98 protein-coding genes, 1 tRNA gene and 1 pseudogene (1 of these 100 running past the window's edge) are annotated in these 115,343 nt (G+C 32.1%); 56 read left to right on the forward strand and 44 right to left on the reverse strand.

Annotated features, from left to right (window positions below; translation table 11 throughout):
• Positions 1–868 (reverse strand): annotated as a pseudogene (locus ABJD66_RS12235) (bifunctional phosphoribosylaminoimidazolecarboxamide formyltransferase/IMP cyclohydrolase PurH); the annotation flags it as partial.
• Between the two features lie 95 nt (positions 869–963).
• Positions 964–1,416: a GAF domain-containing protein gene (locus ABJD66_RS12240; RefSeq protein ID WP_348131998.1), complete on the reverse strand. Its 453-nt coding sequence runs from the start codon at positions 1,414–1,416 to the stop codon at positions 964–966.
• 176 nt (positions 1,417–1,592) lie between these two features.
• On the opposite strand from ABJD66_RS12240, the gene ABJD66_RS12245 reads away from it, so the two are divergent.
• From ABJD66_RS12245 to ABJD66_RS12255, 3 genes are all read left to right on the forward strand, one after another.
• A complete protein-coding gene (locus ABJD66_RS12245; protein WP_100894918.1) occupies positions 1,593–1,997 on the forward strand; it encodes a hypothetical protein in 405 nt (134 codons plus the stop codon).
• Positions 1,998–2,112: 115 nt separating this feature from the next.
• On the forward strand, positions 2,113–4,362 hold the full coding sequence (locus tag ABJD66_RS12250; protein ID WP_348132001.1) for a TonB-dependent receptor: 2,250 nt from the start codon (positions 2,113–2,115) through the stop codon (positions 4,360–4,362).
• Positions 4,363–4,374: 12 nt separating this feature from the next.
• Entirely contained in the window at positions 4,375–4,728 is a 354-nt protein-coding gene (locus tag ABJD66_RS12255; RefSeq protein ID WP_100894920.1) for a heavy-metal-associated domain-containing protein, read from the forward strand.
• 74 nt (positions 4,729–4,802) lie between these two features.
• Here ABJD66_RS12255 and groL read toward each other — a convergent pair whose 3' ends face one another.
• The 7 genes from groL to miaB form a co-directional block, all read right to left on the reverse strand.
• Entirely contained in the window at positions 4,803–6,434 is a 1,632-nt protein-coding gene (groL, locus tag ABJD66_RS12260; protein ID WP_100894921.1) for a chaperonin GroEL, read from the reverse strand.
• A 108-nt stretch (positions 6,435–6,542) separates the two neighbouring features.
• Positions 6,543–6,821: a co-chaperone GroES gene (locus tag ABJD66_RS12265; RefSeq protein WP_100894922.1), complete on the reverse strand. Its 279-nt coding sequence runs from the start codon at positions 6,819–6,821 to the stop codon at positions 6,543–6,545.
• Positions 6,822–6,960: 139 nt separating this feature from the next.
• Positions 6,961–7,311 (reverse strand): preprotein translocase subunit SecG, encoded by a 351-nt coding sequence (gene secG, locus ABJD66_RS12270; protein WP_100894923.1) that lies wholly within the window; start codon positions 7,309–7,311, stop codon positions 6,961–6,963.
• Positions 7,312–7,314: 3 nt separating this feature from the next.
• Positions 7,315–8,337, reverse strand: coding sequence for a hypothetical protein (locus tag ABJD66_RS12275; protein WP_348132008.1), 1,023 nt, complete (start codon positions 8,335–8,337; stop codon positions 7,315–7,317).
• Positions 8,338–8,341: 4 nt separating this feature from the next.
• Positions 8,342–8,872: an LptE family protein gene (locus ABJD66_RS12280; RefSeq protein ID WP_100894924.1), complete on the reverse strand. Its 531-nt coding sequence runs from the start codon at positions 8,870–8,872 to the stop codon at positions 8,342–8,344.
• Between the two features lie 4 nt (positions 8,873–8,876).
• Positions 8,877–10,157 carry a sigma-54 dependent transcriptional regulator gene (locus ABJD66_RS12285; RefSeq protein ID WP_100894925.1) on the reverse strand — a complete coding sequence of 427 codons (1,281 nt, stop codon included), beginning with the start codon at positions 10,155–10,157 and terminating at the stop codon, positions 8,877–8,879.
• Positions 10,158–10,161: 4 nt separating this feature from the next.
• On the reverse strand, positions 10,162–11,604 hold the full coding sequence (miaB, locus tag ABJD66_RS12290; protein ID WP_100894926.1) for a tRNA (N6-isopentenyl adenosine(37)-C2)-methylthiotransferase MiaB: 1,443 nt from the start codon (positions 11,602–11,604) through the stop codon (positions 10,162–10,164).
• Between the two features lie 142 nt (positions 11,605–11,746).
• Here miaB and ABJD66_RS12295 point away from each other — a divergent pair, with 142 nt between their 5' ends.
• The 9 genes from ABJD66_RS12295 to ABJD66_RS12335 all read left to right on the forward strand — a co-directional run bounded on the left by ABJD66_RS12295 (position 11,747) and on the right by ABJD66_RS12335 (position 23,559).
• Positions 11,747–12,511 (forward strand): hypothetical protein, encoded by a 765-nt coding sequence (locus tag ABJD66_RS12295; protein ID WP_348132013.1) that lies wholly within the window; start codon positions 11,747–11,749, stop codon positions 12,509–12,511.
• A 62-nt stretch (positions 12,512–12,573) separates the two neighbouring features.
• A complete protein-coding gene (locus tag ABJD66_RS12300) occupies positions 12,574–13,806 on the forward strand; it encodes a hypothetical protein (RefSeq protein ID WP_348132016.1) in 1,233 nt (410 codons plus the stop codon).
• Positions 13,807–13,924: 118 nt separating this feature from the next.
• Positions 13,925–16,441: a type I DNA topoisomerase gene (topA, locus tag ABJD66_RS12305; protein ID WP_100894928.1), complete on the forward strand. Its 2,517-nt coding sequence runs from the start codon at positions 13,925–13,927 to the stop codon at positions 16,439–16,441.
• A 6-nt stretch (positions 16,442–16,447) separates the two neighbouring features.
• On the forward strand, positions 16,448–17,605 hold the full coding sequence (locus ABJD66_RS12310; RefSeq protein ID WP_100894929.1) for a formimidoylglutamase: 1,158 nt from the start codon (positions 16,448–16,450) through the stop codon (positions 17,603–17,605).
• A 114-nt stretch (positions 17,606–17,719) separates the two neighbouring features.
• Positions 17,720–19,078: a gliding motility lipoprotein GldK gene (gldK, locus tag ABJD66_RS12315; protein WP_100894930.1), complete on the forward strand. Its 1,359-nt coding sequence runs from the start codon at positions 17,720–17,722 to the stop codon at positions 19,076–19,078.
• 63 nt (positions 19,079–19,141) lie between these two features.
• The gene (gene gldL / locus ABJD66_RS12320; protein ID WP_100894931.1) at positions 19,142–19,795 is read left to right on the forward strand and encodes a gliding motility protein GldL; all 654 of its coding nucleotides are present in this window, start codon (positions 19,142–19,144) and stop codon (positions 19,793–19,795) included.
• A gap of 53 nt (positions 19,796–19,848) precedes the next feature.
• Positions 19,849–21,408, forward strand: coding sequence for a gliding motility protein GldM (gene gldM / locus ABJD66_RS12325; protein WP_303543142.1), 1,560 nt, complete (start codon positions 19,849–19,851; stop codon positions 21,406–21,408).
• 78 nt (positions 21,409–21,486) lie between these two features.
• Positions 21,487–22,386: a gliding motility protein GldN gene (gldN, locus tag ABJD66_RS12330; RefSeq protein ID WP_100894933.1), complete on the forward strand. Its 900-nt coding sequence runs from the start codon at positions 21,487–21,489 to the stop codon at positions 22,384–22,386.
• Positions 22,387–22,494: 108 nt separating this feature from the next.
• The gene (locus tag ABJD66_RS12335; RefSeq protein ID WP_348132022.1) at positions 22,495–23,559 is read left to right on the forward strand and encodes an FAD-dependent oxidoreductase; all 1,065 of its coding nucleotides are present in this window, start codon (positions 22,495–22,497) and stop codon (positions 23,557–23,559) included.
• On the opposite strand, the gene ABJD66_RS12340 is transcribed toward ABJD66_RS12335, so the two are convergent.
• Positions 23,540–23,941: a DUF983 domain-containing protein gene (locus ABJD66_RS12340; RefSeq protein ID WP_100894935.1), complete on the reverse strand. Its 402-nt coding sequence runs from the start codon at positions 23,939–23,941 to the stop codon at positions 23,540–23,542. The two genes, ABJD66_RS12335 and ABJD66_RS12340, sit on opposite strands and share 20 nt — an antisense overlap.
• Before the next feature lie 65 nt (positions 23,942–24,006).
• Here ABJD66_RS12340 and ABJD66_RS12345 point away from each other — a divergent pair, with 65 nt between their 5' ends.
• Positions 24,007–25,917 (forward strand): ABC-F family ATP-binding cassette domain-containing protein, encoded by a 1,911-nt coding sequence (locus tag ABJD66_RS12345; protein ID WP_100894936.1) that lies wholly within the window; start codon positions 24,007–24,009, stop codon positions 25,915–25,917.
• Positions 25,918–26,073: 156 nt separating this feature from the next.
• The gene (locus ABJD66_RS12350; protein WP_348132025.1) at positions 26,074–26,958 is read left to right on the forward strand and encodes a hypothetical protein; all 885 of its coding nucleotides are present in this window, start codon (positions 26,074–26,076) and stop codon (positions 26,956–26,958) included.
• A gap of 74 nt (positions 26,959–27,032) precedes the next feature.
• On the opposite strand, the gene ABJD66_RS12355 is transcribed toward ABJD66_RS12350, so the two are convergent.
• Genes ABJD66_RS12355 through nirB form a run of 5 tightly spaced genes read right to left on the reverse strand, consistent with a single transcriptional unit; the run spans position 27,033 to position 32,806 of the window.
• Complete coding sequence (locus ABJD66_RS12355) at positions 27,033–27,395, reverse strand: hypothetical protein (protein ID WP_348132028.1); 363 nt, start codon at positions 27,393–27,395, stop codon at positions 27,033–27,035.
• A 10-nt stretch (positions 27,396–27,405) separates the two neighbouring features.
• Positions 27,406–29,247, reverse strand: coding sequence for an ATP-binding protein (locus ABJD66_RS12360; protein ID WP_348132031.1), 1,842 nt, complete (start codon positions 29,245–29,247; stop codon positions 27,406–27,408).
• Between the two features lie 24 nt (positions 29,248–29,271).
• Complete coding sequence (locus ABJD66_RS12365; protein WP_348132034.1) at positions 29,272–29,859, reverse strand: DUF4202 domain-containing protein; 588 nt, start codon at positions 29,857–29,859, stop codon at positions 29,272–29,274.
• A gap of 23 nt (positions 29,860–29,882) precedes the next feature.
• On the reverse strand, positions 29,883–30,260 hold the full coding sequence (gene nirD / locus ABJD66_RS12370) for a nitrite reductase small subunit NirD (RefSeq protein WP_348132218.1): 378 nt from the start codon (positions 30,258–30,260) through the stop codon (positions 29,883–29,885).
• A 32-nt stretch (positions 30,261–30,292) separates the two neighbouring features.
• Positions 30,293–32,806 carry a nitrite reductase large subunit NirB gene (gene nirB, locus ABJD66_RS12375; protein WP_348132037.1) on the reverse strand — a complete coding sequence of 838 codons (2,514 nt, stop codon included), beginning with the start codon at positions 32,804–32,806 and terminating at the stop codon, positions 30,293–30,295.
• A 127-nt stretch (positions 32,807–32,933) separates the two neighbouring features.
• Between nirB and cobA the strand changes: the two genes are divergently transcribed.
• The 20 genes from cobA (at position 32,934) to ABJD66_RS12475 (ending at position 54,893) form a co-directional block, all read left to right on the forward strand.
• Positions 32,934–33,707 carry a uroporphyrinogen-III C-methyltransferase gene (gene cobA / locus ABJD66_RS12380; RefSeq protein ID WP_348132040.1) on the forward strand — a complete coding sequence of 258 codons (774 nt, stop codon included), beginning with the start codon at positions 32,934–32,936 and terminating at the stop codon, positions 33,705–33,707.
• A 299-nt stretch (positions 33,708–34,006) separates the two neighbouring features.
• Positions 34,007–35,404: an MFS transporter gene (locus tag ABJD66_RS12385; protein ID WP_348132043.1), complete on the forward strand. Its 1,398-nt coding sequence runs from the start codon at positions 34,007–34,009 to the stop codon at positions 35,402–35,404.
• A 48-nt stretch (positions 35,405–35,452) separates the two neighbouring features.
• Positions 35,453–36,733 carry an alginate export family protein gene (locus ABJD66_RS12390; RefSeq protein ID WP_348132046.1) on the forward strand — a complete coding sequence of 427 codons (1,281 nt, stop codon included), beginning with the start codon at positions 35,453–35,455 and terminating at the stop codon, positions 36,731–36,733.
• A 128-nt stretch (positions 36,734–36,861) separates the two neighbouring features.
• Positions 36,862–37,530 (forward strand): response regulator transcription factor, encoded by a 669-nt coding sequence (locus tag ABJD66_RS12395; RefSeq protein WP_303543161.1) that lies wholly within the window; start codon positions 36,862–36,864, stop codon positions 37,528–37,530.
• 122 nt (positions 37,531–37,652) lie between these two features.
• Positions 37,653–38,402, forward strand: coding sequence for an SDR family oxidoreductase (locus ABJD66_RS12400; RefSeq protein ID WP_348132049.1), 750 nt, complete (start codon positions 37,653–37,655; stop codon positions 38,400–38,402).
• Positions 38,403–38,437: 35 nt separating this feature from the next.
• Positions 38,438–38,734 (forward strand): carboxymuconolactone decarboxylase family protein, encoded by a 297-nt coding sequence (locus ABJD66_RS12405; RefSeq protein WP_348132052.1) that lies wholly within the window; start codon positions 38,438–38,440, stop codon positions 38,732–38,734.
• A 2-nt stretch (positions 38,735–38,736) separates the two neighbouring features.
• Complete coding sequence (locus tag ABJD66_RS12410) at positions 38,737–39,780, forward strand: FAD-dependent oxidoreductase (RefSeq protein ID WP_348132055.1); 1,044 nt, start codon at positions 38,737–38,739, stop codon at positions 39,778–39,780.
• A complete protein-coding gene (locus ABJD66_RS12415) occupies positions 39,777–40,652 on the forward strand; it encodes an AraC family transcriptional regulator (protein ID WP_100894947.1) in 876 nt (291 codons plus the stop codon). The genes ABJD66_RS12410 and ABJD66_RS12415 overlap by 4 nt, the downstream gene beginning before the upstream one ends.
• Positions 40,653–40,810: 158 nt before the next feature.
• The gene (locus ABJD66_RS12420) at positions 40,811–44,341 is read left to right on the forward strand and encodes a molybdopterin-dependent oxidoreductase (protein WP_348132058.1); all 3,531 of its coding nucleotides are present in this window, start codon (positions 40,811–40,813) and stop codon (positions 44,339–44,341) included.
• Positions 44,342–44,351: 10 nt separating this feature from the next.
• Positions 44,352–45,788 carry a rubredoxin gene (locus ABJD66_RS12425; protein ID WP_303543169.1) on the forward strand — a complete coding sequence of 479 codons (1,437 nt, stop codon included), beginning with the start codon at positions 44,352–44,354 and terminating at the stop codon, positions 45,786–45,788.
• Positions 45,789–45,903: 115 nt separating this feature from the next.
• On the forward strand, positions 45,904–46,305 hold the full coding sequence (locus ABJD66_RS12430; RefSeq protein ID WP_100894949.1) for a DUF2452 domain-containing protein: 402 nt from the start codon (positions 45,904–45,906) through the stop codon (positions 46,303–46,305).
• A gap of 13 nt (positions 46,306–46,318) precedes the next feature.
• On the forward strand, positions 46,319–47,440 hold the full coding sequence (locus ABJD66_RS12435; RefSeq protein ID WP_348132062.1) for an FAD-binding domain-containing protein: 1,122 nt from the start codon (positions 46,319–46,321) through the stop codon (positions 47,438–47,440).
• On the forward strand, positions 47,437–48,903 hold the full coding sequence (locus ABJD66_RS12440; protein ID WP_348132065.1) for a deoxyribodipyrimidine photo-lyase: 1,467 nt from the start codon (positions 47,437–47,439) through the stop codon (positions 48,901–48,903). The genes ABJD66_RS12435 and ABJD66_RS12440 overlap by 4 nt, the downstream gene beginning before the upstream one ends.
• Positions 48,904–48,908: 5 nt before the next feature.
• Positions 48,909–49,037: a DUF2256 domain-containing protein gene (locus tag ABJD66_RS12445; RefSeq protein ID WP_013620306.1), complete on the forward strand. Its 129-nt coding sequence runs from the start codon at positions 48,909–48,911 to the stop codon at positions 49,035–49,037.
• A complete protein-coding gene (locus ABJD66_RS12450) occupies positions 49,034–50,518 on the forward strand; it encodes a cryptochrome/photolyase family protein (RefSeq protein WP_348132068.1) in 1,485 nt (494 codons plus the stop codon). Before ABJD66_RS12445 ends, ABJD66_RS12450 begins: the two co-directional genes overlap by 4 nt.
• Positions 50,519–50,530: 12 nt before the next feature.
• On the forward strand, positions 50,531–51,106 hold the full coding sequence (locus tag ABJD66_RS12455) for a Crp/Fnr family transcriptional regulator (RefSeq protein ID WP_348132071.1): 576 nt from the start codon (positions 50,531–50,533) through the stop codon (positions 51,104–51,106).
• Between the two features lie 81 nt (positions 51,107–51,187).
• Positions 51,188–51,727, forward strand: a complete 540-nt coding sequence (locus ABJD66_RS12460) for a heme-binding protein (protein ID WP_348132074.1) — start codon at positions 51,188–51,190, stop codon at positions 51,725–51,727.
• A gap of 1 nt (position 51,728) precedes the next feature.
• On the forward strand, positions 51,729–53,255 hold the full coding sequence (locus ABJD66_RS12465) for a Dabb family protein (RefSeq protein ID WP_348132077.1): 1,527 nt from the start codon (positions 51,729–51,731) through the stop codon (positions 53,253–53,255).
• A 46-nt stretch (positions 53,256–53,301) separates the two neighbouring features.
• Entirely contained in the window at positions 53,302–54,015 is a 714-nt protein-coding gene (locus ABJD66_RS12470) for an SDR family oxidoreductase (RefSeq protein WP_348132080.1), read from the forward strand.
• A 110-nt stretch (positions 54,016–54,125) separates the two neighbouring features.
• Complete coding sequence (locus ABJD66_RS12475) at positions 54,126–54,893, forward strand: M90 family metallopeptidase (RefSeq protein WP_348132083.1); 768 nt, start codon at positions 54,126–54,128, stop codon at positions 54,891–54,893.
• Between the two features lie 168 nt (positions 54,894–55,061).
• Here ABJD66_RS12475 and ABJD66_RS12480 read toward each other — a convergent pair whose 3' ends face one another.
• The 5 genes from ABJD66_RS12480 to ABJD66_RS12500 form a co-directional block, all read right to left on the reverse strand.
• Positions 55,062–55,547 carry a hypothetical protein gene (locus ABJD66_RS12480; RefSeq protein ID WP_348132086.1) on the reverse strand — a complete coding sequence of 162 codons (486 nt, stop codon included), beginning with the start codon at positions 55,545–55,547 and terminating at the stop codon, positions 55,062–55,064.
• 36 nt (positions 55,548–55,583) lie between these two features.
• Positions 55,584–56,837 (reverse strand): PQQ-binding-like beta-propeller repeat protein, encoded by a 1,254-nt coding sequence (locus ABJD66_RS12485; protein ID WP_348132089.1) that lies wholly within the window; start codon positions 56,835–56,837, stop codon positions 55,584–55,586.
• A 177-nt stretch (positions 56,838–57,014) separates the two neighbouring features.
• Complete coding sequence (locus ABJD66_RS12490; RefSeq protein WP_348132092.1) at positions 57,015–57,485, reverse strand: lipocalin family protein; 471 nt, start codon at positions 57,483–57,485, stop codon at positions 57,015–57,017.
• 83 nt (positions 57,486–57,568) lie between these two features.
• Entirely contained in the window at positions 57,569–58,633 is a 1,065-nt protein-coding gene (locus ABJD66_RS12495) for an ArsO family NAD(P)H-dependent flavin-containing monooxygenase (protein WP_348132095.1), read from the reverse strand.
• Between the two features lie 119 nt (positions 58,634–58,752).
• Positions 58,753–60,270, reverse strand: coding sequence for a leucine-rich repeat domain-containing protein (locus ABJD66_RS12500; protein WP_348132098.1), 1,518 nt, complete (start codon positions 60,268–60,270; stop codon positions 58,753–58,755).
• A 359-nt stretch (positions 60,271–60,629) separates the two neighbouring features.
• Between ABJD66_RS12500 and ABJD66_RS12505 the strand changes: the two genes are divergently transcribed.
• A complete protein-coding gene (locus tag ABJD66_RS12505; RefSeq protein ID WP_348132101.1) occupies positions 60,630–63,104 on the forward strand; it encodes an erythromycin esterase family protein in 2,475 nt (824 codons plus the stop codon).
• Positions 63,105–63,275: 171 nt separating this feature from the next.
• Here ABJD66_RS12505 and ABJD66_RS12510 read toward each other — a convergent pair whose 3' ends face one another.
• The 6 genes from ABJD66_RS12510 to ABJD66_RS12535 form a co-directional block, all read right to left on the reverse strand.
• The gene (locus ABJD66_RS12510; RefSeq protein WP_348132104.1) at positions 63,276–63,563 is read right to left on the reverse strand and encodes a type II toxin-antitoxin system RelE/ParE family toxin; all 288 of its coding nucleotides are present in this window, start codon (positions 63,561–63,563) and stop codon (positions 63,276–63,278) included.
• Positions 63,556–63,795, reverse strand: coding sequence for a CopG family transcriptional regulator (locus tag ABJD66_RS12515; protein WP_100894965.1), 240 nt, complete (start codon positions 63,793–63,795; stop codon positions 63,556–63,558). The genes ABJD66_RS12510 and ABJD66_RS12515 overlap by 8 nt, the downstream gene beginning before the upstream one ends.
• Before the next feature lie 241 nt (positions 63,796–64,036).
• On the reverse strand, positions 64,037–64,495 hold the full coding sequence (locus ABJD66_RS12520; RefSeq protein ID WP_348132107.1) for a hypothetical protein: 459 nt from the start codon (positions 64,493–64,495) through the stop codon (positions 64,037–64,039).
• On the reverse strand, positions 64,495–64,764 hold the full coding sequence (locus tag ABJD66_RS12525; RefSeq protein WP_348132110.1) for a hypothetical protein: 270 nt from the start codon (positions 64,762–64,764) through the stop codon (positions 64,495–64,497). The genes ABJD66_RS12520 and ABJD66_RS12525 overlap by 1 nt, the downstream gene beginning before the upstream one ends.
• A 219-nt stretch (positions 64,765–64,983) precedes the next feature.
• Positions 64,984–65,715 (reverse strand): phospholipase D family protein, encoded by a 732-nt coding sequence (locus ABJD66_RS12530; protein WP_348132113.1) that lies wholly within the window; start codon positions 65,713–65,715, stop codon positions 64,984–64,986.
• 337 nt (positions 65,716–66,052) lie between these two features.
• A tRNA-Met gene (locus tag ABJD66_RS12535) sits at positions 66,053–66,125 on the reverse strand.
• A gap of 241 nt (positions 66,126–66,366) precedes the next feature.
• Here ABJD66_RS12535 and ABJD66_RS12540 point away from each other — a divergent pair.
• From ABJD66_RS12540 to ABJD66_RS12550, 3 genes are all read left to right on the forward strand, one after another.
• Complete coding sequence (locus tag ABJD66_RS12540) at positions 66,367–67,845, forward strand: Na+/H+ antiporter NhaC family protein (RefSeq protein ID WP_348132116.1); 1,479 nt, start codon at positions 66,367–66,369, stop codon at positions 67,843–67,845.
• Positions 67,846–67,895: 50 nt separating this feature from the next.
• Entirely contained in the window at positions 67,896–68,780 is an 885-nt protein-coding gene (era, locus tag ABJD66_RS12545) for a GTPase Era (RefSeq protein WP_013620291.1), read from the forward strand.
• Between the two features lie 84 nt (positions 68,781–68,864).
• Positions 68,865–70,382 carry a choice-of-anchor I family protein gene (locus ABJD66_RS12550; protein WP_348132120.1) on the forward strand — a complete coding sequence of 506 codons (1,518 nt, stop codon included), beginning with the start codon at positions 68,865–68,867 and terminating at the stop codon, positions 70,380–70,382.
• A gap of 62 nt (positions 70,383–70,444) precedes the next feature.
• Here ABJD66_RS12550 and ABJD66_RS12555 read toward each other — a convergent pair whose 3' ends face one another.
• Positions 70,445–70,945, reverse strand: coding sequence for a GTP-binding protein (locus ABJD66_RS12555; RefSeq protein WP_348132123.1), 501 nt, complete (start codon positions 70,943–70,945; stop codon positions 70,445–70,447).
• A gap of 76 nt (positions 70,946–71,021) precedes the next feature.
• Between ABJD66_RS12555 and der the strand changes: the two genes are divergently transcribed.
• Complete coding sequence (der, locus tag ABJD66_RS12560; RefSeq protein ID WP_100894971.1) at positions 71,022–72,326, forward strand: ribosome biogenesis GTPase Der; 1,305 nt, start codon at positions 71,022–71,024, stop codon at positions 72,324–72,326.
• Positions 72,327–72,365: 39 nt separating this feature from the next.
• Here the strand turns inward: der and ABJD66_RS12565 are convergent, their stop codons facing one another.
• The gene (locus ABJD66_RS12565; protein WP_348132126.1) at positions 72,366–73,391 is read right to left on the reverse strand and encodes a LacI family DNA-binding transcriptional regulator; all 1,026 of its coding nucleotides are present in this window, start codon (positions 73,389–73,391) and stop codon (positions 72,366–72,368) included.
• Between the two features lie 187 nt (positions 73,392–73,578).
• Here ABJD66_RS12565 and ABJD66_RS12570 point away from each other — a divergent pair, with 187 nt between their 5' ends.
• The 5 genes from ABJD66_RS12570 (at position 73,579) to ABJD66_RS12590 (ending at position 83,248) form a co-directional block, all read left to right on the forward strand.
• Positions 73,579–76,173, forward strand: a complete 2,595-nt coding sequence (locus ABJD66_RS12570; RefSeq protein ID WP_100894973.1) for a TonB-dependent receptor — start codon at positions 73,579–73,581, stop codon at positions 76,171–76,173.
• 82 nt (positions 76,174–76,255) lie between these two features.
• On the forward strand, positions 76,256–77,557 hold the full coding sequence (locus ABJD66_RS12575) for a trehalase family glycosidase (RefSeq protein ID WP_348132129.1): 1,302 nt from the start codon (positions 76,256–76,258) through the stop codon (positions 77,555–77,557).
• Positions 77,558–77,569: 12 nt separating this feature from the next.
• A complete protein-coding gene (locus ABJD66_RS12580) occupies positions 77,570–79,216 on the forward strand; it encodes a sodium/solute symporter (RefSeq protein ID WP_100894975.1) in 1,647 nt (548 codons plus the stop codon).
• Position 79,217: 1 nt separating this feature from the next.
• Positions 79,218–80,405, forward strand: coding sequence for a glycerate kinase (locus ABJD66_RS12585; protein WP_348132133.1), 1,188 nt, complete (start codon positions 79,218–79,220; stop codon positions 80,403–80,405).
• A gap of 89 nt (positions 80,406–80,494) precedes the next feature.
• Positions 80,495–83,248: a TonB-dependent receptor gene (locus ABJD66_RS12590; protein WP_348132136.1), complete on the forward strand. Its 2,754-nt coding sequence runs from the start codon at positions 80,495–80,497 to the stop codon at positions 83,246–83,248.
• 86 nt (positions 83,249–83,334) lie between these two features.
• Here ABJD66_RS12590 and ABJD66_RS12595 read toward each other — a convergent pair whose 3' ends face one another.
• Genes ABJD66_RS12595 through ABJD66_RS12615 form a run of 5 tightly spaced genes read right to left on the reverse strand, consistent with a single transcriptional unit; the run spans position 83,335 to position 86,494 of the window.
• A complete protein-coding gene (locus ABJD66_RS12595; protein ID WP_348132139.1) occupies positions 83,335–84,123 on the reverse strand; it encodes a TPM domain-containing protein in 789 nt (262 codons plus the stop codon).
• Positions 84,104–84,541, reverse strand: a complete 438-nt coding sequence (locus ABJD66_RS12600; RefSeq protein ID WP_100896820.1) for a TPM domain-containing protein — start codon at positions 84,539–84,541, stop codon at positions 84,104–84,106. Before ABJD66_RS12600 ends, ABJD66_RS12595 begins: the two co-directional genes overlap by 20 nt.
• A gap of 7 nt (positions 84,542–84,548) precedes the next feature.
• Positions 84,549–85,148 carry a LemA family protein gene (locus tag ABJD66_RS12605; RefSeq protein WP_303543233.1) on the reverse strand — a complete coding sequence of 200 codons (600 nt, stop codon included), beginning with the start codon at positions 85,146–85,148 and terminating at the stop codon, positions 84,549–84,551.
• Positions 85,149–85,187: 39 nt separating this feature from the next.
• The gene (locus tag ABJD66_RS12610) at positions 85,188–85,517 is read right to left on the reverse strand and encodes a MerR family transcriptional regulator (protein ID WP_100894980.1); all 330 of its coding nucleotides are present in this window, start codon (positions 85,515–85,517) and stop codon (positions 85,188–85,190) included.
• A complete protein-coding gene (locus ABJD66_RS12615) occupies positions 85,517–86,494 on the reverse strand; it encodes a M23 family metallopeptidase (protein WP_303543235.1) in 978 nt (325 codons plus the stop codon). Before ABJD66_RS12615 ends, ABJD66_RS12610 begins: the two co-directional genes overlap by 1 nt.
• A gap of 200 nt (positions 86,495–86,694) precedes the next feature.
• Here ABJD66_RS12615 and alaS point away from each other — a divergent pair, with 200 nt between their 5' ends.
• Genes alaS through ABJD66_RS12630 form a run of 3 tightly spaced genes read left to right on the forward strand, consistent with a single transcriptional unit; the run spans position 86,695 to position 90,904 of the window.
• The gene (gene alaS, locus ABJD66_RS12620) at positions 86,695–89,310 is read left to right on the forward strand and encodes an alanine--tRNA ligase (RefSeq protein ID WP_348132145.1); all 2,616 of its coding nucleotides are present in this window, start codon (positions 86,695–86,697) and stop codon (positions 89,308–89,310) included.
• Between the two features lie 8 nt (positions 89,311–89,318).
• Complete coding sequence (locus ABJD66_RS12625) at positions 89,319–90,275, forward strand: GSCFA domain-containing protein (RefSeq protein WP_348132148.1); 957 nt, start codon at positions 89,319–89,321, stop codon at positions 90,273–90,275.
• Between the two features lie 2 nt (positions 90,276–90,277).
• The gene (locus ABJD66_RS12630) at positions 90,278–90,904 is read left to right on the forward strand and encodes a DUF4230 domain-containing protein (RefSeq protein ID WP_303543241.1); all 627 of its coding nucleotides are present in this window, start codon (positions 90,278–90,280) and stop codon (positions 90,902–90,904) included.
• Between the two features lies 1 nt (position 90,905).
• Here ABJD66_RS12630 and ABJD66_RS12635 read toward each other — a convergent pair whose 3' ends face one another.
• The 3 genes from ABJD66_RS12635 to ABJD66_RS12645 form a co-directional block, all read right to left on the reverse strand.
• Positions 90,906–92,657 carry an aromatic amino acid hydroxylase gene (locus tag ABJD66_RS12635; protein WP_100894985.1) on the reverse strand — a complete coding sequence of 584 codons (1,752 nt, stop codon included), beginning with the start codon at positions 92,655–92,657 and terminating at the stop codon, positions 90,906–90,908.
• 151 nt (positions 92,658–92,808) lie between these two features.
• Entirely contained in the window at positions 92,809–93,363 is a 555-nt protein-coding gene (locus tag ABJD66_RS12640; protein ID WP_303543245.1) for a DUF4136 domain-containing protein, read from the reverse strand.
• Positions 93,364–93,445: 82 nt separating this feature from the next.
• Complete coding sequence (locus ABJD66_RS12645; protein WP_348132153.1) at positions 93,446–93,607, reverse strand: DUF5522 domain-containing protein; 162 nt, start codon at positions 93,605–93,607, stop codon at positions 93,446–93,448.
• 167 nt (positions 93,608–93,774) lie between these two features.
• Here ABJD66_RS12645 and ABJD66_RS12650 point away from each other — a divergent pair, with 167 nt between their 5' ends.
• From ABJD66_RS12650 to hemL, 4 genes are read left to right on the forward strand one after another with little or no spacing between them, the layout of a single operon-like run.
• Positions 93,775–94,104 carry a hypothetical protein gene (locus ABJD66_RS12650; RefSeq protein ID WP_100894987.1) on the forward strand — a complete coding sequence of 110 codons (330 nt, stop codon included), beginning with the start codon at positions 93,775–93,777 and terminating at the stop codon, positions 94,102–94,104.
• A 12-nt stretch (positions 94,105–94,116) separates the two neighbouring features.
• Positions 94,117–95,022, forward strand: a complete 906-nt coding sequence (locus tag ABJD66_RS12655) for a pyridoxal-phosphate dependent enzyme (RefSeq protein ID WP_348132158.1) — start codon at positions 94,117–94,119, stop codon at positions 95,020–95,022.
• A complete protein-coding gene (locus ABJD66_RS12660) occupies positions 95,015–95,857 on the forward strand; it encodes a glucosaminidase domain-containing protein (RefSeq protein ID WP_348132161.1) in 843 nt (280 codons plus the stop codon). The genes ABJD66_RS12655 and ABJD66_RS12660 overlap by 8 nt, the downstream gene beginning before the upstream one ends.
• 9 nt (positions 95,858–95,866) lie before the next feature.
• Positions 95,867–97,147 carry a glutamate-1-semialdehyde 2,1-aminomutase gene (hemL, locus tag ABJD66_RS12665; RefSeq protein WP_348132163.1) on the forward strand — a complete coding sequence of 427 codons (1,281 nt, stop codon included), beginning with the start codon at positions 95,867–95,869 and terminating at the stop codon, positions 97,145–97,147.
• A 52-nt stretch (positions 97,148–97,199) separates the two neighbouring features.
• Here the strand turns inward: hemL and ABJD66_RS12670 are convergent, their stop codons facing one another.
• The 5 genes from ABJD66_RS12670 to ABJD66_RS12690 form a co-directional block, all read right to left on the reverse strand.
• On the reverse strand, positions 97,200–97,712 hold the full coding sequence (locus tag ABJD66_RS12670; protein ID WP_157811109.1) for a hypothetical protein: 513 nt from the start codon (positions 97,710–97,712) through the stop codon (positions 97,200–97,202).
• A gap of 156 nt (positions 97,713–97,868) precedes the next feature.
• A complete protein-coding gene (locus ABJD66_RS12675; RefSeq protein WP_100894992.1) occupies positions 97,869–98,048 on the reverse strand; it encodes a hypothetical protein in 180 nt (59 codons plus the stop codon).
• A gap of 321 nt (positions 98,049–98,369) precedes the next feature.
• Positions 98,370–100,850 (reverse strand): zinc-dependent metalloprotease, encoded by a 2,481-nt coding sequence (locus tag ABJD66_RS12680; RefSeq protein ID WP_348132168.1) that lies wholly within the window; start codon positions 100,848–100,850, stop codon positions 98,370–98,372.
• A gap of 341 nt (positions 100,851–101,191) precedes the next feature.
• Positions 101,192–102,622 (reverse strand): DASS family sodium-coupled anion symporter, encoded by a 1,431-nt coding sequence (locus ABJD66_RS12685; protein WP_348132171.1) that lies wholly within the window; start codon positions 102,620–102,622, stop codon positions 101,192–101,194.
• 91 nt (positions 102,623–102,713) lie between these two features.
• Positions 102,714–104,222 (reverse strand): hypothetical protein, encoded by a 1,509-nt coding sequence (locus ABJD66_RS12690; RefSeq protein WP_348132174.1) that lies wholly within the window; start codon positions 104,220–104,222, stop codon positions 102,714–102,716.
• 149 nt (positions 104,223–104,371) lie between these two features.
• Between ABJD66_RS12690 and yiaA the strand changes: the two genes are divergently transcribed.
• On the forward strand, positions 104,372–104,851 hold the full coding sequence (gene yiaA, locus ABJD66_RS12695; RefSeq protein WP_348132177.1) for an inner membrane protein YiaA: 480 nt from the start codon (positions 104,372–104,374) through the stop codon (positions 104,849–104,851).
• A 120-nt stretch (positions 104,852–104,971) separates the two neighbouring features.
• Here yiaA and lysS read toward each other — a convergent pair whose 3' ends face one another.
• Complete coding sequence (gene lysS / locus ABJD66_RS12700) at positions 104,972–106,663, reverse strand: lysine--tRNA ligase (protein ID WP_348132180.1); 1,692 nt, start codon at positions 106,661–106,663, stop codon at positions 104,972–104,974.
• Between the two features lie 271 nt (positions 106,664–106,934).
• Here lysS and ABJD66_RS12705 point away from each other — a divergent pair, with 271 nt between their 5' ends.
• Together ABJD66_RS12705 and lipB are read left to right on the forward strand one after the other, a co-directional pair.
• The gene (locus ABJD66_RS12705; protein WP_013620258.1) at positions 106,935–107,093 is read left to right on the forward strand and encodes a YqaE/Pmp3 family membrane protein; all 159 of its coding nucleotides are present in this window, start codon (positions 106,935–106,937) and stop codon (positions 107,091–107,093) included.
• Positions 107,094–107,108: 15 nt separating this feature from the next.
• Positions 107,109–107,813 carry a lipoyl(octanoyl) transferase LipB gene (lipB, locus tag ABJD66_RS12710; RefSeq protein WP_348132184.1) on the forward strand — a complete coding sequence of 235 codons (705 nt, stop codon included), beginning with the start codon at positions 107,109–107,111 and terminating at the stop codon, positions 107,811–107,813.
• 7 nt (positions 107,814–107,820) lie between these two features.
• Here the strand turns inward: lipB and ABJD66_RS12715 are convergent, their stop codons facing one another.
• Together ABJD66_RS12715 and ABJD66_RS12720 are read right to left on the reverse strand one after the other, a co-directional pair.
• Positions 107,821–110,244 carry a ribonuclease HII gene (locus ABJD66_RS12715; protein WP_348132187.1) on the reverse strand — a complete coding sequence of 808 codons (2,424 nt, stop codon included), beginning with the start codon at positions 110,242–110,244 and terminating at the stop codon, positions 107,821–107,823.
• A gap of 39 nt (positions 110,245–110,283) precedes the next feature.
• Positions 110,284–110,880 (reverse strand): ribonuclease HII, encoded by a 597-nt coding sequence (locus tag ABJD66_RS12720; RefSeq protein WP_348132190.1) that lies wholly within the window; start codon positions 110,878–110,880, stop codon positions 110,284–110,286.
• Between the two features lie 435 nt (positions 110,881–111,315).
• Between ABJD66_RS12720 and ABJD66_RS12725 the strand changes: the two genes are divergently transcribed.
• Positions 111,316–114,435, forward strand: coding sequence for a TonB-dependent receptor (locus tag ABJD66_RS12725; protein ID WP_348132192.1), 3,120 nt, complete (start codon positions 111,316–111,318; stop codon positions 114,433–114,435).
• Between the two features lie 14 nt (positions 114,436–114,449).
• Positions 114,450–115,343, forward strand: partial view of a RagB/SusD family nutrient uptake outer membrane protein gene (locus ABJD66_RS12730; protein WP_348132194.1) — the 5' portion only. It continues 525 nt past the right edge of the window; only the first 894 of its 1,419 coding nucleotides appear in the window; it begins with the start codon at positions 114,450–114,452; its stop codon lies off the right edge, out of view.

A 115,343-nucleotide genomic window follows, 5' to 3' on the forward strand; every position in this document is an offset into this window, starting at 1 on the left:
CTACATAAGCTTGGTGTAGTGTTTCTCTAGAAGCTAAACCACAAGCGTTGTTGTGCTTTAATATTGCAAACGTAGGTTCATCATTTTTAAATTCACCCATTAGGTTTACGGCAGCATCTACATCTAATAAGTTGTTGTAGCTTAATTCTTTACCGTGTAGTTTGTTAAACATTGCTTCAAAATCTCCGTAAAAGAATCCTTTTTGGTGCGGATTTTCTCCGTAACGTAAAGCCTTGCCGTTAGTTTCGCTAATTTTTAAAACAGTTTCTTCTTGCTCTTTATTAAAGTAGTTAAAAATAGCAGTATCGTAATGAGAAGATACATTAAAAGATTTGGCAGCAAAACGCTTACGATCTTCTAAAGTAGTTGTGCCATTACCCGTAGTAATTATATCTAAAACTTCACTGTAATCTTCCATAGAAGAAACACAAAGTACATCTTTAAAGTTTTTAGCAGCGGCTCTAATTAAAGAAATACCACCTATATCAATTTTTTCAATAATATCTTGCTCTGGTGCACCACTAGCAACAGTTTTTTCAAAAGGATATAAATCTACAATTACAATATCTAACTGAGGAATGTCAAATTCAGCTAACTGAGCCTGGTCATTCTCGTTTTCTTGTCTATTTAAAATACCACCAAAAACTTTAGGGTGCAAGGTCTTTACACGTCCTCCTAAAATAGATGGGTAGCTAGTTACATCTTCTACAGGTATAACATTAATTCCTAAATCTTTAATAAATTTTTCTGTGCCTCCAGTAGAGTAAATTGTTATTCCAAGTTCGTTAAACTTTTTTACTAAAGGTTCTAAACCGTCTTTGTGAAAAACAGAAATTAATGCTGATGTAGCTTTTTTTGTGGTACTCATTTTATGTGCTTATTGTTAAAAGATTGAATAAGGACACAAAAGTAATTTTTTTGCGATTAAGAACGGCAATGGTTTATCAACAAAAACACAAAGTTTTAAAGAATTTTAGCAACTTCTTCACATATAAACTCTAAAAAGTCTTCATCTTCTTTAGAAAAAGGATCTGGAGTGCCAGAATCTATGTCTATTTGCCCTACGTTTTCTCCATTAACAAAAATAGGAATTACTATTTCTGCTTTTACACTTATGCTGCAAGCAATATAGTTGTCTTGTGCTTGTACATCCGGAACAACAAAATTTTCATTAGATACAGCAACTTGTCCGCAAATACCTTTTCCAAACGGTATAATTACATGGTCTGTTGGTTCGCCAACATAAGGACCTAGCTTAAGTTCGTTTTTATCACCATTTTTAAAATAAAAACCTACCCAATTGTAATACGGTACGTTTTCTTCTAGTAGCTCGCAAATAGCCAAAAGAGTCTGGTCTTTATTGCCTTTGTTGTTTTCTATAATAGTTAAAACTGATGGTTTAAGCTCTTGTAACATTGTGATGTTCTATAAGTTTTATGCAAAAATAAATCTTAATTTTTGAATTTGCATTATTATTTGTTTGAATAAAGTCGATGATGAATAACAAAACTAACTTAGTACACAACATTTAATACTACTTTGGCAACCAAAACTGTGTAAATAAAACTTTTTTAGCTACTTTTGATGTTGTAATGAAACAATTAGTACATAAAATAACAACTATAGCACTTGCATTATTAGTGCTGCTTTCTACAGTATCTTTTGCTGTAGAAAAACATTTTTGTTGTGGCGAGTTAGTTTCTGTGTCTGTATATCCAGAAGATTTTGGATGTGGAGAAAGCGCTTTTTTAACCGTAAATAATATTACTGAAAATAATTGTTGTACGGGTATTTTAGAGGCAGTAAAGGGTCAGGATAGGTTAACTATTGCTTCAGACAAAAACGAAAAAGTAATAACAAAATATGTTATTACTTCCATTTCTTATTCAGCTCCTAGTACTGAAATTGTATTTCATCAAAAAGCTAGGTTTGTAAAGTATGTGCCGCCACTTTTGGTACAAGATGTGCAAGTAGCGCATCAGGTTTTTAGAATTTGATTTTTTTATTGGTTTATGTTTTACTACGCATATTGCTTCAATAGCAATTGTGAAGAGGGTTTATGTTGTGTAAACTTTAAAAATATGTTTCAATGATTAAAAATCAATTTTAAAAATGCAAAAAATAGTTTTTATTCTTCTTGTGTTGCCACTTTTTGTATTATCGCAAGGGCGTGTAACGGGTACAATATTTGAAGAAACAGCTAAAGGAGAAACACTGCCTTTAACAGGTGCAAATGTATATTGGCATAATACCAGTGTTGGTGTTATTACAGATATAGATGGTGGTTTTTCTATTCCATATAAAAAAGAATATTCTAAATTAATAATAAGTTATGTTGGTTTTAAGACCGATACACTTACTGTTACTAAACCGGGTAAAATTACCCATAATCTGCAATCAACTAGTACATTAGATGAGGTTACAATTACCGCAAAAAAAGAAGCTACAACCAAATTGTATTTAAAAGCAGAGAATACAATGGTTGTTGGTAGTGATGAGTTGCTAAAGGCTGCTTGCTGTAACTTGTCTGAGAGTTTTGAAACTAACCCGTCTATAGATGTAAATTTTGCAGATGCAGTTTTTGGCACCAGGCAAATTAAAATGTTGGGTTTAACAAGTCCTTATATATTAATAGCTACAGAGAACATACCATCTGTACGTGGAGCGTCACAAGCATATGGGTTAAGTTTTATACCTGGTACTTGGGTAGAAAGTATACAAATTACCAAAGGTATGGGTAGTGTAATAAATGGGTATGAGAGTATAGCAGGACAAATAAATGCTGAGCTTAAAAAACCTTTTGAGGATGATGCCTTGTTTGTAAATGTTTACGGAGCAAGTAGTGAGCGTTTTGAAGTTAATACACACCTAAATACTAGAATAGGGGATAAGTGGAGTACGGGTTTGTATATACACGGTAATAGTCACGATAAAAAACATGATGTTAATAATGATGGCTTTATGGATATGCCTATCTACAATCAAATTAATATCATGAATAGGTGGCAGTATATAGATGTAGAAAAAGGATTTGCTACTTTTTTTAATTTTAAATATTTAAATGATGAAAAGCAAACAGGGGAGTTAAATTTTGATCCGGGTACAGACAAGTTAACTACTAATGCTTGGGGGAGCGAAATTAATACAGAGCGAGCTGAGTTTTCTGCAAAGTTTGGTTATGTTAACCCAGAATTACCTTGGCAGGTTTTAGGAGCACAGTTTGCAGCAAGTAACCACAAACAAGACTCTTACTTTGGTTTAAACATATATGATATTGAGCATACCAGTGTGTATTCTAATGTAAATTACAACTCTATAATTGGGGACTCTAGACATAAAGTAAAAACTGGGATTAATTTTACGTATGATAAATATGATGAGTTAGTTTTGGAAGATAACTATGCGCGAATAGATAATTCTGTTGGTGGTTATTTTGAGTATGGTTATGATAATTTAGAGAAGCTAAATATAACAGCAGGTGTGCGTGTAGATAACCATAATAGGCTTGGCTTTTTTGTGACTCCACGAGTACATTTACGTTATTCTCCTTGGGAAAAATCAGCCCTAAGAGCTTCTTTTGGAAGAGGTAAGCGTACTGCTAATATTTTTGCAGAAAACCAGCGTATGTTTGCTACAGGTAGAACAATTAAGATTGATGATGATGGTGGTAATATATATGGTTTAGATCCGGAAATTGCTTGGAATTACGGAGTGTCTTTTTTGCAAGGCTTTAATTTGTTTGATAAAAAAGGTGATATTTCTGTAGATTTTTACAGAACAGATTTTGAGAATCAGATAGTTGTAGATTGGGAAAATCCACAAGAAGTTAGTTTTTATAATTTAGAAGGTGATAGTTATGCAAATAGTTTTCAGACAGAATTAAATTATGAGGTGTTTAGTAATTTTGATTTGCGAGTAGCTTATAAATTATATGATATAAAAACACAATACAAGTCTGCAAAGTTAGAAAGGTCTTTAACGCCAAAGCATAGGTTTTTTGCTAATGCATCATATAAAACAAAAGGACATGGTTTTATTAAAAAGTGGAAGTTTGATACTACTTTTAATTGGTTAGGTACGCAACGTTTTTCATCTACTTCTAGTAGTGCAGAAGAATATCAATTACCAGCTTACTCACCAAGAGTAGCTACTTTAAATGCGCAAATAACAAAAGTGTTTTCTTCTAAATTTGAAGTTTATGTAGGAGGTGAAAATATAACTAACGTTAGGCAAAATATGCCAATTGTAGGAGCTAATGATCCTTTTGGCTCTAATTTTGATACTACATTTGTATACGGGCCGGTTTTTGGAAGTATGTATTATGCAGGTTTACGATTTAAATTAAATAAGTTTAAAAAATAAAATATAAAAATTATGAAAAAAATAGCTGTTATAGTAATGATGTTGTTTGCTTATGTTTCTTTTGGGCAAAATAAAAATGCAAAAGGAAGTTTAGAAGTAAATGGTGTTTGCCAAATGTGTAAAGACCGTATAGAAAAAGCTTGTATAAAAACCAAAGGTGTAAAAAGTGCTATTTGGAATGTAAAAACTCATGAGCTTAAAGTTATTTTTGACGAACGAAAAACTAACTTAGATTCTATAGAAAGTAGTGTTGCGGCTGTAGGTCATGATACTAAAAATTTAAAAGCTCCAGATGATGTATACAACAGCTTGCATGCGTGTTGTTTTTATAGGGATAAAGAAGTTCAAGATGATCATAAAGAGTAGTTGTAATACTCTAAAAAAACAAAACGCTCCAATTAAAATTGGAGCGTTTTTAGTATTCTTAAGTTTATAAAAGATTACATCATACCTGGCATACCACCACCCATTGGAGGTGCAGCAGCTGGTGTGTCTTCTTTAATATCTGTTAAAGCACACTCTGTAGTTAAGATCATACCAGAAACAGAAGCAGCATTTTCTAATGCAACTCTAGTTACTTTTTTAGGATCTATAATACCTGCTTTAAGCATATCTGTGTAAGTTTCTGATTTAGCGTCGTAACCAAAATCTCCTTTACCTTCAATAACTTTAGCAACAACAACAGAACCTTCTCCGCCAGCATTTTCTACAATTGTACGTAATGGAGCTTCTATAGCTCTAGCAACAATTTGTAAACCAGTTTCTTCGTCTGCATTTTCTGCTTTTATTTTAGATAAAACAGCCTTAGCTCTAACTAAAGCAACACCACCACCAGCAACAATACCTTCTTCTACGGCAGCTCTTGTAGCGTGTAATGCATCATCAACTCTATCTTTTTTCTCTTTCATCTCTACCTCAGAGGCAGCACCAACATAAAGTACAGCAACACCACCAGCTAATTTAGCTAAACGCTCCTGTAGTTTTTCTTTGTCGTAGTCAGATGTAGTAGTCTCTATCTGAGATTTGATCTGATTAACTCTTGTGCTTATTGTAGCAGCATCACCAGAACCATTTACTATTGTAGTGTTGTCTTTATCTATAGCAACTTTTTCACAAGTACCAAGCATATCTAAAGTAGCGCTTTCTAAAGAGAAACCTCTTTCTTCAGAGATAACTGTACCGCCAGTTAAAATTGCAATATCTTCTAACATTGCTTTACGTCTATCTCCAAAACCAGGAGCTTTAACTGCAGCAATTTTTAAAGATCCACGTAACTTGTTTACTACTAAAGTAGCTAAAGCTTCACCGTCTACATCTTCAGAGATAATTAATAAAGGCTTACCAGATTGAGCAACTGGCTCTAATACAGGTAAAAGATCTTTCATTGCAGATATTTTTTTATCAAACAATAAAATATAAGGGTTTTCTAATTCTGCAACCATCTTTTCAGAATCTGTTACAAAGTAAGGAGAAAGGTAACCTCTGTCAAACTGCATACCTTCTACAACATCTACATAAGTATCTGTTCCTTTAGCCTCTTCTACAGTAATAACGCCTTCTTTACCAACTTTGCCAAAAGCTTGTGCAATTAGTTCACCAATAGTTTCGTCATTATTTGCAGAGATAGATGCAACTTGTTTAATTTTGTCTGAAGAATCACCAACTTTTTTAGATTGCTTAGCAAGGTCTTCTACAATAGCTTCAACAGCCTTGTCTATACCTCTTTTTAAATCCATTGGGTTTGCACCAGCAGCAACATTTTTAAGTCCTTCTTTTACTATAGATTGTGCTAAAACTGTAGCGGTAGTTGTACCATCACCAGCTAAATCATTAGTTTTAGAAGCAACTTCTTTAACCATTTGTGCCCCCATATTTTCTAAAGGATCTGCAAGCTCTATTTCTTTAGCTACAGATACACCATCTTTAGTTACGGTTGGTGCTCCAAAAGATTTGCTAATAATTACATTTCTTCCTTTAGGGCCTAATGTTACTTTTACTGCGTTAGCTAAAGCATCTACACCTCTTTTAAGGCCGTCTCTAGCTTCAATGTCAAATTTAATATCTTTTGCCATCTTTTATTATGTGTTTTTAAGTTTTGCTATTAGCTTTTGGCTAATAACATAAGTTTGATTATTAATTAAGAGCTAAGAGTCATTACAGACAAATAGCAAATAGCTATATTAGATAATAGCTAAAATGTCGCTTTCTCTCATCATTAAATAGTCAGAACCTTCTAACTTTAATTCTGTACCGGCATACTTACCGTAAAGTACAGTATCACCAATTTGTACAGTTATTTTCTCGTCTTTAGTTCCCGGGCCAACAGCAACTACTTTACCTTGTTGAGGTTTTTCTTTAGCAGTGTCTGGAATTATTAATCCAGAAGCCGTTTTAGTTTCTGCTGCCATCGGTTCAATTAGCACTCTATCTGCCAATGGTTTAATGTTAACTTTAGCCATATTTTATGATTTTTTAATATTAATTTTTCTGGTGTTATATAGGCAGAAATTGTGCCATAGCGTAAAACTGACAAGTTGTAAAACAAAAAATGCCAGCTTGTCATAAGCTGGCATTTTTAATATATTTTAAGGGTATGTTTTACTTAATGCTGTCCATTAAGTTAGTGTCTGTACCTTCAGGAGCAGCTGTATCTGTAGCAGCAGGAGCTTCTGTATTTGTTTCTTGTAATAATTTAGAATCTGAGTTAGTACCCTTACCAGGTAATGCAACGTTAGACATTAAAATTAGTATAACTAATAAAGCAGCTAAAGTCCAAGTACTTTTATCTAAAAAATCTCCAGTCTTTTTAACACCACCAACTACTTGGTTTCCACCGCCGCCAAAAGAAGAAGATAATCCGCCACCTTTTGGGTTTTGTACCATAATTACTAACATTAGTAAAAGCGATACTATAATAATAAGAACTAAAAATATTGTAAACGTACTCATCTGTTATATGTTTTCTTTTTGAATTTTTTCTACCGATTTTATTCGGTTTGCAAAGAAACTACTTTTTTCTGGATATTTCAAACTTAAAATCCTATAAGCTTGAATTGCTTTTTTGTATTTTTTTTGTTCTAAATACACCTTAGCAAGTGTTTCGGTCATTAACTCGTCTTTATTAAGTTTTACCGAACTAGAAATATCTACTTTAGTTTCTATATTTTTTGCAGGTTTAATTTTAGGGTTTGTCTTTATAAACTTGTCTATAAGGTCAAACTTTTTATTTTTTTTTTGCTTTACTTCTTCAACAATTACTGGTTCCTCTTTTATTTCTTCTTCAATTTTATCCTCTTCATCCTCTGGTTTGGGGGAGGTAAGTTGTAGCCATTGAGTAAAAGAATGTTTTTCTTTTTTTGTAAAGTTAAGAGGCTCACCAATATTTAGTTTTTCGCTTTCGGTTTTTTCTGTCAGTAGAAGTTCTGTAGTTTCTTCTGTTCTGTTTTTTAGAGCATCTTCCTGAGCTTTAACTTCTAACTCATCAATATCATTAGGAGTTTCTAATTTTTCAACAGCAACAGCAACAGCAATAGCTTCTTCTTCTTTGATTACCTCTTTAGTCTCAAAAAGGGCATCATCTAAAATCTTTTCAGCATCATCTATGTTTTGTGGTAAAGGCTTGTCTTCGCTTTCTTCTAACATATTTGGCGGAGATGCCACTTCTTCAGAAACTACATTTAGTTTTTTGAGATTAGCGTTTTCTCTAATCTCTTTAATTGTTGCAGTATTATTTAGAAATTCCGGAGACGTTATAAAATCGAATAAAACATCCCTGTTGGTAGTGTGTGCAGCTGTTACTTTTAAAGCATTATTGTATTTAAAACTATTGGTGTTTTTAAGGCCTTTTAAATGAATAGCGTGCGCAGCCTGAAAATAAGGGTAGTCTGTAATAATCTCTTCTAGCTGGTTTATTTGAGCTACAGAGTTAATGCTTTCTGGTTGTTGTAATAAATGTGTAAAATCTGTTATTTTCATAAAACTACCAGTCTGCTAAAGATTTGCTAAAAATATCCTGTGTAATACGCTCAAAAATTTCAGCGTGTGCTTCAGCCTTTACAGAAGCCAATAAAGAGTTTGCAGGGTAATCATAAAAGAATGAAAAACGCTGTTCAAAGTCTGAGTCTTCTTTTGTTTTATTGTAAAAACGTACATTAACCGTCATAGTTAATCTGTTTTGTGCCGCTGTTTGTGCTGCTGTAGCTGTCATTGGAGAAATACGGTATTCTACAATTTCACCTTCGTATACTAAATCTCCGTTAGATGTAGTTAAACTTACGCTTGTTTGACTTCCTATTAAATCTTGCAGTGCATTTGTAAAATTCCTATCCAGTCCAGGTTCTACAGTAGAACCTGCACTTTGCGATGCGTAGTTTTGAAAAAAGTTTACCTGGAAAGATTTAGCATCACCAACGCTACCACCTGTAAAATTGTAACCAACACTTTTTAGTCCGCATGCTTGTACTGTGCAAACAATAATTAGTAAAGCAAGTATGTTTTTTATGTTTTTCATCTAGTTATAAATCAAACTGTTTTATTTTTCTATATAAAGTACGCTCAGAAATACCTAGCTCGGCAGCAGCAGCTTTTCTTTTTCCTCGATTTCTTTCTAAAGATTTTTTAATAAGTTCTATTTCTTTGTCTTGTAAAGATAGGGTTTCTTCCTCTTCTATTTCTTCTGCAAAATGGTATTTGTCATCTAGTGGTGTTACAGGAGATATAACCTCTTCTCTTTCTCTGCTAGGGTTGGGTAAGTGTAAAATTTCTGAAGGAGAACTTTCTGCCTCTTCATAGTCATCTTCTTCGTGGTCCCCGTATATTTTCTGAATTAAGTGCTCGTTTTCTTCTTGTACTTTTTCACTATCGTTATTTTTCATTAACTCTAGCGTTAGCTTTTTAAGGTCGTTAAGATCTGCTTTCATATCAAAAAGAACTTTGTATAAAATTTCCCTTTCGTTGCTAAAGTCGCTCTCTTTTTTTTCTTGATTTACAACGGCAGGTAAATTTGTGTTACCACCGTTTGGTAAGTAAGAGTGTAGGGTAGCAGCAGAAATATTACGATCTGATTCTAAAACGGAAACTTGTTCGGCAACATTTCGTAATTGTCTAATGTTACCTGCCCAACGGTATTTTTGTAGTATTTGCACAGCATCATCAGATAAACGTATTGTAGGCATTTTGTATTTCTGACTAAAATCTGATGCAAATTTTCTAAACAATAAGTGAATGTCTTCTAAACGCTCGCGCAAAGGCGGTAGATTTATTTCTACAGTACTTAATCTGTAATACAAGTCTTCTCTAAATCTATTTTTTTTAATGGCTTCAAACATATTTACGTTTGTTGCGGCAACAATACGTACATTGGTTTTTTGCGTTTGTGAAGAACCAACTTTTAAAAATTCACCATTTTCAAGTACACGTAACAGGCGTACTTGTGTTGTTAAAGGTAGTTCACCAACTTCGTCTAAAAAAATGGTACCACCATCTGCAACCTCAAAATACCCTTTACGGGTTGTTGTAGCACCTGTAAAAGCACCTTTTTCATGACCAAAAAGTTCACTGTCTATTGTGCCTTCTGGTATGGCGCCACAGTTAACAGCAATATATTTTGCGTGTTTTCTATGTGATAATGAGTGTATTATTTTGGGAATAGCTTCTTTACCAACACCACTTTCACCGGTAACTAATACAGAGATATCTGTAGGGGCAACTTGTATTGCTTTTTCTATGGCTCTATTAAGTTGTACATCGTTTCCAATGATCTCAAACCTTTGTTTTATTGCTTGTATAGATTCCATTTTGTTATTTTTTTACAATACTACCTAAAAGGGTTCCTGTGGTGCAATCTTCAATTTTTACGCTTATAAATTGTCCTACTTGACTAATACCATCTTTTGGAAAAACAACAACGGCATTTTGCGAGTTCCTACCCATCCAATGTTCTGTAGATCTTTTAGATTCGCCTTCAATTAAAACTTCATCAATTTTACCTAAACGTTGCTGTAACCTGTAACCAGAGTGCTGCCTTTGTAATGCTATAATTTCTGCAAGCCTCCTTTTTTTGTCCGCTTCTGGCACGTCATCTTCTAATTTACGAGCGGCCATAGTTCCTGGTCTTTCAGAGTAAGAATACATATAACCAAAGTCATACTTTACATATTCTAGTAAAGAAAGAGTGTCCTTGTGGTCGTCTTCGGTTTCTGTTGGGAAACCAGCAATCATATCCTGAGAAATAGCACAATCAGGAATAATTTTTCTAATGTTGTCTATTAAGGTAAAATATTCTTCTCTTGTGTGTAGGCGGTTCATAGCTTTTAAAACTCTATCACTTCCGCTTTGTACAGGTAGGTGTATGTGGTTGCAAATATTATCATATTTGGCCATTGTTTTAATAACATCTAAAGTTAAATCTTGTGGATTAGAAGTAGAAAAACGAATTCTCATTTCTGGTTGCGCTATTGCTGTCATTTCTAATAAATTAGAAAAATTAACAGCAGTTGCTTTTTGCATATCTGTAGCTTGGTCAAAATCTTTTTTCAATCCGCCACCATACCATAGGTAGCTATCTACATTCTGACCTAAAAGTGTAATTTCTTTGTAACCTCTGTTCCAAAGGTCGTTTACTTCTTCTAAAATAGATTGTGGCTCTCTACTACGTTCTCTACCGCGAGTAAAAGGAACAACGCAAAAAGTACACATATTATCGCAACCACGAGTAATAGATACGTAAGCAGAAATTCCGTTTGTATTTAAACGTACAGGAGCTACATCGCCATAAGTTTCTTCTTTAGATAGGATAACGTTTATAGCATTACGGCCTTCATCTACTTCTTTTATTAAATTTGGTAAATCTTTGTAGGCATCTGGACCTACAACCATATCTACAATTTTTTCTTCTTCTAAAAACTGACTCTTTAAACGCTCTGCCATACATCCTAAAACCCCAACTTTTAAGTGAGGCCTAGTTCTTTTAACAGCGTTAAATTTTTGTAAACGCTTGCGTATGGTAAGTTCTGCTTTTTCTCTAATAGAGCAGGTGTTTACTAAAACAAGGTCTGCATCTTCTAAAGTTTGTGTGGTGTTAAAACCTTCTTTTGCTAAAATAGATGCTACAATTTCACTATCAGAAAAATTCATAGCACACCCATAACTTTCTATGTATAGTTTACGTGTATTGTCTTTTTGGTTTTCTAATGTTAAAGAATTACCCTGTATTGTTTCGTCTATTACCTTCTCTTCTGCCATATCTAAATCTACTACTAGCTTGTAAAAGCACAAAGATAGTACTAAATCTAAAAAAGTGACAATTTGACAGTTAAATTTAATTAATTTTTAGCGGTAAAATCGCAGTTAAGTTTATTTTTGCTTTTTTAAACAAATTTTAGATATGAATTATTACGATGTAGAGGGGAAAATAATTACAAAACCAGCATTAGATTTTGGTACTCTTTTTAATAAAGGTATAGAGTTATTTAAAGTGGTTTGGTTGCCAGGCTTTGTTACGGTGCTGTTTAGTACATTGTTAACATTATTGCTTGTTTTAGTTATGTACACGCCTTTAATAGCACTTGGTATTTTAAATGCAGAAGCATTTGAAAGACAAGACCCGCCTGTTATTTATACTTTTTTTTCAATGGTTATAATGCCAATTATTATGATGTGTATTTTTGCTGTAAACCTGTTACTAATGGCTGGTTTTTATAGAATATGCAGGGCTAAAGATGCAAAACTAAACACAGGTGGTCATTTTTACTACTTTAAAAAACAATATATGATTAAAGCTTTTATTTTGGCTTCAATAACTATTGGTTTAGCTACATTAGGTATGCTTGCTTGTGGTTTAGGCTTAATTTATTTAGGTGTGCCATTGGCTTTGTTTCCTGTGTTTTTAGCTTTTGAAGAAGAATTGTCTGCTGTAGAAATAGTAAAAGCTAGTTTTGCTTTAGGTAATAAAAATTGGTTGGTGCTTTTTGGAGTTATCTTTGTAATGGGGTTAATAGCACAACTTGGTGTAATATTATGTGTAGTAGGAATTTTGTTTACAGCAATGCTTGCTAGAATTCCTATTTATTATGCTTATAAAGACGGTGTAGGTTTTAAAGATGATGATACCGAAGATAGGTTAAAAGCGCTTGCTTCATCAGATTTGTAAGTTGTTACGCAACCCTTATGTTTGTTCTGTATCTGTTTTGTAACAACCAAAAAGATATAAGAATGAAAAATCATTTTATTTTATTACTAGCATTAGCAGCTGTTTTTATTAGCTGTACAGATGATGTAGATGATAGTAAGTACGCAGATTTTCTAGTGGCAAAACCATTAAAAATTAGTCTGTCTGAGTTTGAAAGCGGTGGAAGTATTGTTGCGCCAAAACCTATTGAAGAATCGGGTAAAATTTATGCATACAATAATTATATTTTTATAAATGATAAATATAAGGGAGTACACGTAATAGATAATAAAAACCCAGAACAACCTAATAAAATAGCTTTTATAAGTATAATAGGTAATGTAGATATTTCTGTTAAAGACAATTATTTATATGCTGATAGTTTAGGGGATTTGTTAGTTTTTGATATTTCTAATAAAGATAATATTAAGCTCGTAAATAGGTTAAAAAATGTATTAAGAGATAATATTGTTTGGCCGGCAGCAGATATTTATGATTGGGAAAATGTTGGTGCTGCAGATGAAATTTTAGTGGGCTGGGAGGTAGTTACAGAACGCAGACTAAAAAAAGAAGTAAATGTTTGGTTTGAGAATGGGACGCTTAATAATACCACAGATGCAGGTAATGTAGGTCAGGGAGGATCTTTAGCTCGTTTTAAAATTGTAGCAGATTACTTGTATGCGGTAGACAATCACTCTATAAATGTATTTGACCTACAAGATTTAGAAAACCCTAAAGATTTAGAAGATATTTACGCTGGGTTTGATATTGAAACTATTTTTAACAAAGGGAATCATTTATTTTTAGGAAGTAGAAGCGGAATGTATATCTATGATATTTCTACGCCACAAACACCGGCATTTGTGTCGGAGTTTCAGCACGGTACTGCTTGTGACCCTGTTGTTGTAGATGGTAATTACGCATACGTAACTTTACGTGGTGGTAATACTTGTGGGGCAACAGAAAGTGGTTTGTATATTATAGATATAAGTACTATTGCAGATCCGGTTTTAACAAAACAATACCCTCTAGATGGTCCTTATGGTCTAGGTATAAAAGGAGATAGACTTTTTATATGCGATGGGAATTCGGGTTTAAAAGTATATGATAAAACAGATGTAAATAATTTAAAAGAGGTAAATCATTTTAAAGATATTGTAACTTTTGATGTTATTCCTAGAGAAGAAAACTTACTTATGGTTGGTGATAATGTGTTGTATCAATATAAATATTTAGAAAATAACATAAGCTTGTTAAGTAGCTTACATCTAGATTAATTTATACCTTAAAAAGACAAAAGACTGCTAATTTTAGCGGTCTTTTTTTGTTGGTTTCTACCTTATAACGTATTAAATAAAAAAATTGCTATACTTTTGTATAACCAAAAACCATAAAATGGCGAAGAATTTAGTAATTGTAGAGTCACCTGCAAAAGCAAAAACAATAGAGAAATTTTTAGGAAAAGATTATAAGGTAGAGTCGAGCTTTGGACACATAGCAGATTTGCCATCTAAAGAATTAGGGGTAGATGTAGATAATGACTTTACGCCTAAATATGTAGTAGATAGTGAAAAGAAAAAACTTGTAAAAAAACTTAAAGATTTAGCAGATAAAGCAGAAGTTATATGGCTTGCGAGTGATGAGGATCGCGAGGGAGAGGCTATTTCTTGGCATTTGGCAGAAGAGTTAAAATTAGACAAGAGTAAAACAAGAAGAATTGTTTTTAACTCTATAACAAAGTCTGCAATACAAAAGGCAATAGAAAACCCAAGAGAAATAAATTACAACTTGGTAAATGCACAGCAGGCACGTAGAGTTTTAGATAGATTGGTTGGTTACGAGCTATCTCCGGTTCTTTGGAAAAAAATAAAACCAGGTCTTTCTGCTGGTCGTGTACAGTCTGTAGCAGTTAGGTTAATTGTAGAAAGAGAGAGGTCTATTGAAGCTTTTACGCCAGAAGCTTCATTTAGAGTTGTTGCCGAATTTAAAACAGAATCAGGTAGTAGCTTTTCAGCAAAAATTAACAAAACATTCCCTAGTAAAAAAGCAGCTCAAGATTTTTTAAATAAAAATATTGGCGCAAATTTTTCTATAGCAAATTTAGATAAAAAACCAGCAAAAAAATCTCCGGCAGCACCGTTTACAACATCTACCTTACAACAAGAGGCAGCACGTAAATTGTATTTTTCTGTGGGTAGAACAATGCAGGTAGCACAACGTTTGTACGAGGCAGGTTTAATAACCTATATGAGAACAGATAGTGTAAACCTATCTAAAGAGGCATTAGATGCAGCTAAGGAAGCAATTGTAGAAAACTACGGTAAAGAATATAGTGAGGTGCGTAATTATGTAGGTAAAACCAAAGGTGCACAAGAAGCACATGAGGCGGTTAGACCTACAGATATGAAAAGGCAATCACCGTCTTTGGAACGTGACCAAGCAAGGTTGTATGAGCTTATTTGGAAACGAACATTAGCATCACAAATGAGTGATGCGCAGTTAGAGCGTACCAACGTAAAAATAAAAGCAGATAAGCATAAAGAAGAGTTTACTGCAAATGGAGAGGTTATTAAGTTTGATGGTTTTTTAAAGGTATATTTAGAAGGTCATGATGATGAAGAAACAGAGGAGCAAGAAGGTATGTTGCCAGCGATGAAAGTTGGAGAAACATTACTTAATAATTTTATAACAGCAACAGAACGTTTTTCTAGAGCTCCATACAGATTTACTGAAGCATCTTTAGTTAAAAAGTTAGAAGAGTTAGGAATAGGAAGACCATCTACTTATGCACCAACAATTTCTACAATCCAAAACAGAGGCTATGTGGAAAAAGGAACAATAGAAGGTGTAGAGCGTAAGTACACGCAGTTGGTTTTAGAAGCAGATAATCTACAAGAAAAGAACTTAACAGAAACTGTTGGTTCTGATAAAGGTAAAATGGTACCTACAGATATAGGTATAATTGTAACCGACTTTTTAGTAAATCACTTTGAAACTATATTAGACTATAATTTTACAGCTAAGGTAGAAGAAGACTTTGATGAAATTGCAACAGGCGATGAAGACTGGGGTAAAGTAATGAAAGATTTTTATACAGATTTTCATCCAAAGGTTGAAGATGTAGAGCAAAATGCAGATAGGGCTAGTGGTGAACGTATTCTGGGTAAAGATCCAAAAACAGGTAGGCAAGTATCTGTACGTTTAGGCAGGTTTGGGCCAATGGTACAAATAGGTACAGCAGAGGAAGAAGAAAAACCGCAATTTGCAAGCTTATTGCCAGAACACTCTTTAGGTACAATTACTTTTGAAGAGGCAATGGAACTTTTTAAATTACCAAAAGATTTAGGTACTTATGAAGGAGAAGAAGTGTCTGCAAACGTAGGTAGGTTTGGACCTTATGTTAAGTTTGGTAAAAAGTACATTTCTATGGAGAAAGGAGAAAGTGCTTTAGATATAACTAAAGAAAGGGCAATAGAGCTTATTGTAGAAAAGCAAAAAGCAGATGCGCCAATAGCTTCATATGAAGATTTAGAGGTTACCAAAGGTGTAGGTCGTTTTGGTCCGTTTATAAAATGGAACGGAATGTTTATCAATGTAAATAAAAAGTACGACTATGATACACTTTCTTATGAGGATATTGTAGAACTTATTGAAGCTAAAAAACAAAAAGAAATAGATAAGCTTATACAAGAATGGCCAGAAGAAGGCATACGTATAGAAAAAGCTAGATGGGGTAGACACAATGTGTTAAAGGGTAAAATAAAGGTTGAGTTGGCTAAAACAGTAGACGCTACTAAAATTACTTTAGAAGAAGCCCAAGCTATGATAGAAAAGAAAACCCCAAAGAAAAAAACAAAAGCTAAAGCAAAACCTAAGGCTAAAGCAAAAGCAAAACCAAAGACAAAGAAGTAAAAATATATGGCGTTCGATTTTTTGACTCCAGTGGCAGATAAAGTAATAGCTCATTGTGAGTTATTACCGTCGCAAGCATTAGGAAAAAAAATATACAAACACACAAAAAAGGATGGTTTGCCGGTCTTGGCAATGGCATCTATAGCAATAATAGGCGTAAATGAATCTAGAAATGCTTTTGAAAAAAAATCAGAAGCATTAGATTTATCTGGCGTTAGGTTAGAGCTTTACAAGTTAATGGTAGGTAATTGGAATTCTACTATTATAGATCTAGGCGATGTAGAACCCGGAGAAAATGTTAGTGATACTTATTTTGTAGTAAAAGAAGTAATAGCTAGCTTAATTGAAGAAAATATTGTGCCTATAGTAATTGGACCAACACAAGACCTAACATATCCTTGTTACAGGGCTTTTGATGGCCTCCGAAATATGATTAACCTAGTAAATGTAGATAGTAGGTTTGACTTTGGAGATCATGAAGAACTTATCTCTTCTCATTCTTATATGAGTAAAATTATTACAGATAAGCCCAATAATTTATTTAATTTTTCAAATATAGGTTACCAAAGCTATTTTAATTCTCAGGAAGAAATAGATCTAATGGAGCGTCTTTTTTTTGATGCTTATCGTTTAGGAGAGGTAACATCAGACATAACCTTAGTAGAACCAATTCTACGAAATGCACACATTGTTAGTTTAGATGCACGCTCTGTGCGGGCAAGTGAAATGGGTATGTTAAATAATTTTTCTCCAAACGGATTTACAGGAAGAGAAATTTGCGCCATAGCAAGGTATGCAGGTATTAGTGAAAAATTATCTGTCTTTGGTGTTTTTGAGAGCGAGAATTCAAATCAATCTTTTCAGCTCTTAGCCCAGATTATATGGTACTTTATAGAGGGTTATAACTTTAGAGTACAAGAATTACCTTATTTAAATAAAGAAGCATTTACAAAGTATATAGTTCCTTCAGACTTAGAAGAACTAGTTTTTTATAAAAGTAATTTAACAGAAAGGTGGTGGGTAGAAGTACCATCTATTTTAAATTCATATAATAAAAATGAAATGCCTGCGTTATTACCCTGCACCAAGGCGGATTATGTTGAGGCAACCAACCAAAACATTCCAGAAAGGTGGTTTAAGGCATTTAAAAAAGGCCTCAATTAAAAAAATAACAAAATAACGTGTCTTAATACAATATTTCGTTTAAAACGCTGTTTTAATGATTGAATATATATGTTTAAGAACTAAATATCTTAAATCGAAATTTAACCTATAATTATGAAGAAACTATTGTTAATGTCCATGGGATTTGTTCTTTTACTTGGCAGTTGTGGTAAGTCAGGAACAAAAGGAGAATTGGTAGGAGCCCAAGGAAAAAAATGGTATCCGGAGAAACCTTATGGTATGGAATTGATCCCAAGAGGATCTTTTATCATGGGTAAAACAGAAGAAGACCAAGCGCAGGTTTTAAATGCGCCAACTAAAACTGTTACAGTAACTTCTTTTTATATGGATGATACTGAAATAACAAATAGTGAGTATCGTCAGTTTGTAGAATGGGTTAAAGATTCTATTACAAGAACAAAATTGGCAATATTAGCAGATGAGTTAGGCTTAAGCCCAGAAGATGGTGGTATTGGTGATTATGCATTTAAAGATGCAGATACAACTAAAATGTCTGAGTACGATAAGTATATGATGGACAACTATGGTGGTGGTGGCCCATCAGGATATGAAGGTAGAGCCTTAAATAAGCAAGAAAAACTTATTTGGGATACATCTGAATACCCAGACGAGTATTATGTTGAGGTAATGGATAAGTTATACATTCCAGAAGAAGAGGCATATAACGGGCAACGTACTATAGATGTTACACAGCTTAAATATAAGTATAGTTGGATGGACATAGACGCAGCTGCAAGATCTAAAACTGGAAGCAGAAAAGATTTTATTAAGCAGACTGAGTTACCTGTTTACCCAGATACTACAGTATGGATTAAAGATTTTGAATACTCTTATAATGAGCCAATGCACAACGATTATTTTTGGCATGATGCATATAGTGAGTATCCAGTAGTAGGTGTTACTTGGGATCAAGCAACAGCTTTTTGTAACTGGAGAACAAAATTAAAGAACGACGACCAAAAAAGTAGAGGTAAACAGCCAGTTAATAAATTTAGATTGCCTACAGAAGCAGAGTGGGAGTACGCTGCAAGAGGTGGTATAGAAGGTGGTATGTACCCTTGGGGTGGTCCTTATGTAATTAGTGATACTGGTTGCTATATGGCAAACTTTAAACCACAAAGAGGAGATTACGCTGCAGATGCAGCATTGTATACAGTAGAGGCTAAAGCATATGAGCCTAACGACTTTAACTTGTATAATATGGCTGGTAACGTGTCTGAATGGACAAGCTCTAGCTACGATCCAAGTACTTACGATTTTGTTTCTACAATGAACCCTAACGGAGGAGATAGTGGTAACGCAAGAAGAGTAATACGTGGTGGTTCTTGGAAAGATGTTGCTTACTTCTTACAAGTATCTACAAGAGATTATGAATACAGAGATTCTGCCCGTAGTTATATTGGCTTTAGAACTGTACAAGATTACATGGGAGAAGAAGATTCTACCGACTAAAAAACCGAATAAATTTAACCCTAAATACTTATAATTAATAAACCCAAATTAAAATTTAAAATTATGGCACAATCAAAATCAACAAAGAAATTATTTAATATGGCCTATGGCCTTGGAGCATCTGTAGTAATTATTGGTGCACTATTTAAAATCCTTCACTGGGAGTTAGGACCATTAAACGGTGGTGTTTTACTAGCAATTGGTCTTATTACAGAGGCACTTATTTTTGCAATTAGTGCATTTGAACCAATAGAGGATGAGTTAGACTGGTCTTTAGTATACCCAGAATTAGCAGGTGGTCAAGGATCAGCTAAACAAAAGAAAGAAACTTTAGAAGTAAAAGAAACAGAAGCATCTTTATCTAAGAAATTAGACGAAATGTTAAAAGAAGCTGGTGTTGATGCAGAATTAATGGGAAGCCTTGGTAACAGCATTAAAAACTTTGAAGGTGCTGCTAAAGGAATTGCTCCTACTGTAGATGCAATGGAATCTACTAGAAAGTATTCTGATGAAATGGTACAAGCTGCTACGCAGATGGAATCATTAAACAGCTTATACAAAGTGCAATTAGAAAGTGCTAGCAGACAAGCTTCAATTAATGAAGAAGTAGTACAAAACTCTTCAGCATTAAAAGATCAAATGGAATCTTTAGCAACAAACTTATCTTCTTTAAACGGAGTATACGGTGGTATGTTATCAGCAATGAGCAAAAACTAATTAGTTAATACTAATAACCCCAAATCAATTATTAACTAAAATTAGTAGAAAACATGGCAGGAGGAAAACAGTCACCACGTCAGAGAATGGTAAACTTAATGTACTTAGTGTTCATTTGTATGCTGGCGTTAAATATGAGTAAAGAAGTTCTAGCTGCATTCGGCTTAATGAATGTAAAGATGGAAGCTTCTAACAAAAAATCAACAGAAAACAATGTAGCTTTCTTAGAAGGTCTTGGAACAAAGGCAGAAGAGAATGCAGCAAAGTATGCTGAAGATTACAAAAAAGCGCAGCAGGTACAAAAAATATCTCAAGATTATTATGACTATTTAGAAGGTCTTAAAAATGAGATGACTAAGAACGTTGAAGATCCTACAGATTACCAAGTAATGGATAAGTCTGATTACTTAGATCAAAAATTCTTTAGCGGAGAAAACTTAGCAGAAGGTGGTAAGGAGTTCATGAAAAGAATTAACGATTACCGTGAGCAAGTATCTAAGTTAGTACCAGAAAAAATAAAAAGTTCTGTAAAGGCTAGATTTGAAACTGGAGATGCTAATGGTAAAGTAGAGAAGAAAGATAAGACCAAGCAAGATTGGATTAACTATCACTATGAAGGTTTTCCTTTAATAGCTTCTTTAACTAAAATTACAGCTTTACAGTCTGATATTAAGTCTACTGAAGAAGATGCTTTAAAAGCAATGTTAGAAGGTAACTTAACAGATCAGGTTTCTTTAAAGAAATTTAAAACATCACTTTTTGGATCTAAGTCAGCATTTTATGCAGGTGAAAAGTACGATGGTAAAATTATTATCAGCAAAACTGATGATTCTTCTACTCCAGTAAGAGCAGAATTAACATTAGATGGTAGAAAATTAAAAGAAGGTACAGATTATCAGCTTGAAGCTGGAGGTGTTAAAATGTTAATTGGTGCTGGTAACCCAGGAGATCACGAAGTAGCAGGTACACTTTTCTTTAAGCAAGATGGTGAAGAAGTTCCTGTAGAAGTTAAAAATTCTTTTGCAACTATATCTAAGCCAAGTGCAGCATTAATTGCAGCAGATAAGATGAACGTTGTTTACCGTGGTGTTGCTAACCCAATGACAATTTCTATACCTGGTATACCAAATAATAAAGTAAGAGCTTCTGCTCCAGGCTTAAAGTCGGTAAGTGGTAGTAAGTATGTTATGAATCCAGGTTCTGGAAGATCTGTAACTATTAAAGCTTCTGGTACTTTGCCAGATGGTAAAGCAGTTAGTTCTTCATCAGAATTTAGAATTAAAGATATACCAAGTCCAACAGGTTCTATTAGAGGAGAAACTGGTAGCGTTAAAATGCCACGTAAAAACTTAGAAGTATCTACAGTTGGTGCATTATTACAAGATTTTGATTTTGATTTAAATATTGGTGTAAGCGGTTTCAGCTTCAAAGTTCCAGGACAGCCAACAATTAGAGTTAATGGTAGAAAATTAGACAGTAGAGCTAAATCTGCATTAAAAAGAGCAAAAAGAGGTGATATGGTTCAGATATTTAATATCCAAGCTTATATTACAAATAACAAGAGTTATAGATTAAAGAAAGTTTCTAGTGTACTTGTAGAAATTACAAACTAGAATAAATGAAACTAAAAGGTAAGTTGCTATTGTAAAATAGCAACTTACTTATAGCTTCAAAATAAAATTATTTAAATGATGAATTGGAAAAACATTTTAGTAGTAGGTTTAGTAGCAATGTCTTCGATATCTGCTATGGCGCAATCAAATGTATTGAATGCCAAAAAACCAGAAGAAATTGGTATTAAAACAGAAGAACAAATTAAAAAAGATAATGACGGACCATTAAAGTATGGTTATGTAGACGACAGAGATGTTTTATGGTCTACTACTGTATGGGAAGTTATAGATTTAGATGAGCGTGTAAACTTTCCTTTATACTACCCAATTGATACTATAGACATAGGTAAAAACAGAAGATCGTTATACCACGTTTTAATGAAAGGTATTAAGAGTGGAGAATTAGAAGTTTATGCAGATTCTTACTTTACAGAAAAAAGAAAATTAGAAGACTTAAAAGCTTCTATGCAGAAGGTAGATACTACAGATTATGGTTACGACCAATATAATGCAGGAGAAACTGTTTCTGAAGAATATATTAACAAGAGAGATCTTGTTGCAGCAGATTTAGAAGAATACCTAATTAAAGGAATGTGGTATTTTGATAAAAGACAAGGGGAATTAAAATATCGTTTATTAGGTATTGCTCCAGTTGCACCAGATGTTAACTTTATAGATGATGAGTCTGTAGATATAGATGGTAATAAAATTCCTTTATTCTGGGTTTGGTATCCAGATGCTAGAGAATTGTTGCATACAGCAAAAGTGTTTAATCAACGAAACTCTGCAAGTCCAATTTCTTTTGATATGTTGTTAAACTCAAGAAGGTTCCATGCAACTATTTACAAAGAAGAAAATGTACACGGAGATCGTAAAATTAAAGATTACATTTCAGACAACGCATTGTTTCAGTTGCTAGAAGCCAAAAGAATTAAAGAGGTTATTAGAGACAGAGAACAAGATATGTGGAGCTATTAAATTGCTTTAGAATTCCAATTCAAATACAATAAGCAGACTCCCTAGGATTTTATTCCTAGGGAGTTTTTTTATGCATATAAATTAAGCTACTTTATCTACTTTTGTAATATGGTAAATTATGTAGTTGTAGGTCTGGGGTTGGCAGGTATTTCTTTTTGTGAAACACTAGAAAAAAATAATAAAACGTTTAAGGTGGTTGCAGATAACTCACAGACATCTTCTGTAGTTGCAGGTGGTTTGTATAACCCAGTTATTTTAAAACGTTTTACACTTGCCTGGAACGCAAAACAACAATTAGACCTTGCGCTACCCTTTTACAAGGCTTTAGAAGATAAGCTAAAAGTACAGTTAGACTATAAAATACCTGTAATACGTAGGTTTGCTTCTGTAGAGGAGCAAAATATGTGGTTTGAGGCTATGGATAAGCCAAGTCTTAATTACTTTTTATCACCAAAAATTATTCAAAATAAAAATGCCAATATAAATGCAAACTTTGGGTATGGCGAGGTTTTGCATACAGGTAGAATAGATACAAAGGAGCTTTTATCAGCCTATAAAAATTACTTAATTAAAAAAGAAGCTATACTACAAGAAACGTTTGATTTTGATGCTTTACAAATTGAAGAAAACGGAGTTATATACAAAGGTATTAAGGCAGAAAAAATAGTTTTTGCTACTGGTTTTGGATTAAAAAGCAATCCGTTTTTTAATTATTTGCCTTTAAATGGAACAAAGGGAGAGCTTTTAACTATAAAAGCTCCAGATTTGAAAGAGAAAAGTGTTATAAAATCATCTGTCTTTATAATACCTATGGGTAATGATTTGTATAGGGTAGGAGCCACTTATAATAGAGATGACAAAACAAACAACGTATCTGAAACCGCTAAAGAAGAGTTGTTAACCAAATTAAATACCTTTTTAAAATGCAGTTATGAGGTTGTAGACCACAAAGCAGGTGTTAGGCCAACAGTAGCAGATAGAAAACCACTAGTTGGCGAGCATCCAAAGCATAAAAATGTATATGTTTTAAATGGTTTTGGTTCTAGAGGCGTTATGGCAGGACCTTACGCAGCTAAACATCTTTTTAATTTTATAGAAAACAAAGAGTTGCTACCAAAAGAGATAAATTGTAATCGTTTTATTAAAAGATACCTTAATGCTTCTGGCTCTTAAACTTAGCGGCTGCGTTTTTATCATAATGTATAAACATATTTATCCAAATATTACGAGACAATCTCATAATTATTGGCATAAAACCAACTAACGTAGCTACAATACAAATAAAACTTACTAAAAGACTCGTTTCAATAAAAATAAAAGAGATTATAAAAGCAGCAACAGCAAATGCAATACCAACACCATAACTTACGTACATTGCTCCGTAAAAGAACGAAGGCTCCATTTGATATTTGGTACCACAATGAGAACAACGCTCGTGCATATCGTACACATTTGATAAATGGTAAGGGTTTTTATCCTTGTACATGTTCTCTAAGTGACATTTTGGACAAGTTCCTGTTAAAATACTGCTGAGTTTGTTTCCTTTTTTTAACATTTGCAAAAAGTTTTTACAAAAATACTATTTTCTATAATTTTCATCTGTAACATTAGTCACATTTTATGCTTAATATTCACAATTTATCTGTCTCTTTTGGAGGAGAGTTTTTATTTGAAGAAATTTCTTTTAGGTTAAACCCAGGAAACCGTGTTGGACTTATAGGAAAAAATGGTGCAGGTAAGTCTACCTTATTAAAACTATTGTCTAAAGAAATGCCAATAGATAGTGGTACAATTGCAGCAGATAAAGATGTAAAAATTGGCTTTTTAAAACAAGATATAGATTTTGTAGAAGGAAGATCTGTTTTAGAAGAATCTTACCAAGCGTTTGAAGAAATTAAAGCTTTAGAGTTAAAGTTAGATGAAATTAATCATCAATTAGCAGAACGTACAGACTACGAAAGTGATAGTTACAGTCAGCTTATTATAGATTTAAATGATATTACGCATCATTATGAAATTTTAGGAGGTTACAATTACCAAGGAGAAACAGAAAAAGTTTTACAAGGTTTAGGTTTTAGTAGAGCAGATTTTGATAAAAAAACGGAGACATTTTCTGGAGGTTGGCGTATGCGTATAGAGTTGGCAAAACTACTATTACAAACTAACGATGTGCTGCTGCTAGATGAGCCTACCAACCACTTAGATATAGAATCTATTATTTGGTTAGAGCAGTTTTTAAAAGGATATTCTGGTGCAGTGGTTATTGTATCGCATGATAAAATGTTTTTAGATAATGTTACCAACAGAACCATAGAAATATCTTTAGGTAGAATATACGATTACAATAAACCGTATTCAGAATACTTGGTTCAGCGTAACGAGCTTAAAACACAGCAATTAAGCGCTCAAAAAAACCAAGAAAAGCAAATACAGCAAACAGAAAAACTGATAGAGAAATTTAGAGCAAAAGCATCTAAGGCAACTATGGCGCAATCTTTAATTAAAAAGTTAGATAAGATTGATAGGATAGAGGTAGATGAGGATGATAATAGCGTAATGAATTTACGTTTTCCTATATCTATAAATCCAGGTAAAATTATAGCAGAGATTGAAGATTTGTCTAAAAACTATGGCGATAAAAAAGTTTTAAATAATATAGATTTATTAATAGAACGCGATAGTAAAACAGCCTTTGTTGGTCAAAACGGACAAGGAAAATCTACTTTAGCAAAAATTATGGTGGGTGAGTTAGAGTATAGCGGTCACTTAAAATTAGGGCACAATGTACAAATAGGATATTTTGCTCAAAACCAAGCAGAGTATTTAGATGGTACAAAAACTATTTTAGATACTATGATAGATGCTGCTAACGAAACTAACCGTAGTAAGGTTAGAGATATTTTAGGATCGTTTTTATTTAGAGGAGATGATGTAGATAAGTATGTAAGAGTATTGTCTGGTGGTGAGCGTAACCGTTTAGCTTTGGCTAAAATGTTACTACAACCATTAAACGTATTGGTAATGGATGAACCTACCAACCATTTAGATATAAAGTCTAAAAACGTTTTAAAACAAGCATTACAAAATTTTGAGGGTACACTAATACTTGTATCACACGATAGAGATTTTTTACAAGGTTTAACTAATAAAGTTTACGAGTTTAAAGATCAAAAAATAAGAGAATATTTAGGAGATATAGACTATTACTTAGACCAACGTAAAGCTGAAAATTTTAGAGCTATTGAAAAAAAGACTAAGGTTAAGCAAGCTGTAAAAAAAGAAGAAGATAAAAAAGTAGACTATAAAGATCAGAAAAAAATAAAGTCCCTTAAAAATAAACTAAGTAATGTAGAAAGTGAAATTTCTACTTTGGAGAGCGACATAAAAAAGATAGATCAGAAGCTTTTATTGGAGTATGAAGCTACAATTGCAGAACCAGATTTTTTTGATAAATACGAGGCAAAAAAGAAAAAATTAAAAGAACTGATGTCTACTTGGGAAGAGCTAACCTTAAATTTAGAAGATTTGTAAGTAATGTAGGGTTTTGTAGGCTATTTTGCTAAACCACAGAAAATGCGTGTTTCACAACAAAAACACGCTAACCGCTTGTAGTTCATCTAATAATTTTGCCAGTTATCTATAATTAGCTTCTATTTGTATCGCAATACTTTGATAATCAGTATAGATATGAATAAGAATTTTACTTACACAATCATAGCTTTTTTAGCAGTAGCACTACAAACAGTTGTGGGGCAAATATCTTCTAAAGAAAAAGCAGTGCTTATAGACTTGTACAATGCTACAAACGGAAGTCAATGGACAACTCAGTGGAATTTAGATAAACCAGTTTCTACTTGGAAAGGTGTTAAAGTAGAAGACAATAAAGTTGTTGGACTAAATTTATTTAGAAACAACTTGGAGGGAACTTTGCCACAAACAATTTATAAGCTTAAAAGTTTGCAAGATTTAAACTTAGCGTTTAATAAAATCAGCGGAGAAATACCTGAGACTATTACTAAGTTAAAAGAGTTGAGAAATGTTCATTTAGAGATGAATTTACTAACAGGTGAAATACCTTCTAAAATAGGAGATTTAGCTAATTTAGAGAGTATTGTACTATTTAATAATCTAATGAAAGGAGAAATTCCTAAAAGCGTTGGTAAATTAAAAAAATTAAAAGTATTTAATGTGTCTAGTAACAAACTTTCAGGTATTATACCTGATGAGTTAGGAAGCTTATCTAAATTAGAAAGTTTAGGGCTTTTTGAAAATAATTTGGTTGGTTTTATCCCAAAAGAATTAGGGAACTTAGTAGAGCTTAGAGAGCTTGTAATTGCTAACAACCAGTTAATGGGAGATATACCACAAGAATTTGGACAACTGGTAAACCTACAAGTATTACAATTACAAAATAATAAATTCAATAGCTTTAAAAGTCTAGACTTTATGCAGTCTAAAGAGATTTTAGTTTTTGATTTTGATGGAAAAAAACCTAGCTTAAAGTTTAGAGATTTAAACACAGCTAAAACTGGAGTTGCAGAAACAGAGTTTGAAGAAGATAAAGAAAATTAATTACTATAATAAGTATTTAGTTGGTTAGTTAAAAAGAGTGCCCTTAGGGCACTCTTTTTTTATTTAAAATACTGTTAAGCATTAGGATTGGGGTAGTTGTCTGTCTGGTCTTCTACAGTTTCATCCATACAAACAAAATCTTTTTCAACTAAAATAAAAATTTCTTTACCGTCTTTAGTTGTAAAATTATGACTAAAACCAACAGTGTTACTGCTAAACCAATTGGTTGTGTAATCTTTAGGAACGTATATGGTTATAGTGTTATTAATGTAATCGGTTTCTAGATTAGTTATATCCTTTTTTGCGTGTATTCTATATGAAAATAAAGTTGATCCAAACTCTGTTTCTTGAGCAAAAGAACCTGTTTTGCAAAATGCTTCTACTTCACTTTTAGTAAGTCTGTATCTAATAGAATTTCCTCTAATTCTTATTTTCATAGCGTTGGTTTTATGATTGTTTTATATTTTTTTCGGGCTTGTAATTTATGGTAACTCTAGTTCCTTTTCCTGGAGTAGAGTTAATAAATAGTCTTCCGTTTATATAGTTTATGCGTTCTTTCATATAAAAAAGCCCCATACCGCCCTCACTATTGTTTTTTGGTGTCTTGTGTAAAATAGTATCATCAAAACCTTTACCATCATCATCAATTAAAATGCTTAGTATATTTTGGTCATAATTAATACTAAGTAAAATATAATTGGCATCTGCATACTTAATAGCGTTATTTATAGCCTCTTGTGTTACTCTATAAATATTAGTTTCTGCTAAGGAAGAAAACCTAATGTTTTTATCGGTCTTATTTTCAAAAAGAATATTTTTCCCAGTTAGTTTAGCTAATTCTATTGTCATTTTTTGCAGAGCAGGAAAAATACCATGATCTTTTAACTCAGGAGGAGTAAGGTTAAACGTAGCAGTACGTACACCTTTTATTAGGTCTGAGCATAGTGTTTTTAAATATGCTATCTTCTCCTCTGTTTTTTCTTTATTCTCTAAGTTAATAGATTCTATGTTAAATTTAAGAGCAGTAAGCATTTGGCCAATTCCATCATGTATGTCTTTTGCAATACGTTTGCGCTCTTCTTCTTGTCCCTCTACAATTTGGCTTGCTTGTAATTTTCTTTGAAGTATTTTGTCTTCAAAATTTTGCTTTGTTAATTGCTCTAGTTTTTGCTGATTTTCTATTCGTTCTGTAATATCAGAACATAAAATTAAAACACTTTGTTTTTTAGACGATTGATGAAGTGGAATAATAGACATATCTAACCAAACATCCTGTTCTTTTTTAGTCCTTATTTTTATTTCTTCAGTTCTAATGTTTTTTCTGCTATTTTTTAAAACTTCTTTAAGGTACTCTTGTTGGCCTTCGTTTGTTGTTAGTATCTCAGACAATGGTTTAGATAAGTCTTGAGTAGAACAGCCTAAAAGTTCTTGAAATTTTTTACTAATAAAAACTACGCTTTCATTATTTTTAGTACTAGCAAATAAAGCTGCATTATCTATAACAAAATTTAATTCTTGTAGCTCTTGTAACGAGTTTTCTTTTTCTTGATATAGTTCCTCTATTTTAGCAGTGTTTTTCTCAGATTCTATTTTTCCTTTTAAAAGCTTAGCAATACTATTTCTAATTTGAATAGATAATGGTCTAAAAACAAATAAAATTTCTAAAAGAAGAATTAGTAAGGAAAGCGCAACTAATATGTGCTCTTTTTGTTTTAATTTTTGAAGTTGAGTTTTACTTATACTATCATATTTATTTACAATAGTATCCATCAAATTTAAAAATATGCGTTCGTTTTTTAGTAAAGTTAAAATATCGTTTTCTAAACTAAGGCTATCTTTTATATTGTTGTTTTTAAGTTGAATGGTGTTTTCCGCAGCGCTAATCATAGCCGTATGGTGCGGTGTAATTTTTTTTAGTAAAGCTAGTATTTCTTTATTTTCCTCTTTAGGTAAACCCATAGAGTCATTGCCAAACTGAAGCGCATTGTGGGATACACGCCAAACATCTAAAGTTTTTTTTGTGTTTTTTAAAATTTGATTTCTTTCTTCATTAGATGTGTATCTATTTAACAATAGAATATCTTTTACTAATTTTTGACTATAAGCACGTTGCCTACCTGCAACATTTATGACGCGAGAATCATCTAACTGAGAATTTAAATGCATTTGTACTAAAACCTGAGAAAAAACAATAGAAAAAGCAATAGCTAACAATGCTAGTAGGTACCATTTTCTTATTCTAAGAAAAGTGGTGGTGTCTAAAGATTTTTCTAATTTATTACCGCTCATATTAGTAGCTTATTGTAAGCATTTTTAAGATAATGCTTTGCCTACTAGTTCTAAAGATGCTTTTGATAAAGGTAGCTTTAAAGCTGCATCTTGGCCTAAATTGGACATTTTGCGCCACGTTTTTTGTAAAATATCAATAAGTTTTTCTTCTGAGTATTTTTTAGCAAATGGCTCAAAATAAAACTCTAAAAATACCAGGCAAATAACATCTTCTAAGGTCTGTGTTTCTTCATTCTTTTTTAACTGTTTCTTCTCAAGTAAAAAAGCAACTTTACTAATTGTTTCTTGGTCATAACCAACAGATTCTAAAATTGAACTTGCTTTTTTTGCGTGATATTTTTTAAGATCTTGTCTCCATGTCAAATATCCAGTCCTGTTCATTTCATAAGAATCTCTTGGTATTTCCCATCGGCAAATGTGTTGGCAACGAGCAGTTAACTGTAATACTTCTGATGCATTTGGAGCAAAAGAGTTTAGTTTGCTTGTCATGCGTATAGCGTATAGTACTTCTTTTGCGTACTCCTTACCTTGGTATAATTCTTTATTTGGGTCTTGCTCGTTAGCTTTGTCAAAAAGATCAAAAGCTTGTTTTAGTTTATTTGTTGTTGCCATATGTGGTAAGGTTTGTTTCAAAGCTATTCAGAAAACCCAATATACACAAAACCATCTTCAATTTTTACAGGATAAGTTGCAATAGCATCTAAAGTGCCGTTTAAATTTTCTCCGGTTTCTAGAGAAAATGTGTTTTTATGCAGGGGACAAGCCACTTTAGGTGTTCCCATATCTTCACCAATCATACCTCTAGAAAGTACCATTTCCATTTTATGCGGACATAAATTTTGGCAGGCGTACCATTTACCTTCTCTTGTGAAATTAAAAACAGCAATTTGTTTATTTTTATATTTTACGCAGGCACCACCATTTTTTGGGAACTTAGTAATTTCTGCAGCTTTGTACCAGGTTGTTACTTGTTCTAAAGCTGTTAATGAGTATTCTTTTAAAATTGAAGTTATCATCTTTAATTATTTTAATTAAACATATTCTATTATACCCAAGGAGCCGGCATTTTTTGATCTCTTAATGATACAAATTCTATATTTTCATCTTCCTCGGTAGAGTTTACAAAGTGTGTGTATTTAGCTTTTATTTCAGGGGTTTCAATAGCTTCTTTCCATTCGCATTTGTAAGTATCAACCAATCTCTGCATTTCTACGTCTAATTGGTCTACAATGCCTAAACAGTCGTTTATAACAACATCCTTTACATAATTTATACCGCCTTCTAGTTTATCTAACCAAGCAGCAGTACGCATTAGTGGTTGGGCTGTTTGTATGTAATACATTAAAAATCTGTCTACATACTTTATAGCAGTTTCTTTATCTACTTTTTCGGCTAATAACAAAGCGTGTTTTGGAGTTGCACCACCATTTCCTGCTATATATACATTCCAGCCTCCTTCTACAGCAATAAAGCCAAAATCTTTACCACGAGCTTCTGCACATTCTCTAATACAGCCAGATACACCTCCTTTAAATTTATGAGGAGACCTTATGCCTTTGTATCTGTTTTCTATTTCTATGGCAAAACTCACACTTTCATCCATGCCATATCTGCACCACGTAGAGCCAACGCAGCTTTTTACGGTACGTAAAGATTTTCCATAAGCTTGTCCGGTTTCAAAGCCTTCGGCAATTAATTCTTCCCAAATAAGAGGAAGCTCGTGTAATTGTGCGCCAAACATATCTATACGTTGTCCGCCTGTAATTTTGGTGTATAAATCATATTTTTGAGCAATTCTGCCCATAGCAATCATTTGTTTTGGAGATATTTCTCCGCCGGCAACACGTGGCACAACAGAATAGGTTCCGTTACGCTGAATGTTTGCCAAATACCTATCGTTGGTATCTTGTATTGTATCTTGTCTGTTTGCTGTTTCATTAAATATACTAGCAAATAATGATGCTGCTAACGGTTTGCAAACTTCGCAGCCATTTCCTTTACCGTGAGTGTCTAGCAGTTCATCATAATCTTTAATGTGTTTCATTTTAACAATGTCATACAGCTCTTGCCTAGAGTAATCAAAATGCTCACAAATACGTTCCTTAACTACTTTACCTAGAGATTTTAAAGTTTCATTTACTAAATCTGTCACCATAGGTTTACAGCCACCACAACCGGTAGTTGCTTTGGTAGCTTTGGCAACATCTTTTACAGTTTCATTACCATCATCTTTTACCGAGCAACAAACCTGCCCTTTAGTTACGGCTTCGCAAGAACAAACAACAGCAGTATCTGGTAAATCCATAGCACTGCCAAAAGAAGCAGCGCCATCACCAGCAGGCAATATTAACTGTGATGGATCTGAAGGAATAGGCATACCATTTAAATATATTTGATGTAGCATACTATAATCTGTAGCATCACCAACTAAAATTCCGCCTAAAAGTTTTTTTCCATCCAGACTTACATTTATTCTTTTGTATAAATGTTGTGTTTTGTTTTCAAAAATCACAGAATGTCCTTTTGTAGCAGGCATAAAAGGCTCTCCAAAGCTAGCAACATCAACACCAATTAACTTTAGTTTGGTAGACATATCAATCTCTTCTGCCATTTTATTTTCTAAATTCCCTGTAATCTGGTCAACAGCAACAGTAGCCATTTCATAACCAGGAGCAACCAAACCATAAATCATTTGGTTGTATAAGGCAATTTCTCCAATAGCGTATATGTGTTTATCAGAGGTTTGCATTTTGTTATCTACTACTATGCCGCCACGCACACCCATTTTTAAGCCACTAGATTTTCCTAGTTCATCTCGCGGACGTATACCGGCAGAAATAATTAGCATTTCTACATCCAGTACGTCATCTTCGCCAAATTCCATTCCAGTAATAGCTTTGCCTCCTAATATTTGATTTGTTGCTTTACTAAGGTGAATATGTAAACCTATAGATTCTAATTTTAGTTGAAGAACCTGACTGCTTCTAGAGTCTAACTGTCTTGGCATTAATTTAGGAGCAAACTCTACAATGTGTGGCTCTAAACCCATATCCATAACGGCTTTACCGGCTTCAAGACCTAAAAGTCCGCCTCCAAGAACAGCAGCTTTTGCATTAGGATTTTTTGTTTTAAGTAGAGCTGCATAAGCTAGCATACCTTCTAAGTCTTCAATAGTTCGGTATACAAAAACCCCTTCTTTTTCTGCACCTTTAATAGGTGGTACAAATGCAGATGATCCTGTGGCTAGTACAAGATAATCATAAGAAAAATCACGGTTGTTAGCGGTTGTAATTGTTTTTTCATCACGATTAATATCTGTAACACGTTCATTAACCATTAATTCTATTCCGTTTTCAGTATACCATTCTGCAGGAGCCATTTCTAATGCCTTTGCATCTTGGTTTTCAAAAAACTCACTTAAATGTACACGGTCATAAGCAGGTCTTGGCTCATCGCCAAAAACAATAAGCTTAAAATCTTTATTTGTTTCTTTGGCCACAAATTTTTCGCAAAACTTATAGCCTACCATTCCATTTCCTACTACAATTACGGTTTTCATACGTACGTGTTTATCAGATTACTTAGCAAACTTACGTATTATTACGTATTTATTATCTGATTTTATCGAAATAAATACGTAGTTTTGTTGTTGTATTAATAATTTTTCACTTTAATAATTGTATATTATGATGTTAGCAAGTATGCCAAAAGTTAGTTTAGTTGGCGCAGGCCCTGGTAGTAGTGATCTTATAACACGTAGAGGCTTTAAGGTTTTGCAGCAGGCATCTGTAGTTTTGTATGATGCATTGGTAAGTAAAGAATTACTAAATGAAATAGATGCAGATATACCAAAAATATACGTAGGTAAGCGTTGCGGAGAACATTCTTTATTGCAAGATGATATTAATAAGCTTATAGTAGAAAGTGCATATACATATGGGCACGTAGTACGTTTAAAAGGTGGTGATCCGTTTGTGTTTGGTAGAGCAAGTGAAGAAATAGAATACGTAGAGTCTTTTGGTATACCAGTTGTTGTTATTCCGGGAGTTAGTAGTGCTATTGCTGTTCCGGCAAGTCAAGGTATACCAGTAACTCGTAGAGGTATAAGTAGTAGTTTTTGGGTAATGACAGCTACAAAAAAGGATGGATCGTTCTCTCAAGATCTTAAATTGGCAGCAAAATCATCAGCAACACTTGTAATATTAATGGGTGTACGTAAGTTTAGGGAAATTGTAACAGAGATTTTAAAATACAGGAGTAAAACAACACCTTTTGCTATAATACAGAACGGAACTTTAGATAAAGAAACCTGTATAACAGGTACTTTATTAAATTATAAAACAGTTAATAAAGATATTAATACTGCGCTCCCTGGTATTATAGTTATTGGTGATGTGGTAGCAGAGCATCCTTCTTTTTTTGAAGAAGAGTTACAGCGTGTACTTAACTCAGGGATGTAAAATTATATATGAGTAACTACGTAGTTATTAAATAATTTAGTCATTTTTTCACTTTTTATTGAACTAATACATTGTGTTTTAGCTTGTTGTTTATTTTTAAATTTCTTTAAAAATGTCAAATTCTACATTTTAATATTTCTTTTTTTTCATTTTGATTTTTTATAAATACAAATTCTATCATTTTAATAAAAATACGTATTCTGTGTATTGTTTTTACTTACACCTACGTACTTATACGTATTAATACTTATTTTTGAAGTGTAAATAGTTCACTATATAACCTTCTAAAATAATATGATATGATAAACAAGACATCTAACAAGGCTACAAAATTAAATCTACGAGATTTTAAAAGTATTCAAATGAAAACTTTTTGGATTACCTCACTGGCTTTTTTTCTTTGTTTTTTTGCTTGGTTTGGTATAGTTCCTTTTATGCCAGATGTGGTTAGAGATTTAGGATTAACTCCTTCTCAAAAATGGAATTCTATTATTTTAGCGGTTTCAGGAACTGTATTTGCACGTTTAGCAATAGGTAAATTATGTGATAAATATGGTCCACGATTGTGCTATACCTATTTACTAGTATTAGGAGCAATACCAGTAATATTGCTTGGCTTTGTACAAACACCATTACAGTTTTTAATTTGTAGGTTGCTTATTGGTTTTATAGGAGCTTCATTTGTAATTACGCAGTTTCATACTTCTATTATGTTTGCGCCAAATATTGTAGGTACGGCAAATGCTACTTCTGCAGGTTGGGGGAATCTAGGAGGTGGAGCTAACCGTTTGGGAATGCCTTTAATTGCTGCAGCAGTTGTAAGTTTTGGTGTTGCAGATGAAATTGCTTGGCGTTACTCTATGGTTATTGCTGGTGTACTATGTTTTTTAATGGGATTGGTATATTATTTCTTTACAAAAGATACTCCAGAGGGTAATTTTTCAGAATTAAAAGAAAGAGGTGAGATGCCTGTTCTTAAAAAGGACGAAGCATCTTTTGCTAGTGTTTTAAAAGATTATAGGGTTTGGATTTTATTTTTTGTTTATGCTGCTTGCTTTGGAATAGAACTTACGGTGTATGGCACTATGGATGATTATTTGCAAAATAGATTTGGTTTAGAAAGGTCTTTTGCTGGTAACTTGGTTTTGTCTTTTGCTTTAATGAACATTTTTGCCCGAACATTAGGTGGTTATTTTGGTGATAAATTTGGTAACTCTAAAGGCTTACGTGGTCGTGTTATTTTCTTGGCTGTTATTTTAGCTGCAGAGGGGTTAATGTTATCTTTCTTTTCAATGACAACAAGTATAGCAGTAGGAATGTTGTTTTTAATAGCATTTAGCTTAACAGTACAAATGGCAGAAGGAGCTACATTTTCTGTTGTGCCGTTTATAAATAAAAAGGCAATTGGGTCTATCTCAGGTATTGTAGGAGCAGGTGGTAATGTAGGTGCATTTTTAGCAGCAATGCTATTAAAGTCTAAGTCTGCAGTAGCAGAAAGCGCAGCAATATCATCTAACAATGGGTTGGGAGAAGAGGCTATAAAAGCGGCACAAACTGTGGCTTCTGCTTCAGCAGTTTCATCTGGTTATTTTGTTATTGGTGGTTGTATTTTGGTAGCAGCATTACTGTCCTTAGCCATCAAATTTGCATCATCAGAAGAGAAAGTGTCTGCTAGTCTGCAGGTAGCAGATAAATAATATTAGTTCTATTATCAGAAAAAATAAATAATATAAACTTAAGGGAAAATGAAAAAAATACATTTTTTAATAGGTCTGGTATGTCTAATTTCTAATTATACCATAGCACAGTTTACAATAGATGGCGAGTTTAGGCCAAGAACCGAATACCGTCACGGATACGGAAGTCCAATTGCAGAAGATGCAGATGCAGGTTTTGGTATATCTACTAGAGCACGTGTAAATTTTGGGTACACAGATGAATCTTATAAGGTATATTTAAGTTTGCAAGATGTAATGACGTGGGGAGAAAACAGGCAACTTTTACCTGCAGATGCTAATAATTCTTTTGCTGTTTTTGAAGCATGGGGAGAACTAACTTTAGGAGAAGGTTTTTCTACAAAAATAGGAAGGCAAACAATAGATTATGACGATCAAAGAATTTTAGGTTCTGTTGGTTGGGCACAACAAGCTCGTAATCATGATGCGGCTTTGTTACAGTATAAAAAAGACAAATTTTTATTAGATGTAGGTTTAGCATTTAATCAAGATAAAGCAAATTTATCTGGTTTTTCATCTGTAGGAACGGAATATAGTACAACGGGTTTCTTTTCTTATAAAACAATGCAGTACTTATATTTAAAACAAAATTGGGACACTTTTTCAGGTAGTTTGTTGGTGCTAAATAATGGTTTTCAGGAGTATGAAGATGATGGTGTTACGGCAGATGGTACAAGTAGTTTGTTAACTCTTGGCACACACTTAGAGTATAAAAAAGGAAAACTAGGTGTTAGTAGTAATCTTTTTTTACAAACAGGAGAAAGACAAGGAGAAGTAGATGTAAAAGGTGCTTATTTGGCAAGTTTAGATCTTAGTTTAAAAACATCAGATAAAATTACTTTAGGGGCAGGTATAGAGCTTATTAGTGGTAATGATGCAGATGCAGGTGAAACAGGAGCATTTTTTCCGTTGTACGGAACCAATCATAAATTTAATGGCTTTATGGATTATTTTTATGTAGGCAACCACGCTAATTCTGTTGGACTTTTAGATGTGCACCTAAGTGCAAATTTTAAATTAAATGAAACGTCTAATCTTATGGTTAAGGCATTAAACTTTAGTGGTGAGCAAGAATTGTCAAGCGGAGAAAAATCTTTAGGGACAGAAATAGATCTAGTTTTTTCTAAAAAGTTTAAGGGCTACGGCTTGGCAATAGGATATTCACAAATGTTTGCAAATGATGGTATGTATGAGTTAAAAGAAACTACTAAAGATGCTTCTGCCGGAGGTCAAAATTGGGCTTGGGCAATGCTAACCATCAAACCAAAATTTTTAAATACAACAAAATAACAATCAATTTTATAGCCATTCCCCAGTCGCTGCAGTATTATGTAGCGACTTTTTTTATAGTATTGCCTAAGTATATTACGTATGTAACTACGTATTTTTAAATTATATTTGTGTAAATATTTAGATGAATGAGTAGTACTATAAGTATTGTATTGGCAGATGATCATTCTTTAGTAAGAGACGGAATACGTTCTTTACTAGAAGAAGAAAAAGATTTAGTTGTAGTAGCAGAGGTAGCTAATGGGGAAGAAGCTATAGCTATTGTAGAAGAAAAAAAGCCAGATCTTTTAATTATAGATATTAGAATGCCAATTATGAATGGTATAGATGCAGTAGATGTTTTAAATAAAAAAGGAACAACTACAAAAACCATTATTTTGTCTATGCATGACTCAGAGGAATATATTCTTAAATCTGTAAATGCAGGTGCAAACGGTTATTTGCTAAAAGATACAGGTAAAGTAGAGTTTATAAAAGCAATACACACTGTGCAACAAGGAGGAAAATATTTTAGTGGAGACATATCTAATGTCTTGGTAAATAATTTGCTTCATGGTAATAAATCTATTTCTGAAGCATCAAAGACAACAAAAACCAATAATCCTTTTGATCTTACCAGTAAAGAACTTCAGGTATTAGAGCTTGTACTAACAGGTTTAACAAATAAACAGATTTCAGAAAAACTAGAAAATAGTAAACGTACTGTAGAAACTCATAGGTTTAATTTAATGCGTAAAATGGAAGTTAAAAACCTTATAGACTTGTCTAAAAAAGCACAACAGTATAATCTTGTTTAAGAGTATAAATAATACGCTTTTATATTAGTTTCCTAAAATTACCATTCTCTTTCTATAAGCTACCATATTAGATATTAAAAGCTACATAGTTTTGTGCGTATATTAATTTAATACAAAACAAAATGAAAAAAAGAGCTTTAATTATTGGAGGTAGTAGTGGAATTGGAAGAGCAACTGCAGAAAAATTATTACAAGAAGGGGTAGAAGTACACGTAGTAGGTACAAACCAAAATAAATTAGATGCATTTAAAAAAGAGGCACCTGAAGATTTATTTTGTCACAAAGTAGATATTACAAATTCATCAGAAATAGATAGTTTAAACACAACAATTGGTGGTTGGGATAATCTAGATTATTTGGTAAATGCATCAGGTATATTTGGGCCAAAAGCTTTTTTAGATCATACTTTAGAAGATTACAACTCTTACCAAGATTTAAACCGTGGTTTCTTTTTTATTACACAGAATGTAGCTAAAAAAATGGCATCTACAGGTGGCGGTTCTATTGTAAACGTAGGTTCTATGTGGGCAAAACAAGCGGTAAAGGCAACACCTTCTTCTGCATATTCTATGCAAAAAGCAGGTTTACATTCTTTAACTCAGCATTTGGCTATGGAGCTTTCAGATAAAAAAATTAGAGTAAATGCAGTTTCTCCAGCAGTAGTGCAAACGCCAGTTTATGATAGTGTTTTTGGAGATAATGATAAGGCAACCGAAGCCTTAAAAGGTTTTAATGGTTTTCATCCAATAGGAAGAATAGGACAACCAAGTGATATAGCAAAAACCATACACTTTCTTTTGTCTGATAGTGCTTCATGGGTAACAGGTGCTATTTGGGATACAGATGGTGGTGTAATGTCTGGAAGAAATTAATTTTTTAATCTAAATATAATAGTCTTATGTATGATATGAGCAACCTTAAAAAATTAGGGAAATTAGGTAAAAATGCATCTCCGGCAATGCAAGCTTTTCAGGTTTTTGATGAAGCAGCTTTAGCAGATGGTGTAATACCAAAAAAGTATAAAGAATTGATAGCAGTTGCAGTAGCATTAACTACACAGTGTCCTTATTGTTTAGAAATACATAAAAATCAAGCAGAAAATGCAGGGGCAACACAAGAAGAGTTAGCAGAAGTTACATTTGTTGCAGCAGCATTACGTGCAGGAGCCGCAGTTGTTCACGGCACACACTTAATGAATAAATAAAAATGATTAATACTACTAAATATATTATAGTTGGTGCCGGACTTTCTGGGTTAACATCTGCATATGAATTGCATAAGTCTGGAGAAAAAGATTTTTTAGTTTTAGACTCCAGAGCCAAAATTGGAGGCAGAATAGTTACTGAAAATCATATAGATTTAGGAGCTACTTGGTTCCAAAGTCACCATACAAATGTAAATGCTATATTGAGGGAATTAAACATCAATAAATTTCCTCAATATACTAGTGGTAGTAGTGTTTTGGTTTATAGTTCTATGGCTCCTGCTCATTATTTTAAAAGTGATCCTGATGCACCTTCTGCATCTAGAATTTCTGGCGGATCTAGTGCTTTAATAACCAAATTAGCACAAGGTTTTACAGGTAAAATAATAACAGATACTACAGTTTTACAAATTGAAGAAGAAGGTAATTACATAAAAGTTAGTACTAAAGACAAAACTTATATAGCAGAAAAAGTGGTGCTAACTGTTCCGCCACGTATAATTTCTAGAATTAATTTTTTTCCAGAACTACCGACTAACTTAATTGGTACAATGAAAAATACACATACTTGGATGAGTAATGCTATAAAAGTGGGACTAAAATTTAAAGAACCTTTTTGGAAGCAAAAAGACTTGTCAGGTACTGTTATAGGTCAAGTTGGTGCGGTTACAGAGTTGTATGATCATTGTAATTCTGATAATAATGATTATAGTTTAATGGGTTTTGTAAATGAAGCATTACGAGATTTAACAGCAAAAGAACGTAAAAACAAAATTCTGTCTTATCTTTCTAAATATTTGGGAGAAGAAATAATGGATTATACGTTTTATTATGAAAAAGACTGGTCTAAAGACGTAAACACATCTTGCAAAACAATTAAGTCTATTTATATGAGTCCAACCTACGGAGATTCTCTTTTTGCCGATACATACTTTAATGGTAAGTTAATTTTTTCGGGAACAGAAACATCTCCTGTTTATGGTGGTTATATGGATGGAGCTATTTACAGTGGAAAATTAGCAGCTAAAAAATTATTAGATAGTTGAAAAATTTTAATAAAATAGAACAATATCATTTACATAAGGCGTACCCAAACAAGCTACAGTTTCAGGTGTACGACTTAAAAGAATACCGCAAAAAAAATCCTGAAAAAGCAGCAATACCGCATTCACATAGTTATTATCAAATAATTTGGTTTTTTAATGAAGGTGGTACGCATACCATAGACTTTAAAACCTATGATATAAAAGAAAATAGTGTGCTTTTTACCAATAAAGATCAAATACATTCTTTTGATGATAATTTGGAGGTAGAAGGTTGGTTAATTCATTTTAACGAAAGTTTTTTTATGCATTCTGATGTAGATATATTTTTAAAGTATACTATTTTTAATGTAGAACAAAACTCTTGCTACCACATAGATAAAGAAACAGCAGAAATAGCAGAGCACCATATTAAATTAATACAAAAAGAACTGCCTAAAGAGTTAAAGTTTGGTCACGAGGATACTGTGCGTTTTTTATTAAAATCATTATTAATAAACTTAGAAAGGGTACATCATTTAAATGATGATAAAAAGTTAAGAATTAACAATACATACGAGCGGCAGCTGTTCAATTTTAAAGATCTTATAGAGGTTAACTACAACAAAGGATTATCTATTACTGCGTATGCAGACATTTTAAATATTTCTTCAAGAACATTAACAAGTATAACCAAAACGTTGTTAGGTAAATCACCTTCTCAATTGCTAAAAGAGCGCATTATTTTAGAAGCAAAACGTTTGCTAAAATTTACATCACTGCAGAGTAATGAAATTGCTTTTCGTCTGGGTTTTGAAGACGACTCTTATTTTGTAAAATACTTTAAAAAAAGCGTTGGTATTTTACCAAGTGCATACCGTAGTGGTATTAAGTAAATTAAAATTTATATTAAGCTGTTGTTTTTAAGTAGTTTATTTATAAATATAACAAAATGTTCCCCTTATTATTATGAAATCATCACTACGTATTTATACGTAATTATCTATCTTTCCATAGTAAAAAAATAGTGTTATTACACCTATTATTTAGAGCTATGCAAAAGAATACATCACATAAAACAATTTGTTCCTATTGCGGGGTAGGTTGCGGAATAGTAGTAAGTAAAGATGCTAAAGGAGTTTTAACTGTAGAAGGAGATAAGGAGTACCCAGTTAATAAAGGTATGCTTTGTTCTAAAGGGAAAAATTTAAACTACGTAGCTCAAGATACTACAGATCGTATTTTGTATCCAGAAATGCGTTGGAGTAGAAACCACCCATTACAAAGAGTATCTTGGAATGATGCGTTTAAAAGGGCTGCAGCAGTTTTTAAAAGTATTATAGATAAGCACGGACCCAATAGTGTTGGTTTTTATGTGTCTGGACAATGCTTAACAGAAGAATATTACTTGGCTAATAAATTAATAAAAGGATTTATTGGTAGTAATAACATAGATACCAACTCGCGCTTATGTATGAGTTCTGCTGTAGTAGGTTACAAAAAAACTGTGGGAGAGGACTCTGTGCCAATTGCCTATGCAGATATAGAGTTGGCAGATTGTTTTTTAATAGCAGGTGCTAACCCAGCGTGGTGTCATCCAATACTATTTAGGCGTCTAGAAAAGCATAAAGAAGAAAATCCTAATGTAAAAATAATAGTAGTAGATCCAAGAAAAACTCAGACTTGTGCTTCTGCAGATTTGCATTTGCAAATTTTACCAGGTACAGATGTAATTCTTTTTAATGCTATTGCACGTGTGCTTATAGAAAAAAAGAAAATAGATAAAAGTTTTATAAAAAAACACACCGTTAATTTTGAAGAATGCAAAGCAAGTGCTTTTCAACTAACGCTAAATGCTGCTGCCAAAAAATGCGGAATAAAAGCAGAGGATATAAAAAAAGCAGCGCTTTATATTGGTAATGCAAAAGGCTTTATTAGTATGTGGACAATGGGGCTTAACCAAAGTGTAATTGGTGTTTCTAAAAATGTAGCACTGCTAAATATATCACTACTTACAGGGCAAATAGGCAAACCGGGTGCTGGTCCGTTTTCTTTAACAGGCCAACCAAACGCAATGGGAGGTCGTGAGGTTGGCGGTATGGCAAATTTGTTGGCTGTACATAAAGATCTAAATAATCCTGAACACAGAAAAGAGGTGTCAGATTTTTGGGGAGGAACAGAAATACAAGCCAAACCGGGTTATACAGCAACTGAAATGTTTAACGCTTTAGATGAAGGAAAATTAAAGGCTATTTGGGTTATTTGTACCAATCCTGCGGTGAGTATGCCAAATGTAAATAAAGTAGAACGTGCCTTAAAAAAAGCAAGTTTTGTTGTAGTACAAGATATATCGCACAATTCAGAAACCACAAAGTTTGCAGATTTACTTTTGCCTGCCGCTGGTTGGTTAGAGAAAGAAGGTACAATGACAAATTCTGAAAGACGAATTAGTTACCTGCCTAAAGTTATAGATGCACCAGGAGAGGCTTTGCCAGATGCAGAAATATTATGGCGTTTTGCACAAGAAATGGGGTATTCTGGTTTCAATTATAACAGTGCAAGTGAGGTTTATGACGAGTATTGTTTGTTAACAAAAGGCACAAGTATAGATGTCTCTGGCTTGTCCTACAACAGACTAAAAAACGAAGGAAGTTTTCAATGGCCAGTACCAGATAATAATCATCCTGGAACCCAACGTTTATTTAGCGATTTTATTTTTAATACTCCAGATACCAAAGCACATTTTAATGCTCCGTCAGAAACATACAATCAATCTGAAGAAACAAATGTAGACTATCCTTTAATTTTAAATACAGGTAGAGTAAGAGACCAATGGCATACCAGAACAAAAACAGGTAAAGTAAAACGATTGCTAACTCATATACCTACGCCTTATTTAGAAATGAATAAAGTAGATGCTTTTTTAAGAAAATTAAAAGAAGGGGATATAGCAGTTGTTAAAAGTAGAAGAGGAGAAGTACAGGTTAAGGTAACTATAAATTTTGATATTAGAGAGCAGGTGGTTTTTTTACCAATGCATTGGGGTAAAATATTGAATAACGATTTTGGTAGGGCTAATAACTTAACTAATGATATTGTAGATCCTGTGTCTAAAGAACCAGATTTTAAATATTGTGCCGTTGAGGTTAAAAAGTATGTAAAGCCCAAGCAAAAGGTAATTGTGGTAGGTGCAGGTGCAGCCGCATACAGGTTTATACAAACCTACAGAGAAAAAAATACAGTAGATGAGTTGCACGTTTTTTCTAAAGAAAAAGATCCGTTTTATAACAGGGTTTTGTTGCCAGAATATGTTAGCGATGAGCTTTCTTGGCAAGCATTAGAAAAACTTAAAAAAGGCGAATTAAAAAAATTAAATGTGCACCTGCATTCTGGTGTTGGAGTAATTAATGTAAATGATGAAGCTAAAGAAATTGTAGATGCTAATGGCGTTACATATAGTTATAATTTGTTAATTATGGCAACTGGTAGCAGGGCTTTTGTGCCTAGTGACGTACCTATAAACTTACCAGGCAGATTTACAATGAGGGAACGTGGAGATGCAGATAAGTTAAAAAAATATTTACAAGAAACAGGCCTGCCTAATAATGAGCAACACGTGGTTATAGTAGGTGGCGGACTTTTAGGCTTAGAGTTAGCGGCTGCATTAAAAAAGATAAATGTAAATATTAGTATTATACAAAGAGCACCAAGATTAATGGAGCGCCAATTAGACAATGTGGCAAGCAGGTTGTTAGCACAAGATGTTTTAGAAAGAGATATAAACTTATATTTTGATAATGAAGTAAGTACTGTTTTTGATGAAAAGACAAGTAGTCATAGTATTTTGGTGAACCTAAAAACAGGAAAAACTATAAAATGTAATGCTATAGTTTACGCCATTGGTACCAGACCAAATATAGAGTTAGCAAAACAAACTAAGTTAAAAACTAGGCGTGGTGTTGTGGTAAACTCTTATATGCAAACAAGCAACTCTTCTATTTTTGCTTTGGGTGAAATAGCAGAGTTTAACAATTCACTTTTTGGTATTACATCGGCAGCAGAACAGCAAGCAGATATAGCAGCTAATTATATTTTAGGAGATTTTAGTAGCATTTATAACGGGTCTGTTTTAATGAATATTTTAAAGTTTGAAAATCTAGACCTGTGCAGCATAGGTATGGTAAATTCTCCTGCAAATGACTCTAGTTATGAAGAAATTATTTTAATGGATGTAAGCAAGCGTTTTTATAAAAAGTGTATTGTAAAAGATGATACATTAAAAGGGGCTATTTTAATGGGAGATAAAAATGAATTTGCAGAATTTAAACGTTTAATTGAAGAGGAAATAGAGTTGTCTGAAAAACGAAACGAGCTGTTAAGAGGCGCGTCTAGTTCGGTACCTTTAAAAGGGAAATTAGTGTGCTCATGTAGTCAAGTTGGAGAAGGAAATATTATAGAAACAGTAAAAGGTGGCTGTACAGATTTTGCAAAATTATGCTCGCAAACAGGAGCAGGTTTAGGCTGTGGTAGTTGCAAGCCAGAAATTAAAGAAATACTAAATAGTCAGCTTCAATTAGCAAATTAATAGTTTTATTATGAATGATGATTTACATAGAATTTTAATTAAAGGTGGCGTTACCTCTCCAGGAGAATTAAAAGACAGTATAACAATGTTAGAGGCAGCTGGCCTTAAAGAAGTTTATTTTGGCTCTAGGCAAGATTTGTTATTTCCGTTAGAAAATACCAAAGAAGAACAGTTAGAGCGTATATCAGAATACAACACAGATATTGTAGGTACACGAGCTTATCAAAACATAGTGTCATCTTATGTATGTGCAGATATTTTTGATATGACTTTTTGGTTAAAAGGGTCTACTTTTTTATACATTTTAGAACGTTTTAATTATCTGCCTAAATTAAAAATAAACATAACCGACCCTAAACAACGTCTGGTTCCTATTTTTAGTGGTAATTTAAATTTTATAGCATCAAAGAGTGAAGATTATTGGTATTTAAATGTAAAACTGCCACATTGGAAAAAAGGAGACTATTACCCAGTATTAGTGTATAGTTGGGATATTAATATTATCTCTAAAGCTATTGAAGATATTTATGAAGATGTAGAAAATGTTGAAGAATTATTTTTTGTCCTGAGTAAAAAGTTAGACACCAATAATAAAAGTATAGAAAAAGATTTAGAGGTGCCGTACTTAACTTTTCCGTATTATGAAGGGATGAACCGTATGGGGCTAGACCAATATTGGCTTGGGTTGTATTGGAGAAATAATAAATATGATCTAAAATTTTTAAAAGAGTTTTGTGGCTTTTGTTTAGACAACGGAATAGGTAAAATATGTATTACACCTTGGAAATCTTTTATAGTAAAAGGTATTAAAAAACAAAGTAGACCAAACTTAGAACGCTTTTTAGGGCAAAGAGGAATAAATATTAGGCACTCGCAGTTAGAAATGAATTGGCATTTGCCAGTAGATGACTTAGAAGCTTTAGAGTTAAAAAACTTTTTGGTTTTGAGTTTAAATCAGAATGATATTAGTACTTACGGTTTAACTTTTGGGTTAAGTAATGAGTCTGGTAAAAGATCTCATTTTGCATCAGTAATTATAGAAAAAAATACAACACCAACAATAGCAAAAGACTTTGTAATTAGGCCAACATATAATGTGCTTCATTTTAAAAATTTTGATCCTAATACGCATATTTACAAGGCATATGCATTAGATGTAGATAAGATAGAGCTACCCGGACTTTTAATGGAGTTAAGTAAAAAGTATTTTAAACAACTAGGCCGTGCAGATGTAGTTGCTCCAGAGGATAGCAGTAAAGCAGAGCAACTGGTAAAAGCGGTACACCAATGTGTTTCTTGTTTTACGGTTTATGATGAAGAGTACGGAGACACTACTTTTAATATCTCTCCAAATACCGCTTTTGCAGACTTGCCAGAAAACTATAAATGCTCGGTTTGTGATGCTCCAAAATCTAATTACAAGAGTGTAGAATTAACAATTTTATAAGAACGCTAGTTCACTTTTAGGTATATAAATTATGATACAATGCTTATCTTTATAAAGTAAAAGAGGATTTCTTTTTTTAATTCTTTTTTAGTTATTGATAAACAAGTTATTATAAATGAAGGAGAGTAAAAAACCAGACAATGTAGTTTTTAATGTAGAAAACCAAAAGTATGATGCGGCACTTAAGCCATACGCAACATCTGTTGGCGCACCAGTAATTACCACTACAGATAATATAGCCTGGAAAAATAGGAGTATAAATAAAGTAAACCACAAGTTAGAGGCAAGGTATTTAGAGCTTAAAGCACAGTATGATGCTATGCTAGAGCAATACGAGTACAACAAATTAATTTTTGACGCTAAGTTTACTTTTGAGCCTATTGTTGGGCAAACTTATCATTTATACAAAAGAGAAAATAACGAAACTTTTTTATCTATTATAAAACCTAACGAATGTAACTTTAATTATATGGGTAGTTTTTATTTAAACGTAGAGCTAATCTGGGAAAAAATATAAATAAAGGCTAGCTATGAGCTCATTAATAAATAATACACCAGATGTATTCCCTACAGGTATAAAAGAAATTTACCAACGCGTAAACCAAGTTAATCCTGTAAAATATGCATCTACAAGAAATTATATTAACGGAGCAGTAACCCATTTGTCTCCCTATATTTCTAGAGGTGTAATTTCTACTAAATTTGTATTAAAGGAGGTTTTAGCTAAAGGATACACACCAGCACAAATTGAAAAATTTATACAAGAATTAGCGTGGAGAGATTATTGGCAACAGGTTTGGATAGTAAAAGGAGAAGAAGTTAATACAGATTTAAAACACACACAAACACCTGTGTCTAACACGCAAATGCCAAAGTCAATTGTTAAGGCAAATACAGGGATAATAGCTGTAGATGATGCAATACGTAAATTGGAAGATTTTGGGTATATGCATAATCACTTACGTATGTATGTAGCATCTTTAGTTTGTAATATAGGGCAAAGCCATTGGTTGTTACCTGCCAAATGGATGTACTATAATTTATTAGATGCAGATTGGGCTAGTAATGCGCTAAGTTGGCAATGGGTAGCTGGGGCTAATGCCAATAAAAAATATTATGCAAACCAAGAAAATATTAATAAGTATTGTTTTACAGAACAAAATAATACTTTTTTAGATGTTCCTTATAGTGCTTTTGAGTCTTTAAAAATACCTGAAGAACTAGAAGAAAACATAGATGTAGATTTAACAACTACACTTCCTAAATCTCTGCAAATAAAACTAAATAAGGAATTGCCAACCTGTATTTATAATTTTTACAATCTAGATCCTAATTGGAGAAAAGAAGAAGTTGTAAATAGAGTTTTGTTATTAGAGCCTTCTCATTTTAAAAAGTATCCGGTATCTAAAAAAAGCATAGATTTTATGCTAAAATTAGTAAAAGATAATATTAGTAATATACAGGTCTACGTAGGAGAATTTTCAGATTTAGTTGCTGAGCATCAGTTAAAAAAAATCTATTTTAAAGAACACCCAACGGTAATACATTACCAAGGAGAGCAAGATGCAAGAGATTGGATGTTTACTGTAAATGGTTACTATCCATCTTTTTTTTCATTCTGGAAAAAATGTAAAAAAGAGCTTAATTTTTGAAAAAGCAAACCATAAATATAGTTTGGTTAAAAAGAGATATCCGTTCTCAGGATCATAGACCTTTTCAAAAAGCAGAACAGGCCGGTATTCCTTATATAATTCTATATTTATTTGAGCCAGAATTCATCAATTATCCAGATACTAGTTTAAGGCATTTACAGTTTGTTTATCACTCTATAAAAACACTAAACAATACTTTAGAGCCATTTAACAAAAAAGTAACTGTGTTATATACTGATGCTGTTACTGCATTTAATTTTTTGAGTGATACTTATGAAATTAAAAATGTTTTTAGTTATAAAGAAAGTGGAGTTTTGGCTACTTGGCAAAGAGATAAAAAGGTAAAGCAAATTTGTAAAATAAATAATATTAATTGGCAAGAGTACCAAAGAGACGGTATTTTACGAGGTATTAAAAACAGACAAGATTGGAGTACGCAATGGCATAAAACAATGCACCAACCTGTAATTAAAAATACATTTAACAACACAGAGAAAGTAGAGGTTTTAGAGCATAAATATTTGTTACCAAAAGAATTAGAAAGTAAGTTAAAAGTTTACCCAAAACAGTACCAGCCAGCAGGTGAAATTAATGCGTGGCGTTATTTAAAATCTTTTGCGGCCAAAAGAGGTTTTAAGTATCAAAAACATATTTCTAAACCAACAGAAAGTAGAATGTCTTGTAGTAGGCTTTCTCCTTATTTAGCTTGGGGTAATATTAGTGTAAAGCAAGCTTTTCAGTTTATTGGGACACACCCAAACGGCACAAAAAATAGTAATGCGTTTTCTGCAATGTTAACAAGGCTACATTGGCACTGTCATTTTATTCAAAAGTTTGAGGTAGAATGTGCTTACGAGACTCATTGTGTAAATAAAGGGTATGAGCTTTTAGAACACCCTATAAATGAAGATTACATTAAGGCTTGGAAAACAGGTACAACTGGCTATCCTTTAATAGATGCTTGTATGCGAGCTGTAGCAGAAACTGGTTGGATTAATTTTAGAATGCGTGCTATGTTAGTTTCATTTTTAACTTTAAATCTAGACCAAGATTGGAGAGAAGGTACGTACCATTTGGCTCGTTTATTTTTAGATTATGAGCCTGGTATACATTATCCTCAGTTTCAAATGCAAGCAGGTACAACAGGTGTTAATACAGTACGCTTGTACAACCCAGTAAAAAACTCACTAGAGCACGACCCAGAAGGTTTGTTTATAAAAAAGTGGATTCCAGAATTAGCTAACGTACCTGTAAGCTATATTCACGAGCCCTGGAAGATGAGTTTAATGGAGCAAACATTTTGTGGTGTAATTATAGGTGAAGACTATCCGTTGCCTATTGTAGATTTACAAACAAGTGCTAAGGCTGCCAGAGATAAAATTTGGGGACATAAAAAGCACCCTGCTGTAGAGAATGAAAAAGATCGTATATTAAATACACACGTAAAGCCCAGAAAAAAATAATAAAAATGAAAAAGCAGCATCTGCCACAGAAAATATGTATTGTTTGTGAACGGCCATTTACTTGGCGTAAAAAGTGGGAGAAAAATTGGGAAGAGGTTAAGTATTGTAGTCAACGTTGTAAAAGAAATAAATGAAAAGTATAAGTATAGTTTTTCCGCATCAATTATTTAAAAAATCTCCTATGTTAGGTAATGGGGAAACCATTTATTTAATAGAAGAATATTTATTTTTTAAACAGTACTCTTTTCATAAACAAAAAATTGCTTTTCATAGAGCAACAATGATGAGGTACAGAGATTTTTTAATTGATGAACATAATAGTGACGTTACCTACATAGCATCAACAGATAAAAAATCTGATATTAGAATATTTCTACAAGAGTTAAAAAAGGATAATGTTGAGCATATAAATTATATAGACCCAACAGATAATTGGTTAAAAAAACGAATTGAAGAAAGTGCTGAAAAAGCAGGAATAAAAACCACAGTACACACTTCACCTTTATTTTTAAATTCTGAAGAAGATTTAGCATCATTTTTTACCACAGACAAAAAAAAATACCACCAAACTACTTTTTACAAAGAACAACGTAAAAAATTAGATATTCTTATTGATGAAAACGGAGAACCAGAAGGAGGTAAATGGACTTATGATGCGGAGAATCGTAAAAAATATCCGGCAAAAAAAACACCTCCATCTATTCAGTTTCCAGATGTAGATAAATACTATAAGGAAGCAAAGGAATATGTAAATAAGAATTTTGAAGATAATTTAGGATCACTAACAGAACAGAGTCTATACCCAACTAATTTTAAAGAAACTGAAGATTGGTTACAGCAATTTTTTGAACAAAGATTTATGGAGTTTGGTGTGTATGAAGATGCCATTGTAGCAGAAAACTCTATATTAAACCATAGTGTATTAACACCTATGTTAAATGTGGGGTTAATTACACCAAAAGAAATTGTAGACAGGGCTTTAGATTACGCTAAGGCAAACAACGTGCCTATAAATTCTACAGAGGGGTTTGTACGGCAAATTATTGGTTGGCGAGAGTTTATTAGAGGTATGTATATTACTAAAGGAACAGAGGAGCGGACTACCAATTATTGGAAGTTTACACGTAAAATACCAGCTTCTTTTTATACAGGAACAACAGGTATACCACCAATAGACCAAACTATTAAAAAACTATTACAAACAGGATATAGCCACCATATAGAGCGTTTAATGGTATTAAGTAATTTTATGTTGTTGTGCGAGTTTCATCCGGATGAGGTATACCAATGGTTTATGGAGTTGTTTATAGATTCTTATGACTGGGTTATGGTACCCAATGTGTATGGTATGAGTCAGTTTGCAGATGGCGGTTTAATGGCGACCAAACCCTATATAAGCGGCAGTAATTATTTAATGAAAATGAGTAATTACAAAAAAGGAGAGTGGCAAGACGTTTGGGACGGACTCTTTTGGAGGTTTATGCATACACAAAGAGATTTTTTCTTGTCTAACCCAAGGTTAGGAATGCTTATACGTATGTATGATAAAATGGATAAAGAAAAACAACAAGCTCACTTAACTAATGCAGAAGAGTATTTAGCTACATTAGACTAACTTATTTTAACTATGTCATACCAATTATTAAAGAAAAACTTAAACGGTAATTTAGATCTTTCTAGCAAAGAGCTAGAGAAAATATGCTCTTATTTTACGACAAAAGAGATAAAGAAAAAAGAGTTTTTATTAACTCAAGGAAGCATTTGTAAGTTTGAGGGGTTTGTGGTACAGGGATGTTTTAGAGTATTTTCTTTAGATAAAAACGGTAATGATAATACCTTGTATTTTGCTGCAAAAGACTGGTGGTTAATGGATATAGATAGCTTTATGAACCAAACACCATCAGAACTAAATATACAGGCTTTAGAAGATAGTAAGGTGCTGTTAATTAATAAAGAAGATAAAGAACAACTATGTAATTTGCTTCCAATTGTAGAAAAGCTTTTTAAAATAATGTTTCAAAAAGCTGTTGTGTCTTGGCAAAGGAGATTAATACGTAATCATTGTTTAACAGCTAAAGAAAGATATTTGTATTTTATAAAAACATATCCAGACATTTCTTTAAAACTAACAGATAAACAAATTGCAGGTTACTTGGGTATTAGACACGAGTTTTTAAGCAAGATTAAAAAAAACGAAAAATAATTTTTTACAGTTGAACTTGTTCAACTTTTTTTTCATTTTCATTATAGAGATTTGCATTACATTAATATGTAACAACCAATAATGATGAATTTATATACACCTAAAATTACCTTTAACCCAAAGGGAAAAACTTTAAAACACAATAGACTTTTATTTGTACTGCTAATTTTTACTTCAACTTTTTTAGTAGCACAAAACACAACAGATATTACAGATAAGGATGCTTTAAGTGCTATTTTAAAGGCAAAGCAAAAAGCAGAAAGTATGGGAGTTTTGGTAAATATTGCTGTGGTAGATGCAGGAGCAAATTTAAAAGCTTTTGTACGTATGGACGATTCTTTTTTAGGTAGTATAGATGTAGCTATAAAAAAGGCAAAAACCTCTCGTTATTTTAATATTGCAACTGGCGATTTAGGTAAACTTACCCAGCCAGGTGGTATTATTTACAATATAGAACTCTCTAATAATGGATTGATTAGTTTTCCAGGAGGAGTTCCCATAAAAAACAATGAAGGGAAAATAATAGGAGCCATAGGAGTAAGTGGTGGTACAATAGAAGAAGATCATAAAATAGCGACTTACGGAGCAAAATCTATATTAAAAGAGCAAAAAACAAAGTAAAATGAATTGGATTAAAAGTATATTTTTTATCGTATTTAGCTGTAGTTGCTTCCTTGGTTATACTCAACTTACAAAAAGTAATTATACAGTATTACAACAAACAGATTTTAAAACTACCAAGTACAACACGGTTACAGCTACTACTTACAGTAAAAACGGAGTTAATTATGTGTTCTCTGGAGGAGATGGTGCATTTATAAATGTATTTAAACTAAACGCTACCGGAGAATTAATTCCAGTTGGGGCTTATGAGTTGCAGAACAAAAAAGGACCAGCAAGAGGTTTGGTAGCTCATAATATAAAGGGAACAGATTATTTATTTGTAGGTAATAAAGGAGGCAATAGTGTAGAGGTTTATAGTATAGAAGATAATGGAAGCTTAAAAAGGGTATTTGTATTAAACGATACGCTAGAAACTTATTTAGGTACAGTTATTACTCTTAAAGTTATTCCTATAAAAAACAATTTTTACCTTTTTGTTGGTGGACTAGAGAGCACACCGGGTTTAAGCTGTTTTAAAATACATAATAACGGAAAACTTAGTCATATACAATCGCTTGCAGATGATGATTTTATTCATACAGACGGTATAATTGGTATGTATTCGCATAAAATAAATGGCAAAACATTTCTTATTACAGGTGGTTTTCAAGACAATGGTATTAGTAGTTTTGAGGTTTTTAACAATGGCACTTTTAAAAATGTAAATAACATTGCAGACAATACAACCAACCGTTACTTAACAGGCGCATACCCTGTAAACGGAGTTACTTTAGGAGTTAACCATTATATTGTTGTAGGGCATAGACATCATAAATATTATAAAAGAGGTAATTTTATTAAAAAGAAAGATTTTGTTTTTCACGGTGATGGTGTAAGCGTTTTTAAGGTTAATGAGTCAGGAGAACTTATTCCTCATTCTGTTTTAGTTAATAATGCTACCACAAAATTAGCAGGACAAACACGTATTGAAATATTAAAAATTGACGAATCTGAGGCATTAGTTGCAATAGGTACGCGTGATGATAATAGCATACAATTATGTAAATTAAATGCTAATGGCACCTTAAAACCTTCTGGTGTATTAGATACTAGTTACCCTATTTATTATGGGTTAGCATCAATAAAAATTAATGAAAATTTCTTTTTTTTAGCAGGTTCCGTAGATCCTAAAGTAAAAAAGATGTTTGCTTATAAAGTAAGTTTTAAGTCTAAAAATGGCAAAAAACTTAGACATGTTGTAAATTTAAAATATAAAGATGCTGCTACACCAAAAGAGGTGAATAGGGCAGTAGAGAATTTTGTAGCGTTAAAAAATAAAATTCCTGAAATTTTAGATTTTGAATGGGGAATTAACAACAGTAAAGAAGGAAAAAGTAAAGGGTTTACCCATAGCTTTATGCTTACTTTTAAAGATGAAAAAGCGCTAGAGGTGTATTTGGTTCACAAAGAACATTTAGCACTTATAAAAAATATAGGTTCGTTAATAGATGATGTTTTTGTTATGGATTATTATACCACAGAATAAAACAGAATTTCTTGCTAATTTTAGAGTTAAATATAAATAATTGAAGATGAAAAAAACAGCATACATAACAGGTGGTTCTAAAGGAATAGGATTAGGAATAGCAGAAGCATTGCTAAAAGAAGGAGTTAATGTAGCTATTACAGCAAGAACGCAGAATGATTTAGATGAGGCAGAAAAACACTTAAAAGCAATTGGGGATGCAGAGGTTTTAGTAATTAAATCTGATGTAAGAAACCTAGCAGATGAAGAAAATGCCATAGAACAAGTTGTAGACAAGTGGGGACAATTAGATTATTGTATAGCTAACGCAGGCGTAGGAAGATTTTCTCCTGTTGATGAAATGAGTGCAGAGGATTGGAATGCCGTTATAGATATAAATGTAACAGGAGTTTTTAATACCGTAAAGTCTGCAATACCTGCCCTTAAAAAGTCTAAAGGTTATATTATCACTATTGCAAGTTTGGCTGGTACTAATTATTTTGAAAAAGGAGCAGCTTATAACGCTAGTAAATTTGCTGTGGTAGGTTTTTCACAAGCTATTATGCTAGACTTAAGACCTTACGATATTAAAGTAACTACTATTATGCCAGGCTCTGTAGCCACTTATTTTAACGGACACACACCTACAGATGCAGATGCTTGGAAAATTCAGCCAGAAGATATAGGGCAAATGGTGGTAGACTTAACGCAAATGAATCCAAGAACTTTACCAAGTAAAGTAGAGGTAAGGCCAGCTGTACCGCCTTCTGCAAAAAAATAATTTTTATGTAAAAAACTTTTTTAAATTTAAACCCCGTAACTTAAACGGGGTTTTTCTTTTTAGCTATTTTTCTAGTTTAAATTCCGTTTTAATTTTTAGATTGCCACTATATGTTTTATACCATAGGATTTACCCTTTTAATAGCTTTTGCTATTTATGCATTTATAATTACTAGAAATAAAAAAGTAGAAAAATTCCCTTCTAATTGGCACACGTTGTTGGTTTCTAAAGTAAGGTTTTACAAAAAATTGTCATCAAGTGAGCAACAAAGATTTCAAAAACGAATAATGCTATTTTTAAGCGAGGTGCATATAGAAAGTGTTGGCTTTAGAGTAGATGATATTGATAAAATTTTAATAGCCTCTAGTGCAGTAATTCCAGTATTTAATTTTACAGAGTGGCATTACAAACATTTAAGTACAGTGCTTATTTATCCAGAGCATTTTAATGAAGACCTAAGTTTTGCTAAAAAAGATAAAGACAGAAATATTGCAGGTATGGTGGGTAACGGACAGTTTAAAAATCAGATGCTTTTATCTAGAAAAGCACTGCACAATGGGTTTAAAAATAAGTCTCGTATTCACAATACAGGAATACATGAGTTTATACATTTAATAGATAAACAAGATGGTGTAATAGATGGTATACCAGAACGCTTGCTAAATGAGCCATATATTATTCCTTGGTTAAAAACCATACATAAAAAGATGGAAGATATAAACGATAATAAATCAGATATTAGAAATTATGGAGGTACAAATGAAGCTGAGTTTTTAGCAGTAGCTTCAGAATATTTTTTTGAAAAACCAGAAATAATGAAAAAAAAGCATCCAGATTTATACCAGATGCTTAAGTCTTGTTTTCAGGCAAAAGATTAATTTTCTTTTAAAAGTTTTGCATTCAACAAAACCTTTGTATGGTAAGTTATTATTTTAATGTTTGGTTTCTTTTTTAAGGCTACTAACCTGTGCTTGTTCTACTTTTTAATCGTCTTAAATAATAATAATTTTTGAGAATAGGACTTACAAAATGTAATAATAAGTTGCTTATGGTAACCATTTCTGTTCTTTCTCTGTAGCATCTAAAATATCTAACTTTAAAGTATTTTTAATATCTGTTGCCACTTTAAAAGCATTGTCTTTGTTTTTAGATTGATAAAAAGTAATGTGTTTATTTTTTAAATAAAATAAATTGATAATAAAAATTTGATTTGAAAATGACGCAGATGCGCCAAGTGAATTTATACGTTGCGATTGTTTGCCTTTAAAAACAGATATATACTCAAACTCTGGATTTTTATGCCAATTGCCAAAATGAATTGAAAAAATAGACCAAATTTCTCTATGGGTATTGTTGCTTAAATTAATTTGTGAACCTGTTGTAGCACTTAAAAAAATACCCAGCGCACACATAAAAAAACCAAATAAAATGTTGTTAAATAGTACAACGTAAATAGAAAGTAAAATTAAAAAAGCACCAAAAATTCTTTTTAAGATAGAAACTGGCTTTATGTATGTAATAATGTTGTTCAAAATTTTAGCAGGTTTAATTGTTTTGTAATGTTTTGATTAATTAGCTTTAACTATTTCAAAATATAAATTAAAAGCATCATTAACCTCATATTCTAGTTTAATGTCTTTGTAAGCGTACTTTTTTGTTTTAAGGTTGTAGGTTACAAAATAGTTTTTTGTTAAAAATGTTAGTTCGCCATTAGAAATAAAAATATTAGATAGTATCTTCTCCTTAGGCTGACTAATTTTTAACTGCTTACCATCTGCAGCGTTTAGCATAAAAAAGGCATTAGTATCAGCCTTTGTAAAACCATAAATATAGTTGTTGTATTTACTAAAGTACCTAACATCATCACCATCAATATTTAGACTAGTTTTCCATAGTAACTCCCCGTTATCACTATTTAAAGCAATAGCATCTAAGGTATCATTATCTGTTTCAGATGCAAAATAATACGTTCCACCGTCTAGTATAGTGTTGCTGTCTATATTGGCATATGTATGTTCGGTTTGGTATTCCCAAGCTATAGACGCCATATCGTCAATATTTAAAGCATATACTTTATTATATTCGTTAGCTACGTAAGCTTTTTTATCATCAATCTGCATTAAAGAATACATAGGGGTATTACCAAAACCTCTTTGCCAAATTGCTTGTCCTGTTTGTAATTTAAAAGAGTACACATAAGGCGCGTTAGATATTACAAGGTTGTCTTTGTTTAAAACAGGCGTATAGTTATTGAAAGGAAACTGTAACTTGTAGTTCCATACTTTGTCTCCTGTATATTTGTTAAAAGCGTATAGTTGTTTGTTGTTAGATGCTAAAAAAATTAAATTTCCTTGTATTGGTAAATGCTGACCACTAATTACATACCTTTTATCTACGCCAGAGTGCATACCAATTTCTGTTTTCCAATACAGACTGCCATCATTTACATTAGCAGCAATAATTTCTTTTTGTGTGCTTGTAGCATATAAAATAGAGTTTTCAATTTTAAACTGATTCCTCATTTTATTATAAGAGCTATCTGTAAACTTAATATTCCATTTTTGGTCTAAACTTTCTAAATCATAAGACGTTATTTCTCCATCGTTTTTTAAAACAATAATAAGGTCTTTTTCTACTTTTTCATTACCTAAAATATCCTTGTTATTTGTTGTGCTTAGGATCTCTTTAATAGATGTAGCAATTTTGTCATTACTATACTGGTTTGTTTCGGGTTCATCACTGCCAAGGCTTATTGTTTGTCCTAATGCAAAAGCACTAATAAGTAGTGTACATATTGTTGTTAGTAAATATCTATTTTTCATTTTTATATAAAAATTAATTCTGTATTGTAGTTATATAGGCTAAGTAATGTAATTTTTAAGAGTGATGAAATACTCAGTTTTTTTTCGCCCTGTATCAGTATATATTCGTGTTATAAAAAGTAAAAAGCCACAGGTTTATAAATAAACTTGTGGCTTTTTAAGTATATATTATTGGTTTTATTTTACATATTGTATCTCGTATTCGTCATTGTTACCGTCGTCATCTACATCTAAAGAGGTTATTTTAATTTTTAAAGAGCTACTAGTTAAGTCTAATATCTCAAATACATAAGTGTCATTTTGAATTAAACTTCCAGTTTGAGTGAAGTTTAGAGTTAACTCAGAATTACTAATGCTCCAAGTTCCTTTAGATGGTTCTGCATCAACACACTCTCCGTCTATTGGATCTAGTTCTACAGAAAAAAAGGATTCATCTGCTTTAAATTCAGTAGTTTCAATTGCTTGGCATTCATCAGTAAACGGGAGAATATCTCCATTTAAAAATTGTTTGTCAATTTCCCAAAGACCAATAATTTTTGTTGTATTATCTACTTCTGGATCTGATTTGGTTGTGTCATCATCGTTATTACAACTAATTGTAACTAAGCTAAAAACTAGTAAGGCAAATAAATAAGATGTTTTTTTCATAAGTAAGTTTAAATGTTGGTTTCAAACTTACAAATTAAAAAATAAAAACCTACAAATTAATAATTTCTTATTCCTTTGAAGAATCATATATTATCAATATAAGCAACAATCTCCTTTACAGTTTGTTTAGCAGTTTTTCCAACGCCATAAATAGTAGCAGAGGCAAAACCCGTCCAATTGCCATAGCCAACCAACCACAAGCCATTTATATCTGTAGCTTTTGTGCCTGTTGTGTTTATTTTGCCGTTTTGAGTAATTTGCAATGCAGACAAATGTTCTAAATTAGCTCTAAAGCCAGTACACCAAATAATTACATCTACAGGTTCTTTAGTGTTGCCTTCCCAGATAACACCATTTTCATAAAAGGATGTAAAAGGCCTATAATCTTTAAAAACCTCTCTTTTTAAGGCTTCTTGTACGCTTTTAATTTGTACAATATCACTTAATGACACTTTCTCTGTATAGCTTTTTGTGTCGTTATTAACATAGCTTTCTGTGGCCTGTTTAAACAAATAACGACCATCTATCTCCTTAGGTAAAAAATTAGGTTCTTTTAAGGTAACCCATTTTGTTTTAGCAACTTTAGATACTTCTGCTAAAATTTGAGCACCAGAGTTACCGCCGCCAACAACAATAACATTTTTATCTTTTAAATTACTAGCATTTTTATAATTTACAGAATGTATTTGTTCTCCTTTAAAAATGTCTGCTTTTGGATATGTTGGAATAAAAGGATTTTTAGCAGTACCCGTAGCACTTACTAGTGTTTTACTATAAAAAACACCTTTGTTTGTAGTTATTTTATATAAGTTATGTTCTTTAATAACCTGTTGCACAGTTGTACTATAGTTTACAGGAAAATTGTATCTTTTTTTATAAGCAGTAATATACTTAATAAACTCGTTTTTAGTAGGGTATTCTTCATCTGTATTAGGCATTTGCCAGCCAGATAAAGAACTGTATGCAGCAGGCGAAAATAGCTTTAAACTGTCCCAAGTTTTTAACCAAGCACCACCAACGGTATCTTGTTCGTCTAAAATAAGATACTCTAATTTTGTTCTTCTAAAAAAATAACCAACAGACAAACCTGCTTGTCCGCCACCAATAATAATACAGTCGTATATTTTATGTTCAGAGTTACTTTTCATTGCTACTAAATTTAGTAATTACATACTAAAGTTACTCTTATTTTTTAAGCGGAAAAAGAACATAAATCATACTTAAGCAAAAAAGAAATTTAGACTCTAAGCTTAGTATAATAAAGCATTTAGTTGCAAGTTACGCCCGAGTCAATAAAAATAGTGGTGTTATTATTACTTTTTAAGTCACATACGCTTTGTGGTATAGTGCTAAGTTCATTTTTTTCTAAAAATAAATCTTCTAAATATCCAAGGTTTCCTATTTCAGCAGGTATACTAGTTAATTTATTTTCTTCTAAATTTAAATAAGTTAGTTGGGTTAGTTTCTCTATTTCTGTAGGAATACTAACTAGTTGATTACCTTTAAAAGACAATGTTTTAAGGTTAGTAAAAACTGTTATTTCATCAGTAACAGCATTTATGTTGTTATTATTAATAGCTAAAGTAGTCAACTTAGAAAGTGTATTAATTCCTTTTGGAAAACTAGTTAAATTATTATTGTCTAAACTTAAGGTAACTAGGTTTGTTAGTGTCCCAATTTCTTCAGGAAAGCTAGCTAAATCCATATTAATAATAGCCAAACTAGTTAAATTACTAAGTGTACCTATTTCAGTAGGAAAACTAATTAATTTACAGTGTAACGTTAGGTGTGTTAAGTCTGTAAAGTTTTTTAAATCTATAGGAAAACTAGCTAAATTAATTAGATTAAGGTATAGCTTATTAAGCTTAGTTATGTTATTAATTGTAGAAGGGATATTTACAATGTTATCACCACCTAAAGACAGTGTTGTTAAGTTGCTTAGCGTACCAATTTCTGTTGGTATTTCTTTTAATTCATTATCACTAATATTTAAACTCTCTAAGTTTTTTAAATTACCTATTTGTTTAGGAATAGCTTTTAGCTTGTTGTTTGCAATATTAAGGTCTTTAAGCTCTGTTAAGTTGTCTATTTTTTCTGGAAGATCTGTAATATTATTGCTAATAATATAAAGAGTAGTAAGGCTTGTTAAATTAATTATTTCTTCAGGTAAGTTAGATAATTGCCCCTTTACTAGCGCAAGTTTATTTAAGTTTTTAAGTCCCCCAAATGATGCTGGCAATGTTGCAATATTTTTGTTAATAATTGTAACCTCAGTTACATTACCATCAGTATGTTTAACACCATACCAAGAATCCATTGTAGAGTCGCTTAAATCCCAGTATAAAGTATTGTCAGGATTTGCATTGTAAAACTCTAATAAAATTTCACGATCTGTAAGTTTTTTATCTTCAACAACTACTTCTACTTTATATTTCTGTTCTGTTTTATCTTCAGCGGTAACAGTATAGTAAATAGTATTACTAAAATCTTGTTCTACTTTAGTTTTAGGGTTTATAGTAGAATTTGGAGCTATAGTTATTGTAGGTTTAAGCTTAGTAATATTAGTGTCAAAAGGAAAAGAAACCGAAATTATTTTTTTGTCTTGGTCTATTTTAGCTGCAATATTAGCCGTTAAATTAGAATTGTCTTCTGTTGTAAAAGTAAATTCTATAATCTCTTTTTTACTACTTAGCACTTTACTGTCATCATCTGTATTACAAGAGATAAACAAGGCTAAAATGCATATTTTTAGTAGGCTTACATATGTTTTAATTTGACTATTCATAACGTGGTTTGTCTAATAAAATTTGGTTTCTTACTCTAATTGGTAGTGCAAAACTACAAAACACTAAATTAATTTGTAGTATAATGTATGTTAAGGAAAAGTCTAATTTGTATTTAATACTAAAAAATACAGTCCAAATAATAGAGTGGAGGTAGTTTGGTTTAGAAAAAGACATAAAAGAATAACTAGGTTAAAAAACAGTATTTTTAAGTATTACCTAAAATCTCATAGCTCAAAAATTGGTTATATTTGAGTTATAAAAAAAAGATAGAACCAAGAGAGCTAGGTATTTCTAAAAATTTTTAAATAACTATTGAATTATTGATTCTTACAAACTCTATTTAACCATCAATTTGTTAATGATGAAATTATTTTCTGCCTTTTTATTTCTTGCTCTTCTGTTACCCAACAACATTATTTCTCAAAATACTATTAATATAGATAGTACTAGTTCTTATTCTTTTTTAGATTCTATAACATTTAATAAAAGGATAGTGTTATTGGGAGAACAAACCCATGGAGACGGTGCAACTTTTGACGAAAAGGTTAAAATAGTGAAATATTTACACGAGAATCTTGGGTATAATATTTTAGTTTTAGAAAGCGGATTTTATGATAATTACAAAGCTTTTAAAAACTATGTTAATAGTAAAAATGGTGAGGCGTCTATTTTAGATAATGAAGTAGAAAATATTTGGTCTAAAACTGAGGCTATCCAGAATTTGTATAATTATATAGATGATAGGGCAAAACAAAAAGATACTATAAGACTGTTAGGGTTTGACAGTATGGAAGGCTCTATTTTTAATGATAACTTTATTCCAGATTTAAAAAATATATTTAAAAAACACAAAATATTACTTGATGAGCAACTTTTTAATAGTTTAGAAAAAGGCTTGGTTTTAAAAGATATTGAAAACGAAGTGGTAAATAAAAATGATTCTATAGCACTATATGATAAAATTAAATTAGTAGCCAATCATTTAAATGCTATTGAAAAACCTAGTTCTTATGAAAAAATGATACAACAGACTTTCATAAGTCAAGTGTCAGATGTTTCGTTTGAAATTAGAAAACGACAAAAACAAAAGATTTTTGTACAGAATCCTAGGGATGCGCAAATGGCCAATAACTTAATTTTTTTGTCGGAAATGTATCCTAATGAAAAAATGATATGTTGGGGAGCATCATACCATTTTGGAAAAAATATCAGCAAAGTTAAATTTACCAACTTAAGTGAACAGTATTTAGAAGCCCAAGACTCATTAAATGTTATAAATAGTGAATCTACAGATTATAAAAAGGGACAAGGATATAAACTTTTAGAAGGAGCTATACCTATGGGTCAAATTTTAAAAGCACATTTTAAAAATAATATGTACACTATAGCTTTCTCGTCTTATGATGGTAAATGGGGAGAAGTAGGCAATAAACCTTATCCTTTTTTAACTCCTCCAGAAAATAGTATAGAAAAAGAACTGGTAGACTTAAAATATAAAAATGCATTTTTAGAATTTAAAAATTTTGAAGGTAAAGAATACTATTGCTCTGCTTTAGGTAATTTGCCATTAAAGGCAAATTGGTCTGAAATTTTTGATGGACTTGTTTTTATAAAAACCTCTTATTCTGCTAATGCTAGAAAATATGAAGAACCTGTAAATTCAAAAAAAGTATCGTTTGTAAAAGGTAAGGTTTTAGATTTTTCAAATGATAAAGGCTTGCCAAATGCAGAGGTATCTTTACTAAATACAGATAAAATTGTTTTGTCTAATAAGGAAGGAATGTTTAAAATACATATTCCAAAGGAAGAGCTAAAAGGCAAAATAGTAGTCTCTATTATGGGTTATGAAAACGACACAATAGAAATTTCTACTTTCTCTAAATTAAAAGAAAGACATATAAAACTTATAGAGAAAAATTACAATACTATTAGCTTGGATGAAGTTACAATTTTAGGCGAAGCTAAACAATTTACTGCAGAAGAGATTATTGATAAAGCACGTAAAAATCTCAAAATAAATTATTTTGAGAACCCGTTTAATCAACAGTTTTACTTCAGACGTTTACGTAATAAGAATAGTGAAGCAATTAAGGGAGAAGAGGCAATAATAGAAACCTATAACTCAAAAGGAATGAAAGTTTCCAATAATCCAGAAACTAAAATGTTTGGGTTTTCAAAACATCAACAACCAATTGGTGTTGAGCAAATAACAGATTCTTATTGGGGTAAAGTTAATAAAATGCCTTTTATTTTTGATAGAGGTGTAATTTTAAGTAAAGCAAACGTTTTATATAGAACTTCTTCATTTGAATTACTAAAAAAGAATATTGTTAACTATGCAGGAACAAGTACTTACAAAATAGGCTTTAACAATAAAAGACCTAGTTCGTTTTCAGCCAGTAGTTATGGGAGGGTAAAGTCATCGTCAGGTAATATATACATAGATACAGAATCATTTGCTATATTAAAATACGAGAATTGCGTAACTCAAAAGCCTTATGATTTAGAAACAAATTTAGACAAAACCGTAGAGCGTTCTTTTAATATTATTTTTACTTACAAGAAGACGGGTAATTTTTATTATATTTTCCATAGTCATATTACCGATAAAATAACAACTACATCAAAGTCATATTCCAATATAGCGCAGAATATTTATATTGAGTCAACTGATTTATTATCTACAAAAATAAACAACTTAAATGTCTCTAGAATAAAACAACCACTTTACTATATGTCTAAGCCTAAGAATGACAAGACTAATAAATTATTTTGGAATAATAATAGCTTTATGCTTAGTGAAGAAAAATTAGAACTGCCTCAATGTAATTAAAAACAGCTGTGTAATTAAAATAATAGAGTAGAAGCACCAACTTATATTAAGCACATAAAAAAGCTCATAGAACTTGTTTTAAAGTTTATGAGCTTACTATAATAAAGTCTTTAAATAACGAAGAATTTGTTTTGATTTGATTTTTTGTTGTGTGCAGTTTTTTTAATTCCGTTATAATTTTTCATTCAAATCTTGTCTTCCAATTATTGTCACTATTTCAACAATATTTTCATTGACCTTATAATAAATACTATCAACGCCACACGTGCAACGTCTGTATCCTTTTTTTATATAGTCAACAGATTCAAAGGAAAAAGGACGTTTAGTGATGATGTCAAAATATTCAAAAAAAGACTCAAAATATTTGTCATCTTGGGTTATCCCGAATTTTTTAACTCCGTAATGGTGAATCAGAATTAAGTCATTTTTTGCTTCATTTGTCAGTTTGTATTTAGCCATTAAGCATAGACTTTGATTGAGCTAAAATACTTTCTTTACTATCACTCGTAAATCCACTATTTTCAGCTTTTTCAATTTTAGCTCTAACCCAATCAATTTGAACTTGTTGTTTTCGTGCTTGTCTAATTAAATCGTTAACTAATTCGCTTTTGCTAGAATATTCTTTATTGTCTACTTGGGCTTTTAACCATTCATCGTTTGGCTTTGTAAATGATATACTTTGTCTAGACATAATTTATTTATTTGATGTAAAAATACACCAAAAACGAATCACATCCAAATTATAACTAACAGTCTCAGCTATGAGTAGTTCCGTGGTTTAGCACGTAACTTTGTAAGTGTGCGAGAACAAGCACAAACTTAAATTAAGCGCATAAAAAAAGCTCATAGAACTTGTTTTAGAGTTTATGAGCCTTTTTAATAATATTAAAATTTGTAAGGTTTTTGGCTTAGTTCTTTGTTGGTAAATGTTTTTATTGTCTTAATCTTTCATTTTTTAATTCTTTCATATCACAAACATTAATTCCAAAAGCTTTTGCATAGTCTGATAGAGCAGAATCTGATGTTATGAGCATTTCGCAATCTTTGGCATATTCTAAAATCAGCGTATCTGCAAGTCCGAGGTCGTAAAATAACAAATTGTTTTCAACCATTTTAGATTCAAGATACTCTTCTGAAGTTATTTTAATTGTTTCAATTATTCTTTTTACATATAAATCTTTTTGACTACCTGTGAATTTATTAAGTAAATTGTCAACTTCAGTCCAGATATTTGGAAGAACAACTATTGATTCTATATTTTTAATGGTAGAAATTAAATTATGAAAATCTTCCTCTTCATAAATAGACGTTTTGCTGTGTGTATTTATTAAAGCAGGATCCATTAATCCTAATATTAAAACTAGTAGAGAGTTAGAATCTATTAAAATCATTATTTATCATAGATATAAAATCCGATAACATTTTTTTCATTGTCTATTTTTACTTTCTTATAAATTCGATGATATGTAAATCCAGATGTCAAAGCTCCTAGTGGTGAATTTGGTTTATTTGTGTTTTCGACTAAATATGAAACAACAATTTCCCAAATTTTTTCTTCTTTCTTATATTCAGCTTGTTCTAATCTAAAATCAGAATTGTCAAGTGATGAAAGCCCTGATAACTCAGTTTTCGATATTTGATATAATTCTTTTAAATTCATATTGTCTTTAATTTGTTAAATTGCTTACTACGTTGCATATAAATAAAATAGCTCAAGTGATAAGCTTCTCGTCTTATTTTGTTATTAGATAAATATAGAATTTTGAGATTTATCTTTTCTACTATGAATGCCAAAATTTAGCAGATTTAGTAAAAAAAAATACTAAACTTTTGAGTTAGAACAAACCTGTTATATTTTTATACCCTTTAGTAAACAGTTTCATTCTACAATGTGTTTCGCAATATCTTCTGGCCAAACAACAAATTTTCCATATTGACCGCTTTTTTCAATTCCGCCAATTTCTTTTCCACGTTTGGTTGTAATCCAATCGTCATCTTTTTTATACATTAGTTTCTTGTTAGAAAACCAACTGTTTACTTTTCGACTGCTTAGGCCAGTTAATTGAGACAATTCCTTTGTTGTCAAAAGTTTTGATTTCGACTTGTCTTTAGCTTGTGTAATTTCCGAAATTGTTTTTTCAGATTGTCTTTCAATATTTTTGTCAACTTTTTTAACAGAAACTCGAATTTCTTCACTTATAGTTAGTAGTCTTTCAGCTTCCTTTCTAATATCATTATACAATTCTTCGTCAGCTTCTTTGGTTACATAAATTCCCATTTCATCATTATTCTGTTGTGAAAAAGAATATAAATTCATAGAAGTTACAATAGCTTCTTTTTTGTTCAAATAACATTTTGCGTGTAATGAATTGCAGAGACTTGTCCTAATTCCAATTTGACTTTCAAGCCAATTACTTTCTTCAACTTGTAATTTATTCTCTCGGTAGATGATTCGTATATCTTTTTTTCGAATATTTAAATGCTCTAAATTATCTTTTACTCTCTTATGAAATTGAAGATATGGACTTATTAAAATTAACTGATCTTCTGTATTTTTTATTAATTGTTCTAAATGATAAGAAACACCTGTGGTGTCTAAAAATTTTGCCATTTCTTTTTCAGTTTTTTTAATAGTTTACAACAATAAATAACCATGATTAATAAAGTTTATTGCGCCAAAATTGTTAAATAAACACACATTTGGCTTGCTGGTTAATTTTTGGTTGCTAATTTTCAACACAATGTAAAACTATTTTTTTGTGTTCAATTACGGATATGTGTAATTGGGTATAATTTATTTATAAATGGTATAAAATTAGTTGTAGGTAACTTTTCTATTTTAAGTGCAAATAGAAAATATGTGTAAAACAGCATAATAGAGTAGTGGCACTTGTTTAAATTAAGTGCATAAAAAAAGCTTCACATTTCTGTGAAGCTTTTAAACTTTGTAGCGGGAACTGGACTCGAACCAGTGACCTTCGGGTTATGAGCCCGACGAGCTACCTACTGCTCTATCCCGCGATTTGCGTTTCCAAAATAAACATCCTAGCTTTTAACTTTCAGATCATAACTGCTGACCGTTATATTTCGGACTGCAAATATACAACCTTTTTTCTATCCGGCAAGCCAAAATCAAAATAATTCTAAAAAATATTTATTTATCAATTTTTAGTCTGTTTTTTTGACGCTTAAAACAGCTAGTATTCTATAAAATCTTACTATTTTGTAACGTTTTTTAAAACCTTTACTAAACCTATTTTTTATGGATAATTACGGCTGGCTATCAATATTACCTCCAATAATTGCAATTGTACTAGCATTACGTACCAAACAAGTATACATAGCTTTGCTTTTTGGTATATGGTTTTCGTGGATTATCATAAACGATTGGAACTTTTTAACAGGTACCTTAAGTGCTATAGAGGGTATGGTAAATGTATTTAAGTCAGAGGGGAATACAAGAACCATTATGTTTAGTGCCTTGGTGGGTGCCTTACTTTTATTTATACAATACTCTAAAGGTGTAGAAGGTTTTATCAATCAGCTTAACAAAGTAATTGCCTATTTTGAAAAAAAACAGAAAGGATACAGCAGAGTAATTGTACAATTGCTGGCATTATTAACTGGTATTTTATTGTTTGTAGAAACCAGTATAAGCTCTTTAACGGTTGGTACGTTGTACAGACCAGTTTTTGATAAGTTAAAAATACCAAGAGAAAAATTAGCGTACATAGCAGATTCTAGTTCTGCGCCATCATCTATACTAATTCCTTTTAATGCGTGGGGAGCTTTTATTATGGGATTGTTGGTTACACAAGGATTAGAAAATCCGTTTGGGTTAATGCTGTCATCCATAGCATATAACTTTTATCCAATTTTAGCTATTGCAATAGTAGTAATTGTAATTGTGTCTAAAAAAGATATTGGTCCTATGGCCAAAGCAGAAAAAAGAACCCGAGAAACAGGTAAACTTTTAAACGACAACTCTAAACCTATGTTGTCTAGTGAGGTTACTTCGTTAGCACCAAAAGAAGGTATAAAAGCAAAGGCGTATAATATGATTATTCCTTTGGCAACAATGGTGTTTATGATGCCTATAAACTTGGTGTACACAGGTTGGGGTAATGTTACAGATGCAGTATCAACATCAGACCATATATTTAAAGCAATTGGTCAAGGATCTGGATCTTCTTCTGTATTATACGCAGTATTAACCGCTATTTTGGTGGCAATGGTATTGTACAGGTCTCAAAAAATAATGAAAACCAAAGAAATGATAGATTTGGTTTTAAAAGGTATTAGTGAGCTTATGCCACTAGCATTACTTATGTTATTAGCGTTTGCCATTGGCGATGCTTGTAACGAGTTGGGTACAGGTAAATTTGTAGCAGAATGGTCTAAAGACTGGTTGTCGCCAGAGTTTTTGCCAGCCATAATTTTTGTAATTAGTTCTTTTATAGCATTTTCTACAGGTACATCTTGGGGAACATTTGCAATTATGATGGCTATAGCAATACCAATGGCAGAGGTACACCAGGCACCTATAACGCTTGTAATTGCAGCAACTTTAGGAGGTGGTATTTTTGGAGATCATTGCTCGCCTATATCAGACACCTCAATAATATCGTCAATGTCTTCTGCAAGTGACCATATAGATCACGTAAATACACAGTTGCCTTATGCTTTAATTGGTGGTATTGCAACCATTATATTATACTTAATTTTAGGGTTTGCATTGTAGTAAAGCCGTACAATAGTGTACCTTTGCATTTTAAATGATAAAATAGTAAAATGACTCATAAAGCCGGATTTGTAAATATTATAGGAAACCCAAATGTGGGTAAATCTACTTTAATGAACGCCTTTGTGGGCGAAAAACTGTCTATTATTACCTCTAAAGCGCAAACTACAAGACACCGTATTTTGGGTATTGTTAATGGTGATGATTTTCAGGTAATACTTTCTGATACTCCAGGAATTATAAAACCAGCTTATGAATTACAAAGTTCTATGATGGATTTTGTAAAGACTGCTTTTGAAGATGCTGATATTCTTATTTATATGGTAGAAATAGGAGAAAAAGCATTAAAAGATGAGGCGTTTTTTAATAAGTTGAAAAATAGTAAAATACCGGTACTATTATTATTAAATAAAATTGATGCCTCTGAGCAAGAAAAACTAGAGGAGCAAGTACAATATTGGCAAGAGCAATTGCCAACTGCAGAAATACACCCAATCTCTGCCTTAATGAACTTTAATGTAAAAGAGGTTTTTCTTAGAATTATAGAGTTGTTGCCACTGTCTCCTGCGTACTACCCTAAAGACCAGTTAACAGATAAGCCAGAACGTTTTTTTGTAAACGAAACTATTAGAGAAAAAATACTTCAATTTTATAAAAAAGAAGTTCCTTACGCTGTAGAAATAGATACAGAAGAATTTTTTGAAGACGAAGATATTATTAGAATGCGTGCCGTAATTATGGTAGAAAGAGATTCGCAAAAAGGTATTATTATTGGTCATAAAGGTTCTGCTTTAAAAAGAGTAGGTGTAGAGGCACGTAAAGACTTAGAAAAGTTTTTTGACAAGCAAGTACACTTAGAGCTTTATGTTAAGGTAAATAAAAATTGGCGTAGCAATGCAAACCAATTAAAACGTTTTGGTTACAATAAAGGCTAAAAGCTAACCTTTCTTTGTTTTTAAGTTTACAATAAAGTTATATTACATCATCATTTTTGGGAGAACTATATAATCAACCTGAAAATGAAAAAATATGTATTAAGCGCTGCATTATTTGTAGCGCTGTTTGTTTCTTGTGATAAAGACGATAACAGTGGCGGTGAAACTCATATAGATACATCTGCCTTAACGTTTAATAGAGTTGGTGGTTTTACCAACGGAACCGGAGATGAAGGTTTTGCAGAAATTAGTGCTTATGACAAGGTTTCTAAAAAACTATTTGTGGTTAACCCTAATAATAACGAAGTTTCGGTTTGGGATTTATCTTCACCAGAATCACCATCTAAACTAACTCCTATAGCGTTAACAGGTACACCAAACAGTGTGGCAACCTATAATGGATTGCTTGCGGTTGCAGTAGAAAATGCAAACAAACAAGCAAATGGTAAAATTGTAACCTATAATACAGATACACAAGTTTTAGAGCAATCTTATGCTGCTGGTGCTTTGCCAGATATGGTAACTTTTAGTCCAGATGGTAAATACATTATTTCTGCTAATGAAGGCGAGCCAAATGATGATTACACTATAGACCCAGAGGGTTCTATAACAATAGTAGACTTAACTAAAAAAGAAGTTGTACAGTTAAGCTTTGCAGGTTTTAATGGTCAGGATATAGACAATAATTTTAGAGTATTTGGTCCTGGTGCAACTGTTGCGCAAGATATAGAGCCAGAGTATGTAGCGGTTTCTAAAGATAGCAGGTTTGCTTATGTTTCTTTACAAGAGAACAACGGTATGGCTGTAGTTAACTTAAACTCTAAAAGTATTACTCAGGTTTTTGGTTTAGGTGTTAAAGACCATATGCTAACAGATAATATGTTAGATGCTAGTAATAAAGATGATATCGTTGGTAATTTTAAAAACTGGCCAGTAAAAGGTTTTTATATGCCAGATGCTATAACGTATGCATCTATAAACGGAACAGGTTATATTATTTCTGCTAACGAGGGAGACTCTAGAGATTATGATGGCTATTCTGAAGAAGAGCGTGTTAAGGATGTAACATTAGATCCTACGGTTTTTCCTAACGCTGCAGACCTTCAATTAAATGAAAACTTAGGTAGACTTAAAATTACTACGGCAAATGGTGACACAGACAATGATGGTGATTTTGACGAGCTGTATTCATACGGAGCAAGATCTTTTACAATTTGGAATACAGACGGATCTTTAGTTTATGATAGCGGAGATGCTATTGGCAAAAAAACATTAGAAGTTAATCCTGCTTATTTTAATGCAGATGAGGGTGAAGCAGATGGCAGAAGTGATGATAAAGGTGCAGAACCAGAGTCTGTAGCTACTTTAAAAATAGGAGATGCAACATTATTGTTTGTAGGCTTAGAACGCACAGGTGGTGTAATGGTTTATGATATTACAAACCCTGCAGCTCCAGAATATGTACATTGGATTTTTAATGGTAGTGATGTGGCTCCTGAGGGTTTACTAACTGTATCTGCAGAAGATAGTCCGTCTGGAGAAAATTTAGTTATAATAACTAACGAGGTTTCTAACACAGTATCTATTTACGAAATAAAATAAGTTGTAATTTATATTCTAAAAAAATTCTTAATAGCTATTTAAGGTAGTTGTTAGGGATTTTTTTATGCAGTACACTCAGCAATAGTTTGCTGCATAAAAGCGTAAAGTTCATTCATTTGTGGCTTTCCCTTTTGTTTTCCTATACGACCAAAAATGTATAAAGACACCCAAATAATACTCATGAAAATTATACTAGTTAGTTGTAAAAAGTAAGATTTCTTTAAAGACCAATTTGTGTATCCCCAAATGGCAAAAATTAGAAAAGCAATTGCTATAGCAAAATGAATAAACATAAAAAAGGTCCATAATGAAGGGTTGGGACCAAAAACACCATAAATTTTGCAACTTTCTTTATTAATACTATCTAGTTCTAAATGAAGTTGTGGAGACCAAAAGTGAATGTTTTTAGGTTTAATTTTTAAAAAGAGGTGCTCATCTAATCGTTTGCAAGTAATATCGTTACTGTTTGTGTTTTCAAACTGATGAAGAATTATACAGCTTGGATGGTCTAATTTTAGCTGAAATCTAGGCCTTAAAACAATGTCGTTAGGTAATGTTTTCATTATGTAAATAGATAGTAAACAAAAAGATACTGTTTTTCTTCAGATATTAATAGTACTTTTGCAAAAAAATAAAAGAATGAGTGCTATTGTTGCCATCGTAGGAAGACCAAATGTAGGGAAGTCCACTTTTTTTAATAGATTAATTCAACGTAGAGAAGCAATTGTAGATGCTGTTAGTGGTGTTACAAGAGATCGTCACTACGGTAAAAGTGATTGGAATGGAGTTGAGTTTTCTCTAATAGACACTGGTGGGTACGTATTAGGAAGTGAAGATGTTTTTGAAGCAGAGATTGATAAGCAAGTAGAATTAGCTATAGATGAAGCAGATGCTATTATCTTTATGGTAGACGTAGAGTCTGGCGTAACAGGTATGGATGAAGATGTAGCTAAATTGTTGCGTAGAGTAGATAAGCCAACTTTTTTAGTGGTAAATAAGGTAGATAACTCTAAAAGAGCAGAAGATGCTGTAGAGTTTTATTCACTTGGTTTAGGAGAGTATTATACTATTGCTAGTATTAATGGTAGTGGAACAGGAGATTTGTTAGATGCTGTTGTAAAAGTACTTCCAGAAAAAGAACAAGAAAATGATGATTTACCTAGGTTTGCTGTAGTAGGTAGGCCAAATGCTGGTAAGTCTTCATTTATAAACGCCTTAATTGGTGAAGAAAGATACATTGTAACAGATGTTGCTGGTACTACCAGAGACAGTATAGATACAAAGTACAACAGATTTGGTTTTGAGTTTAACTTGGTAGATACTGCTGGTATCCGTAGAAAAGCTAAAGTAAAAGAAGACTTAGAATTTTATTCTGTAATGCGTTCTGTTAGAGCTATAGAGCACGCAGATGTTTGTATTTTAATGTTAGATGCTACTCGTGGTTTTGATGGTCAGGTAGAGAATATTTTTTGGTTAGCACAACGTAACAATAAAGGTGTTGTTATTTTGGTAAACAAATGGGATTTGGTAGAAGATAAAGAAACCAATTCTATAAAAGAATATACTACACGTATTAAGCAAGCTATAGAGCCTTTTACAGATGTGCCAATTATATTTGTATCTGTACTTACCAAACAACGTATTTTTAAAGCTATAGAAACAGCTGTAGAGGTTTATAATAATAGAGCTAGAAAAATACAGACACGTAAGTTTAATGACGTTATGTTACCTATTATAGAAAACTATCCACCACCAGCGTATAAAGGTAAGTTTGTTAAAATTAAGTTTTGTACACAACTTCCAACTCCTTATCCGCAGTTTGCATTTTTCTGTAATTTACCACAGTATGTACGTGATCCTTATAAGCGTTTCTTAGAAAATAAATTAAGAGAAAATTTTAATTTTGAAGGAGTGCCTATTTCTGTATTTATGCGTAAAAAATAAATAAAAGTACAAGTATATTTAAGTTTAGTTGTTAGCGGTTTACCCCTTAAAGGTAGATTCTCTAACAACTAAATTTGTTTTTACCTCTATGGTTTTGGTTTGCATAGTTTCTTTTGGGTTTAATATTTCGTGCAATAAATAATTAACAGCAGTTGCGCCAATTTTACTTCCTGGTTGGTTTATGGTTGTTAAACTTGGAGATATTATAGTAGATTTAACAGAGTTACTAAAACCAACAACCGCAATTTCATTAGGAATATTAATGTTTAAGGTTTTTAGGGTTTGTATAGCTCCAATTGCTGCATTGTCTGTAATGGCAAAAATAGCATCTGGTCTATTTTTCATACTAGCAATTTGTCTTGTTATTCTTTTTCCGCTTTCTAATGATACTCCTTCTGCGCTAAAAATTAAATCGTCATTAATTGGTAAGTTGTTACTAGTTAATGCACGCTTATAGCCAGCTAATCTTGTTCTTGAGTTGTAAGAGTTTTCTGTTTCTTTTAAAATAGCAATTCTTTTTTTGCCTAAACCAATTAAATGCTCTACTGCATTAAAAGATGCTTCTTCATCATCTATTACAATTTGTGAGCAAGGTATTTTATCAGAAACTTTATCAAACAAAACAAGTGGTATACGTTCTAATATGCTTAATATAGAGTCTACAGATTTTGTTTTTCTGGCTAAAGACATTAGTACGCCGTCTACTCCAAACTGTATCATAGTTTGCAGCATTTCAAACTGTTTTTCTTCGTTGTTTTTAGATTCAGATATAATTACTCTGTATCCTAAAGTTTCTGCTTGGGTTAAAATGCCTTTTAAAATAGTAGCAGTAAAGCTGTGACAAATGTTAGGAACAACAACACCTAATGTATTTGTTTTTTTTGCTCTAAATCCTTTAGCAAAAAGATTGGGAATGTAGTTGAGCTCTTTTGCTAAATCTTTAACTTTTTCAATTGTAGCCGGACTAATATCAGGATGATTGTTTAAAGCTCTGGAAACTGTTGATACAGATACATTTAGTCTTTTTGATAGCTCTTTTAGCGTGATATTTACTTTTTTAGCCATTTACTTTGGGGTTTGTAAGTTAATATACTCAAAAAAAAGTGTTTATGCAATCGATTGCACAAACGTTTGCGTTATTTTATTGCAATAAAACTATTGATTTGTTGAGAATCACCTTATAAATTTACTTCACAATTGTACATTTTATAAATAACTGACAACAAACTTAAACTTATTAAAACTCAACAAAATGAAAAATTTAATTATTGCATTCGCATTAATTTTTAGCATTACAGGAGTGTTTGGACAAACAGATATCTCTGGTACGGTTAAAGATTCAGATGGAGTTCCGGTAGATGGAGCTAATATTATTATAAAAGGAACAAGTGAAGGGACAACATCAGATTTTGATGGTAATTACACATTTAATACTAGTTTAAGTGGCTCGCAAATAATAAGAGTTACTTATATAGGGTATACTACAATAGAAAAAACTGTTAACTTATCTGGTTCTTCAGTTACATTAAATTTTGTTTTAAATGCAGACGGACAACAGTTAGATGAGGTTTTGCTAACAGCAACATCAACAAGAAGGTCCCAAAAAGAAACACCTTTATCTGTAACCTCTTTAGGGGCAAAACAATTAGCAAAAGTAAATACAAGTAGTCAGGCAGACGTATTGCGTAGTGTGCCAGGTATTACCGCAGAAGGTGGTGGTGGTGAGGTAGCATCTAACATTTTTGTAAGAGGTTTGCCTTCTGGTGGTCAATACCAGTTTAATCCATTACAAATAGATGGTATGCCAGTATTAAGCACATTTGGTTTAAACTCATCTGCTCATGATGTATATTTTAGGAATGATATAGGCATAAAAAGTTTAGAATTTGTGCGTGGTGGTTCTTCAATTTTATACGGAGTTGGTTCTGTTGCGGGTATTATAAATTATACCAGTATTACAGGAACAGTTCAACAAAAAACAACATTAAGAACCGAGTTTGGTAGCAACTCTAGATATAAGGCAGATTTTGTTACTAGTGGTCCTTTAGGCGGAGAAGATTCTAAAACCTTTTACGCACTATCTGGATTTTATAGATATGATGAAGGGCCAATTATTACAGGTTTGCCAACAGAAGGTTTTCAATTAAGAGGTAATATTAAGCACGTAACAGAAAAAGGTTCTATTACAATATCTGGTCAGTATATAGATGATCAGGTACAATTTTTCTTGCCTTACCCATTAGAGGGTGGTTCTAGAGAAAGACCAAATGGAAATAACGGAGATGAAATTTTTACACTGCAAACTGCAGATGCACAAGACATATCTTACAGAACTCCAGATGGTATATACACGTCTCCAATACAAGACGGAGTATCTACAAAGGGGTCTTACATTATGGCAGATTTTAAACATAGGTTTGATGATAGTTTTAAGTTAGATGCAAAATTACGTTACTCTAAATACGCACATCAGTTTAACTTATTTTTAGATGGTAGCGGTGTAGGCGGAGCAAAAGTTGTAGAAACACAACAAGAGTATTTAGATGCAAGAGGCTTAGCAAGCGGAGATTTTACATACTTAAACGGACAACCTTTAGATGCAGATGCATTACTTTTTGAAAACAGAATTTTAGACAGAGACAGACCGCTGCGTGAGTTAATGGCAGACATTAAATTAACAAAGTCTATAGATATACATAATATTACTTTTGGTACATTCTTTTCTAGGTCAGAAGCAGGAGATTTTAATGTTATTACTAGGTATTTAGGAGAATACAACAACAGGCCAAGTTTGGTTAATGTATCAGATTACAGTGTAAACGGTGTTACAAACAGAGGTTTAGCATATACAAATCGTAATATTTCTAGTAATAAAATAGCTGCATTTATAGCAGATGAAATTAAACTAGATCGTTGGAATTTAGATTTTGGTATTAGATATGAGAGAGCTTCTGGTGATATTGAAAACGAAGGCACAGCATCTTACCTTGTAGATAATACAGGTATTGCTGGTTTAGATAATGTAACCTGGGGAGATGGTAGCTATACTAGAGGTCATGTATACGCAGATGATTTTGCTGTTGCTTTAGCAGCTTTGTATAAAGTAAATGATAACTTAAGTGTTTATGGTAACTTTTCTAGAGGATACTTTTTTCCAGAGTTAAGAGGTACAAAGTTTGATGCTTTAGGAAATCCTTCATCATACGACACAGAGAAAATTCTTCAAGGAGAATTAGGTGTTAAATATGGCGTTCCTGGTTTTTCTGCAACTGCAGCGTTATATAATGTTAGTTTAAAAGACAGGCGCTCTGTAAGTTTTGTTAATGCTCCAGGAGGTGGTTTTTTAGAAGAAGTAGATAAGCAAGACTCTAATACATATGGTTTTGAAGGTACTTGGAACTGGAGTTTTGCAGATAACTTTGCTTTTACAGGTTCTTTTACATACCAAGATCATGAGATTACAAAGTCAGAGAACGACCCAACTATAGAGGGTAACGAGTTAAGAAGACAACCAAATGTTATTAGTGCTTTGGGCCTTAGTTATGATGATGCTAAGCTAGATGCTAGTTTTGATTTTAACTACACAGGTAAAAAGTTTACTAATGAAACAAATACAATAGAATTAGACGCAATAGGTATTTCTAATCTTAATTTAGGATATACTTTTAGTTTAAGTGAAGAAGGAGAAACATTAAGAGTAGGTACGCAAGTATTTAATTTGTTTAATTCAGATGGCGTTACAGAAGGCTCACCAAGGTTAGGTAATAACCAAACAGATGAAGAGTTTTTTGTAGGTCGTCCAGTGTTGCCAACAAGAGTATTTTTAAACGCAACATTCAATTTCTAAGTTAGTAGTTTTTTGTTTATAATTATTAAAAACACATTGGCGGCAGTCAGTGCCGCCAGTGTGTTTAAGTCAACATTTTTTTATGAAAGAGAGGTTAATATCACAAGCCATTAATGTATTAGAGGAGAATTTTCAACCAGGAGGGTTTACAATTCCGTGTAAAGGATTGTATCCTTTTCAATGGAAATGGGATAGTGGTTTTATAGCCATTGGTCAGGCTTATTATGATGTGTCTAAAGCAAAGCAAGAAATTTCTACTTTGTTAGATGCGCAATGGGATAATGGTTTTATACCACACATTGTTTTTCATAACGAGAGTGATACCTACTTTCCAGGAGCAGATGTGCACAGATCAGATTTAAGTCCTGTGTCATCTAAAAAGTACAAGTCAACAGGAATGACACAACCTCCTGTTACTGGTTTTGTGCTAGAAGAAATGTATAGAATAGCAAAAGACAAAGAAGATATGTTTGGCTATATAAAAAGTCAAATAGACAAGGTTTATGACAACCATAAGTATTTTTATCAAAACAGAGATGTAAATGATGAAGGGTTGGTCTTTATTTACCACAATTGGGAATCTGGAACAGATAACTCTCCTATTTGGGATGATATTTGGAAAACAATGAACCCTCCAGATTATACTTTTGAACGTAGAGACACTACACACGTAGATGCATCACAAAGACCAAGTAAAAGAGAGTATGATCATTATTTATATATCATAGAAATAGCTAAAGAAAATAATTATAACGATGCTAAAATAGCAGAGTTATCTCCTTTTTTAGTAATAGACCCATTATTTAATGCTATGTTAATAAAGTCTAACCAAGCATTAATTAACTTGTATACACTTATTGGTGATAATGATGATAAAATAGCACAACTTGTAAAATGGCAAGGAAAAAGTATAAAAGGCTTTAACAAAAAGTTGTGGGATAAAGATTTAGGTGCTTATGTACACTATGATTTAAGAAAGGATAAACCAATATGTTTTGTAACATCATCATCTTTTTCTCCTTTGTTTGCAAACATACCAAGTAAAGAGAGAGCAGATATATTGGTAAATACAATGATGACAAAATTTGGAGGAGAAGATAAGTACTTATGTGCTTCTTTTGATCCAGAAAGTGATCGTTTTGACCCTAAAAAATACTGGAGAGGTCCTGTTTGGATTAATATGAATTGGATTTTGTTCTACGGATTAAAAAATTACGAGTACAATAATATTGCAGATCGCATAAAAGAAGATTCTATAGAGCTTATCGAAAAATTTGGCTTTTACGAGTATTTTAACTGTAAAAAAGGAACAGAGGATGCTGGTTATGGCGGAGATAATTTTTCATGGAGTGCAGCATTGCTTATAGATTTTTTAAATAATTAATTAAACCAGAGTATGAACTATATAGACTATGCAATTGTTGGGCTTTACCTTTTTGGGTTCTTGGCAATGGGCTATTTTTTTAAGGAAAATAAAGACTCTAAAGACTACTTTTTAGGAGGTAAAAGTCTTGGGTGGTTTCCTTTAAGCCTATCTACCATGGCAACACAATTGTCTGCTATTAGTTTTATTTCTGCACCAGCATTTGTTGGGTTAAAATTAGGAGGAGGGATGAAATGGCTAACGTTTGAGTTTGCCGTTCCATTAGCAATGATTTTTATAATGGTCATTATAGTTCCTCCTTTGTTTAGATCTGGAGTTGTTAGTATTTATGAGTTTGTAGAAAGACGTTTTCATTCATCTACACGTATGCTTTTAAGCGTGGTTTTTTTAATAAGCAGAGCTTTAGCAACGGGAGTAATGGTATACACTATTTCCATAATATTGCAAGCTGTTTTAGATATAGACTATGTGTATACGGTATTAATTATAAGTGTTATAACTATAATTTATTCTTGGCAAGGAGGTATGAAAGCCGTTGTTTGGGGAGATGCAATACAAATGATAATACTTTTTGTGGGCTTAATAATATGTCTTTTTTATGGTTGGTCTTTACTAGATAGTCATGGAGGTATAGGACAAGGTTTTGCTCCTGAAAGATTACAGGTAATAGACTTTAATTGGGGAATAGGAGAAGGCCAAGAATATGGTTTATGGCCAATGTTAATTGGTGGTTTCTTTTTATATGTTTCTTATTATGGTTGTGACCAAACACAAGCACAAAGATTGCTGTCTGCAAAAAATGAAAGTACCATACGCAAGTTGTTATTAGCAAACGGACTGTTGCGTTTTCCTGTTGTATTACTGTATTGTACTATAGGTTTGGTTGTAGGTACTTTGGTTATAAAAGCCCCCGATTTTTTAAATGATATTGCTGTAATGACAGAAAAGTATTTTCCTGCAGAATATGCCGCTACTGGCGCTAAAGCAGATTTAATGATACCTATTTTTATTACCAAATATTTACCCCACGGGTTAATTGGTCTGTTAATGGTAGGAATACTTTCTGCAGCAATGTCTACTTTAAGCTCAACAGTAAATTCACTATCTGCAGTTACGGTTGAAGATTTTTTTAATAGAGGAGGTAAAAAAATATCAACAAAAAAATACATGATGGTCTCTAAAATCTCAGTGGTTTTTTGGGGTCTTGTATGTATGGCTAGCTCGTTTTTGTTTGGCGGTAGCAAAAGTGCAGTAATAGAAATTATAAATGCAATTGGTTCTGTTTTTTATGGACCAGTTTTAGTAACCTTTTTGCTAGCTATGTTTTCAAAAAAGGTAAACTATAAAGGTATAAATGCAGGTATTTTAATAGGTGTTTTGGTTAATCTTATTTTTTCTAAAACAATGCAAAATATTGTAGGCATAGATTTAGGAATACATATTTTTTGGATATGGTTAAACTTTACAGGTGTACTATTAACTTTGGCTATTAGTTATTTAGTAAGTTATTTAACAGGTTGGCAAAAAGACACTAGTAATTTATTGATAAATGTATTTCCTAAAAAATCAGATTTTTTAATAAAAGAAGTTTATATATTATTAGGCTTTTTTGTTGTTATACTTATTCTAAGTTTTCTAATTCCCCAAATATATAGTTAGCATGAATTATTTAGTTATTCCAGATAAGTTTAAGGGCTCATTAACTGCTAATGAAGTAATACAATCAATTACTAGTGGTTTACAAAGAGCGGACAAATCACCTTCTGTAAAGTCAATTTTAGCATCAGATGGTGGTGACGGTTTTTTAGACGCTGTTGCTTGTAAAATTATGGTGCAAAAAGTATATGTAGATACTATAAATCCAATAGGAGATAAGCTAAGAACATATTACTTACTTAATAAAGATACTAAAACGGCTTACGTAGAGCTTGCTAAAGCATCTGGTTTAGAGTTGTTAAAAACCAAAGAACGTAGTGCTAAAAAAACATCTACATTTGGTACGGGTCTTTTAATTAAAGATGCCATTAAAAAAGGCGCAACAAGTATTTATTTAGGTCTTGGCGGTAGCGCAACGAATGATGCTGGTATGGGATTGGCTGCGGCTTTAGGGTATTCTTTTTTTAATGAAGACGGTATGGCATTAAACCCAATTGGAGAAAATTTGTCTAAAGTTTTTAAAATAGAGCGCAATGCTACGGTTACTATTTTAAATAGGATAAAATTTTATGCAGTTAATGATGTAGATAACCCTTTGTTTGGTGAAAATGGAGCTGCAAAAGTTTACGCAAAGCAAAAAGGAGCAACTGCAAAAGATATAGAGATTTTAGATAAAGGACTAGAGTACTTTAGTTCTGTTATAAAACATTCTATGCTGTTAGATCATTCATTTTTACCAGGAGCTGGTGCTGCTGGAGGAACAGCTTTTGGTTTAAAAACTTTTTTTAATGCCGAATTTATTAGCGGTGTAAAATTTTTACTAGAACTAACAGAGGTTCCAAAAATGCTAAAGACTAAAAAAATTGATTGTATAATTACTGGTGAAGGTAAAATAGACAGTCAAACTAATAATGGAAAGCTAGTAAAAGGTGTTGTAGATTTAGCTAGGCATTATAATATTCCTGTAATTGCCATTTGTGGTAAATTAGACGCAGATGAGGAACAGTTAAGTAAAATTGGTTTAAATGAGGCATTAGAAATTTACGATCCTAAAAAAGGAGTAGATTATAGCATAAAAAATGCAGCTATGCTTGTGGAAGAAATTATATATCAGTTTTTTAAAAATGGTAGGCGTAAAGCACAAAAAAAAGTTAACGTAAGTAAAATTCTTTCAAAATTTAATATATTTTAAGATAAACTGTAGGTTTTTTAAGGTTTCTTTAAGAGGTATCGTTTAGGATAAAATTACATTTGCTTGGAACGAACTAAGCAAAACCCAAAATGAAATTATTTTTATCGCTAGTACTAATGCTAACCACATTAGCTAGCTTTTCTCAATCTAAACAGAAACCCTTTGATGTTTCTGGGATTATTATTACAGCAGACGACAACCAACCATTAGAGTCTGCAACTGTTTATTTGCAAAGAGTAAAAGACAGTTCTTTAGTAACATATACAATTACAGATCAGGACGGAGCTTTTACCTTAGAGGGTAAAACCTATGATGCAAGTTTAAATATGTTTATCTCATACATAGGCTATAAAACTTACACTAAAAAAATACAAATATCAAAAGACAAAATTAATTTAGGTCAGGTTAATTTACAAGTAGATGAAAATTTACTAGATGAGGTTGTGGTTAAGGCTACAGCGCCAGTAACTGTAAAAAAAGACACATTAGAGTTTAATGTTAATTCTTTTAAGACTAAAAAAGATGCAAATGTAGAAGATTTGCTAAAAAAGTTACCAGGTGTAGAGGTAGATGAAAATGGAAAAATTACTATAAACGGTAATGATGTTAGTAATATTTACGTAAACGGGAAACCTTTTTTTGGTGACGATCCTACAATTACTACGCGGAATTTAACTAAAGATCTTATAGAAAAAGTACAAATTACAGACACTAAAACAAAATCACAAGCTTTTACAGGTGAGGAGTCTGAGTCTGAAGCTAAAACAATTAACCTTACTATAAAAGAAGAAAAAAACAAAGGTGTTTTTGGTAAAGCCTCTGCCGGTGGTGGTACAGATGAACGGTATGAAGCAGCTGCAATGGTAAACCTTTTTGATAACGACCAAAGATTAAGCTTACTCTTTGGTGGTAATAATATTAATTCTGCTGGCTTTAGTTTTGGAGATTTAAGTAATATGTTTAGCGTTGTTGGTGGCGGAGGTGCTGGCAGTGGAATAACAACTTCTAAAAATGCCGGATTAAATTATACAGATAAGCTAAATGATAAAGTAGATATTTCTGCAGATTACTTTTATAAAGAAAGTAATACAGAGAATGATAATGCAAGTCAGCGAGAAAATATTTTACCAGACTCAAGGTATTTTACAAACTCAAGATCCAATTCTCTTGCAGATAATTTTGAGCACGAAGCAAACTTAGAATTAGAAATAGAGCTAGATTCTACATTGCGTATAGATTTTGAACCAACTTTTACTTACGGAAAAAATACAAGTTCATACACAAGTATGGAGGAGTCTAGAAATGAGGAAAATTTTATTACCAATGAATCTGCGTCTAATTCTTTTTCTGAAGGTACATCTAGTAATTTTAGAAACGATATAGATATTACTAAAAAAATAGGGTCTAAAGGTTCTTTTTTACGTGTAAGTATTACTAATGGAATTAGAGAATCTAACACAGAAAACTTTCTTAATTCACAAACAGAAATATACGGTGATAATGCAGAGTCTATTAGTAGAGATCAGTTTACAGATGGAGAGCAAAAAACTACAACTTTAAATACAGGGCTTACGTATAGAATTCCATTAGTTAAAGATGCACTTTCTTTAGATCTTAAATATGATTATAGGTCAGATAAAGATGAAGATGTAAAAAGTACTTTTGACTTAGATAACACATCACAAGAATTTACTAATTTTAATAAAGCTTTAAGTACAGATTTTGAATATAAAAACGATAGAAGCACTCCAGGACTTCGTTTAAATTACAAAAAAGATAAATTAAGTCTAAATTTTAGAGGTAGTTATATTTATAGAACGCTAGAGAATAAAGATGCCTTAAGACCAGAGCTTAACTTAAAACGTAATTTTGAGGCCCTAGAATTGTCTTCTAGGTTTACTTATAGGTTTAGTCCTAAGGCTAGAATTTTTGCGCGTTATTCTTTAGACAATAATACACCAAGTTTAAACCAGTTACAACCTTTTGAAAATGTTAACGACCCATTAAATACCGTAGTTGGTAACCCTGGTTTAGAGCCAACCACTACTCATAGGCTAAATTTAGGTTATGGCAAACATAATTTTCAGAAAGGATTAACTATTTGGTCTTATGCAGGTTTTAATATTGATAAAAACCAAATAGTTGCTAAAACTACTATTAATGATGACTTTGTTAGAAGTACAACGTACGCTAACGTAAATGGCGGATACAGCGCAAGAGGTAATATTTTTGCAAGCAAAACAAAAAGGTTAGACACTTTAAGAACATTAAAATTTGGAGTAGGATTTTTTGGTAACGTTAATAAGTCTATCAATTTTAATAATAATGTTAAATATAGCGCAACAAATACTTCTTTAAATCCATCTATAGAGCTTACGTTTAATTGGAAAGATGTTATGGAAATTATACCTAGGTATTCTGTATCATTTACTAAAAATACTTTTGATTTAGATCAATTCAACAATCAAGATTTTAAATATCAAACTTTAGGTATAAGAACAGCTACTTTTGTGCCTAAAAAATTAGAGTGGCGTAATGATGTTAACTATACATACAACCCAAATGTAGGGCCAGGTTTTCAAAAAAGTGCTTGGTTTTGGAACACAACTTTAGCGTATTCTATTTTAAAAAATAATGGTACAGTTTCTTTAAAAGCATATGATTTGCTTAACCAAAATACAAATGCAAGGCGTATAGCAACGGGGAACTACATACAAGATAGTCAAAGCACGGTGTTGCAGCGTTATTTTATGTTAAGCTTTAGTTGGAAATTTAATAGCCTTGGAAGTGGTAAAATGCCACAACAAAGAGGCAGAAGAGGATCTTACCGTCACTACGGATAAATATTTTAAAAGAATAGTAGAGCATAAAAAAAACTCCCTTAACTACATTAAAAGTTAAGGGAGTTTTTTGTTTTTTTAATGGTTGTTTACCAACCACCAGAAGCGCCACCGCCACCAAAGCCGCCTCCGCCAAAGCCACCACCAAAACCTCCTGTGCTGCCTCCGCCAAAGCTGCCGCCTCCGCCAAAACCACCAGAAGAACCTCCGCGGCCAAGGTTGCTTAATATTATAATATCTAACAAATCTATTCCTGTAGATCTGTTGCCACCGTTATTACCGCCATTGTTTCTCTTTTTGTTTATCAATATTAAAATAATAATAAAGAAAACAATAAAAGGTAAAAAAGATTCTAAACGAAGCTTAGTAAGATTTCTGTCTTCTTTAAATTCACCTTTTAACGCGCTAAAAATAGCATCTGTACCGTAGTTTAAGCCGCTGTAATAATCTCCGCTTTTAAATTGGGGTATAATTACGTTGTTTATTATTTGGTGGGCTGTAATGTCTGGTAATCTTCCTTCAACTCCGTAACCAGTATTTATGGCAATTTTTCTATCATTCTTAGCTAATAGAATTAAAATACCGTTGTCTTTTCCTTTTTGACCAAGCTCCCATTTTTGTCCCCATTGTGCACCCAAAAAGTTAATGTTTTCACCTTCTGTACTTGGTATAACAGCAATAACTATTTGTGTAGATGTGCTGTCAGAATAACTTATAAGTTTGCGTTCTAAACTACTTTTATCAGTAGGAGATAAAAGATTGGCATAGTCATATACACTAGTTTCTAACTTGGGTTTTTCAGGAATTTTATATTGTGCAAAACTTAAATTTGCTACAACAAAAAATAAGAGTAATAAGTTAACCTTTAGATATTTCATTACTAAGTTCATTGGCATCAGTATGTAACCAAGGAAAATGAGTTTCTAACTCTTTCCCGGCTTTTAAAACACCATTAATAATTCCTTGTTTAAAATTTCCTTTGGTAAATTCAGCTTGAATAGCATCTTTGGTTGTATTCCAAAAATCTTTAGGCACAGCATTATTTATGCCTTTATCACCATAAATAACAAACTTTTTATCAAGTACAGCAATGTAAAGTAATACGCCATTTTCTGCCTTAGTGTTGTCCATTTTTAAATAATGAAAAACTTCTTGAGCTCTTTTGTAGTGTTCTATATTGCTTTTTGCTTCAATATGTACTCTAATTTCACCAGAAGTATTTTTCTCTGCAGCTACAATAGCAGCTACAATTTCTTGTTCTTCTGTAGCAGTTAAAAACTCTTCAACCTTAGACATAGGATTATTATTTGAAGTCAAAACTTGCGTCTGGTGCTTTTTCTGAACCTTCATCAGCACTAAATAAAGCCATTGGTTCAAAATTAGCTATAGAGGCAATAATGTTTGTAGGTATCTTTTTTATATGAATATTATAGTCTCCTGCAATATCATTAAATCTATTACGCTCTACGTTTATTCTGTTTTCTGTACCTTCTATTTGTGTCTGTAACTCTAAAAAGTTTTTGTTAGATTTAAGATCAGGATAACGTTCTACAGATACCAATAATTTGCTAAGTGCACCAGTTAACCCACTTTGCACTTTGCTAAATTGCGCTATTTGTTCTGGTGTCATATTAGATGGGTCTATATTTATAGACGTTGCTTTAGCTCTTGCGTTTATAACACCAGTTAAAGTGCTTTTTTCAAAATCTGCTGCACCTTGTACTGTTTTTACTAAGTTACCAATAAGGTCATTTCTTCTTTGGTAAGAGCTTTCTACATTTGCCCATTGCTTAACAGCTTGTCCTTTCATTTCTACTAAGGTATTATTTGCGCTAACATACCAGCCGCCAAGAGCTAGTAGCAATACAACAAAAAAGGCAAGTACAATTAATAATTTTTTCATAGTTATGTTTTTAGTGTTTAGTTTATATGTAATTAATGGTTATAATTGATCTTTTATTTTTAGAAGTTCTGACTTAACATTCTCTAGTTTTGTAATAATATCAAAATTAGAAAGTGTTTTTTTCTTTTCTTCTTTTAAATGAGTTTTGGCACCATCTAGTGTAAAGCCTCTTTCTTTTACAAGGTGGTAAATTAACTGTAAGTTTTTTATGTCTTGCGGAGTAAATTTACGGTTGCCCTTCGCATTTTTTTTTGGTTTTAAAACATCAAACTCCTTTTCCCAAAAACGTATTAAAGACGTATTTACGTTAAAAGCCTTGGCTACTTCGCCAATACCATAATATCTTTTTTCTGGAAGTTGTATATGCATTAATCCAATGATTGATTTTCTTGTGATGCGTGTTTCAGTAAATTTTCAAACTCTATAGCAGAAAGGTTACCGTAGTAGAAATTAATAGGATTAATTCTGTCACCATCTTTCCAAACCTCATAGTGCAAGTGTGGAGCTTCAGATCTACCAGTACTACCTACAAAACCAATAATATCTCCTCTTTTTACTCTTTGCCCGGCAGTAACATTGTACTTGCTCATATGCGCATAAAGTGACAGGTAGCCATAACCGTGGTCTATGCGTACGTGTTTACCATAACCTGTAGAGCTAGCATCTGCTCTAGTAACTTTACCGTTACCAGATGCGTAAATTGGTGTTCCTCTAGGAGATGTAAAATCCATTCCCCAGTGCATTTTACGTACTTTGGTAAATGGGTCAGATCGCCAGCCAAAACCAGATGCCATACGTGTTAAGTCTTCGTTGCTAACTGGTTGTATAGCAGGTATTGCTTCTAAAAATTTTTCTTTTTCTTCGGCAAGTTTGGTAATTTCATCTAAAGATTTAGACTGTATTACCATTTGTTTTTGTATAATTTCTAATCGTTTAGTGGCATCAATAATCATTTCAGAATTGTTAAAGCCTTCTAGAGATTTGTATCTGTTTACGCCACCAAAACCGGCACGTCTTTGTTCTTCTGGTATTGGGTTAGCTTCAAAATATAAACGATATATGTTATTATCTCTGTCTTCTATATTAACCAATACTTGTTCCATTTGCTCCATTTTTTTGTTAAGCAATTCAAACTGAAACTCATAATTATGTAGTTCTCTTTGTAAAGAAAGTTCTTTGGGAGTATTAATTAAATTGGTATTTAATAGAAGTAGCAACCCTAAAAAACCCAATATTGCAGCACCCATAAACATTAGCGCTACGTTGCGAAATTTTTTAGACTTTTTATGCTCTATCTTTCTGTAAGATAGAGTGTCTGGATCATAATAATATTTAACTTGAGACATAAAGGGAATTTATCCTATTTTTGCACTTTTAATTTATCAAAACAAACAAATATAAAAATTGTTTTGCAGAAATAGTTAATTTTATAAAAAGCTTACCATTTTAGGGTGGTATAAGCTTTGTAATTTAATGTTATTTGCGTTAAATATAACGTTTTTTAACAAACTAGAGCAGCCAATTAAATTTACAAACATAGCAACAGATGAAATCTCAAGAAATAAGATCTCAGTTTTTAGAATTTTTTCAGAATAAAACACACAAAATTGTTTCTTCTGCCCCAATGGTCATTAAAGATGATCCTACTTTAATGTTTACCAATGCTGGGATGGTACAGTTTAAAGAGTTTTTTCTTGGAAATACTGAAGCCAAAAATACTAGAGTTGTAGATACTCAAAAATGTTTGCGTGTTAGTGGTAAGCATAACGATTTAGAGGAAGTTGGTAAAGATACCTACCACCATACAATGTTTGAAATGTTGGGTAACTGGAGCTTTGGAGATTACTTTAAAGAAGAGGCTATTGCTTGGGCTTGGGAATTGCTAACCGAAGTTTTTAAAATTGATAAAACAAGTCTTTATGTTACTGTTTTTGAAGGAAGCAAAGACAGAGATAATTTAGATATGGACCAGGAAGCATTAGATTTATGGAAAAAAATTATTCCAGAATCTCAAATTCTTTATGGTAATAAAAAAGATAACTTTTGGGAAATGGGAGATCAAGGACCTTGCGGACCTTGTTCAGAAATACACGTAGATATTAGATCTGCAGAAGAAAAAGCAAAAGTTTCTGGTGCAGACTTGGTAAATATGGATCATCCTGAGGTTGTAGAAATATGGAACCTTGTATTTATGCAATACAACCGTAAAGCAAACGGAGAATTAGAAAACTTACCTGCAAAGCACGTAGATACAGGTATGGGATTTGAGCGTTTGTGTATGGTAATGCAAGGTGTACAGTCTAATTATGATACAGATGTTTTTACTCCTATCATTAGAGAAATAGAGACTATTACCAATGCAGAATATAACAAAGAAGAAGAAATAAATATAGCAATACGCGTTATTGCAGATCATATTAGAGCTGTTGCTTTTTCTATAGCAGACGGTCAGTTGCCAAGTAATACAGGCGCTGGTTATGTTATACGTAGAATTTTAAGAAGAGCAATACGTTACGGGTTTACTTTTTTAAATACTAAAGAGCCTTTTATGTATAGGTTGGTAAATGTGCTAACTAATACTATGGGTGATGCTTTCCCAGAACTTAAAGAGCAAAAGCAATTAATAGAGAATGTTGTTAAAGAGGAGGAGCACTCTTTCTTAAAAACATTAGACCAAGGTTTGGTATTGTTAGATAGTGTTATTAACAACGCATCATCTAAAAATATAGATGGTAGAAAAGCATTTGAATTGTATGATACATATGGTTTTCCTATAGATTTAACTGCTCTTATTTTAAGCGAGCGCGGGTATACTTTAGATGAAAAAGGGTTTGAAGCAGCAATGCAAGAACAAAAAAAACGTTCTAGGTCTGCGTCTGAAGTATCTAAAGAAGATTGGGAAGTTTTATTGCAAGATGCAGAACAAGAATTTGTTGGGTATGATGCTTTAGAAACAAATGTACGTTTGGTAAAATACAGAAAAGTAACGTCTAAAAAAGATGGTGAGCAGTATCAGTTGGTATTTAATATAACTCCTTTTTACGCAGAGGGAGGCGGACAAGTAGGAGATAAAGGGTATTTAGAAGCACAAAACGGAGATGTTGTGTATATAGTAGATACTAAAAAAGAGAATAACGAAATTATTCACTTTGCTAAAAATTTACCTAAAAATACTACAGATACTTTTAAGGCTGTTGTAGATGTTAAACAACGTCAAAGAACAGCAAGTAACCATACAGCTACACACTTATTGCACCAAGCATTAAGAGAAGTTCTAGGTACACACGTGGAGCAAAAAGGTTCTGCTGTACACTCTAAATACTTACGTTTTGATTTTTCTCACTTTTCTAAAGTTACTGCAGAGCAGTTAAAAGAGGTAGAAGATTTTGTAAACGCAAGAATAGAAGGTAACTTACCTTTAGAGGAAAAACGTAATATACCAATGCAAGAGGCTTTAGATGCTGGTGCAATGGCATTGTTTGGAGAAAAATACGGAGATACGGTTAGACTTATACGTTTTGGGCAGTCAGTAGAACTTTGTGGAGGTACACACGTACAAAACACAGGAGATATTTGGCACTTTAAAATTAAGTCAGAAGGTGCAGTTGCTTCAGGCATACGTAGAATAGAAGCTATTACTTCTGATGCTGTTAAAGATTTTTATGCAGCTAATAGTGAAGTTTTAACAGGTATTAAAGAGGTATTAAATAATGCTAAAGATCCTGTAAAAGCTGTAACTTCTTTACAAGAAGAAAATAGCAAGCTTAAAAAAGAAATAGAGCAATTGTTAAAAGATAAAGCTAAGAACTTAAAAGGCGATTTATTAAACGAGTTACAAGATGTAAATGGCGTGCAATTTTTAGCTAAAAAAGTAGACTTAGATCCTGCAGGGATTAAAGATCTATGTTTTAATATGGGTGCAAACGCTACTAATATGTTCTTGCTTTTTGGAGCAGAGAACAATGGTAAAGCTACCTTGTCTTGTTATATATCTAAAGAATTAGCAGGCGAGAAAGATTTAAACGCGGGTACCATTGTACGTGAACTTGGTAAATACATTCAAGGAGGTGGCGGTGGCCAACCATTTTTTGCGACTGCAGGTGGTAAAAACCCTGGCGGAATTACAGAAGCTTTAGAAAAGGCAGTATCTTATATAAATTAAAATAGTGTATGAAACTACAAACTAAAGTACCACTTAAGCCAAGTACGTTTCAAATAGACTATTCTAGTAAGCTATTGTTATTGGGTTCTTGCTTTGCAGAGCATATTGGCAATAAGTTTACGTATTATAAAATGCAAGCCGCAACCAATCCGTTTGGTATTCTGTTTCATCCGCAGGCAATAACGCAGTTGGTAAACAATGCAGTTTTACAAGAAAAATACACAGAGGAAGATATATTTAAACAGAATGAGCGTTGGCATAGTTTCAACGCTCATTCTAGTTTAAGCACGCCATTAAAACAAGAACTACTACAAAATTTAAATACAGCAGTATTAAAAACTAAGTCTACTTTAGATACTGCTACACACGTGGTAATTACCCTAGGAACTGCTTGGATGTACAAACACTTGGAGTTAAGTAAAGTAGTTGCAAATTGTCATAAAGTGCCACAAAAAGCCTTTAAAAAGCAATTGTTAACCGTGGCAGAGGTAGAGAATAGTTTACAAGAGCTTATTACATTGGTAAAAAGTGTAAATGCTAATGCTAAATTTATTTTTACGGTTTCTCCTGTTAGGCATATAAAAGATGGTTTTGTAGAAAATCAGCGTAGTAAATCTCATTTGCTAACCGCTGTACATAACACCATAGAATTAGAAAAAAATAGAGGTACTACTTTTTATTTTCCTAGTTATGAAATTATGATGGATGAGTTACGTGATTATCGATTTTATAAAGAAGATATGGTGCACCCAAGCAAATTAGCTGTAGATTATATTTGGGAAAAGTTTACTAGTGTGTGGTTAACTAAAAAGGCCTTAGAAACTACTGAAAAAGTAGGCGCTGTACAAAGAGGATTAGAGCATAGACCTTTTAATTCGGAATCAGAGCAACATCAGAAGTTTTTAAAAAATATTCAAGAAAAAATTACGTATCTTCAAAAAGAATATCCTTTTATTTCGTTTTAATTATGAAGAGAATCCTTGTAGGAATTATTATTGTTTTAGTGGCTTTACTTGTATTTAAAACTTGTTCAGATAAAAAAGAAGAACAATCTATATTACAAGAAAACTCAATGTTAATACAGCAGCAAATACAAAATGTATCTAAGCTTGTAGTAACCGAAGGTCACTTTGCAGAGGTGTATAATTACAAAGATTCTCAACAGCTTTTTGGGCCGCTAATTACAGCAGAAAAAAAAGCATTGGTTGTAGTAAATGCAGATGTTACTGTTGCTTATGATTTAAGTAAAATTGTTTTTAATGTTGATGAAGAAAACAAGGTGTTGCAAATAACAAGCATACCAGAACCAGAAATAAAAATAAGTCCAGATTACGAATATTATGATGTTACAGCAGACTTTTTAAATCAGTTTGATGCTAATGATTATAATAAAATAAAGAAAAACGTAAAAGCATCATTATTTAAAAAAGTTGAAAAATCTACCTTAAAAACAAATGCTAAAAATAGACTTTTAAGTGAGCTGTCTAAGTTTTATGTATTAACAAATTCTTTGGGGTGGACATTACAATACAATGACAACCCAATTAATAAAATTGAAGAGTTAAACTACATTAAAGAGTTAGAGTTACAATAACTTATACAACCAAACTTTTATCTACCAGTTCCAGTCCGTCATCTATTAAATGTCCTACCTTAGGGTTGTTTTGTTTTACAGTTTCTAAGTGCTGTATAATTTCGGAAGCAAAATCCTCGTCATTATTAGATTTGGCTAATTCATACAATTCTACAGGCAACAACCAATCTGTTGGGTAGTTGTTTTTTACTTCCTGAAAAACTTTGTTTCTAGAGATTGTAATATTAGTGCCTTCTCTAAACTCACGTACTTGTTTGTATAAATTTTCAAGCAGTGTTTTTGCTTCTGTTTGTTTAGGTTTAATAGTTTCTTCAGTAATGCTATGTGTAATTAAATCAAAACTATGTAGATCTGCAGGGCCATTAAAGGCAGAAACAATGTTTTCGCCCACTGCCATATGGTATAATCCCCATTCTGGTTTAAACAGTATAGTTTCTCCTTGTGTAACAGTACAGTTTTCAAAAGTAATAAGAACAATTTCCCCTTTTAGGTTTCGTGTTCCAGTTATAATACTTCCTTTAACTTTAATGCCGCCAACAAATTCTAAGGTAATGGTTTGTCCTTCAAAAATATTATAAGCTTTTAAGTCGCGCGGACTCATATCTTCAATGGCTAAATTAATGCCTTTTAGTTTGCCAATAGGAGAGCCAAAGCCATCTGCGTGGTGTTTTGTGCTGTGGCCAACCAATTCTTTTTCTCTGTAAGACAAAGCTGTTTTACCAGTAGTTTGTATGTAGCTAGGTTTTCCTTTATGAGTAATTACATTTGTAAATACACCAGATATTTGCAAGCCTGTGCTAAGTTCTACAGTTCCTAAAGCATTAGAGTCTATAAGTTTATTAACGCCATCTAAACCACCAGTGCGTAAAGCCATTGTGTTGGCAAACTCTTCTAAAACCTGACTTAAAAAAGCAAAGTCTGGTGTTACAAAAAGCTGAGGTTGAGGTTGTGTAATATCAAAAGATTTATGAGCAGCTTCACTAGAGTATTCTAATTTTTTAACTTGGTCTGTCATACACCAAGCACTTTCTCCTATAGAAGAAAGTAAACCAGCACCGTAAATTTTAGGATTTTCAGTAGTGCCTATTAATCCGTACTCTACGGTCCACCAGTGTAAATTACGAATTAACGCCATTTCACTAGGTTCGCCCATATTTTGTTGTAAATCTTCTACGTGTTTTTCTGCTTTTTCTATTTCTTTTTCATCAGATCCAGCAGCTTCCTTTATAATAGATAAATGCCTAACAGCTTCATACAGCTCATAATCTTTTCCGCTAGATATTGCTTTGCATCCTATTTCTCCAAATCGTCTTAAATACTCTGCGTATTCAGGATTTGCAATAATGGGAGCGTGGCCAGCACCTTCATGAATAATATCTGGAGCAGGTGTATATTCTATGTTTTCTAATTGTCTAATGTCAGACGCAATAACCAATACATTGTAAGCTTGGAACTCCATAAAAGCAGAAGGAGGTATAAAACCATCTACAGCAACAGCAGCCCATCCTATTTCTTGTAAAATACGGTTCATACCGTACATATTAGGAATGTTTTCTATAGAAATACCTGTCTTTTTTAAACCTTCTAAATAAGATTTATGGGCAACTTTACTTAAATAATCTACATTTTTACGCATAACATAACGCCAAACAGCTTGGTTTACTGGAGTGTAATCCTCATAGTTTTGTGGTTTTATATATTGTTTTAAATGCGTTGGTAGTTTATCTAATATGTAATTGCTTGTGTAAGACATTGCACTTTATGTTAGGTATTAACTTAATGGCAATAAAGATACAAAATTGGAAAATGATTTTAGTTTTATTTAGTTGAAATAAGCATTAATAACGAAGAATAAGTTTTGAGTTTTAAGCAAAAAAAACCGCTATAAATAGCGGTTGTAATTTTTATTTAGATGCTAACTCTGGCGGATAAGCTTCTAGTATCTGAGAAACAAACTCTTTAATACGTTGTTCCTTTTTTTCTATGTTACTAGTGTTGTTTAAGGTTCCAATACCACGGCCTTGCCAAACTAGCTCTTTATTTTTAGCGTCAATTAAGTCTATATATAAAGATCCTTCTGTACTTGTAGAAACATTACTTCTGTTAAACCCGTTGCCAAAATAATAAGGATTCCAGCCCCAGCCAAAGCCTCCGCCCCAATAGTTATTGTAAATATCTACACGTTCTTTTTCTTTGGTAAAAATACTTACTAGAATATCTGGTGTTGCAGATTTTACAAAGCCTCTAGAACTCATTTCAGCATCAATAGCTTTTAGAATTCTTTTTTTATCTAGGTCAGATATTTGAGCTTTATCTATGCCTGTTTTATAAAAAGCATATGTTTTGTAAGTGTTAAAACTTGCTTCCTTATCGTAGTCAGACAATACGCGTACAGACGTACAAGAGCTAAAAAGAACCAGAGCAAGTACTGGTACTAATGCTAACTTTAATGCTTTCATATTTTTGATGTTTTTAGTTTGTATAAATAGCACAAAAACTGTGCCGTTACTTTATAAACGCCTAATAATAAGCTGTTTTAATTTATTTTTGAGTATTTGTTTTAGTATTGTAACCATAAGGACAGTGTCTGCAACCGCTTTCGCAACAGTATCCTCTTCTTTTGTGGTATTGCTCTGTAAATACTCTGTAACCCTCTTCAGATAAATAATAGTCGCCTTCTATAGGTTGAAGATTTTTTTTCATATCGGTAAAATTACGAGTTTTTGCGTTAAGTATGTAAAACCGTAATTGTTAAAAGTTAAAAATAGTTGGTAGTCGGTGTTTTCAGTTATTAATCGTTTTAAGTCTTAAAAATGGTATAGTTTCTGTACTAAGTTGTTAAATTTGAAAATGTTAATTAATAAGTACGTATGATTTTAGTTTCAAAACTATTCTTTAGAAAAAATTATGTAGGCCTATCTTTATGGCCTTTTATAATTTTAAAGAGTGATGCGCTAAGGGATGATGACTCTTTAATTAATCACGAAAAAATACACTTAAGGCAGCAATTAGAACTTTTAGTTTTGCCTTTTTATATATTGTATTTGCTAGAGTTTTTAATTCGTTGTTTGTTTTATTGGGATAGTTATAAGGCTTATCAGAATCTTAGTTTTGAAAGAGAGGCTTATTATAATGAGGATAACCCTAATTATTTAAATGAACGTAAACCCTTCAGTTTTATTAAATATCTTTGGCGCTGAAAATTATAAAACGTGAAAGTTTTAAATCAGCAAGTACGACTTCCTATTTTATCAGAAAAAAAGATATCACTCTGTATTAAGAGAGAAGATACGCTACACCCTTTTATCTCTGGTAATAAGTTTAGAAAATTAAAGTATAATTTACTGCACGCTAAAGAAATAAAAGCAACAACACTTTTAACTTTTGGTGGTGCGTACTCCAATCATATTGCGGCAACTGCCTATGCAGGAAAAGAAAACGGTATAAAAACCGTTGGTATAATTAGGGGAGAAGAATTGGTAAATAAATGGCAACATAACCCAACTTTGGCTTTTGCTAAAGAAAACGGAATGGAGTTTAAATTTATAAGTAGAGAAGCTTACAGACAAAAAAATAATTCTGAATTTTTAACCAATTTGCAGTTAGAGTTTCCTGATAGTTTTGTGTTGCCAGAAGGTGGTGCTAATGACTTGGCTGTAAAAGGTTGCGAAGAAATATTGACAGAAAGAGATACTGATTTTAATGTGGTGTGCAGTGCTGTTGGTACAGGTGGTACAATAGCAGGTATTATAAATTCTGCAAATAAGAATCAATTGGTTTTGGGTTTTCCGGCGTTAAAAGGTGATTTTTTAAAAGAAGATATTTGTAAATTTGCTAATAACACAAATTGGGAGCTTATAAATAGCTATAATTTTGGTGGTTATGCAAAGGTAACATCAGAATTAATAAATTTTATAAACTCTTTTAAAAATGAAACCAAAATACCTTTAGATCCAGTGTATACGGGTAAAATGGTTTATGGTATTTTAGATCTAGTACGTAAAAATTATTTTGCACCTGGCACTAAAATTGTAGCAATACACACTGGCGGATTACAAGGAATAAAAGGAATGAATAGTTTATTACTAAAGAAAAAATTACCTCTTATAAATGAATAATAATACACAAAAAAATAGTTTAAGGTTAATTTATAAAGCAGGAATAATAGTGTTGCTTGTTTTTTTTGCAAGTTGTAAAGCTAAAAGAAGTGTTACCAAAAGGTCTCATAAAAAAGTATCTACAGTTACGCCTAAAAGTAATTCTAACAATGGTAACGCTCTTTATGGTTTGCCAAAAGATGAAGGTAAATTTGTAAGTTTTGCTATAGAAAATACAGACGATTATATAAATACATTTGCTGCAATAGCTCAAGATGAAATGAAAACTTATGGAATACCCGCAAGTATAACTATTGCACAAGGTATTTTAGAAAGTGGATCTGGAAAAGGAGAATTGGCACGTAAAACCAATAACCATTTTGGTATAAAATGCCACACTGGTTGGGAAGGAGATTTTGATTATCATGATGATGATGAAAAAGGGGAGTGTTTTAGAAAATACAACCACCCAATGTACTCTTTTAGAGATCATAGCTTGTTTTTAACAACAAGAGGTAGGTATTCTTCTTTGTTTGATTTACGCGCTAATGATTACAAAGGATGGGCTAAGGGATTAAGAAAAGCTGGTTACGCAACAGATCCTAAATACCCGCAAAAGTTAATTTACTTAATTGAAAAATATGACCTTCATAAATATGATGGTAAGCATAAAGCAGTGCGTACAGCTCCAAAAGAATATGTTGTAAAAAAGCATAAGGTAGAGGCAGGTGAAACACTGTATGCTATATCTAGAATGTATTTTATGGGAGTGCCAGAGTTAATGAAACTAAATAATTTAAAAAATACAAACCTAAGCGTAGGTCAAGAACTTATTGTAAAATATACTAAAAATTAAATCTTAAAAATGATTTATAAAAGAAGCAGTGAACTTTTTAACGAAGCTAAAAAATACATTCCAGGTGGTGTAAATTCTCCTGTAAGAGCTTTTAATGCAGTTGGTGGTGAACCAATTTTTGTAAAGGAAGCAAAAGGAGCATATTTGTATGATGAAGACGGAAATAAAATTATAGATTATATAGCATCTTGGGGACCATTAATTTTAGGTCACGCTTATGATCCTGTAATAAATGCTGTAATAGAAAAAGCAAAAAAAGGAACCTCTTTTGGTATGCCAACAGAGATAGAAACAGAGTTAGCAAAACTAGCAGTTTCTATGGTTCCTAATATTGATAAAATTAGATTTGTAAATAGTGGTACAGAAGCTTGTATGAGTGCCGTACGCTTGGCAAGAGGTTTTACTGGTAAGGACAAAATTATAAAGTTTGCAGGTTGTTATCACGGACATTCAGATTCGTTTTTAATACAAGCGGGTAGTGGAGCTGTAACTTTTGGCAGTCCTAATAGCCCTGGAGTAACAGCTGGTACAGCTAAAGATACTCTATTGGCAACGTATAATGATTTGGCAAATGTTACCTCTTTAGTAGCAGCTAATAAAGGAGAAATAGCAGCAATAATAATAGAGCCAGTGGCAGGTAATATGGGCTGTATAATTCCGTCTAAAGAATTTATTACTGGTTTAAGAGAACTTTGTACAAAAGAAGGTATTTTATTAATTTTTGATGAAGTAATGACGGGCTTTAGGCTGGGTAGAGGCGGAGCTCAAGAAGTACTGGGTATAGATGCAGATATTGTAACTTTTGGTAAAGTTATAGGTGGTGGTTTACCTGTTGGTGCATTTGCGGCTCGTAATGAAATTATGGATTATTTAGCGCCTAATGGACCTGTATACCAAGCAGGTACTTTAAGTGGTAATCCTTTAGCAATGAGTGCTGGTTTGGCTATGTTAACAGAGTTAAATAATAATCCTGATATTTTTAGAAGTTTAGCAGACAAAACAGAATATTTACACAAAGGATTAAAAAAAGCTTTGGATAAAAAAGGAATAGCATACCAAATAAATAGGTTTGGAAGTATGATTTCTGTACATTTTACAGATGAACCTGTTGTAGATTTTGCTTCTTCGGCGAAAGGAAATAATGATACGTTTAAAAAGTATTTTCACGGAATGCTAGATAGAGGTGTTTATTTGCCCCCAAGTGCTTTTGAAAGTTATTTTTTAAATGATGCATTATCGTATAAAGATCTAGATGATACTATTGCCGCTCTTGAAGACTTAGAGTTGTAATAAAATAATTATATAATAAAAAAAAGGAGCCAATATTGGCTCCTTTTTTTTATTAAGACCTAATGGTCTTATTTCGCTTTTGCATCATTTGTCTTCTGTTTACTTTTCTTTTTTCAGGAGAATGATGTCTTTTTTTATGTACTTTATTCCACTGTGCATATTGGTCTTTAGATAAAATTTTCTTCAATGTCTTTTTTTGAGCTATTTGCAGGTCTAACTTTTCGTTAGTCATTGCAAATTTTTCATTAGAAGTTAATTTTTTGTCAGCTTCTTTTCTTGCTTTTCTTTCTTCTGCTTTTTGATGAAATAATTCAGCATTTTTTAAATTCAGCTTTTCAATTTTTGATTGTTGTTCTTCTGATAAATCTAGGGCAAGTGTCATTTTTTTAGTTTGCAAAATAGCTCTTTGTTCAGGAGTAAATTTTGCCATTTTATGCATAGCTCTTTTACCGTCTTTTCTCTTATGCATTTTGTGTTTTGCATCTTTAGATTTTTTCTTGCTTTCTTGTGCCGATATAGTTAAAATGCCTAGCATTAAAACCATTACAAATGTTATTTTTTTCATATTACTATTTTTTATTGTTTAGTATTTTGACTTTCAATTTTTAAAATAGTTTAATCTAAAATTTGTTTTTGGCAGCATTTTAACATTGGGTTAGGTATAAAAAAAAAGTCTGAAACCATATGGTTTCAGACTTTTTCTGTATTAAAAATAATACGTTTACTCTTCTTCAGTTAACTGTACAATTAAGTCGTTACTGTTTGTGTTCTCTTCAATATTTTGAAGCTCTACCGTGTTGTTATTTTCTTCTAAAACGTTTTCGTTGTCAACTTGTACATAGGCAAAAATTGCTACAACTAAACAAGAAAAATAAACTAAGCTTTTAAGTTTGTATGACATAAGATTTGGGGTTTTTATATCGGTTCTATAACAAAGATACCTAGGTTAATGAATTAATTATAACTCTTGTTGTATAACAACCGCTTTTTGGTTGTGAAACAATTGTTTTTTGTTGTTTGTCTCTTGCAATATATTAAAAAAAATGGATAAACAAGATAAAGTACATCATTTTATAGATGAAATACACGTTTAATTGTGATTTTAGCTTTATTTGTTGTGTAGCTGTTTTTTAGTGTAGTGTGTTGCTATTAAGTATGTTGCATAAAAAAGGCTGTAATGTAAATTACACTACAGCCCTTTAATAATAAAGATGATATATTCTTATTTAGGATCTAAAATAGATTCTATTCTTTCTTGTATATCTTTTAAGTGAGCTCTTCTAATACCGCTAGAATTTGAAGCAGCAGATTTTACAGAACGTTGCAGCGTTTGTAATTCAGCTCTTACTACAGCTCTAATATCAGACTGACTAACATTTACAGCTGTACCAAACCTAGATGATTTAGGGTTTACTGTCATTAGGTACTCCATACGATCTACATAAGCACGTTGTAAATTACGTCTGTATGTATCTATAGATCTTCCTGTGCTTAACTCTTTCCAAATGCCTTTTCTTACGTCAGCCATCATTGTAGTTAAGTTGTAGGCTTTAGATCCGTTTAAAGCTTCGTTTTCTATTATACGAGCCATTCTACCAGTATCTAAAAGATTATTTAACGTTCTAGACTGTGTATTTCTAATACGTTCAACAGCACCAGCATTTTCAATTTTGTTTAAAATATTGTTGTCTAACAACCAAGTAGGTGTAGCAAACAATTGTTTATGTAAAAACTGAATTGCTCTTTTTTGTTTTTCTTTAGCTACGTGAGAGTACACATCACCTTCTTGATCATATGTTTTGTAATCTTCATATACGCCACCTACGTTGTTAGATACGTGACCCATATATCTGTTATATTGTCCTAAAACTTGTCCATATAATTCATCTAAATCATCATAAGACTTGCCATCTTCTGCTGTCCATTTAATTAAGTTAGGTACAATTCTTTTTAGGTTAGCAATACCATAACTACTAGCTTTCATTGCATCATCACCTAAATCTTCGGTTTGTGAACTTGGATCTATAACCCCAAATTGTTGTCTTCCAAAACGATAAAGAGGATCACCAGCGTGCTTTAAAATCCAGCTATCTAAAGTTTTCTTTTCTTCTTTAGCAGATTTGTCTAAAATAGGACGGTAACCCCAACTAATAGAATATTTGTCATAAATACCAATATTTGGCATTAAAGCAACACCTTCATCTCCTGGTTGTGCTATGTAATTAAAACGTGCATAATCCATAATTGATGGTGCGGTACCATATTTTTTTGTGAAAGATGCAGAGCGTAAAGAATCTACAGGGTACGCAGCACTACTTCCCATGTTATGAGGTAAGCCTAAGGTGTGGCCAACTTCATGAGAAGATACAAAGCGTATTAACCTACCCATAACTTCAGTTTTAAACTCAACACCTCTTGCATCTGGATTAATAGCTGCGGTTTGAATAAAAAACCAGTTACGTAACAATGTCATTACGTTGTGGTACCAATTAATATCAGATTCTAAAATTTCACCAGTTCTTGGGTCACTTACGTGAGGACCATTTGCATTTGGAATTGGAGAAGCTAAATACCTTACAACAGAATACCTAACATCTTCTGCAGACCATTCTGGATCTTCTTCTGGAGTAGGTGGTGTTTTTGCAACTATAGCATTTTTAAAACCAGCAGCTTCAAAAGCAACTTGCCAATCTTCTATACCTTGCTTAATAAAAGGAACCCATTCTTCTGGAGTAGCCCTGTCTATGTAATAAACTATTTGCTTTTTAGGCTCTACAAGTTCACCTCTTTTAAATTTTTCTAAATCTTCATCTTTAACTTCTAATCTCCAACGATCTAAATAAGTTACAGATTTACTTTTTTGAGCATCCAAACCATAATCTACTTGACTACGAGCAAACCAGCCTACACGTTCGTCAAAATAACGTCTTTTCATTGGGTTGCTTGGAAGCAAAATCATAGAGTTATTAATCTCTAATGTAATAGACCCTAACGCAGAGTTAGATGGTGGGTTGCCAGCAAAGTATGTTTTTACGTGTCTAGCTTCAATATTTAAAGGGTAACTTTTAACACTTTCAATATAACTTCTACTATCATCTAAACGACTAACCTTGTATTGTTTTCTGTTACGCTCTGGTAAACCTAATGTTTTTACATCTTTCTGAAAAAAGTCATTAATTTGTATAACAGTTGTAGGGTTTAGAGAATCTTTTTTTATCGCTTTAATATCAAAAGAATATAAAACAGGCTCTAAGTTAGAGTTCATTACAGCTTCATGTACAGGTAGTTTTTCATCTGCAACAATGTTTGTAGACATAATGCGTAGAAGAACTTTTTTGTCTTTTTTCTCCCAACGTAACATTTGAGTGTTAATTTTTCCGCCGCCAAAACCTAATCCGGTTGCTGTTTTTGCTATTCTGCTAACCATTAACATTTCTTTGTTAAACAAAGAATCTGGAATTTCATAATAACGTTTGTCGTCTACAGTGTGTACATTAAACAAACCAGTGTCTGTTTTAGCATCTTTGGTAATTACCTTGCTGTAAGGTAAAATAGCTCCTTTTTTTGGTTTTGAAGCTGGAGCTTCTGTTTTAGCATTTTTCTTGCTTTTCTTGTTCTTCTTTTTAGATTGAGCTTCTAAATTGGTAAGAGAACCAAATAGAAAAACAGCTAATAGAAGTTTGGTGAGTAAACTTTTAATCATTGTTAGTTTGAGTTAATTTTTTGAATAAAAACAAATAACCGCAAAAAAATCCTAATTCTATGTTAATAATATCATAACAATATAATAGGTAGAGCAAACTTGTTTTGATTTTAAGTAGATGATAATCAGCTATTTATGTAATAAATTAACACAACTTAACATTTGTTAATTAAATTACGATTTAATGATTATTATGTTAAAATTTTACATTTATTGTAACTTTTGAGGATTTTTTTCGTCTATTTATATAACAATCAACAACAAATAGGAATTACAATATCTCTTTGTAGGATTGAATTAGTCGATTGAATAGCCTTTGCTTTGCAGAGGCTATTCTATTTTTAAAAAAGTATTGGTAGTATAAATTGATAAAGTAAAATTAATAAGCCTACAGCAATTAAATTTAAAATAATACCTACTCTTGCCATTTGTTTAACTTTAATATAACCGCTAGCAAAAACTATAGCATTTGGTGGTGTAGCCATTGGTAACATAAAAGCACAGCTACTGGCCATTGTAACAGGTATAAGTATGTGTAGCATTGGAATGTTTAACCCAATTGCAATACCAGCAACAATTGGTGCTAAAACTGTTATTAAAGCTACGTTGCTCATAAGCTCTGTCATAAATAACATTAATAATATTAAAAGCGATACAGTAAAAAAGATATTTATATTACTACTAGATATAGCCTCTGTTACTGTGGTTACAATACCTGTGGTAGCCATACCATTTGCAAGAGCTAAGCCTCCACCAAATAATACTAAAATTCCCCAAGCAAGTTTTTCTGTGTCTTTCCAATTTAAAATAAAATCTCCTTTTTTTAAATTATAGGGTACTGCAAATAAAGATACGGCAGCTATCATACTAATTCCAGTATCAGACAATCCTAAATTGGGGAAAATGGAGTTTATTAATGTTCTAAAAATCCATAGAAAAACGGTGATTCCAAATATTATAAGAACCATTTTTTCTCTTTTATTAATAGATCCAAGTTTTTCTAATTCTAAATTAATAACATCTTTAGATGCAGAAAACTCTAGTTGCTTGTTAGGAAACATCCATTTTACAAGGACAAAGTAAATTACAGTTAGCAGTACAATTGAAAATGGCAAGCCAATAATCATCCATTTTAAAAATGATATTTCAATACTGTATTGTTCCTCTAACAACCCTATTAAAACCGAATTTGGAGGTGTGCCAATAATGGTTGCAATACCACCGGCATTGGCAGAAAAAGCAATGCCAAGCATTACACTTAGGGCAAAGTTTTTATCACTTTTTGTAAAACCATCTTCATCATTAACAAGTAATTTTATAACAGATACTGCTATGGGTAGCATTACAACTGTACTAGCGGTATTGCTAATCCACATACTTAGTGTAGCAGTAGCAATCATAAAACCTAAAACAACTTTATTAGGTGTTGTACCTGTAATTTTAATAATATTTAAAGCAATACGTTTATGTAGGTTTACTTTTTCTAACGCAAGCGCTAAAATAAAACCACCAAAGAATAAAAAAATAATTTTATTGCCATAGTTAGCACCTACTGTGTTTAATGGCATTATATTAAGTATAGGAAATAAAATTAAAGGTAATAGTGCAGTTACAGAAATAGATACCGCTTCTGTAATCCACCAAATAACCATCCAGGCAGCAACGGCTAATACAGCATCTGCTTTTGTAGATAGTATTGTTATTGGAAAAAAAAGAATACAGATAAATACCAAAGGACCTGCTATAAGTCCTATTTTTTTACTAATTGCCATAGTTTACCATACTTATAAGTATACAAATATAGAGTTTGAGAACAAACCTGAAAGAAAAGTGAGTACTAGCTGATACATTATCAATATAAAATTAATTTTCTTTAGCTAATTGCACCATTTCTAAAGTTGTTTGGTACAGCGGTTTTTTTTCCATTTTACTCTTTAACCAAGCGTAAAAACTCATTACAAAAATGTCTTCTTTTTCTTTTCCTACCCACTCAAAAGAACTTTGCACTTTTTCTTTAAACTTATCTGTTAGTAATTGTGATGGGTCTTTATAATACAGTTCTATAAAAGATAGATATGTAATTGCTCGGTGCTGATTTATTTGTTTTAAATATTTAAAGTAATTTCTTTTAAAGCTAAGCAGTCTAGATTCTACTAGGTTAATGTTATTAAGCTCTATGTGTAAAATAATTTCTATTAAATTCTTTTTAATAACCCAGTCTTTACCAGCCTTACTCTCGTAATAATTATCTGTATGGTAAAATTTAGAAAAAATTTGTTGAGCCTCTTTAAACCTTCCTGCTTGTATATAAAAGGTGCTTAAGCCTAAATGTATTTTAAGTAAGGAGTCTATATCATTGTGTTTGCTATTTATGTGTTGTTCTAAAATGCCAATGGCTTTATTTTGTTGGTTGGTATAATTGGTATTTAATGCGAGTAAAAATTGATGCTTTAATTTAAAGGCGTTATAATACTTGCTTTTATTGGCTAACATTTGTGCTTCCATTTGTTTTAGATAATGTAAAGAGTCGTTAAACTTTTTGTTTCTAAATAATGTATTAGCAATTAAAAACAATACTTCTATATGGTAATACAGTTGTTTACTAGCGCTTTTATGTGTTTTTAAAATAGCGTAGGTTTTTATAATAAAAGGTTCTGTTTTTAAATAATCGTTGGTAACAAAAGCAGGTATGCTAACTAAGGTTATTAATTGGTATAAAGATTTAAAAGACAAAGACTCAGTTATATTTATTTGGTGATCTTGCAGTGTGTTTTTTAATAAGGTTTCAATATCTATAACATCTCCTTTATAAGTGATGTTGTTTAGTGTTTGTCGCATTTTAGCATACACTATATTTAATTGGTCCTCTAGCAATAGGTTTTTTTGGTTGATTTTAAATTTAGAGATAATACTATTAATATGTATATCTGGTATTGCGTAAGCATACTGAATTTTGGTATGATATATCTCGTTTAAAATAGCAAACAAATAATGAGTCTCTGCTAAAACTTCTGCTTTGTCTAATATTTTATAAGCAAGCTTGTATTGTTTGTTGTGCAAAAAGGATCTAGATGCTAATATGTACTTTATAATCTGCATATCTACAGAGTTCTCTTCCTCTAGGTTAATATTGGCTATAAAATCTATTAAAGAGTTGTGCAGGCGTTTTCTTAAAGCGTGGTAAGCATTCTTCTTATTTGTTTGGTATAGTTGCAGACAAATTTCTGTAGATGATAAGTCGTTTTGCTGAAGAAGTTTAAATAACTGAATGTTTTTAATGTCGCTACGTTTGTTCTTTTTTTTTAGATAAAGTACAAATTGTTGTTGCTCTTCTGCGGTTAATGTAGTTATTATTAAGTTTAAATCTGTCATTTAATCGTCATTAAAAATCTAAAATAGATTATAAATATAGGCTATTTTGCTATTTTTAAATAAAATATATCGTCAGTTTTTTGCGTAAGTTGTGTTGTTGTGGGTTTTAAATCGTCACATATTTGTACCGTAATCAAAACACAAAAATTATGGATTATCAAACAAATGTTTCAGTAGAAAAAGAATTAAAATCAAAAAAGAAGAAAGATAAAAAAGTGTACGACCAAAAACCAACCTCTGCTTTTATAGGAGCCGCTTGGACATCTTTATTTGTAGGAATGGTTGCCTTTTGTATAGGTTTATGGAACGCAGATATGCTTTTAAATGAAAAAGGATACTACTTTACAATTTTACTTTTTGGATTATTCTCTGTTATATCTGTACAAAAAGCAGTGAGAGATAAGTTAGAGGATGTACCTGTTACAGATATTTATTATGGTATTAGTTGGTTTGCAGCAGTGGCATCTATAGTATTATTAGTTGTTGGTTTATGGAACGCAGATTTGCTATTAAGTGAAAAAGGATTTTATGGAATGTCTTTTTTATTGAGCTTATTTTCTGCCATTGCAGTACAAAAAAACACAAGAGATGTACAGTACATAAACCGCAATGATAAAAATGAAGACTAATTAAATAATACTTAAAAATTAAAACAAACAAGGTTATTTGTTTTGATGACGGTTATTATTTAACCAAAAACAGCGTTACTTTTACAGTAACGCTGTTTTAAATTTATAGGTAAATGGGTTTTAAGCTATTTCTACAAACAAACCATCATCTGTTTTGTTGACTTTAGCAACACCATTTTTGGTTAATTCTTTAATAGTTTTATCCCATTTTTTATTACTTAAACCAGAAGTAGACTTTAATTCTTCTAACGGTAATTTTTCGGCTTTTTTAAGAATAGCTAAAACCGCTTTTCCTTCATCACTTAAAGCAACAGTTTTACGCTCTGGCTTCATTTGAGGAAAAAACAATACCTCTTGTATAGATTGGTTGTTGGTTAAAAACATAATTAACCTATCCATTCCTATTCCCATGCCAGATGTAGGAGGCATACCGTATTCTAAAGCACGTAAAAAGTCCTCATCAATAAACTCCGTAGCTTCATCATCACCTTTTGCAGCAAGTTTTAATTGGTGCTCAAAACGCTCTCTTTGGTCTATTGGGTCGTTAAGTTCAGAATAAGCATTTGCAATTTCTTTACCACAAACCATAAGCTCAAAACGTTCTGTAAGTTCTGGGTTATCTCTATGCTCTTTACATAACGGACTCATTTCTTTAGGATAGTCAGTAATAAATGTAGGTTGTATGTAGTTGCCTTCACATTTTTCGCCAAAAATTTCATCAATAAGTTTTCCTTTACCCATTGTAGCATCAACCTCTATTCCCATACCTTTAGCGGCTTCAAAAATTTCGGTTTCAGTTTTACCAGTAATATCAAAACCAGTAAAATGCTTAATAGAGTCTGCCATTGTTACACGTGCATAAGGCGCTTTAAAATTAATTTTATGTTCGCCAAATGTAGCTTCACTTGTACCGTTAACAGCAATTGCACAATGTTCTAGTAATTTCTCGCAAAAATCCATCATCCAATTATAATCCTTGTAAGACACATAAATTTCCATAGCTGTAAACTCTGGGTTATGTGTTTTGTCCATTCCTTCGTTTCTAAAGTTTTTAGAAAACTCATAAACACCATCAAAACCACCAACAATTAAACGCTTTAAATAAAGCTCGTTAGCAATTCTCATATACAACGGAATGTCTAAACTGTTGTGGTGTGTAATAAATGGTCTTGCCGCAGCACCACCAGGAATAGGCTGTAAAATTGGAGTTTCCACTTCAAAATAACCAGACTCATTAAAAAAGCTACGCATTGCGTTAAACAATTTGGTACGCTTAACAAAAACCTCTTTAACGTGCGGGTTTACAACTAAATCTGCGTATCTACGACGGTAACGTAATTCTGGGTCGTTAAACTCATCAAAAACTTTACCTTCAGAATCTACTTTTGGTAACGGTAATGGTCGTAAAGACTTACTAAGCAATGTAAAGTTTTTAACCATTACTGTTTTTTCGCCAACTTGTGTTGTAAACAAATCGCCTTCAATACCAATAATATCGCCAATGTCTAGTAATTTTTTGTATACATCATTATACAAAGTTTTATCATCACCAGAACAAATTTCATCTCTGTTAAAATATACTTGTATTCTGCCTTCGCCATCTTGTAGCTCTGCAAAAGAAGCTTTTCCTTGAATTCTACGAGACATTAATCTACCAGAAATTACCACCTGTTTACCCTCTTCAAAATTCTCTTTAACTTGTTTAGAGGTAGTGTTTACTGGGTATAAGTCTGCAGGATATGGGTTAATGCCCATTTCTCTAAGCTTGCCTAATTTTTCCCTTCTGATAATTTCTTGTTCCGAAAGCTGCATATATCTATAATTAAGGCTGCAAATATAGTTACAAACTAGTAATCTATCAAAGTAGAAAGTGCATTAGCATACAAAGGTTTTTAATTTTTTACATTTTGATGTTAGCATATTGTAAATCATTAGTAATAAATGTGTTGTTTTTGGTTGATGAGCATTAGGTTATCAACCTAAAAACGAACCTTAAATAGTGTTTTATAATAAAATTGAAGAAAAACAGTAACAAATAGTGTTTTGGTGCGTCTTATAAATACATCAATCAAAATAATAATAAATGAGTTTTTGGAGAGTTTTATTGGCTATTTTATGTCCGCCTTTGTCTGTAATTGGTAAAGGATGCGGATCTATAGTTATTGTATTTTTATTGTGGTTATGTGGTTGGGTTCCTGGCACAATTGCAGCACTTATAATCTTGAATAATCCGGACAGATAATTGTATCTTTGTAGAATGAATAAAGAAGTATTTCTACAAGATTTAGGACAAAAGGATTATAAAGAAACTTGGGACTACCAAGAAGATCTTTTTAAAGAAACTTTAGATATAAAGATTAAAAATAGGCGAGAAGATGCAGGTTTAAAAACACCTAATCACTTTTTGTTTGTAGAGCATCCGCATGTGTATACCTTAGGAAAAAGTGGGAATATGGCTAATTTGCTAATAGATGAAGAGCAACTGGCTAAAAAAAACGCTACTTTTTATAAAATAAATAGGGGGGGAGATATTACGTATCACGGCCCTGGACAAATAGTTGGTTACCCAATTTTAGATTTGGATAACTTTTTTACAGATATACATAAGTATTTACGCCTACTAGAAGAAATGGTAATTTTAACCTTAGCGGAATATGGCCTAAAAGCAGAACGCTCTAACGGAGAAACAGGAGTTTGGTTAGATGTAGGAACGCCTTTTGCGCGTAAAATTTGTGCAATGGGTGTGCGCGCTAGTAGATGGGTAACAATGCACGGTTTTGCTTTAAATGTAAATGCAGATTTAGGGTATTTTGATCTTATGATTCCGTGTGGAATAAAAGACAAAGCAGTAACATCTTTAAATGTAGAGTTAGGTAAAACTACAATTGACGAAGCAGAAGTAAAAAGTAAATTACTAAAGCATTTTACAGCATTGTTTGAAGCGGAAATGATTGCAAAGTAAACACAACTTAATTTATTTTATACACAATTAAAGAGTTGTCTAAGTCTTTAGCAACCAGTTCTAGCTTTTTGTCATTGTCTATATCGGCTAAGTCAATTAATGAACTCCCATAAACCGGAAAGTTCTGTATAGTTGCAGCATTGCTATCAAACAAATATATTTTCTGGTTCTGTAAATCTGTAACGCTAACGTATATTTTATTGTTAATGTAAAATATTTTTGGTTTACTGTACATACCTAGGTCTAGGGTTACTTTTTTACCTTTTATAGTAATTGTATTTTGGTCCATTAGTACCAATGTATTTGTGGTAGCATCTAAGCCGTGTTCTTTAATTAGATTAAATTTAGAAGCAGAAGTTTTGCCGTTAGTTGCTATTTGGTGTAAAACAGCAGTAGTATCTGTAACTGTAAATTTGTTTTTAAATAAAACTACATCGTTGTTAGAAAATGCAATTTTATTAGTTGTTTTAACTCGGACTTTACCAACTCGGTTTAAAATTTTAAGAGAACCATCTTCAAGCATAAATACGAGGTAATCTTTATTGCCAACAACAAAGTGGTTTGGCTTTTTTATAATAGAACTACTTGCTTCTGTGTATTTAAAACCTGTTACAATTTCTGCTTTGGCATTGTACATAAATACTTTTTTGCCTTGGGTTACAATAAATCTGTAATTTTTGTTGTTTTCATAATCAAATACTGCAAGGGCATTTAAATTTCCACCATCATAAGTTATAGAAAATGGCTCTACCGTTTCTCCATTTCTATCTAAAATTAAAAACTGATTACCTGTCGTAAACACAAACTGTAATCTACCGTTTTTGTATAGGTCTACTTGTGCTATTTTTCCTTGTATTTTACCTTCCAATTGTTTTTTCCACAATACTTTTCCGTCTGTAGAAATTAGATATAAATTATTTTCTATATCCTGTACTATAATTTCTTTTTTATTAGTTCTGTGGTTTTTTACAAATTGTGGTTCTGTAGCTAAATCATTATCTAACTGTACTGTAAAAATAGGAACAGTAGTATTAGCCTTAGTTACTTTATTTATTTTTTGAATAGTTATGTTGGTGTGGTAAAAGTTAGCGTCTGCAACCAACTGACGAGCATAAAAGTAATTGTCTAAATTAGGCTTGTTATTGCCTTTTGAAAATTTTGAAATAATAGCTTCCTCAAGCTTTTTAGAGTTACCAATTTCTAAAATTGAAGATTGTTTTGCCATAGTTTCTGTGGCAGATGTGTAAAGAGGCGTTTTGTTAAACGTAGTGCCTGCTTTGTAATTACTAATAATGTCTTGTAGGGTCTCAATTTCTTCAGTAAAAATAAAAGCATTACCTAAAATTGTGTAGTAATTGGCGCTAAACTCCTGTATTAAAGGATTAAAAATATCTGTTAAAACAGTGTTGTTATTTAATGTAATTATAGGATTGTCTTTGTTGCTAGCTTTTTTATAAGTACTTAGGTATTCATCAATATTATCAGCACCAAAAGTTTGTAATAAAATAGCTTTTTTAGATTTTGTGGTAATAATGGCTATTTCTTCTACTGTATTAAAAACAGAATCTATTTTAATGTCTTTGCTTAGGTAGTTTTTTCTGTTTTTAGCAAATATGTTATAGTTTGTAAAAGTATAAGATGTAATAGCCTCTGTTTGCTGCGGAGCGTATTCTTGTGCTCTGTTGGCAACAGCAGTTGTATTTTTAAATAGGCTTAAAAAATTTAAAATTGAATCATTAGACATTGTAACACCTGCTAAATTTAACTGGTCTTGTTTTGTGTTAATATCTAAAGATACCCAAGTAGTATTTTTTATTTCTTTTAAGCTATCTGTTTGTATTGTATTTTTTAGAAAAGGACTATGTTTTTGTTGTAAAAATAAGGTAGCAGTTTTGTTATTATTGGAAGCTTGGTATAGCTTACGAACATCTTTGTTGGTATTACCTTTTTTTAAGGTGCTTTCTATTAGACTTTTATCTGAAGAGAAAATAGTAAATTTATTATCCTTAACACTATAATAAGGTATACTATCTAATTTATACTCTTTATATGTTTTGTTATTTACAGAAATGTTGGTGCTTGTAGAGATACTATCTAAACTGGCTAAGTTTATAGAATCTTTAGTAACAAAATAAAAGTCTGTAGTTGTACTGTCATTGGTTATAAATGCTAAAAGACCTTTTGTATTTGGTTTTATATGGTTTAAGACGTTAGTAGCTTTTTTAAAACCTTTTAATTGGTTAGAGTTGGTAAAAAAACTTAGAAGCTCATTGTTTTTAATGTTGCTAGTTAAGCTGTTATAGTCGTTAATTTTTAACACAGTGTTTGTGTTAGTTGGTAAATAATCTAAAATAGAGGTTTTAGTTTGTTGTATGTTGGTACAGCCAATACAACATATAATTAAGAATAGAGTAGCAATTTTTAACTTCATACAAATACGACTTATAATAACAAAGTTAAATTAATTTACTTATAGCGGAAATTTTAATTGTTCAGGTAATTGTTTAAAGCTTTTACGGTGGTATTTGGTGAGTCCAAATTCTCTAATAGCTTCTCTATGTTCTTTAGTTGGGTATCCTTTATTTTTTTTCCAATTATACATAGGGAATTCCTTATGTATTTTTTCCATATACGCATCTCTGTATGTTTTGGCTAAAACAGAAGCAGCAGCAATACTCATATATTTAGAGTCACCTTTAACAATACACTCGTGCTCAATTTTTTTATACGGTTTAAACCGGTTACCATCTACAATTATAAACTCTGGTTTAGTAGTTAGTTTGCCAATGCTTTTATGCATAGCAAGTATAGATGCGTTTAAAATATTTATTTCATCAATTTTTTTAGGATAAATATGAGCAACGCCAAAGCAAATGCCTTGTTCTTCTATAATAGGTTTTAAAAGTTCTCTTTTCTTTTCAGAAAGGAGTTTAGAGTCGTTTAATATCTCATTTTTAAAACCTTCAGGTAAAATAATTGCAGCAGCAGTAACAGGGCCGGCTAAGCATCCACGGCCAGCTTCATCGGTACCGGCTTCATTTATTAATTTGTAATAAGCTTTTAGCATAAAAAGATCTAAATATTGAAAAGGTAAAATTAAGAATTTTTCAAAGCTAGGCTTTAAATGCTTAATTATAGAGTGGTTTTAATTGACTAAAACATATCTTTAACATTTAATAAATATCTAAAAGATATAATTTGTTAATATATAAAATATTATCTATATGTGATATATGAACAAATGACATTTATTATATATTTTTTTGTTCTTTTTGTAAGATTTTATCTTCATTTTTTATGGAATAAATTTTATGTTTTTCTTATGAATTAGCTGTTATTTGATGATAAAATTAAGTTTTTGTTTGTTTATTTATATTTTTTTTAATTATTATTTATTTTTAATCTTTTTTTTAACATAAGTTGGTTCCGTTAACGGTAATTTCTTGGAATCTTAACCATTTATTAAGAGTTTTGTTGGGTACTAACTCAAAAAAAATAATAAATGAGAACGAAAGTAACTTGGATTTTGACACCCTTGTTGGTGTTATTAATGAGCTTTTCTTATGGACAGGAAAAGACAATTACAGGTAGTGTTACAGATCATGAGGGTCTAGCATTACCAGGGGTGACTGTTTTAATTGTTGGCACAACAACAGGAACTCAAACGGATTTTGATGGTAACTATACCATTAAAGCAAAAGTAGGACAGGTATTGCGATACAGCTATGTTGGTCAAAAAACTGCAGAGCGAAAAGTAGGTGCTTCAAGTACTATTAGCCTTCAAATGGAAGAAGATGCAGAAGCTTTGGATGAAGTTGTAGTAGTTGCATACGGTTCTCAAAAAAAGAAGTCTATAGTTGGTTCTGTAACTTCTTTAGGAGTAGAGGAAATAGGAAACCAGCAATTAACTACTGTGACTAGTGCTATACAAGGTACTGTTGCGGGTGTAAACGTAATTACATCAGGTGGTCAGCCGGGATCTAACCCAACAATTAGAATTCGTGGTGTAGGTTCCATTAACGCTAGTGCTGATCCACTAATTATATTAGACGGTGTTCCTTTCAATGGAAATATTAATAGTATTAGTGGTGATCAGATAGAATCTATGAACATTCTTAAAGATGCATCGTCTACTGCATTATACGGTTCTAGAGCTGCTAATGGTGTTGTTTTAATTACAACCAAAAAAGGTAGTTACAATTCAGAATCAAAAATTACTGTAACTGCAGTTTCTGGTTTTTCTACTCCAGCTGTAGCCTTACACGATCGTATTGGTAATGATGACATGATGAGATATTCTTGGGAAGCAGAAAGAAATAAAAATATTTATGTTTCTGGTCAGTCTGCTGCAGATGCTGGTATTAATGCTTCACAAAGTTTAATATCTAATTTAGGATACAATCCTTACAATGTTGCTCAGCCAGTAGATCAAAATGGAAACTTAGTAGCTGGTGCAGCATCGCTATGGGAAACTGATTGGGAAGATGCAATGTTAAGAAGTGCAGCTCAACGTAACGAGTACACAGTAAGTATTAGTGGAGGTGGAGAATCATCAAGGTTTTTCTTATCTGCAAACTACTTAAACCAAGAGGGAGCAGTTAGAGAATCAGATTTTGAAAGATTTACTACTCGTTTAAATGTAGAGTCTAGTGTTAAAGATTGGTTAACTGTAGGTTTAAATACATCATTATCTACATCTAAGCAACAATTTCCAACACAGTCAGGTTCTAACTTTCAAAGTTCTTACCAGTGGATTTACAGTATGTCTTCAATTTACCCATTATATAGAAGAAACGAAGCTGGAGGTTTAGTTTTAGATAATTTTGGAAATCGTATTTACGATTATGGTTCTACACCAGGACAATCTGTTAATGGTAGTAGACCTTTGTTAGGAAATGAAAATGCAGTTGGTTCATTATTTAATTATGATGATGTTAACAAAAGAACAAATGCAACTGTAAATGGTTTTGCTAAAATTAAGTTTTCAGATAACTTATCTTTTAAGACTAACTTATCATACGAAAACTATTTATTTGATAGTAATGCTTATGATGCTTATGATGTAGGTGTTGCTGCTAGTGTAGGTGGTCGTGTATCTCAAGATAGGGATATTACTACAACTTTTAACTTCACTAACTCTCTTAATTATGATAAAACATTTGGAGATCATAGTATTCAAGCAAATGCAATTTTTGAAGCATACAAACTTAAAGTTGATGCATTAGGAGCTCAAGGAACTGGTTTTTTACCAGGGGTAAAAGTTTTAAATGGTAGTACGCTTCCAGAAGGTGTTAGTGGATTTGTTAATGAAGATAGATTAACTTCTTACTTAGGTCGTTTAGCTTATAGTTATAAGGATAGGTATTTTATAGAAGGATCTTACCGTAGAGATGGCTCTTCAAGATTTTCTGAAGAAACAAGATGGGGTAACTTTTTCTCTATAGGTGGTTCATGGGTTATATCTGATGAAGGTTTCCTTGCAAACAGTAATACTATTAACTTATTGAAGTTAAGATCTTCTTATGGGGAACTAGGCAACAATGGCACAGGGTCTTACTTTCCTTATTTACAGGGTTTTGAAACTGGAAACAACGAGTTAGAGAATACAGGAGTATTATTAGGTGATGTAACAGATCCTCTATTAACTTGGGAAACATCAGCGCTTTTTAATGTAGGTTTGGATTTTTCTTTACTTAATGATAGGTTAGATGGTAGTGTTGAGTACTACAGTAAAGAATCATTAGATTTAATTTATACTAAGCCATTGCCAATTTCTACGGGTAACTCTGGTATTACAACAAATGTAGGGGCTATTAAAAATTCAGGTTATGAATTTTCTTTAGCGGGAAGAGTTATACAAACTAATAATGTTACTTGGTCTGTTGGGGTTAATGCTGCAATTAACAAGAATGAAATTACTGAGTTAACTCAGGATGAATTTATTAATGGAACCAAAAAATGGAAAGAAGGAAAATCTTTGTATGATTTCTTTATTCAAGACTGGGCAGGAGTAGATCCAGCTGACGGTTACGGTATGTGGTATAAAGATGTATTAGATGTAGATGGTAATCCAACAGGAGAAAGAGAAACTACAAAGGATTATTCAGAAGCAACTAGATATTACCAAGGTTCATCTTTGCCAGACGTTACAGGTGGTTTAACAACAGATCTTAAAGTTGGTGGTTTTGACTTTAATATGTTATTTAACTTTAGTTTTGGAGCTCAAATTTATGATAGTTCTTATGCAGGTTTAATGGATGGTTTTTCTAGACCTGGTTATACTGCATCTCCAGATGTTGCAGATAGATGGACACAGCCAGGTGATGTAACAGATGTACCTCTTTTATTAAATTCTCAAAATGATTTTAATGGTACGTCAACAAGATTCTTGTTTGATAATGATTATGTTAGACTAAGAGCACTTACAATAGGTTATACATTACCTAAAGATATAGTAGGTAAAGCGTCATTAGATAACGTTAGATTATACTTAAGAGGTGATAATTTATTCACTTGGCAAAGTCATAAAGGAATAGATCCAGAACAAAGTTTAGCAGGTACTACAGATAGTAGGTCATCTTTGTTAAAAACAATTAGTTTAGGTCTTAATGTTCAATTTTAATAATATATAGAGAAATGAAGAATTATATAAAAACAGGATTTTTATCCTTACTATGTGCAAGCTCTTTTATCTTTGTTGGCTGTTCTGAAGATTACTTAAATGATCCTCAACCAACTGAAATAGTTGCAGAAAGTGTTATTTTTGGGTCTCGTACAGGAGTAGAAGCTTTTTTATCAGGTATTGCAAGAAGAGCCAGACGTCAATTTACTAGTGTGGATGCGGCAGGAATAAACTCAATGTACTTTGCTAGAACAATAAAAGGAAACGATTTAATCCACGCTCGCTCTTGGTGGGGTTTTGATTATGATAATGATAACAGAGAACCTACTTATCGTAGATCATCTTTTAGTTGGGAGTTTCCTTACTATATGATTAACCAAATTAATGCTTGTATTAATGGTGTTGAAACATCTGAATTATCTGATATAGATAAATCAGAATTAATTGGACAAGCTAGGGCTTTAAGAGGTTTTTATTATTTTCAATTAGCATTAGAATTTCAAGAAGGTTACACTTCTTCAAATAGAGATTTACCTGCTCCTCCAATTTACACAGAACTTTCTACAGAAGGTAAGCCAATGGGTACATTAGGTGAGCTTTATGATTTTATTGTAGAAGATTTAACTACAGCTGTATCTACTTTGTCAGAGGATAGACTTGGTAAATCTTACGTAAATGTTAATGTTGCTAATGGTATATTGGCTAGAGTTTATTTGGCTATGTCCAATTGGGATGGTGCTGAGGATGCTGCAAATGCTGCTTATGGTGGTAATGTTGCTGCTGTATTAGATCCAGATAGTTATGGAAATGGATTTGATGATATTAGTAATGTTGAGTGGATTTGGGGTAACCCTCAAACTGGTGACCAATCTAACTATTATTACAATGCTCCTTCTGCTTTCGTAGAT

The sequence above is a fragment of the Cellulophaga sp. genome (genome assembly GCF_039943695.1).
Taxonomy (GTDB): domain Bacteria; phylum Bacteroidota; class Bacteroidia; order Flavobacteriales; family Flavobacteriaceae; genus Cellulophaga.

Bases quoted from the DNA above. Each gene is read 5' to 3' on its own strand.
- ABJD66_RS12240 (WP_348131998.1), bottom strand. From the start codon at position 1,416: ATGTTACAAGAGCTTAAACCATCAGTTTTAACTATTATAGAAAACAAC.
- ABJD66_RS12245 (WP_100894918.1), top strand. From the start codon at position 1,593: ATGAAACAATTAGTACATAAAATAACAACTATAGCACTTGCATTATTA.
- ABJD66_RS12250 (WP_348132001.1), top strand. From the start codon at position 2,113: ATGCAAAAAATAGTTTTTATTCTTCTTGTGTTGCCACTTTTTGTATTA.
- ABJD66_RS12255 (WP_100894920.1), top strand. From the start codon at position 4,375: ATGAAAAAAATAGCTGTTATAGTAATGATGTTGTTTGCTTATGTTTCT.
- groL (WP_100894921.1), bottom strand. From the start codon at position 6,434: ATGGCAAAAGATATTAAATTTGACATTGAAGCTAGAGACGGCCTTAAA.
- ABJD66_RS12265 (WP_100894922.1), bottom strand. From the start codon at position 6,821: ATGGCTAAAGTTAACATTAAACCATTGGCAGATAGAGTGCTAATTGAA.
- secG (WP_100894923.1), bottom strand. From the start codon at position 7,311: ATGAGTACGTTTACAATATTTTTAGTTCTTATTATTATAGTATCGCTT.
- ABJD66_RS12275 (WP_348132008.1), bottom strand. From the start codon at position 8,337: ATGAAAATAACAGATTTTACACATTTATTACAACAACCAGAAAGCATT.
- ABJD66_RS12280 (WP_100894924.1), bottom strand. From the start codon at position 8,872: ATGAAAAACATAAAAAACATACTTGCTTTACTAATTATTGTTTGCACA.
- ABJD66_RS12285 (WP_100894925.1), bottom strand. From the start codon at position 10,157: ATGGAATCTATACAAGCAATAAAACAAAGGTTTGAGATCATTGGAAAC.
- miaB (WP_100894926.1), bottom strand. From the start codon at position 11,604: ATGGCAGAAGAGAAGGTAATAGACGAAACAATACAGGGTAATTCTTTA.
- ABJD66_RS12295 (WP_348132013.1), top strand. From the start codon at position 11,747: ATGAATTATTACGATGTAGAGGGGAAAATAATTACAAAACCAGCATTA.
- ABJD66_RS12300 (WP_348132016.1), top strand. From the start codon at position 12,574: ATGAAAAATCATTTTATTTTATTACTAGCATTAGCAGCTGTTTTTATT.
- topA (WP_100894928.1), top strand. From the start codon at position 13,925: ATGGCGAAGAATTTAGTAATTGTAGAGTCACCTGCAAAAGCAAAAACA.
- ABJD66_RS12310 (WP_100894929.1), top strand. From the start codon at position 16,448: ATGGCGTTCGATTTTTTGACTCCAGTGGCAGATAAAGTAATAGCTCAT.
- gldK (WP_100894930.1), top strand. From the start codon at position 17,720: ATGAAGAAACTATTGTTAATGTCCATGGGATTTGTTCTTTTACTTGGC.
- gldL (WP_100894931.1), top strand. From the start codon at position 19,142: ATGGCACAATCAAAATCAACAAAGAAATTATTTAATATGGCCTATGGC.
- gldM (WP_303543142.1), top strand. From the start codon at position 19,849: ATGGCAGGAGGAAAACAGTCACCACGTCAGAGAATGGTAAACTTAATG.
- gldN (WP_100894933.1), top strand. From the start codon at position 21,487: ATGAATTGGAAAAACATTTTAGTAGTAGGTTTAGTAGCAATGTCTTCG.
- ABJD66_RS12335 (WP_348132022.1), top strand. From the start codon at position 22,495: ATGGTAAATTATGTAGTTGTAGGTCTGGGGTTGGCAGGTATTTCTTTT.
- ABJD66_RS12340 (WP_100894935.1), bottom strand. From the start codon at position 23,941: ATGTTAAAAAAAGGAAACAAACTCAGCAGTATTTTAACAGGAACTTGT.
- ABJD66_RS12345 (WP_100894936.1), top strand. From the start codon at position 24,007: ATGCTTAATATTCACAATTTATCTGTCTCTTTTGGAGGAGAGTTTTTA.
- ABJD66_RS12350 (WP_348132025.1), top strand. From the start codon at position 26,074: ATGAATAAGAATTTTACTTACACAATCATAGCTTTTTTAGCAGTAGCA.
- ABJD66_RS12355 (WP_348132028.1), bottom strand. From the start codon at position 27,395: ATGAAAATAAGAATTAGAGGAAATTCTATTAGATACAGACTTACTAAA.
- ABJD66_RS12360 (WP_348132031.1), bottom strand. From the start codon at position 29,247: ATGAGCGGTAATAAATTAGAAAAATCTTTAGACACCACCACTTTTCTT.
- ABJD66_RS12365 (WP_348132034.1), bottom strand. From the start codon at position 29,859: ATGGCAACAACAAATAAACTAAAACAAGCTTTTGATCTTTTTGACAAA.
- nirB (WP_348132037.1), bottom strand. From the start codon at position 32,806: ATGAAAACCGTAATTGTAGTAGGAAATGGAATGGTAGGCTATAAGTTT.
- cobA (WP_348132040.1), top strand. From the start codon at position 32,934: ATGATGTTAGCAAGTATGCCAAAAGTTAGTTTAGTTGGCGCAGGCCCT.
- ABJD66_RS12385 (WP_348132043.1), top strand. From the start codon at position 34,007: ATGATAAACAAGACATCTAACAAGGCTACAAAATTAAATCTACGAGAT.
- ABJD66_RS12390 (WP_348132046.1), top strand. From the start codon at position 35,453: ATGAAAAAAATACATTTTTTAATAGGTCTGGTATGTCTAATTTCTAAT.
- ABJD66_RS12395 (WP_303543161.1), top strand. From the start codon at position 36,862: ATGAGTAGTACTATAAGTATTGTATTGGCAGATGATCATTCTTTAGTA.
- ABJD66_RS12400 (WP_348132049.1), top strand. From the start codon at position 37,653: ATGAAAAAAAGAGCTTTAATTATTGGAGGTAGTAGTGGAATTGGAAGA.
- ABJD66_RS12405 (WP_348132052.1), top strand. From the start codon at position 38,438: ATGAGCAACCTTAAAAAATTAGGGAAATTAGGTAAAAATGCATCTCCG.
- ABJD66_RS12410 (WP_348132055.1), top strand. From the start codon at position 38,737: ATGATTAATACTACTAAATATATTATAGTTGGTGCCGGACTTTCTGGG.
- ABJD66_RS12420 (WP_348132058.1), top strand. From the start codon at position 40,811: ATGCAAAAGAATACATCACATAAAACAATTTGTTCCTATTGCGGGGTA.
- ABJD66_RS12425 (WP_303543169.1), top strand. From the start codon at position 44,352: ATGAATGATGATTTACATAGAATTTTAATTAAAGGTGGCGTTACCTCT.
- ABJD66_RS12430 (WP_100894949.1), top strand. From the start codon at position 45,904: ATGAAGGAGAGTAAAAAACCAGACAATGTAGTTTTTAATGTAGAAAAC.
- ABJD66_RS12435 (WP_348132062.1), top strand. From the start codon at position 46,319: ATGAGCTCATTAATAAATAATACACCAGATGTATTCCCTACAGGTATA.
- ABJD66_RS12445 (WP_013620306.1), top strand. From the start codon at position 48,909: ATGAAAAAGCAGCATCTGCCACAGAAAATATGTATTGTTTGTGAACGG.
- ABJD66_RS12450 (WP_348132068.1), top strand. From the start codon at position 49,034: ATGAAAAGTATAAGTATAGTTTTTCCGCATCAATTATTTAAAAAATCT.
- ABJD66_RS12455 (WP_348132071.1), top strand. From the start codon at position 50,531: ATGTCATACCAATTATTAAAGAAAAACTTAAACGGTAATTTAGATCTT.
- ABJD66_RS12460 (WP_348132074.1), top strand. From the start codon at position 51,188: ATGATGAATTTATATACACCTAAAATTACCTTTAACCCAAAGGGAAAA.
- ABJD66_RS12465 (WP_348132077.1), top strand. From the start codon at position 51,729: ATGAATTGGATTAAAAGTATATTTTTTATCGTATTTAGCTGTAGTTGC.
- ABJD66_RS12470 (WP_348132080.1), top strand. From the start codon at position 53,302: ATGAAAAAAACAGCATACATAACAGGTGGTTCTAAAGGAATAGGATTA.
- ABJD66_RS12475 (WP_348132083.1), top strand. From the start codon at position 54,126: ATGTTTTATACCATAGGATTTACCCTTTTAATAGCTTTTGCTATTTAT.
- ABJD66_RS12485 (WP_348132089.1), bottom strand. From the start codon at position 56,837: ATGAAAAATAGATATTTACTAACAACAATATGTACACTACTTATTAGT.
- ABJD66_RS12490 (WP_348132092.1), bottom strand. From the start codon at position 57,485: ATGAAAAAAACATCTTATTTATTTGCCTTACTAGTTTTTAGCTTAGTT.
- ABJD66_RS12495 (WP_348132095.1), bottom strand. From the start codon at position 58,633: ATGAAAAGTAACTCTGAACATAAAATATACGACTGTATTATTATTGGT.
- ABJD66_RS12500 (WP_348132098.1), bottom strand. From the start codon at position 60,270: ATGAATAGTCAAATTAAAACATATGTAAGCCTACTAAAAATATGCATT.
- ABJD66_RS12505 (WP_348132101.1), top strand. From the start codon at position 60,630: ATGATGAAATTATTTTCTGCCTTTTTATTTCTTGCTCTTCTGTTACCC.
- ABJD66_RS12510 (WP_348132104.1), bottom strand. From the start codon at position 63,563: ATGGCTAAATACAAACTGACAAATGAAGCAAAAAATGACTTAATTCTG.
- ABJD66_RS12515 (WP_100894965.1), bottom strand. From the start codon at position 63,795: ATGTCTAGACAAAGTATATCATTTACAAAGCCAAACGATGAATGGTTA.
- ABJD66_RS12520 (WP_348132107.1), bottom strand. From the start codon at position 64,495: ATGATTTTAATAGATTCTAACTCTCTACTAGTTTTAATATTAGGATTA.
- ABJD66_RS12525 (WP_348132110.1), bottom strand. From the start codon at position 64,764: ATGAATTTAAAAGAATTATATCAAATATCGAAAACTGAGTTATCAGGG.
- ABJD66_RS12530 (WP_348132113.1), bottom strand. From the start codon at position 65,715: ATGGCAAAATTTTTAGACACCACAGGTGTTTCTTATCATTTAGAACAA.
- ABJD66_RS12540 (WP_348132116.1), top strand. From the start codon at position 66,367: ATGGATAATTACGGCTGGCTATCAATATTACCTCCAATAATTGCAATT.
- era (WP_013620291.1), top strand. From the start codon at position 67,896: ATGACTCATAAAGCCGGATTTGTAAATATTATAGGAAACCCAAATGTG.
- ABJD66_RS12550 (WP_348132120.1), top strand. From the start codon at position 68,865: ATGAAAAAATATGTATTAAGCGCTGCATTATTTGTAGCGCTGTTTGTT.
- ABJD66_RS12555 (WP_348132123.1), bottom strand. From the start codon at position 70,945: ATGAAAACATTACCTAACGACATTGTTTTAAGGCCTAGATTTCAGCTA.
- der (WP_100894971.1), top strand. From the start codon at position 71,022: ATGAGTGCTATTGTTGCCATCGTAGGAAGACCAAATGTAGGGAAGTCC.
- ABJD66_RS12565 (WP_348132126.1), bottom strand. From the start codon at position 73,391: ATGGCTAAAAAAGTAAATATCACGCTAAAAGAGCTATCAAAAAGACTA.
- ABJD66_RS12570 (WP_100894973.1), top strand. From the start codon at position 73,579: ATGAAAAATTTAATTATTGCATTCGCATTAATTTTTAGCATTACAGGA.
- ABJD66_RS12575 (WP_348132129.1), top strand. From the start codon at position 76,256: ATGAAAGAGAGGTTAATATCACAAGCCATTAATGTATTAGAGGAGAAT.
- ABJD66_RS12580 (WP_100894975.1), top strand. From the start codon at position 77,570: ATGAACTATATAGACTATGCAATTGTTGGGCTTTACCTTTTTGGGTTC.
- ABJD66_RS12585 (WP_348132133.1), top strand. From the start codon at position 79,218: ATGAATTATTTAGTTATTCCAGATAAGTTTAAGGGCTCATTAACTGCT.
- ABJD66_RS12590 (WP_348132136.1), top strand. From the start codon at position 80,495: ATGAAATTATTTTTATCGCTAGTACTAATGCTAACCACATTAGCTAGC.
- ABJD66_RS12595 (WP_348132139.1), bottom strand. From the start codon at position 84,123: ATGAAATATCTAAAGGTTAACTTATTACTCTTATTTTTTGTTGTAGCA.
- ABJD66_RS12600 (WP_100896820.1), bottom strand. From the start codon at position 84,541: ATGTCTAAGGTTGAAGAGTTTTTAACTGCTACAGAAGAACAAGAAATT.
- ABJD66_RS12605 (WP_303543233.1), bottom strand. From the start codon at position 85,148: ATGAAAAAATTATTAATTGTACTTGCCTTTTTTGTTGTATTGCTACTA.
- ABJD66_RS12610 (WP_100894980.1), bottom strand. From the start codon at position 85,517: ATGCATATACAACTTCCAGAAAAAAGATATTATGGTATTGGCGAAGTA.
- ABJD66_RS12615 (WP_303543235.1), bottom strand. From the start codon at position 86,494: ATGTCTCAAGTTAAATATTATTATGATCCAGACACTCTATCTTACAGA.
- alaS (WP_348132145.1), top strand. From the start codon at position 86,695: ATGAAATCTCAAGAAATAAGATCTCAGTTTTTAGAATTTTTTCAGAAT.
- ABJD66_RS12625 (WP_348132148.1), top strand. From the start codon at position 89,319: ATGAAACTACAAACTAAAGTACCACTTAAGCCAAGTACGTTTCAAATA.
- ABJD66_RS12630 (WP_303543241.1), top strand. From the start codon at position 90,278: ATGAAGAGAATCCTTGTAGGAATTATTATTGTTTTAGTGGCTTTACTT.
- ABJD66_RS12635 (WP_100894985.1), bottom strand. From the start codon at position 92,657: ATGTCTTACACAAGCAATTACATATTAGATAAACTACCAACGCATTTA.
- ABJD66_RS12640 (WP_303543245.1), bottom strand. From the start codon at position 93,363: ATGAAAGCATTAAAGTTAGCATTAGTACCAGTACTTGCTCTGGTTCTT.
- ABJD66_RS12645 (WP_348132153.1), bottom strand. From the start codon at position 93,607: ATGAAAAAAAATCTTCAACCTATAGAAGGCGACTATTATTTATCTGAA.
- ABJD66_RS12650 (WP_100894987.1), top strand. From the start codon at position 93,775: ATGATTTTAGTTTCAAAACTATTCTTTAGAAAAAATTATGTAGGCCTA.
- ABJD66_RS12660 (WP_348132161.1), top strand. From the start codon at position 95,015: ATGAATAATAATACACAAAAAAATAGTTTAAGGTTAATTTATAAAGCA.
- hemL (WP_348132163.1), top strand. From the start codon at position 95,867: ATGATTTATAAAAGAAGCAGTGAACTTTTTAACGAAGCTAAAAAATAC.
- ABJD66_RS12670 (WP_157811109.1), bottom strand. From the start codon at position 97,712: ATGAAAAAAATAACATTTGTAATGGTTTTAATGCTAGGCATTTTAACT.
- ABJD66_RS12675 (WP_100894992.1), bottom strand. From the start codon at position 98,048: ATGTCATACAAACTTAAAAGCTTAGTTTATTTTTCTTGTTTAGTTGTA.
- ABJD66_RS12680 (WP_348132168.1), bottom strand. From the start codon at position 100,850: ATGATTAAAAGTTTACTCACCAAACTTCTATTAGCTGTTTTTCTATTT.
- ABJD66_RS12685 (WP_348132171.1), bottom strand. From the start codon at position 102,622: ATGGCAATTAGTAAAAAAATAGGACTTATAGCAGGTCCTTTGGTATTT.
- ABJD66_RS12690 (WP_348132174.1), bottom strand. From the start codon at position 104,222: ATGACAGATTTAAACTTAATAATAACTACATTAACCGCAGAAGAGCAA.
- yiaA (WP_348132177.1), top strand. From the start codon at position 104,372: ATGGATTATCAAACAAATGTTTCAGTAGAAAAAGAATTAAAATCAAAA.
- lysS (WP_348132180.1), bottom strand. From the start codon at position 106,663: ATGCAGCTTTCGGAACAAGAAATTATCAGAAGGGAAAAATTAGGCAAG.
- ABJD66_RS12705 (WP_013620258.1), top strand. From the start codon at position 106,935: ATGAGTTTTTGGAGAGTTTTATTGGCTATTTTATGTCCGCCTTTGTCT.
- lipB (WP_348132184.1), top strand. From the start codon at position 107,109: ATGAATAAAGAAGTATTTCTACAAGATTTAGGACAAAAGGATTATAAA.
- ABJD66_RS12715 (WP_348132187.1), bottom strand. From the start codon at position 110,244: ATGAAGTTAAAAATTGCTACTCTATTCTTAATTATATGTTGTATTGGC.
- ABJD66_RS12720 (WP_348132190.1), bottom strand. From the start codon at position 110,880: ATGCTAAAAGCTTATTACAAATTAATAAATGAAGCCGGTACCGATGAA.
- ABJD66_RS12725 (WP_348132192.1), top strand. From the start codon at position 111,316: ATGAGAACGAAAGTAACTTGGATTTTGACACCCTTGTTGGTGTTATTA.